Origin of the sequence: Rhizobium sp. N122, from assembly GCF_002211295.1 — a bacterium.
Taxonomy (GTDB): Bacteria; Pseudomonadota; Alphaproteobacteria; order Rhizobiales; family Rhizobiaceae; genus Rhizobium.
Genome location: NZ_LOKU01000004.1, coordinates 1 through 111,490, shown reverse-complemented (window position 1 = coordinate 111,490; position 111,490 = coordinate 1). Strand labels below are relative to the sequence as shown.

At 61.9% G+C, this 111,490-nt stretch carries 108 protein-coding genes, 3 pseudogenes and 1 riboswitch; of the genes and pseudogenes, 72 read left to right on the top strand and 39 right to left on the bottom strand.

Annotated elements, in window-relative coordinates; translation table 11 throughout:
• The first annotated feature begins 54 nt into the window (after positions 1 to 54).
• From ATY75_RS04425 to ATY75_RS04415, 3 genes are all read left to right on the top strand, one after another.
• Complete coding sequence (locus ATY75_RS04425; protein WP_088936596.1) at positions 55 to 1,008, top strand: ABC transporter substrate-binding protein; 954 nt, start codon at positions 55 to 57, stop codon at positions 1,006 to 1,008.
• Positions 1,009 to 1,129: 121 nt separating this feature from the next.
• On the top strand, positions 1,130 to 2,008 hold the full coding sequence (locus ATY75_RS04420; protein ID WP_012559241.1) for an ABC transporter permease: 879 nt from the start codon (positions 1,130 to 1,132) through the stop codon (positions 2,006 to 2,008).
• Positions 2,005 to 2,799 (top strand): ABC transporter ATP-binding protein, encoded by a 795-nt coding sequence (locus tag ATY75_RS04415; protein WP_088936595.1) that lies wholly within the window; start codon positions 2,005 to 2,007, stop codon positions 2,797 to 2,799. Before ATY75_RS04420 ends, ATY75_RS04415 begins: the two co-directional genes overlap by 4 nt.
• A 57-nt stretch (positions 2,800 to 2,856) precedes the next feature.
• Here the strand turns inward: ATY75_RS04415 and ATY75_RS04410 are convergent, their stop codons facing one another.
• Positions 2,857 to 3,498, bottom strand: a complete 642-nt coding sequence (locus ATY75_RS04410; protein WP_064841010.1) for a LysE family translocator — start codon at positions 3,496 to 3,498, stop codon at positions 2,857 to 2,859.
• Positions 3,499 to 3,582: 84 nt separating this feature from the next.
• On the bottom strand, positions 3,583 to 4,434 hold the full coding sequence (locus ATY75_RS04405; RefSeq protein WP_064841478.1) for an SDR family NAD(P)-dependent oxidoreductase: 852 nt from the start codon (positions 4,432 to 4,434) through the stop codon (positions 3,583 to 3,585).
• 177 nt (positions 4,435 to 4,611) lie between these two features.
• On the opposite strand from ATY75_RS04405, the gene ATY75_RS04400 reads away from it, so the two are divergent.
• Positions 4,612 to 5,835: an argininosuccinate synthase gene (locus tag ATY75_RS04400; RefSeq protein ID WP_003567353.1), complete on the top strand. Its 1,224-nt coding sequence runs from the start codon at positions 4,612 to 4,614 to the stop codon at positions 5,833 to 5,835.
• Positions 5,836 to 5,893: 58 nt separating this feature from the next.
• On the opposite strand, the gene ATY75_RS04395 is transcribed toward ATY75_RS04400, so the two are convergent.
• The gene (locus tag ATY75_RS04395; RefSeq protein WP_088936654.1) at positions 5,894 to 7,117 is read right to left on the bottom strand and encodes an adenylosuccinate synthetase; all 1,224 of its coding nucleotides are present in this window, start codon (positions 7,115 to 7,117) and stop codon (positions 5,894 to 5,896) included.
• A 56-nt stretch (positions 7,118 to 7,173) separates the two neighbouring features.
• Positions 7,174 to 8,076, bottom strand: coding sequence for a hypothetical protein (locus tag ATY75_RS04390; RefSeq protein ID WP_088936594.1), 903 nt, complete (start codon positions 8,074 to 8,076; stop codon positions 7,174 to 7,176).
• Positions 8,077 to 8,249: 173 nt separating this feature from the next.
• Between ATY75_RS04390 and ATY75_RS04385 the strand changes: the two genes are divergently transcribed.
• On the top strand, positions 8,250 to 8,918 hold the full coding sequence (locus ATY75_RS04385; RefSeq protein WP_088936593.1) for an NUDIX hydrolase: 669 nt from the start codon (positions 8,250 to 8,252) through the stop codon (positions 8,916 to 8,918).
• A gap of 50 nt (positions 8,919 to 8,968) precedes the next feature.
• Here the strand turns inward: ATY75_RS04385 and ATY75_RS04380 are convergent, their stop codons facing one another.
• Entirely contained in the window at positions 8,969 to 9,937 is a 969-nt protein-coding gene (locus tag ATY75_RS04380; RefSeq protein WP_143535264.1) for a DMT family transporter, read from the bottom strand.
• A 279-nt stretch (positions 9,938 to 10,216) separates the two neighbouring features.
• Between ATY75_RS04380 and ATY75_RS04375 the strand changes: the two genes are divergently transcribed.
• A complete protein-coding gene (locus ATY75_RS04375) occupies positions 10,217 to 11,131 on the top strand; it encodes a LysR family transcriptional regulator (RefSeq protein WP_088936592.1) in 915 nt (304 codons plus the stop codon).
• Between the two features lie 15 nt (positions 11,132 to 11,146).
• Here the strand turns inward: ATY75_RS04375 and ATY75_RS04370 are convergent, their stop codons facing one another.
• A complete protein-coding gene (locus ATY75_RS04370; protein WP_064841004.1) occupies positions 11,147 to 11,368 on the bottom strand; it encodes a DUF2798 domain-containing protein in 222 nt (73 codons plus the stop codon).
• 396 nt (positions 11,369 to 11,764) lie between these two features.
• Between ATY75_RS04370 and ATY75_RS04365 the strand changes: the two genes are divergently transcribed.
• From ATY75_RS04365 to ATY75_RS04355, 3 genes are all read left to right on the top strand, one after another.
• On the top strand, positions 11,765 to 12,172 hold the full coding sequence (locus tag ATY75_RS04365; protein WP_088936591.1) for an organic hydroperoxide resistance protein: 408 nt from the start codon (positions 11,765 to 11,767) through the stop codon (positions 12,170 to 12,172).
• Positions 12,173 to 12,264: 92 nt separating this feature from the next.
• Positions 12,265 to 12,717 carry a DUF6130 family protein gene (locus ATY75_RS04360; RefSeq protein WP_190241313.1) on the top strand — a complete coding sequence of 151 codons (453 nt, stop codon included), beginning with the start codon at positions 12,265 to 12,267 and terminating at the stop codon, positions 12,715 to 12,717.
• A 148-nt stretch (positions 12,718 to 12,865) separates the two neighbouring features.
• Positions 12,866 to 13,507, top strand: coding sequence for a LysE family translocator (locus ATY75_RS04355; RefSeq protein ID WP_088936590.1), 642 nt, complete (start codon positions 12,866 to 12,868; stop codon positions 13,505 to 13,507).
• Positions 13,508 to 13,512: 5 nt separating this feature from the next.
• Here the strand turns inward: ATY75_RS04355 and ATY75_RS04350 are convergent, their stop codons facing one another.
• Positions 13,513 to 13,941 (bottom strand): hypothetical protein, encoded by a 429-nt coding sequence (locus ATY75_RS04350; protein ID WP_088936652.1) that lies wholly within the window; start codon positions 13,939 to 13,941, stop codon positions 13,513 to 13,515.
• A 212-nt stretch (positions 13,942 to 14,153) separates the two neighbouring features.
• On the opposite strand from ATY75_RS04350, the gene ATY75_RS04345 reads away from it, so the two are divergent.
• From ATY75_RS04345 to ppa, 4 genes are all read left to right on the top strand, one after another.
• A complete protein-coding gene (locus tag ATY75_RS04345; RefSeq protein WP_088936589.1) occupies positions 14,154 to 16,241 on the top strand; it encodes a M3 family metallopeptidase in 2,088 nt (695 codons plus the stop codon).
• A gap of 157 nt (positions 16,242 to 16,398) precedes the next feature.
• A complete protein-coding gene (gene typA, locus ATY75_RS04340; RefSeq protein ID WP_064840999.1) occupies positions 16,399 to 18,219 on the top strand; it encodes a translational GTPase TypA in 1,821 nt (606 codons plus the stop codon).
• A 199-nt stretch (positions 18,220 to 18,418) separates the two neighbouring features.
• Complete coding sequence (locus ATY75_RS04335; RefSeq protein WP_003582861.1) at positions 18,419 to 18,925, top strand: GNAT family N-acetyltransferase; 507 nt, start codon at positions 18,419 to 18,421, stop codon at positions 18,923 to 18,925.
• A 146-nt stretch (positions 18,926 to 19,071) separates the two neighbouring features.
• On the top strand, positions 19,072 to 19,608 hold the full coding sequence (gene ppa / locus ATY75_RS04330; protein WP_012559229.1) for an inorganic diphosphatase: 537 nt from the start codon (positions 19,072 to 19,074) through the stop codon (positions 19,606 to 19,608).
• A 4-nt stretch (positions 19,609 to 19,612) separates the two neighbouring features.
• On the opposite strand, the gene ATY75_RS04325 is transcribed toward ppa, so the two are convergent.
• Together ATY75_RS04325 and ATY75_RS04320 are read right to left on the bottom strand one after the other, a co-directional pair.
• Complete coding sequence (locus ATY75_RS04325; protein WP_088936588.1) at positions 19,613 to 19,924, bottom strand: DUF167 domain-containing protein; 312 nt, start codon at positions 19,922 to 19,924, stop codon at positions 19,613 to 19,615.
• Positions 19,921 to 20,310, bottom strand: coding sequence for a YggT family protein (locus ATY75_RS04320; RefSeq protein ID WP_088936587.1), 390 nt, complete (start codon positions 20,308 to 20,310; stop codon positions 19,921 to 19,923). The genes ATY75_RS04325 and ATY75_RS04320 overlap by 4 nt, the downstream gene beginning before the upstream one ends.
• Positions 20,311 to 20,370: 60 nt before the next feature.
• Between ATY75_RS04320 and ATY75_RS04315 the strand changes: the two genes are divergently transcribed.
• Positions 20,371 to 21,606 carry an MFS transporter gene (locus ATY75_RS04315; RefSeq protein WP_088936586.1) on the top strand — a complete coding sequence of 412 codons (1,236 nt, stop codon included), beginning with the start codon at positions 20,371 to 20,373 and terminating at the stop codon, positions 21,604 to 21,606.
• 30 nt (positions 21,607 to 21,636) lie between these two features.
• On the opposite strand, the gene ATY75_RS04310 is transcribed toward ATY75_RS04315, so the two are convergent.
• From ATY75_RS04310 to hemC, 6 genes are all read right to left on the bottom strand, one after another.
• Positions 21,637 to 22,410, bottom strand: a complete 774-nt coding sequence (locus tag ATY75_RS04310) for a glutamine amidotransferase (RefSeq protein WP_088936585.1) — start codon at positions 22,408 to 22,410, stop codon at positions 21,637 to 21,639.
• On the bottom strand, positions 22,379 to 22,864 hold the full coding sequence (locus ATY75_RS04305) for a TerB family tellurite resistance protein (RefSeq protein ID WP_064840994.1): 486 nt from the start codon (positions 22,862 to 22,864) through the stop codon (positions 22,379 to 22,381). Before ATY75_RS04305 ends, ATY75_RS04310 begins: the two co-directional genes overlap by 32 nt.
• A 17-nt stretch (positions 22,865 to 22,881) precedes the next feature.
• Positions 22,882 to 24,495 carry a heme biosynthesis protein HemY gene (locus ATY75_RS04300; protein ID WP_088936584.1) on the bottom strand — a complete coding sequence of 538 codons (1,614 nt, stop codon included), beginning with the start codon at positions 24,493 to 24,495 and terminating at the stop codon, positions 22,882 to 22,884.
• Positions 24,496 to 24,499: 4 nt separating this feature from the next.
• Positions 24,500 to 25,789 carry a COG4223 family protein gene (locus ATY75_RS04295; protein WP_190241312.1) on the bottom strand — a complete coding sequence of 430 codons (1,290 nt, stop codon included), beginning with the start codon at positions 25,787 to 25,789 and terminating at the stop codon, positions 24,500 to 24,502.
• A gap of 68 nt (positions 25,790 to 25,857) precedes the next feature.
• Complete coding sequence (locus tag ATY75_RS04290) at positions 25,858 to 26,565, bottom strand: uroporphyrinogen-III synthase (RefSeq protein WP_088936582.1); 708 nt, start codon at positions 26,563 to 26,565, stop codon at positions 25,858 to 25,860.
• Positions 26,566 to 26,572: 7 nt separating this feature from the next.
• Complete coding sequence (gene hemC / locus ATY75_RS04285) at positions 26,573 to 27,502, bottom strand: hydroxymethylbilane synthase (RefSeq protein WP_088936581.1); 930 nt, start codon at positions 27,500 to 27,502, stop codon at positions 26,573 to 26,575.
• A gap of 72 nt (positions 27,503 to 27,574) precedes the next feature.
• Here hemC and tsaD point away from each other — a divergent pair, with 72 nt between their 5' ends.
• Genes tsaD through ATY75_RS04260 form a run of 5 tightly spaced genes read left to right on the top strand, consistent with a single transcriptional unit; the run spans position 27,575 to position 31,040 of the window.
• Positions 27,575 to 28,672, top strand: a complete 1,098-nt coding sequence (gene tsaD, locus ATY75_RS04280; protein ID WP_088936580.1) for a tRNA (adenosine(37)-N6)-threonylcarbamoyltransferase complex transferase subunit TsaD — start codon at positions 27,575 to 27,577, stop codon at positions 28,670 to 28,672.
• A complete protein-coding gene (locus ATY75_RS04275) occupies positions 28,669 to 29,652 on the top strand; it encodes an NAD(P)H-dependent glycerol-3-phosphate dehydrogenase (protein ID WP_088936579.1) in 984 nt (327 codons plus the stop codon). Before tsaD ends, ATY75_RS04275 begins: the two co-directional genes overlap by 4 nt.
• A 9-nt stretch (positions 29,653 to 29,661) precedes the next feature.
• A complete protein-coding gene (locus ATY75_RS04270; RefSeq protein ID WP_088936578.1) occupies positions 29,662 to 29,955 on the top strand; it encodes a YciI-like protein in 294 nt (97 codons plus the stop codon).
• Between the two features lie 3 nt (positions 29,956 to 29,958).
• Positions 29,959 to 30,390 (top strand): EVE domain-containing protein, encoded by a 432-nt coding sequence (locus ATY75_RS04265; RefSeq protein ID WP_049733437.1) that lies wholly within the window; start codon positions 29,959 to 29,961, stop codon positions 30,388 to 30,390.
• Complete coding sequence (locus ATY75_RS04260; protein ID WP_088936577.1) at positions 30,387 to 31,040, top strand: methyltransferase; 654 nt, start codon at positions 30,387 to 30,389, stop codon at positions 31,038 to 31,040. Before ATY75_RS04265 ends, ATY75_RS04260 begins: the two co-directional genes overlap by 4 nt.
• Here the strand turns inward: ATY75_RS04260 and ATY75_RS04255 are convergent.
• Positions 31,037 to 31,540 (bottom strand): hypothetical protein, encoded by a 504-nt coding sequence (locus ATY75_RS04255; RefSeq protein ID WP_088936576.1) that lies wholly within the window; start codon positions 31,538 to 31,540, stop codon positions 31,037 to 31,039. The two genes, ATY75_RS04260 and ATY75_RS04255, sit on opposite strands and share 4 nt — an antisense overlap.
• 314 nt (positions 31,541 to 31,854) lie before the next feature.
• Between ATY75_RS04255 and sdhC the strand changes: the two genes are divergently transcribed.
• The 19 genes from sdhC (at position 31,855) to ATY75_RS04160 (ending at position 50,814) form a co-directional block, all read left to right on the top strand.
• Entirely contained in the window at positions 31,855 to 32,250 is a 396-nt protein-coding gene (gene sdhC, locus ATY75_RS04250) for a succinate dehydrogenase, cytochrome b556 subunit (RefSeq protein WP_012559217.1), read from the top strand.
• A gap of 10 nt (positions 32,251 to 32,260) precedes the next feature.
• Positions 32,261 to 32,641: a succinate dehydrogenase, hydrophobic membrane anchor protein gene (sdhD, locus tag ATY75_RS04245; protein ID WP_003567272.1), complete on the top strand. Its 381-nt coding sequence runs from the start codon at positions 32,261 to 32,263 to the stop codon at positions 32,639 to 32,641.
• Positions 32,642 to 32,648: 7 nt separating this feature from the next.
• Positions 32,649 to 34,490 carry a succinate dehydrogenase flavoprotein subunit gene (sdhA, locus tag ATY75_RS04240; protein ID WP_088936575.1) on the top strand — a complete coding sequence of 614 codons (1,842 nt, stop codon included), beginning with the start codon at positions 32,649 to 32,651 and terminating at the stop codon, positions 34,488 to 34,490.
• Between the two features lie 18 nt (positions 34,491 to 34,508).
• The gene (locus tag ATY75_RS04235) at positions 34,509 to 35,288 is read left to right on the top strand and encodes a succinate dehydrogenase iron-sulfur subunit (protein WP_088936574.1); all 780 of its coding nucleotides are present in this window, start codon (positions 34,509 to 34,511) and stop codon (positions 35,286 to 35,288) included.
• A 7-nt stretch (positions 35,289 to 35,295) separates the two neighbouring features.
• Complete coding sequence (locus tag ATY75_RS04230) at positions 35,296 to 36,114, top strand: nucleotidyltransferase domain-containing protein (RefSeq protein WP_088936573.1); 819 nt, start codon at positions 35,296 to 35,298, stop codon at positions 36,112 to 36,114.
• A gap of 136 nt (positions 36,115 to 36,250) precedes the next feature.
• Complete coding sequence (locus tag ATY75_RS04225; RefSeq protein ID WP_088936572.1) at positions 36,251 to 36,763, top strand: protease inhibitor Inh/omp19 family protein; 513 nt, start codon at positions 36,251 to 36,253, stop codon at positions 36,761 to 36,763.
• A gap of 81 nt (positions 36,764 to 36,844) precedes the next feature.
• Entirely contained in the window at positions 36,845 to 38,008 is a 1,164-nt protein-coding gene (zapE, locus tag ATY75_RS04220) for a cell division protein ZapE (RefSeq protein ID WP_088936571.1), read from the top strand.
• Positions 38,009 to 38,186: 178 nt separating this feature from the next.
• Positions 38,187 to 39,149 carry a malate dehydrogenase gene (gene mdh, locus ATY75_RS04215; protein WP_049733453.1) on the top strand — a complete coding sequence of 321 codons (963 nt, stop codon included), beginning with the start codon at positions 38,187 to 38,189 and terminating at the stop codon, positions 39,147 to 39,149.
• A 34-nt stretch (positions 39,150 to 39,183) separates the two neighbouring features.
• Complete coding sequence (gene sucC, locus ATY75_RS04210; RefSeq protein WP_088936570.1) at positions 39,184 to 40,377, top strand: ADP-forming succinate--CoA ligase subunit beta; 1,194 nt, start codon at positions 39,184 to 39,186, stop codon at positions 40,375 to 40,377.
• Positions 40,378 to 40,396: 19 nt separating this feature from the next.
• A complete protein-coding gene (sucD, locus tag ATY75_RS04205) occupies positions 40,397 to 41,299 on the top strand; it encodes a succinate--CoA ligase subunit alpha (RefSeq protein WP_088936569.1) in 903 nt (300 codons plus the stop codon).
• Positions 41,300 to 41,466: 167 nt separating this feature from the next.
• Complete coding sequence (locus tag ATY75_RS04200) at positions 41,467 to 44,451, top strand: 2-oxoglutarate dehydrogenase E1 component (protein WP_088936651.1); 2,985 nt, start codon at positions 41,467 to 41,469, stop codon at positions 44,449 to 44,451.
• A gap of 15 nt (positions 44,452 to 44,466) precedes the next feature.
• Positions 44,467 to 44,775, top strand: a complete 309-nt coding sequence (locus ATY75_RS04195; RefSeq protein WP_071093289.1) for a YciI family protein — start codon at positions 44,467 to 44,469, stop codon at positions 44,773 to 44,775.
• Positions 44,776 to 44,815: 40 nt separating this feature from the next.
• Positions 44,816 to 46,081, top strand: a complete 1,266-nt coding sequence (gene odhB, locus ATY75_RS04190) for a 2-oxoglutarate dehydrogenase complex dihydrolipoyllysine-residue succinyltransferase (RefSeq protein WP_088936568.1) — start codon at positions 44,816 to 44,818, stop codon at positions 46,079 to 46,081.
• 13 nt (positions 46,082 to 46,094) lie between these two features.
• Positions 46,095 to 46,844, top strand: a complete 750-nt coding sequence (locus ATY75_RS04185; RefSeq protein WP_088936567.1) for a DUF4241 domain-containing protein — start codon at positions 46,095 to 46,097, stop codon at positions 46,842 to 46,844.
• Entirely contained in the window at positions 46,841 to 47,368 is a 528-nt protein-coding gene (locus tag ATY75_RS04180) for a hypothetical protein (RefSeq protein WP_088936566.1), read from the top strand. Before ATY75_RS04185 ends, ATY75_RS04180 begins: the two co-directional genes overlap by 4 nt.
• Positions 47,365 to 48,117: an SDR family oxidoreductase gene (locus ATY75_RS04175; RefSeq protein WP_088936565.1), complete on the top strand. Its 753-nt coding sequence runs from the start codon at positions 47,365 to 47,367 to the stop codon at positions 48,115 to 48,117. The genes ATY75_RS04180 and ATY75_RS04175 overlap by 4 nt, the downstream gene beginning before the upstream one ends.
• 19 nt (positions 48,118 to 48,136) lie before the next feature.
• Positions 48,137 to 48,775, top strand: a complete 639-nt coding sequence (locus ATY75_RS04170; RefSeq protein WP_064840971.1) for a LysE family transporter — start codon at positions 48,137 to 48,139, stop codon at positions 48,773 to 48,775.
• A 26-nt stretch (positions 48,776 to 48,801) separates the two neighbouring features.
• Entirely contained in the window at positions 48,802 to 50,208 is a 1,407-nt protein-coding gene (lpdA, locus tag ATY75_RS04165; RefSeq protein WP_088936564.1) for a dihydrolipoyl dehydrogenase, read from the top strand.
• 105 nt (positions 50,209 to 50,313) lie between these two features.
• Positions 50,314 to 50,814: a cytochrome b/b6 domain-containing protein gene (locus ATY75_RS04160; protein WP_088936563.1), complete on the top strand. Its 501-nt coding sequence runs from the start codon at positions 50,314 to 50,316 to the stop codon at positions 50,812 to 50,814.
• Positions 50,815 to 50,826: 12 nt separating this feature from the next.
• Here ATY75_RS04160 and ATY75_RS04155 read toward each other — a convergent pair whose 3' ends face one another.
• The 3 genes from ATY75_RS04155 to ATY75_RS04145 all read right to left on the bottom strand — a co-directional run bounded on the left by ATY75_RS04155 (position 50,827) and on the right by ATY75_RS04145 (position 54,128).
• Complete coding sequence (locus ATY75_RS04155) at positions 50,827 to 51,882, bottom strand: TraB/GumN family protein (protein WP_088936562.1); 1,056 nt, start codon at positions 51,880 to 51,882, stop codon at positions 50,827 to 50,829.
• A gap of 98 nt (positions 51,883 to 51,980) precedes the next feature.
• On the bottom strand, positions 51,981 to 53,057 hold the full coding sequence (locus ATY75_RS04150; protein ID WP_088936561.1) for a TraB/GumN family protein: 1,077 nt from the start codon (positions 53,055 to 53,057) through the stop codon (positions 51,981 to 51,983).
• 135 nt (positions 53,058 to 53,192) lie between these two features.
• Positions 53,193 to 54,128 (bottom strand): tyrosine recombinase XerC, encoded by a 936-nt coding sequence (locus tag ATY75_RS04145; protein ID WP_088936650.1) that lies wholly within the window; start codon positions 54,126 to 54,128, stop codon positions 53,193 to 53,195.
• 139 nt (positions 54,129 to 54,267) lie between these two features.
• On the opposite strand from ATY75_RS04145, the gene ATY75_RS04140 reads away from it, so the two are divergent.
• Together ATY75_RS04140 and ATY75_RS04135 are read left to right on the top strand one after the other, a co-directional pair.
• Positions 54,268 to 55,218: a GNAT family N-acetyltransferase gene (locus ATY75_RS04140; protein ID WP_088936560.1), complete on the top strand. Its 951-nt coding sequence runs from the start codon at positions 54,268 to 54,270 to the stop codon at positions 55,216 to 55,218.
• 13 nt (positions 55,219 to 55,231) lie between these two features.
• The gene (locus tag ATY75_RS04135; protein ID WP_088936559.1) at positions 55,232 to 55,714 is read left to right on the top strand and encodes a GNAT family N-acetyltransferase; all 483 of its coding nucleotides are present in this window, start codon (positions 55,232 to 55,234) and stop codon (positions 55,712 to 55,714) included.
• Positions 55,715 to 55,717: 3 nt separating this feature from the next.
• Here the strand turns inward: ATY75_RS04135 and ATY75_RS04130 are convergent, their stop codons facing one another.
• Positions 55,718 to 56,650: a dihydrodipicolinate synthase family protein gene (locus tag ATY75_RS04130; RefSeq protein ID WP_088936558.1), complete on the bottom strand. Its 933-nt coding sequence runs from the start codon at positions 56,648 to 56,650 to the stop codon at positions 55,718 to 55,720.
• Between the two features lie 213 nt (positions 56,651 to 56,863).
• Here ATY75_RS04130 and ATY75_RS04125 point away from each other — a divergent pair, with 213 nt between their 5' ends.
• The 8 genes from ATY75_RS04125 to ATY75_RS04090 all read left to right on the top strand — a co-directional run bounded on the left by ATY75_RS04125 (position 56,864) and on the right by ATY75_RS04090 (position 64,919).
• Positions 56,864 to 59,080, top strand: coding sequence for a primosomal protein N' (locus tag ATY75_RS04125; RefSeq protein WP_088936557.1), 2,217 nt, complete (start codon positions 56,864 to 56,866; stop codon positions 59,078 to 59,080).
• A gap of 79 nt (positions 59,081 to 59,159) precedes the next feature.
• On the top strand, positions 59,160 to 59,543 hold the full coding sequence (locus ATY75_RS04120) for a DUF4345 family protein (protein ID WP_088936556.1): 384 nt from the start codon (positions 59,160 to 59,162) through the stop codon (positions 59,541 to 59,543).
• Positions 59,544 to 59,804: 261 nt separating this feature from the next.
• Positions 59,805 to 60,371 (top strand): F0F1 ATP synthase subunit delta, encoded by a 567-nt coding sequence (locus tag ATY75_RS04115; RefSeq protein WP_171899837.1) that lies wholly within the window; start codon positions 59,805 to 59,807, stop codon positions 60,369 to 60,371.
• Positions 60,371 to 61,900 (top strand): F0F1 ATP synthase subunit alpha, encoded by a 1,530-nt coding sequence (atpA, locus tag ATY75_RS04110; protein ID WP_064840959.1) that lies wholly within the window; start codon positions 60,371 to 60,373, stop codon positions 61,898 to 61,900. The genes ATY75_RS04115 and atpA overlap by 1 nt, the downstream gene beginning before the upstream one ends.
• A 28-nt stretch (positions 61,901 to 61,928) precedes the next feature.
• The gene (locus tag ATY75_RS04105; RefSeq protein ID WP_064840958.1) at positions 61,929 to 62,813 is read left to right on the top strand and encodes a F0F1 ATP synthase subunit gamma; all 885 of its coding nucleotides are present in this window, start codon (positions 61,929 to 61,931) and stop codon (positions 62,811 to 62,813) included.
• Between the two features lie 23 nt (positions 62,814 to 62,836).
• A complete protein-coding gene (gene atpD, locus ATY75_RS04100) occupies positions 62,837 to 64,273 on the top strand; it encodes a F0F1 ATP synthase subunit beta (protein WP_064840957.1) in 1,437 nt (478 codons plus the stop codon).
• Positions 64,273 to 64,512, top strand: coding sequence for a hypothetical protein (locus ATY75_RS04095; protein ID WP_003567196.1), 240 nt, complete (start codon positions 64,273 to 64,275; stop codon positions 64,510 to 64,512). The genes atpD and ATY75_RS04095 overlap by 1 nt, the downstream gene beginning before the upstream one ends.
• Positions 64,512 to 64,919, top strand: a complete 408-nt coding sequence (locus ATY75_RS04090; protein ID WP_064840955.1) for a F0F1 ATP synthase subunit epsilon — start codon at positions 64,512 to 64,514, stop codon at positions 64,917 to 64,919. Before ATY75_RS04095 ends, ATY75_RS04090 begins: the two co-directional genes overlap by 1 nt.
• Positions 64,920 to 65,068: 149 nt before the next feature.
• Here ATY75_RS04090 and ATY75_RS04085 read toward each other — a convergent pair whose 3' ends face one another.
• The 6 genes and pseudogenes from ATY75_RS04085 to ATY75_RS33765 form a co-directional block, all read right to left on the bottom strand.
• Positions 65,069 to 65,806, bottom strand: coding sequence for a sugar transferase (locus tag ATY75_RS04085; RefSeq protein WP_088936555.1), 738 nt, complete (start codon positions 65,804 to 65,806; stop codon positions 65,069 to 65,071).
• A 168-nt stretch (positions 65,807 to 65,974) separates the two neighbouring features.
• The gene (locus tag ATY75_RS04080) at positions 65,975 to 67,195 is read right to left on the bottom strand and encodes an acyltransferase (RefSeq protein WP_088936554.1); all 1,221 of its coding nucleotides are present in this window, start codon (positions 67,193 to 67,195) and stop codon (positions 65,975 to 65,977) included.
• A 66-nt stretch (positions 67,196 to 67,261) separates the two neighbouring features.
• On the bottom strand, positions 67,262 to 68,272 hold the full coding sequence (locus ATY75_RS04075) for an ABC transporter substrate-binding protein (protein ID WP_088936553.1): 1,011 nt from the start codon (positions 68,270 to 68,272) through the stop codon (positions 67,262 to 67,264).
• 64 nt (positions 68,273 to 68,336) lie between these two features.
• Positions 68,337 to 69,149: an ABC transporter ATP-binding protein gene (locus ATY75_RS04070; protein WP_088936552.1), complete on the bottom strand. Its 813-nt coding sequence runs from the start codon at positions 69,147 to 69,149 to the stop codon at positions 68,337 to 68,339.
• Positions 69,146 to 69,952 carry an ABC transporter permease gene (locus ATY75_RS04065; RefSeq protein ID WP_088936551.1) on the bottom strand — a complete coding sequence of 269 codons (807 nt, stop codon included), beginning with the start codon at positions 69,950 to 69,952 and terminating at the stop codon, positions 69,146 to 69,148. The genes ATY75_RS04070 and ATY75_RS04065 overlap by 4 nt, the downstream gene beginning before the upstream one ends.
• A gap of 17 nt (positions 69,953 to 69,969) precedes the next feature.
• Positions 69,970 to 70,080 (bottom strand): annotated as a pseudogene (locus ATY75_RS33765) (HMP/thiamine-binding protein); the annotation flags it as partial.
• A riboswitch (TPP riboswitch) is annotated at positions 70,071 to 70,184 on the bottom strand. (Overlaps the previous pseudogene by 10 nt.)
• A 262-nt stretch (positions 70,185 to 70,446) precedes the next feature.
• Between ATY75_RS33765 and soxR the strand changes: the two are divergent.
• The 9 genes from soxR (at position 70,447) to ATY75_RS04020 (ending at position 79,442) form a co-directional block, all read left to right on the top strand.
• Positions 70,447 to 70,911 (top strand): redox-sensitive transcriptional activator SoxR, encoded by a 465-nt coding sequence (gene soxR, locus ATY75_RS04060; protein ID WP_064840949.1) that lies wholly within the window; start codon positions 70,447 to 70,449, stop codon positions 70,909 to 70,911.
• A 143-nt stretch (positions 70,912 to 71,054) separates the two neighbouring features.
• Positions 71,055 to 71,825, top strand: a complete 771-nt coding sequence (locus ATY75_RS04055) for an SDR family oxidoreductase (RefSeq protein WP_064840948.1) — start codon at positions 71,055 to 71,057, stop codon at positions 71,823 to 71,825.
• Positions 71,826 to 71,928: 103 nt separating this feature from the next.
• Positions 71,929 to 72,270 carry a metalloregulator ArsR/SmtB family transcription factor gene (locus ATY75_RS04050; RefSeq protein WP_064840947.1) on the top strand — a complete coding sequence of 114 codons (342 nt, stop codon included), beginning with the start codon at positions 71,929 to 71,931 and terminating at the stop codon, positions 72,268 to 72,270.
• 71 nt (positions 72,271 to 72,341) lie between these two features.
• Positions 72,342 to 73,235: a LysR family transcriptional regulator gene (locus tag ATY75_RS04045; RefSeq protein WP_049733485.1), complete on the top strand. Its 894-nt coding sequence runs from the start codon at positions 72,342 to 72,344 to the stop codon at positions 73,233 to 73,235.
• A gap of 134 nt (positions 73,236 to 73,369) precedes the next feature.
• Complete coding sequence (locus tag ATY75_RS04040; RefSeq protein WP_088936550.1) at positions 73,370 to 73,849, top strand: formate dehydrogenase subunit gamma; 480 nt, start codon at positions 73,370 to 73,372, stop codon at positions 73,847 to 73,849.
• Positions 73,846 to 75,402 carry an NADH-quinone oxidoreductase subunit NuoF gene (locus tag ATY75_RS04035; RefSeq protein ID WP_088936549.1) on the top strand — a complete coding sequence of 519 codons (1,557 nt, stop codon included), beginning with the start codon at positions 73,846 to 73,848 and terminating at the stop codon, positions 75,400 to 75,402. The genes ATY75_RS04040 and ATY75_RS04035 overlap by 4 nt, the downstream gene beginning before the upstream one ends.
• Positions 75,403 to 75,465: 63 nt before the next feature.
• Complete coding sequence (gene fdhF, locus ATY75_RS04030; RefSeq protein WP_088936548.1) at positions 75,466 to 78,345, top strand: formate dehydrogenase subunit alpha; 2,880 nt, start codon at positions 75,466 to 75,468, stop codon at positions 78,343 to 78,345.
• 37 nt (positions 78,346 to 78,382) lie between these two features.
• Positions 78,383 to 79,207: a formate dehydrogenase accessory sulfurtransferase FdhD gene (fdhD, locus tag ATY75_RS04025; protein ID WP_088936649.1), complete on the top strand. Its 825-nt coding sequence runs from the start codon at positions 78,383 to 78,385 to the stop codon at positions 79,205 to 79,207.
• Complete coding sequence (locus tag ATY75_RS04020; RefSeq protein ID WP_064840942.1) at positions 79,197 to 79,442, top strand: formate dehydrogenase subunit delta; 246 nt, start codon at positions 79,197 to 79,199, stop codon at positions 79,440 to 79,442. The genes fdhD and ATY75_RS04020 overlap by 11 nt, the downstream gene beginning before the upstream one ends.
• Before the next feature lie 149 nt (positions 79,443 to 79,591).
• Here the strand turns inward: ATY75_RS04020 and ATY75_RS04015 are convergent, their stop codons facing one another.
• The 4 genes from ATY75_RS04015 to rocF form a co-directional block, all read right to left on the bottom strand.
• Positions 79,592 to 81,370 carry a PAS domain-containing methyl-accepting chemotaxis protein gene (locus ATY75_RS04015; RefSeq protein WP_088936547.1) on the bottom strand — a complete coding sequence of 593 codons (1,779 nt, stop codon included), beginning with the start codon at positions 81,368 to 81,370 and terminating at the stop codon, positions 79,592 to 79,594.
• A 284-nt stretch (positions 81,371 to 81,654) separates the two neighbouring features.
• Entirely contained in the window at positions 81,655 to 82,131 is a 477-nt protein-coding gene (locus ATY75_RS04010; protein WP_003567163.1) for a chemotaxis protein CheW, read from the bottom strand.
• A 198-nt stretch (positions 82,132 to 82,329) separates the two neighbouring features.
• Positions 82,330 to 83,529: an ornithine--oxo-acid transaminase gene (rocD, locus tag ATY75_RS04000; protein ID WP_088936546.1), complete on the bottom strand. Its 1,200-nt coding sequence runs from the start codon at positions 83,527 to 83,529 to the stop codon at positions 82,330 to 82,332.
• Between the two features lie 57 nt (positions 83,530 to 83,586).
• On the bottom strand, positions 83,587 to 84,522 hold the full coding sequence (rocF, locus tag ATY75_RS03995; protein ID WP_088936545.1) for an arginase: 936 nt from the start codon (positions 84,520 to 84,522) through the stop codon (positions 83,587 to 83,589).
• A 122-nt stretch (positions 84,523 to 84,644) separates the two neighbouring features.
• On the opposite strand from rocF, the gene ATY75_RS03990 reads away from it, so the two are divergent.
• Positions 84,645 to 85,082 carry an Lrp/AsnC family transcriptional regulator gene (locus ATY75_RS03990; RefSeq protein ID WP_190241311.1) on the top strand — a complete coding sequence of 146 codons (438 nt, stop codon included), beginning with the start codon at positions 84,645 to 84,647 and terminating at the stop codon, positions 85,080 to 85,082.
• Positions 85,083 to 85,310: 228 nt separating this feature from the next.
• On the opposite strand, the gene ATY75_RS03985 is transcribed toward ATY75_RS03990, so the two are convergent.
• The 3 genes from ATY75_RS03985 to ATY75_RS03975 all read right to left on the bottom strand — a co-directional run bounded on the left by ATY75_RS03985 (position 85,311) and on the right by ATY75_RS03975 (position 93,822).
• Positions 85,311 to 91,412: a translocation/assembly module TamB domain-containing protein gene (locus ATY75_RS03985; protein ID WP_088936647.1), complete on the bottom strand. Its 6,102-nt coding sequence runs from the start codon at positions 91,410 to 91,412 to the stop codon at positions 85,311 to 85,313.
• A gap of 54 nt (positions 91,413 to 91,466) precedes the next feature.
• A complete protein-coding gene (locus ATY75_RS03980) occupies positions 91,467 to 93,395 on the bottom strand; it encodes an autotransporter assembly complex family protein (protein WP_190241310.1) in 1,929 nt (642 codons plus the stop codon).
• A 169-nt stretch (positions 93,396 to 93,564) separates the two neighbouring features.
• Positions 93,565 to 93,822, bottom strand: coding sequence for a YMGG-like glycine zipper-containing protein (locus ATY75_RS03975; RefSeq protein ID WP_049733496.1), 258 nt, complete (start codon positions 93,820 to 93,822; stop codon positions 93,565 to 93,567).
• A gap of 326 nt (positions 93,823 to 94,148) precedes the next feature.
• Here ATY75_RS03975 and hemA point away from each other — a divergent pair, with 326 nt between their 5' ends.
• From hemA to ugpC, 7 genes are all read left to right on the top strand, one after another.
• A complete protein-coding gene (gene hemA / locus ATY75_RS03970) occupies positions 94,149 to 95,363 on the top strand; it encodes a 5-aminolevulinate synthase (protein WP_088936645.1) in 1,215 nt (404 codons plus the stop codon).
• A gap of 310 nt (positions 95,364 to 95,673) precedes the next feature.
• Positions 95,674 to 96,633, top strand: coding sequence for a LacI family DNA-binding transcriptional regulator (locus tag ATY75_RS03965; protein WP_245317531.1), 960 nt, complete (start codon positions 95,674 to 95,676; stop codon positions 96,631 to 96,633).
• 68 nt (positions 96,634 to 96,701) lie between these two features.
• The gene (locus ATY75_RS03960) at positions 96,702 to 97,940 is read left to right on the top strand and encodes a sugar ABC transporter substrate-binding protein (RefSeq protein ID WP_088936543.1); all 1,239 of its coding nucleotides are present in this window, start codon (positions 96,702 to 96,704) and stop codon (positions 97,938 to 97,940) included.
• Positions 97,941 to 98,014: 74 nt separating this feature from the next.
• A complete protein-coding gene (locus ATY75_RS03955; RefSeq protein ID WP_088936542.1) occupies positions 98,015 to 98,932 on the top strand; it encodes a sugar ABC transporter permease in 918 nt (305 codons plus the stop codon).
• On the top strand, positions 98,929 to 99,792 hold the full coding sequence (locus ATY75_RS03950) for a carbohydrate ABC transporter permease (RefSeq protein WP_088936541.1): 864 nt from the start codon (positions 98,929 to 98,931) through the stop codon (positions 99,790 to 99,792). The genes ATY75_RS03955 and ATY75_RS03950 overlap by 4 nt, the downstream gene beginning before the upstream one ends.
• A gap of 20 nt (positions 99,793 to 99,812) precedes the next feature.
• On the top strand, positions 99,813 to 101,735 hold the full coding sequence (locus ATY75_RS03945) for a glycoside hydrolase family 127 protein (protein ID WP_088936540.1): 1,923 nt from the start codon (positions 99,813 to 99,815) through the stop codon (positions 101,733 to 101,735).
• Between the two features lie 11 nt (positions 101,736 to 101,746).
• A complete protein-coding gene (gene ugpC, locus ATY75_RS03940; protein ID WP_064840930.1) occupies positions 101,747 to 102,832 on the top strand; it encodes a sn-glycerol-3-phosphate ABC transporter ATP-binding protein UgpC in 1,086 nt (361 codons plus the stop codon).
• Positions 102,833 to 102,835: 3 nt separating this feature from the next.
• Here ugpC and dxr read toward each other — a convergent pair whose 3' ends face one another.
• Positions 102,836 to 104,026 carry a 1-deoxy-D-xylulose-5-phosphate reductoisomerase gene (gene dxr, locus ATY75_RS03935; protein WP_088936644.1) on the bottom strand — a complete coding sequence of 397 codons (1,191 nt, stop codon included), beginning with the start codon at positions 104,024 to 104,026 and terminating at the stop codon, positions 102,836 to 102,838.
• A gap of 356 nt (positions 104,027 to 104,382) precedes the next feature.
• Between dxr and ATY75_RS03930 the strand changes: the two genes are divergently transcribed.
• Positions 104,383 to 105,033: a hypothetical protein gene (locus tag ATY75_RS03930; protein ID WP_088936539.1), complete on the top strand. Its 651-nt coding sequence runs from the start codon at positions 104,383 to 104,385 to the stop codon at positions 105,031 to 105,033.
• A 205-nt stretch (positions 105,034 to 105,238) separates the two neighbouring features.
• Positions 105,239 to 105,529, top strand: a complete 291-nt coding sequence (locus ATY75_RS03925) for a BON domain-containing protein (RefSeq protein ID WP_088936538.1) — start codon at positions 105,239 to 105,241, stop codon at positions 105,527 to 105,529.
• A 33-nt stretch (positions 105,530 to 105,562) separates the two neighbouring features.
• Here the strand turns inward: ATY75_RS03925 and ATY75_RS34490 are convergent, their stop codons facing one another.
• Both ATY75_RS34490 and ATY75_RS03920 read right to left on the bottom strand, forming a co-directional pair.
• Positions 105,563 to 105,715, bottom strand: coding sequence for a hypothetical protein (locus ATY75_RS34490; protein ID WP_172599236.1), 153 nt, complete (start codon positions 105,713 to 105,715; stop codon positions 105,563 to 105,565).
• Positions 105,716 to 105,820: 105 nt separating this feature from the next.
• Entirely contained in the window at positions 105,821 to 106,084 is a 264-nt protein-coding gene (locus tag ATY75_RS03920; RefSeq protein WP_088936537.1) for a hypothetical protein, read from the bottom strand.
• Between the two features lie 165 nt (positions 106,085 to 106,249).
• Here ATY75_RS03920 and ATY75_RS03915 point away from each other — a divergent pair, with 165 nt between their 5' ends.
• On the top strand, positions 106,250 to 106,768 hold the full coding sequence (locus ATY75_RS03915) for a DUF2937 family protein (RefSeq protein ID WP_088936536.1): 519 nt from the start codon (positions 106,250 to 106,252) through the stop codon (positions 106,766 to 106,768).
• 78 nt (positions 106,769 to 106,846) lie between these two features.
• Here ATY75_RS03915 and ATY75_RS03910 read toward each other — a convergent pair whose 3' ends face one another.
• Together ATY75_RS03910 and ATY75_RS03905 are read right to left on the bottom strand one after the other, a co-directional pair.
• Complete coding sequence (locus ATY75_RS03910; protein WP_064840926.1) at positions 106,847 to 107,164, bottom strand: BrnA antitoxin family protein; 318 nt, start codon at positions 107,162 to 107,164, stop codon at positions 106,847 to 106,849.
• The gene (locus tag ATY75_RS03905; protein ID WP_088936535.1) at positions 107,161 to 107,409 is read right to left on the bottom strand and encodes a BrnT family toxin; all 249 of its coding nucleotides are present in this window, start codon (positions 107,407 to 107,409) and stop codon (positions 107,161 to 107,163) included. The genes ATY75_RS03910 and ATY75_RS03905 overlap by 4 nt, the downstream gene beginning before the upstream one ends.
• Positions 107,410 to 107,472: 63 nt before the next feature.
• Here ATY75_RS03905 and ATY75_RS03900 point away from each other — a divergent pair.
• Both ATY75_RS03900 and ATY75_RS03895 read left to right on the top strand, forming a co-directional pair.
• Positions 107,473 to 108,038 (top strand): annotated as a pseudogene (locus tag ATY75_RS03900) (hypothetical protein); the annotation flags it as partial.
• Positions 107,995 to 108,465: a hypothetical protein gene (locus ATY75_RS03895; protein ID WP_190241309.1), complete on the top strand. Its 471-nt coding sequence runs from the start codon at positions 107,995 to 107,997 to the stop codon at positions 108,463 to 108,465. The pseudogene ATY75_RS03900 and the gene ATY75_RS03895, both read left to right, overlap by 44 nt.
• 26 nt (positions 108,466 to 108,491) lie before the next feature.
• Here the strand turns inward: ATY75_RS03895 and ATY75_RS34485 are convergent, their stop codons facing one another.
• Entirely contained in the window at positions 108,492 to 108,641 is a 150-nt protein-coding gene (locus ATY75_RS34485; protein WP_171899808.1) for a hypothetical protein, read from the bottom strand.
• Positions 108,642 to 109,299: 658 nt separating this feature from the next.
• Here ATY75_RS34485 and ATY75_RS03885 point away from each other — a divergent pair.
• Together ATY75_RS03885 and ATY75_RS34480 are read left to right on the top strand one after the other, a co-directional pair.
• The gene (locus tag ATY75_RS03885) at positions 109,300 to 110,808 is read left to right on the top strand and encodes a tyrosine-type recombinase/integrase (protein ID WP_143535263.1); all 1,509 of its coding nucleotides are present in this window, start codon (positions 109,300 to 109,302) and stop codon (positions 110,806 to 110,808) included.
• A gap of 556 nt (positions 110,809 to 111,364) precedes the next feature.
• A pseudogene (locus ATY75_RS34480) lies at positions 111,365 to 111,490 on the top strand (IS5/IS1182 family transposase); the annotation flags it as partial.

The window sequence follows — 111,490 nt, the reverse complement described above, 5'->3', positions numbered from 1 at the left end:
TTTCAGGGGGCGCTTTTCCTAAAAGTGCCCTCAAAATCATTCAGGAGGACACCCATGCGCCCGATTTTTCTCGCACTTGCCGCCAGTTTGGCCCTTTCCCTGCCCGCGAAGGCTGAAAACGTCACGGTTGCCGTGACGGCGATCGTCGAGCACCCGGCGCTGGATGCAGCCCGCAAGGGCGTTCTCGATGCGCTGACGGCCGCCGGCTATAAAGAGGGCGAGAACCTGAAATTCGTGTTCGAGTCGGCGCAGGGCAATCCGGCGACGGCAGCTCAGATCGCCCGCCAGTTCGCCGGCGACGAGCCGAATGTCATCGTGCCGATCTCCACGCCCTCAGCCCAGGCAGTCGTCTCCTCGACGCGCGACATTCCGGTCGTCTTCACCGCGGTCTCCGATCCGCTCGGCGCCCAGCTCGTCAAGAACATGGACAAACCAGGCGGCAACGTCACCGGCCTCTCCGACATGTCGCCGGTCGCCGAGCATCTGGCGCTGATCAAGGAAATCCTGCCCGATGTGAAAACCATCGGTTATCTCTACAACTCCGGCGAGGCGAATTCCGTTTCGCTGCTCGCCGTGCTGAAGGCCGAAGCCGACAAGGCCGGCCTGAAGGTTGTGGAATCGGCGGCCACCAAATCGGCCGAGGTCCAGGGTGCGGCCCGCGCCCTCGTCGGCCGTGCCGACGCGATCTACATCCCGACTGACAACACCATCATCTCGGCGCTCGAAGGCGCCGTCGCGGTTGCCGAAGAGAGCAAGCTGCCGCTCTTCACCGCCGATACGGATTCGGTTTCGCGCGGTTCGGTCGCCGCCCTCGGCTTCAACTATTACGATGTCGGCAAGCAGACGGGCGACATTGTCGTGCGGGTGCTGAAGGGCGAAAACCCCGGCGATATCGCGGTCAAGACCGCTGCCGGCAGCGATCTCGTCGTCAACAAGGCAGCGGCCGCCAAGATGGGCGTCACCCTGCCGCAGAGCGTGCTTTCCCGCGCCAACAAGGTCATCGAATAATCGGCTGTGGTGCCATCGACCGTTCACATTCAGCCGCTCCCGTTTGCACGGGGGCGGCTGAAGTATTAAAAGGTTGCGGTTTCGCGACGGGCGGAACGGTAACAAAAAGGGGCTAAAAGCCTTGAGCCAAATTGCATTCTGGGGGGCCGTCGAACTCGGACTGGTCTATTCCTTCGTCGCCCTTGGCGTCTATCTCGCCTTCCGCATTCTCGACTTTCCCGATCTGACGGTCGATGGCTCGTTCCCGCTTGGTGCTGCGGTGACCGCGGTGCTGATCATTGCCGGCGTCAATGCCTGGCTTGCGGCAGTGGTCGCGATGGCGGCGGGTGCGGCCGCGGGCATGGTGACGGCGCTGCTCAACGTGCGCTTCAAGATCCTCAATCTGCTCGCCTCGATCCTGACGATGATCGCGCTGTTTTCCGTCAATCTGCGCGTGATGGGCAAACCCAACGTCGCCCTCATCAATGCCGATACGATGATCAGCCCGTTCTTCGGCCATGGCCTGCGCGATTTCTACGTGCGGCCGCTGTTTGTCGGCGTTCTCGTGATCGTCGCCCTCGTCCTGGTCTGGCGCTTCCTAGAAAGCGATGCCGGGCTTGCGATGCGTGCGACCGGCGCCAATGCGCGGATGGCCCGGGCCCAGGGCGTCGATACCAGCCGGCAGATCTATCTCGGCATGGCGATCTCGAATGCGCTGGTGGCATTCGGCGGTGCGCTGTTTGCCCAGACGAACGGCTTTGCCGACGTCACCTCGGGTGTCGGCACGATCGTCGTCGGTCTGGCCGCCGTCATCATCGGCGAGACGCTGCTTGGACGCCGCGGTCTGTTGATCGCGTTGATCGGCTGCGTGCTCGGCTCGATCCTCTATCGCATCGCGATCCAGCTGGCGCTGTCCAGCGACGTCATTGGCCTGCAGGCTTCCGACCTCAATTTCGTGACGGCGGTGCTGGTCACCGTGGCGCTCATCCTTCCCCGTCTTCGCGGAGGTGCCGCATCGTGATCAGCGTCAAGGACATCAAGGTCGTTTTCGGGCGCGGCACGCCGCTGCAGAAGCAGGCGCTGAACGGCGTCAGCCTGACCATCGAGCAGGGCTCTTTCGTTACCGTCATCGGCTCCAACGGCGCCGGCAAATCGACGCTGCTCGGCGTGCTCGCCGGCGACGTCCTGCCGAGCGAGGGACAGGTGCTGATCGGCAAGAACGAGGTGACGCGCAAGTCGACGGCAACACGCGCCGGTCTGGTTGCGCGCGTCTTCCAGGATCCGCTGACGGGAAGCTGCGGTTCGCTGTCGATCGAGGAAAATCTCGCTCTCGCCGCCCGACGCGGCGAAAGGCGCGGGCTTGCGCCGGCGCTCGCCGGCAAGAGGCGCGATTATTTCAAGGAGCGGATCGGCGAACTCAATCTCGGGCTGGAGAACCGGCTGAAGGACCGCATGGATCTGCTCTCCGGCGGGCAGCGTCAGGCGGTTTCGCTCGTCATGGCGACCCTTGCCGGCTCGGAGGTGCTGCTGCTCGACGAGCACACGGCGGCGCTCGATCCCGGGATGGCCGAATTCGTGATGAACCTGACGCAGAAGATCGTCGCCGAGCGCAAGCTGACGACGATGATGGTGACGCATTCCATGCGCCAGGCGCTGGATTACGGCCACCGCACGATCATGCTGCATGGCGGCGAGATCGTTCTCGATGTCGCGGGCGACAACAGAAAGAACCTGCAGGTCGAGGATCTGATCGCGATGTTCCGCAAGATGCGCGGCCAGACGCTCGATGACGATGCTTTGCTGATCGGATGAACCCGACAGCGTGCTGATTGGCTAAACCAACAGCGTGCTGATCGGCTAAGCGCCCGATCATCTCGCCTGCGCGAGCAGGATCTTCGCGGCGAAGATCGAGAAGACGCCAGCGAAGGTATAGTCCATGCCGCGCAGCACCTTCCTGTTGTTCTGCAGCCAGGAGGCCAGCCGGTCGGCGGCAAGGACCACGGCGGCATTGACCGGCATGGCGAACAGGATGAAACAAAGCCCAAGGAAAAGCAGCTTCTGCGTGACGGCGGGATCGCCGGCGCTGACGAACTGCGGCAGGAAGGTCATGAAGAAGATGATGACCTTCGGGTTCAGAAGATTGACCCAGAAGCCGGACGAGATGTTCGAAAGCGCCGTCCCCTTCTGCTCCTCGACCTTGGCGACAGTGAGCTTCGAGCCGAAGCGGATCGCCTGCACGGCGAGCCAGAACAGATAGGCAGCGCCACCGGTCTTCAGGATCAGGAAGGCCGTCGGCGAGGCTATGATCAGCGCCGAAATGCCGAAGGCGACCAGCATGGTGTGGACGACGATGCCGAGGCTGGTGCCGATGACGACGAAAAGAGCCGCTTTTTTGCCCTGGGTCAGCGAACGGCTGATCGATAGCGTCATGTCGGGACCGGGCGTCGCCGCGAGCAGCAGCGTCGCGGCGGCAAAGGCCACAAGGGTCGAGAGGCTCGGCAGGAAATCCATGGCACGCTCTGAAAGCCGGGAAGATCGGGCGATTTTCTACCCGGCTTTCAGAAAATTACCAATCAAACCTTCTCATAGTGCCGATCACTTCTGGTCGAGGAAGGCCTTGAACTTGTCGGCATAGTCCTTGTGCCAGCGTGACAGCGGCGGGCGATTCTCGATGATGTCGCCGGCAGCCCAGGCCATGCGGCGTTCGTCGACCGGCCGGGCCACGTCGTTGTCGGGGCAGAGGATATAGAAATCGCCGCGCTCGATGCTCTCGACCATGAAGTCGACCGTCTGCTCCGGTGTCCAGGCGGCGGCCGGCTTTTCCGCGCGGTCGCCCTTGGTGAGGCCGGTGAAGACGAAGCCGGGGATCAGAAGATGGGCGGAGATCTTGCCGCCGTCGATGTTGCGAAGCTCATGCTCGAGCGCTTCGGTGAAGACCTTCACGCCCGATTTGGAGATATTGTAGGCGGGATTGCCGGGCGGCGTGGTGATACCCTGTTTCGAACCGGTGTTGATTATCAGGCCGGGTTCGCCGTGCGATAGCATCTTCGGGCCGAAGGTGCGGGTGCCGTTGATGACGCCCATCAGGTTGACGGCGAAGATATGGTCCCAGTTGGCCTGCGGGCTGAAGATCGAGGTTTCTGGGCCGATGCCGGCATTGTTCATCAGCACGTGCACGCGGCCGAAACGCTGGAGCACGGCGCGTTCGAGCGCCTCCAGAGACTCCCTGGATGCGACGTCGGTTTCGACCGCCATCACATTTTCCTCGCCGGCAATGGTCTTGAGTTGGTCGGCGGCCTCGGCCAGCCTATCGCCACCGAGATCGGCGATGGCGACGCTCATGCCGCGCCCGGCGAAATATTTCGCTGCCGCCAGGCCGATGCCGGACGCGCCGCCGGTGATGACGGCAACATTGGATTTCTTGAAAATCTCTTGAATATTGGTCACGGGGAGCCCCTCCTCGATCATTGCTCGGACGTTGGCGAATATGGGCTCCGCTTTGCCGCTGTCAAACGCTATCGCCGCCGGTGGCGTCGCACTTGCCCTTGCGTCACGCGTCAATCTCGCTAAAAGTGCCGCGACACCGGGTTTTCGCCGGCCTTTTATGCAACGGACCTCATCATCATGGCATCATACAAAGACGTGAAGAAAGTCGTTCTCGCCTATTCCGGCGGTCTCGACACCTCGATCATCCTGAAGTGGCTGCAGACCGAACTCGGCGCCGAAGTTGTCACCTTCACCGCCGATCTCGGCCAGGGCGAAGAGCTGGAGCCGGCGCGCAAGAAGGCCGAAATGCTCGGCATCAAGGAGATCTACATCGAGGATGTGCGCGAGGAATTCGTGCGCGATTTCGTCTTCCCGATGTTCCGCGCCAATGCCGTCTATGAAGGTGTCTATCTGCTTGGCACCTCGATTGCCCGTCCGCTGATTTCCAAGCATTTGATCGATATCGCCCGCAAGACGGGTGCGGATGCAATCGCCCACGGCGCCACCGGCAAGGGCAATGACCAGGTTCGTTTCGAGCTCTCCGCCTATGCTTTGAATCCCGATATCAAGATCATCGCGCCGTGGCGCGACTGGGCGTTCAAGAGCCGCACCGACCTGCTCGCCTTCGCCGAGCAGCATCAGATCCCGGTCGCCAAGGACAAGAAGGGCGAGGCGCCCTTCTCCGTGGACGCCAACCTTCTGCATTCCTCTTCCGAGGGCAAGGTTCTCGAGGACCCCGCCCAGGAGGCGCCGGAATATGTGCATATGCGCACCATTTCCCCGGAAGCCGCGCCTGATAAGGCGACGGTGATCAAGGTCGGCTTCCGCAAGGGCGATGCCGTCTCGATCAACGGCGTCGAGATGTCGCCGGCGACACTGCTGGCGACGCTCAACAATTACGGCCGCGACAATGGCATCGGCCGTCTCGACCTCGTCGAGAACCGCTTCGTCGGCATGAAGTCGCGCGGCGTCTACGAAACACCCGGCGGCACGATCCTGCTCTCGGCGCACCGCGCCATCGAATCGATCACGCTCGATCGCGGGGCTGCCCATCTCAAGGACGAGATCATGCCGCGTTACGCCGAGCTGATCTATTACGGCTTCTGGTTCTCGCCGGAGCGCGAGATGCTGCAGGCACTGATCGACAAGAGCCAGGAGCATGTCGAAGGCGAAGTGACGCTGAAGCTCTACAAGGGCAATGTCATGGTCATCGGCCGCGAAAGCGAAAAGTCGCTCTATTCCGACAAGCTCGTCACCTTCGAGGACGATCAGGGCGCCTACGACCAGAAGGACGCGGCCGGCTTTATCAAGCTCAATGCGCTGCGTCTGCGCACGCTCGGCAAGCGCAACCTCGTGAAGTAATCGCCGTTCGCGTTTACGCGGAATATGAGCCCGCCGGCATTGCCGCGCGGGCTCTTAGTTATTCAGCGACTTTCGCGGCGGCTGCATCTGCATACAGCCTGACATCGCTGCGGCGGGGTCCCCAGCTTTCGGCCCAGAGCAGCAGGCCGACGCGTTCGGCTATGTCAGACGCCGCCTTGGCAGGATCAAGCCGTATCGCCTCTCCGTCATCCGTTACGGCAAAACCATCCTCCGCCTGATCGAGGCAGGTGACCGCCAGTCCGGCTTTGACGGTGATGCCGCTGCGGTCCAACGTCAGATCGCGTGTTATCGCCTCGCGCAACGTGCCGAGATCGAGCGGCGCGAGCCTCAGGCTGCCCTGCCACTCGTTCGGCGCATTGGTGGGATCAACAACGGTGATGCCGGGCAGTGCGGCAACTTCGCCCTTGAGGGGGCCGGCGCCGTGCCGGGTGGTGTAGCAGCGCGTCGCATATGTTGCGTCGAGCGCGGTGATGCCGGCTTCGGCTGCAATAGCGAACATATTGGCGAGCCCGGTATTCGAGCGGGTAACATGGGGGAAGGCGCCACAGTTCTGATCGAGCCCGAGGCCCTGCGCCGCCTCGAAGATGACGGCGCCGCGTTCGCACAGCCGCCGGTCGGGCCAGAGCGTGACGCGGTCGAGATAGGCGGCGCAATCGGCCTCGAAGCGGGCGATGGTGGTGTCGTCGGCCAGCGCGGCGGCCAGCTCTGCGGGCAGGGCGGTCATGCCGAGTGCGGCCAGCCGGACGGGCACCCAGGCATCGCGGATGGAAACAAGGCGGGCGTGCAGATCGGGGCGGAACAGATCCTTGGTCGAGAGGGCGAATTCGGGGCGCAGATTGCGTTCGATGGTTTCGCCGAAGCCGAGGCCGCAGCTGCCGTGACGGGCAGTGCCGCGCGCCAGCTCCAAGGCCTGGTTGATGATGACGTCGAAGGGCGTGGTGACCGGTGCCCGCGGGTCGCTGCTGATCTCAGGCCTCACCCCGAGCTGGCTGAGATCCGTCAGCTCGCCGAGCAGCAGCATCGGATGGGCGACGAAAAAGCGGCTGAAATGCGTGGCGGCCCCGGCAAAGCTGCCCGAGCCGATATGATGGAAGACATGGCGGCGGCCGGCGGGATCGACCACGGTGTGGCCGGCCTGAGCGCCGCCATTGCTGCGAACCACCACGGCCCCCGGCGTGGCTGCGGCAAGACGGTCGACCATCAGTCCCTTGCCTTCGTCGCCATAAAGCGCGCCGATCACGGCCTGTGCTTGGATACCCATCATTCTGCTCCTCAATGGCCCCGGCGCGATCGCGCCGGGGCAGTTAGAATGCCGGATTAAAAGAAGGGCAGCAGGCGCCGCTTCGGGCGTTCGCCGATGGCCTTGGCGACGACTGCGGCGGCCGCACCCGGCCAGCTGGCGGCCACCTCGCCGGCATCCCGGCCCTCGGTGATCTCGATGATCGACACCACCAGTTCGGCGATGCGCCTGTGGTCATCGAGCACGAAGGTCCGGCCCGGCAGCAACGGCTGCCAGCTCGCCAGCACCCGGTCGAGCCGCGCGGCTGCATAACCCTCGCGGATGACGATGTGGAAGACCTCATAGGATCTCTGCGCCATCGCAAGGCATTCCCGGGCGTTCAGACCGCGCGGCGGTTCGATGCCGAAGATGCGGGCGATCTGGTCGGCAGTCAGGCCATTGTGAACCGGCTCGTCGCCGATGGTGAAGAGATAGCCTTTGCGGCCGCGCCTTTCGAAGGCATCGGTCGAGGTTTTGAGGGCAGCCAGAAGGTGGGCGGCGCTGTAGCTTTCGCCGTCATTGCCGCCGCCATTGCCTTCGAGCCACAGGGCGCGGATCTGGCTGGCAAGCGAGATGTCGGCCTCGAACTGGGTGGCCTGCAGCGGTGCGGTATCGGTATACGCATCTCCGATCGCCGCCACCATGATATGCGGATCGGATACCGGCCGGCGGTCATAGATCTCCGATGTCAGGGTGATGAGCCCGCCGCGCATCAGCTCGTGGGCGATCATGCCCATCGAGCCGGTCACATCCGAGGCGAGAATGATCGGCGTCGACTGCGGATTGTAGGCGCTGTCGCGGCTCTCGCGGGTGGCAAAGCGCGCCGGATCGAACCGGGGGTCGATGCCGGTGGCGCCGAATACTTCGGACCGGCTGCGGCCATCCACATGGCGTGCATTGTAGGCCGCCCAGTCGGCTGTGCTGAAACGTCCCATACCCATGGCATCACTCCTTTGCTTGTTGCCTTGGCGATCAGGCCCGGGCGTCCCGCCCGCTGCCTTCGTTATCGATCATATAGACTTGCAAATTGCACTTTGCAAGTTGCTATTTGCAAATTGTTATTTTTATGATGGGCCCTTATGAGAGCCCAGAACACTTCACCAGGAAGATGCCAATGGCAGAGGCTGAATTCGCGCGGCCGATCGTGACGGTCGACACCGTCTTGCTGACGCTGCACCAAGGACGATTATGCGTGGCCTTGCTGCCGCGGCCCGCCGAGCCCTTTGCCGGCGTTCCGGCGCTGATCGGCGGCTATCTGCACATTGACGAGGACGCCGATGCGGAGGCGGCGGTGCGGCGCATCCTCAAGGCCAAGGCAGGGCTTGAGGGCATTTTCTTCGAACAGCTGGCGACCTTCGCTTCGGCGCGGCGCGATCCTCGCGACTGGTCGGTATCGATCGCCTATTTTGCGCTGGTCCCGCAGGGAGCGTTGGAGGGCGGCGCCGGCCTGCTGGAATTGCGGCCGATCGAGGCCGCTGGCGAACTGCCCTTCGACCATCATGAGATCGTCACCGCCGCGCTGGCGCGGCTGCGCGGCAAGGGCGCCTATTCGACCATCCCGGCAAGGCTGCTTCCCGAGGTCTTCACGATGTCGGAACTGCAGGCAATCTATGAAACGGTGATGGGCGAACGGCTGGACCAAAGCGCCTTTCGCCGCAAGATCAACGATCTGGATCTGCTCGAGGTGGTCGAAGGCGAAAAACGGCAGACCGAGCGGGCCCGGCGACCGACGACGCTCTATCGTCTGAAGACGCCGGTTGCTGTGTTCGACCGAAGAATTTGAACGCATCGGTTGCTCTGTCTCGCCGGAGCGATGCGCTGAACGTGAGAGGGTCACTCGTGCGCAAGCGATATCTTTCCCGATGCAAATTGGCGATCGTAGAAAATCCGCACCGACAAAACAACGCCGGCGATCAGGACAGCCACCCCAGCGATTTCGATCGGGGTCGGCCAGCGAGCATGCACGACCAGTCCTCCGATGACGCCGAAGGCCGTTTCCGAAACGATCAACTGTGCGGCCAGGGCAACGGGCAGGCTCCGTGATGCGATGTTCCAGGCCCAGACGCCGCCTACGGTTGCCAGCAGCGCGAAAGACGCGCCCCAAACATATAGGCTGCTGGCGGCATCCCAGCCGAACCCCAATACCGGAAGCTGGAACAGGTCCATCGCGGCGCCGACGGGATAGAAGACCAGCATCAAGACGCCACCTCCGACCAAGATCAGGGCCGACCACACGCCGGAGGGCATTTCTGGTCGGGCAGCGAGGGCGGCCTGATTGGCAAGAGCGAACCAGACCCAAAGTCCCACGGCAGCAAGCGCCAGCAGCACGCCAACCCACAGGGATTCGACGGAGTCCAATCCTTCAGCCGTGAATGCCGTGCCATTGACGAGAACAAGGCCGACCAGCACCAGCGCCAGAGGCATCATAAGGGATCGCCACGGCAATGATCCCTGACGCTGATTGCCAATGACCATCAATACGATCGGCACCAGACCGAGAAAGGCCGGAGCGATGACGGGGCCGGCAAAGACGGCCGCTCCGGTCACGGTCAGGAAGTAGCCGACATATCCGACGAAGGCGAGCCAGATGGCCTGCAGACAGTTCCGAAGCGTGAGATGGCGCATCGCACCTTTCTGCGAAAGCAGAATGCAAAGCCCGACGAGGGCCGAGACGACATGACGGATGAGGGCAAAATCAAAGGTGGAATAGTCACCGATGATGAACGGCACAACAAAGTTGAGCGAAAAGGCAAAGGCCGCAAAAAGCGCGGCCGACACGCCGACATAGAAGAGTCTGTCCATAATGTTCACCCTTTTGGCGTTGGTTCCTGGACCTTTGATCGTCGTGACGCCCGGCCGCTTCGGTCGGCCAATCGGGCGGGATATGGGATCGAATGGGTAAAATTTACCGGCTACGGGCCTTGGCCGGTACCCGGTGAAAATGAGAGCCACCCTCTCGATACGCCTGGGATCGTCAGGCGATCTGCGTCGTCGAGGCCCGAGGTGAACGGCGGAACCGCCTATTCAGCAGAACCGATTTCTCATATCCTAAACAGAGAGGCTTCCAACCATCGGGGCAATATGGATCGGCTTGATGCAATGCGGGTTCTGCTTGCGGTGGTTGATGCCGGGAGCTTGTCGGCGGGTAGCCGGAAGCTGAACGCACCGCTGCCGAGCGTCAGCCGCAAGGTCGCCGATCTGGAGCGATATCTCGGCACAAACCTCATCATCCGAACAAGCCGCAACCTGCAGCTTACCGATGCCGGTCGCGACTATGTCGACGCGGCACGCAAGATTATCGCCGATCTGGAAGAGGTCGAACGCAGGGCGTCAGGCGAGTACCAGACGCCGCGGGGACTGCTGACCATCACGATGCCGATCGAGTTTGGCCACCGGTATGTCCTGCCGATCGCACTTGATTTCATGAACGAGCATCCGCAGGTGATATTGAACGTTCTTTCACTCGACCGCTCTGTTCATCTGGTCAATGAGCAGGTCGATGTCGCCATCCGACTTGGTGAGTTGGAAGACAGTTCGCTCCACGCCGTCAAGGCCGGTGAGTTCCGTCTGTTGACCTGCGCAAGTCCGGCCTATCTGGAACGGCATGGTCTTCCCCAACATCCGACCGAACTTGCCAATCACGATGGGATCATGTTCCACAAGCGGTCGTTCTTTTGGAGTTTCGAGATCGACGGGAAGCCCGCCGAAATTCTGCCGCGGAGCCGGATCGAGGTGAACACGGCGGCCAATTGCGTCGCCGCCGCGCTAAAGGGGGCCGGCATTGCCCGCCTCTTCGACTATCAAGTTCCGGAGGAAGTGTCCTCGGGCGCGCTTGTGCAGATCCTGAAGGACTATGGCGGCGGGCCCAAGCCGGTCAACATCGTCTATTCGCGTCAGGGCCTGCTTGCCCTCAAGGTGCGTGCCTTCATCGATTGGGCGCTCCCCCGCCTTCGCGCGGTTTGCAGCAACTACGGCGATGCGCCTTCATCGGAATGAAGCTGGCCCCTGCCTTCAACGAACGACGCGATCGATCTGCGCCTGAAGGCGAGGGCCGACCAGCAGGATGGCGGGGATGACGATGAGATAGGCGATGCTCCACGAGCGGAGCCATGTCAGGGCGAACCCCTTCGAGAAGCCCAGGTTGAGCGCAAGCAGTGTAAAAGAGATCAGCCCTGTCGTTACGATGCCCATCGATAGAGCGAAGACGATCTTGCGTTTGAAATCCGTGTTCATGTCGGTCTCCCGGCTGGATGTGAAAGCGGGACCGCTTCAGTGGTGACGATCCCGGGTTAGCGCTTTGAAAGTCGCGCAATTCCGGCACCGGCGGTAGCGAGAGAACCCGAGAGGCAGCCTCCCGAATCCTGCAAGTTCTCAACGGTCGGGGAACCGTTAGGCCTGTCTACCCGGTCGCCTGGCGCGCCGCGGATATGAGGACGCAACACGAGACTTTTCGACATTGTCGCAGCGATCCCGCTTCTCGTTGCCGGAGGCGCCGCTGATCGAAAACGAGAGGCTCACTCTCGTTTCTGCCCGCTACCGGACCGGACTTGCAGAGCTCATTTTTCCGTCATCGCAGCCCAATTCCCTTGATCCCGGGCGGCGTCGAACAAACCGACAAGGAGTATCTGAATGTCGACAATCATCTACACCGGCACCACCAACACCACCGGCGGCCGTGACGGCGCGTCTCGCAGTTCCGATGGGCGCCTCGATGTAAAACTGTCCCCGCCCGGTTCCTCGGGCCCGGGCACGAACCCCGAGCAGCTCTTTGCTGCGGGCTGGTCGGCCTGTTTCCTCGGCGCGATCGGAAGAGCCGCGGCCGAGCGCCAGCTCCGTGTGCCCGCCGACGCCGCCATCGATGCCGAGATCGACCTGGTCTCGAATGACGACGGCTATGTGCTGCAGGCGCGGCTGAATGCGAAGCTGCCGGGCATCGAGGCGGATCTCGCCAAGGTGCTGGTCGAGCGTGCTCATCAGCTCTGCCCTTATTCCAAGGCCACCCGCGGCAACATTGCCGTCGAACTCAAGGTCGCTTGATCGGGCTCCAATCAAGGGCCGTTCAACCCACGTCGCGCCAGCGTCCCGGCATATGTCGGTGATATCAGGCGCGACTTCCAAAGGATTTTGTCATGACCATGATCGCAAGAGCCCTCGCAACGGCGGTTTTACTGCTTGCCGCCGGCACACCCATCCACGCGCAAACGCCGCATCATGCAGCCACGCCGTTTCTTCCCATCCAGAACGAGCCTGCACCCAAACTCTTCGTGGATCAGCCGCTTCCGGGACCGCTCGCGAAGAGAGCGGTGGCCATCATTCCCTATCGAACCGAAAACTTCCGCATCCTGCCAATCTTCGGCGCCAGCGCCAGCGAGGTCTCGCCGAGGGCCGGTCACCTTCATGTCAGCATTGACGACCTGCCTTGGCGCTGGGCCGATGCCGGCGGTACCGGCGCTATCGTCCTGACCGGCCTGCCGACTGGTGAACACAAGGTGCTCATCGAAATCGCCACGCCGGAACACGAAGTGCTGGGCGGAGAGGTCGTGAAGTTCACCGTGCCGGCGATCGACAGCGCGCATCCTTAGAGGTCTATTATGTAGGGGCGAATGAGAGACTTTCGCTTTGAGCCGGAAGCTGTCGCCAGTGGCGTTTGCTATTTGATCCCGCTTCGCACAGCCCTTGACGGGTGCCTGCCATCGCTTAGTCTGCCAAATCATCCTCCGGAGTATGTCTATGACGCAATCCCTGGTCTTCGGCGCCTTTCTGGCGGCGCTTTTCTACGTGCTCATTCCCGGACCCGCCTTTCTGCAACTGCTCGGCATCGGCGCCGGGCAGGGGCGCAAAGCCGGCGCTTTTTTCATGATGGGGCATCTGGTCGGGGATCTTATCTGGTCGTCGCTGGCGCTGATCGCGATCGTCGGGGCAAAGACCATCGGAACCTTCGTCTTCGACCTGCTTGGCCTTGCCTGCGGTTTCTATCTCGCCTGGATCGGCTGGAGTGCGGTCAATGCCAAGCCGAAAGCCGAGGGACAGGCTCTGATGGTGGTCGAGCGGCCGTTTCGCCGCGGGCTGATCTTCGGCGTCACCAATCCCAAGGGATATCCGGTGGCGCTCGCCACCTTCACCGCGCTGGTCGCGGGTTCGGCCGGGGCGCTTGATTTCGAGGCATTGCCGATGCTTCTCTGCGTGTCCTTCGTCGGTTTCGTGACGGCCGACATCATCCTGATCGGCATCATCGGCGCCGGCGCGGTTCGCCGCTTCTATCGCGCCCATGAGCGGCTGATCGTGCGCTGCTCCGGCGTCCTCTTCATGGGGTTTGCCGCTCAGGCACTTTGGCACGCAACGCCCGGCCTCATCGGTTGGCGCAAAGCCTGATTTAACTATTCCAGGAAATCGACGATCGATTTCAGCGTCTGGACCTCATCGGGATCGCCGATCGACGTGGCGATCTGCAACTGACTTTTGTAATAATCGAGAAAATTGAAGCTCGTGCCGTCGGTGACGCTGGAGAGATCGATGACGTTGCCGAGCGGATCGATCGCGTGCATCGGCAGAGGCTCGGAGATCGCAGCGTAGGTGTTCTGATCGATCAGGCCGCTGTCGAAACTCTGACGCGCGTAATTCCGCAGTTCACCAGGGCTGACCGCGGTGAAATCCGGGCCTTCGTCACTATTGTCGTCGATCTGGAACGAGGCCGGGGCCGGAGCTCTGGTCTCGATTTCAATGTCAGAGGTCTTCGAAGTTTTTGCGTTATGGGGATTGTTTTTAAATAGCAAACTCTGAGAAGACCGCACAGAAAAAATTTCCATGGCGCGCATGTCCCCTTACAGGAAGAATATGGAGAAACTAGCGCTTGCGCGTGATTCGCGTCAATCGTTAACAAGTGGTTAATTCTAGCGCGTCAATTTTTGTCCACCAGATTTGGCGGGTGGGGCGAAAGGCGCTTGCCTGCAACATACCAAATCCACGGCCGCTCTCCTATATTGACGATCCACCTGCATGCCAAAAAGGAATTTCTCCGATGTCTTCTCCCCGTGATTTCAATCCGGCGCTGGTCAACTGGGACGGTCTTCACGGCCTGCCACGTTTCGATGCTCTCGATGACGGCGATTTCGCCGCCGCCTTCGAAGCGGCGCTCGCCGCCCATGAAAGGGAGATCGACGAGATCGCCGGAAACGGTGAGGCGCCGACATTCGATAATACCGTCACGGCGCTGGAGATTGCCGGCGATGCGCTGTCGCGCGTTTCGGCGCTGTTCTGGAACAAGGCCGGCGCGCATACCAATGATGTGATCCAGGCGCTGGAGCGGGAGATCTCGCCGAAGATGTCGCGCCACTATTCGAAGATCGGCATGAATGCCGCGCTCTTTGCGCGCATCGACACGCTCTGGGAAAAACGCGAGAGCCTCGGCCTGACGCTCGAACAGACACGCGTGCTGGAGCGCCACTGGAAAGGTTTCGTCAAATCGGGCGCCAAGCTCGAGAAGGCCGAGCAGGAGAAACTCGCCGCGATCAATGAAAAGCTTGCCGGTCTCGGCACGCAATTCGGCCAGAACGTGCTGGCCGACGAGAAGGCCTGGGCCCTGGTACTTTCCGATGGGGCCGAACTCGACGGGCTGCCGGAATTCCTGCGCGACGCAATGGCCGCGGCGGCGCGCGAACGCGGCGACGAGGGCAAATATGCGGTGACGCTGTCACGCTCGATCATCGAGCCGTTCCTCACCTTTTCGGAGCGCCGCGATCTGCGGGAACAGGCTTTCAAAGCGTGGGTGGCGCGCGGCGAAAATGACGGCGAGACGGACAATCGCGGCGTTATCAAGCAAACGTTGGCGCTGCGCCATCAGGTGGCGAGCCTGCTCGGTTACGGCAATTTCGCCGAGCTGAAGCTCGACAATACGATGGCGAAGACGGCGGATGCGGTCAACGACCTGCTCAAGGCCGTCTGGGCGCGTGCGGTGAAACGCGCCGGCGAGGAGGAGGCCGATATATTAGCGCTGATCGCCGAGGAGGGGCGTAACCACGAGGTGATGCCCTGGGACTGGCGCCACTACGCCGAAAAGATCCGGGCGCGGAAGTTCGATTTCTCCGAAGCCGAACTCAAGCCCTATCTGCAGCTGGAGAAGATCATCGAGGCCTGCTTCGACGTGGCCCAACGGCTGTTCGGTATCCGCGCCGTCGAGAAGAAGGACGTGGCCGCCTATCACCCGGATGTCAGGGTGTTCGAAATCAGGGATCGCGAAGACCGGCTGGTCGCGCTGTTCCTCGGCGATTATTTCGCCCGCGGCTCGAAACGATCGGGCGCCTGGATGAGCTCGCTGCAATCGCAGCACAAGCTCGAACTAAAGAATGGCCGCCACGGCGAGCTGCCGATCATTTACAATGTCTGCAACTTCGCCAAGCCGGCCGAGGGCAAACCGGCGCTGCTGTCGCTCGACGATGCCCGCACGCTGTTCCACGAATTCGGCCATGCGCTGCACGGCATGCTTTCCAACGTCACCTATCCCTCCGTTTCCGGCACCGGCGTCTCGCGCGATTTCGTCGAACTGCCGTCGCAGCTCTACGAGCATTGGCTGACGGTGCCCGCCATCCTGAAGAGCTACGCCGTGCATGTCGAAACCGGTGAGCCGATGCCGCAGGCGCTGCTCGACAAGGTGCTGGCTGCGCGGACCTTCAATGCCGGCTTCAACACCGTCGAGTTCACCTCGTCGGCGCTTGTCGATATGGCCTTTCACACGCGGGAGGCGGTCGCCGACCCGATGGCGGTGCAGGCGGAGGTGCTGGCCGAGATCGGCATGCCGAAATCGATCGTCATGCGCCATGCGACGCCGCACTTCCAGCACATCTTTTCCGGCGGTTATTCGGCCGGTTATTACTCCTACATGTGGTCGGAGGTGCTCGATGCCGACGCCTTTGCCGCCTTCGAGGAGACGGGCGACGCCTTCAACGGCGAGATGGCGCGCAAGCTCAAGGAAAACATCTATTCCGTCGGCGGCTCGATCGATCCGGAAGATGCCTACAAGGCCTTCCGCGGCAAGCTGCCTAGCCCGGATGCGATGCTGGTCAAAAAGGGACTTTCGACCTTCGAGGAATTGACAGGCAGCGACGCCTAAGACAATTTGATGACACGCTTCGATGCGGCATGGCGGCAGCCATGCCGCAGCTTTTGCGCGTTCCCCTCTTTCGCAAACGCAAAAAAAACTGTATGGACGCCCCAAACCAATAGGCGCGTCCTCAAGAGCGTGCGCCGCAGCCTCAGAGATTTCACATATGGCACTTCGCAATATCGCGATCATCGCGCACGTCGACCATGGCAAGACGACCCTGGTGGATGAGCTTCTCAAGCAGTCTGGCTCGTTCCGCGAAAATCAGCGCGTAGCCGAACGCGTGATGGACTCGAACGATCTCGAAAAAGAACGCGGCATCACCATTCTCGCCAAGGCGACCTCGGTCGAGTGGAAGGGTGTCCGCATCAACATCGTCGATACCCCCGGCCACGCCGACTTCGGCGGGGAGGTCGAGCGTATCCTCTCGATGGTGGATGGCGCGATCGTTCTCGTCGACTCCTCCGAAGGCCCGATGCCGCAGACCAAGTTCGTCGTCTCCAAGGCGCTGAAGGTCGGCCTTCGCCCGATCGTCGCGATCAACAAGATCGACCGTCCGGACGGCCGCCACGAAGAAGTCATCAACGAAGTCTTCGATCTGTTCGCCAATCTCGATGCGACCGACGAGCAGCTCGACTTCCCGATCCTTTACGGTTCGGGCCGCGACGGCTGGATGAACGTCAATCCGGAAGGGCCGAAGGATGAGGGCCTTGCGCCGCTTCTCGACCTGGTGCTCAAGCATGTTCCGGAGCCGACCGTCGAAGAAGGCCCGTTCCGGATGATCGGCACGATCCTCGAAGCCAACCCCTTCCTCGGCCGCATCATCACCGGCCGCATCGCATCGGGCTCGATCAAGCCGAACCAGGCCGTCAAGGTTCTCGGCCAGGACGGCAAGCTGATCGAAACCGGCCGCATCTCCAAGATCCTCGCCTTCCGCGGCATCGAGCGCACGGCGATCGACGAAGCCCATGCGGGCGACATCGTCGCGATCGCCGGCCTCTCCAAGGGCACCGTCGCCGACACCTTCTGCGATCCTTCCGTCTCGGAAGCCATGAAGGCGCAGCCGATCGACCCGCCGACGGTAACCATGTCCTTCATCGTCAACGACAGCCCGCTGGCGGGCACCGAAGGCGACAAGGTGACCTCGCGCGTCATCCGCGACCGTCTCTTCAAGGAAGCGGAAGGCAACGTAGCCCTGAAGATCGAAGAAGCCGAAGGCAAGGATTCGTTCTACGTCTCCGGCCGCGGCGAACTTCAGCTCGCCGTTCTCATCGAAACCATGCGTCGCGAAGGCTTCGAGCTTGCCGTGTCGCGTCCGCGCGTCGTGATGCACAAGGATGAAAGCGGCCAGCTTCTGGAGCCGATCGAGGAAGTCGTCGTCGACGTCGACGAAGAACATTCCGGTGTCGTCGTGCAGAAGATGTCCGAGCGCAAGGCCGAAATGGTCGAGCTGCGTCCGTCGGGCGGCAACCGTCTTCGCCTGCGTTTCTACGCACCGACCCGTGGCCTGATCGGCTACCAGTCGGAACTGCTGACGGACACCCGCGGCACGGCGATCATGAACCGGCTGTTCCACGACTATCAGCCCTATAAGGGTGTGATCGGCGGCCGCGTCAACGGCGTGCTGCTCGCCAATGCTTCCGGCGAAGCCGTCGCCTACGCGATGTTCAACCTGGAAGATCGCGGCCCGATGATCATCGAGCCGGGCGAAAAGGTCTATGCCGGCATGATCATCGGCATCCATACGCGCGATAATGACCTTGAAGTGAACGTCCTGAAGGGCAAGCAGCTGACCAACATCCGCGCCGCCGGCAAGGACGAAGCGGTGAAGCTGACGCCGCCGATCCGCATGACGCTCGATCGCGCGCTTTCCTGGATCCAGGAAGACGAGCTGATGGAAGTGACGCCGAAGAATATTCGTCTGCGCAAGATGTATCTCGACGCAAACGATCGCAAGCGTTTCGAGAAGTCGAAAGCGGCTCTCTAAAAGCTTTAGAAATATGCTTTGAGACCCCGGCCTTGGTGCCGGGGTTTTTTATTGTGCGCTGCGCTGATTCCGACTTGTGACAATCGTTAAAAAAGCGTTAAATTTTATCTGTCGTCCACATATCAAGTCTGTGGGCAATCGATCACGATGCGCTGGCCGCATATGGTTAATTGCCTTTGGCGGGACCAGAGTAAACGTTATGAAGACGTTGTCGATCGATGTTCGGCGGGCCGAACCGCACGATGCCCGAGCCATATCGGAAACGCACAGGCTCGCCTGGCAGCACACTTACGCAGGCATCATTCCGCATCGCGCCCTGACGCAGATGATCGAGCGCCGCGGTGAAAACTGGTGGCGCAAGGCGACGCGCGGACCGGCGACGCTCCTGGTTCTCGATGTCGCCGGAACGGTTGCCGGCTACGCGACGCTCGGCCTCAACCGCGCCCGCGCTTTGCCGCAGGAAGGCGAAATCTACGAGCTCTATCTTCGGCCGGAATATCAGGGCATCGGTCTCGGCCGGATGCTGTTCGGCGAGGCGCGCCGGCTGCTGAAGTCGCTCGGCTGCAACGGGCTGGTCGTCTGGTGCCTCGAGGAAAACGAGACTGCCGGCCGCTTCTACCGCCATCACGGCGGTGTCGATTTCTGCGAAGGCATGGAAAATTTCGACCACAAGCAGCTGAAGAAGATCGGCTTCATCTGGAACTGACCGGCCTGGTCGGCAGTCGCCTATCCCTATTTGAAAGTTTCGATCTGTTTGCGCCGATGCCATCACGCATTGGTGATGTCAAATGTTGCGTTGCCGCATGAAACTGATTATCTGGCTGCGAGCAATTCAACCTCGCGGGAGTTCCTATGCGCATCGACGCCATTTCCATCGGTAATAATCCACCTGAGGACGTCAACGTTATCGTCGAGGTTCCGGTCGGCGGCCATCCCATCAAGTATGAAATGGACAAGGAAGCCGGCACGCTGGTCGTCGATCGTTTCCTCTACACGCCGATGACCTATCCGGGCAATTATGGTTTCGTGCCGCACACGCTGTCTGAGGATGGCGACCCGATCGACGTGCTGATCGCCAGCACCCGCCCGCTGGTTCCGGGCTGCGTCATCAATGTGCGCCCGATCGGCGTGCTGAAGATGGAAGACAATTCCGGCAAGGACGAGAAGATCATCGCCGTGCCGTCGCCGAAGCTGACGCTGCGTTATGAGAAGGTGAAGGATTACACAGACCTTCCCGAGATCACGCTGAAGCAGATCGAGCACTTCTTCGAGCACTACAAGGATCTGGAGCCCGGCAAGTGGGTGAAGATCTTCGGCTGGGGCGATTCCAAGGAAGCCGGCCAGCTTATCCTCGAAGCGGTCGAGCGCGCCAAGAAGACGAAAGGCTGATTGTTCAGCCTAACAAGGTTTCGAGCTTTTTTGCCAAATCCTCCGGGTCGCCCTCGATCCGGAGGATTTTTTTACGCGCGGTGTCGCCGGCGACGAGGCTGATGCTGGATTTGGGGATGCGCAGCGATTGGGCGACAAGAAGGATCAGGGCCTTGTTGGCCTTGCCCTTTTCCGGGACCGCGGTGACGCGCGCCTTCAGGTGCGTTTCGCCCTCGCCGTCGGCCTCGATGCCGTCGATCGCGTCACGCCCGCCATTCGGGGTCAGCCGAACGGCGAGACGGAGATAATCGCTGAAAAGCCTCCAGGGAGGGCTCAAGAGACCAGCGAGAAGATAAAAGGCTCAATTGGATTGTTGAGGATCAGCAGTATGAAGGCGATTATCAGCAGCAGGATGATCGGCGAGATGTCGATGCCGCCCAGATTGGGCATAAAGCGGCGTATCGGCCGGAGCGCAGGCTCGGTCGCATTGTAGAAGAACATGCCCAACTGGTTCACAAACTGGTTGTGTGAATTGATGACGTTGAATGCGTACAGCCACGAGAAAATGGCACTGCCAATGATCACCCACCAATAGATGTTCAAAGCCATATGGATGATTGTAAATATGGCTTGAAAAATTCCTGCCATTAGCGTCTCCAGTTCGTTGTTGACAGATATGTAGACATTGGCGATTAAACGGGCAAGAGCTGTGTGGCGACGCATGGCATATCATGTTTAACGGGTCGCTCCGCAGGCAATTCCCCGTCTTCTCGGAAAACAGCCATGTCGTTTTCGCCCACCGGAGACCGTTTTGCCGCGTTCCGGCATTCGTCCTACACGCGGTTCTTTTTCGCGCGCTTCCTGCTGTCCTTCTCGCAGCAGATCGTCAGCGTCGCGGTGGGATGGCAGATGTACGACCAGACGGGCAAGGCGATCTATCTCGGCCTGATCGGTCTTGTGCAATTCCTGCCGTCGCTGCTGCTCATGCTGGTCACCGGTTCGGTGGCCGACCGGTACAATCGCCGGGCGATCGCAGCGCTCTGCTCGCTGGTCAGCGCGCTCTGCACGCTGGCGCTGCTGGTCATGACTGTAATGGGGACCTTCACGCCGCTGCCGGTTTTCGCGGTGCTTCTGGTCTTCGGCATCGAGCGCGCCTTCATGTCGCCGGCGGTGCAGTCGCTGGCTCCCAATCTGGTGCCGGAACAGGATCTTTCCAACGCGATCGCCTGGAATTCGTCGTCCTGGCAGCTCGCGGCAATCACCGGGCCGGTGATCGGCGGTCTGCTCTACGGCGCCAGCGCCACGACCGCCTATACGGTGGCGGTGATCTTTTCCGTGCTCGGCGCGGCTCTTCTCTACATGATCCCGAAGCCGGAGCAGAAGACGACGGGTGAGACCAAGAGCTGGGCGATGATCCTCGGCGGCTTCAGTTTCATCCGCGCCGAAAAAGTGGTGCTCGGGGCGATCTCGCTCGATCTCTTCGCGGTGCTGCTGGGCGGCGCGACAGCGCTGATGCCGATCTTTGCCCGCGATATCCTGACGCTCGGCCCCTGGGGGCTCGGCCTGCTGCGTGCCGCACCGGGGCTGGGTGCCATCGTCATGGCGATCTTCCTCGCCGCCTATCCGCTGAAGCACCGCGCCGGCATTTACATGTTCATCGGGGTTGCCCTGTTCGGACTGGGAACGATCGTCTTCGGCATTTCGACCAACACTGAGGTCTCGATCGCCGCGCTGGCGCTGATGGGGGCGGCAGACATGGTGTCGGTCTATGTGCGCGAAAGCCTGATTGCGCTCTGGACGCCCGATCAGCTGCGCGGCCGCGTCAATGCGGTCAACATGGTCTTCGTCGGCGCTTCGAACGAACTCGGGGAGTTCAGGGCCGGCACGATGGCCTCGATCTTCGGCGCGGTGCCGGCGGTCGTTATCGGCGGTATCGGGACTTTGGCGGTCGCGGCGATCTGGGCTTCGAGTTTCCCCAAATTGCGGCGGATCGATACGCTCGACGCGCCCAGCACGTGAGATCGCGCGTGCTGCCGGATACGCAGAACTCTACGCGGGAAGTGTGATCGGCGAGGCTGTTTTCGCCGTCTTGCCTTCGAAGACGATATCGAGGAATTCGGTCAGCCAGGCTTTCAGCGGCGCGTCGAACAGCATGCGGCCTTCGAGGTGTTCGCGGCCCTGCTGGGCGTTCGGCAGGATGAAGCGATGCGCGCCGTGCACCACCCAGCGATGCATCATCACCCGGGTCAGTTCGGCATGGAATTGCAGGCCCCAGGCATTGCCGTCATAGCGGAAAGCTTGGTTCGGGTAGGCATCGCCTTCGGCGAGCAGCTCGGCGCCGTGCGGCAGGTCGAAGCCTTCGCGGTGGAAATGATAGACCATCTTCGGCCAATGCATCAGCAGACGGCCCCGCTCTGTCGGCCTTAACGGATACCAGCCGATCTCCGTCGAGCCGTCGGCATTCGGCTGCACCTTGCCGCCGAGATGACGCACCAGCAGCTGCGCGCCGAGGCAGATACCGAGATAGGGGCGTTTTTCCCGCAAGGGGATGTCGAGCCAGCCGATCTCCTTCTTGACGAAGTCGTCGGGATCGTTGGCGCTCATCGGCCCGCCGAAGACGACGGCGCCGGCATGGTCTTCGAGCGTCGTCGGCAGCGGCTCACCGAGAACCGGGCGGCGGATATCGAGGCGGTAGCCCTTTTCGACGAGCAATTGGCCGACACGGCCGGGGCTCGACCGTTCCTGATGTAGAACGATGAGGATCGGGCGGCTGTCGCGTTCCGGCTTTTTCTCAGTCGCTGTCATCTTGCGCAACCCGAACATCCGTCACCCTGGCGGCGGCCTCCTGCCGCTTCTGGATGCGTTCGCGCGAGGAGACGCCGAGCAGATCGGCGATCCGCCAGATCACATGGTCCTCCATTTCGCTGCGTTCGCCATCGGCATAGACGATATCCCAGAGAATGCCGATCAGCTCCAGCCGCTGCTCGGTATTGAGATGGCGTTTCAGGTCGGCGGTGAAGCGGTAATAATCGACGGCGGTGCTTTCGGCCTCGAGGCCGGCGGCCATCAGGGCATCGAGCTGCTTGCCGTCGAGCGCATATTGCTCCTTCAACAGCTTGCGCAACCGCTTCTTCTCGCTGGCCTTGATCTGACCGTCGGCCTCCATGACCTGCATGCAGAGCGCTGCCACCGCGATGCGCGGATCATCCGGGGCGAAACCTTTCTTTGGGCGGTCGGCGGTGAGATTCTGGAAGAATGCCTGAAAGCGTTCGAACATGCGGTTTTCGTTCCATTTCAGAAAAGGCGGAGCCGTGTCTTGGGTTCCGGTTCCACCCTGGGGTCGCGAACGCCGGGATCATCCGGCAGGCCGCCAAAGAAAGGTTTCGCTTCGCCCGGTGCCGGAGCTTTGTCGCTGACGGGTTCGGCGGGCTTCGGTTTTGCCGGTGCTGGTGCCGGCGTCGGGCGCACAGCCTCGGCAATCGTTGCGGCGCGTTCCAGTTCGATGATGCGATGGTCGTTAACCGGGCTTTCCGGCTTGACGTCGCGCAGCGGCGGTAAGGTCTTCAAAGCGGTTTCGATCGAGGCCGGCGTCGAACCGTCTTCGAGCGGGCCCTCGATCTGGCCGAAGGGCGCCTTCCATTCGAAGGCGTCGAGGCGGCCGGTCACCGGCGATACCGGCAGCCATGTGTCCGACACGAAACCATCCGCCACCCAGGCCGGATCGCGCGGGGCTTTCAGCGCCTGGGCCAGCCAGTGGCGCACGCGGCCCTGGTCTCCAGTCTCGGCCTCCTCGATGTCGGCCAAAAGCAGGAAAGCGGCTTCGCGCGGCTGCATGCGCGCCGCCGCTTCCGCCTTGCTGCGGGCCTTGGCGAATTCCTGCGCGTCGAGTGCTGCCTGGGCGGCGACGAGGAGGGATTCGACATTGTTCGGGCGCAACGCTTCCAGACGCTCGGCGCGCTTCAGCCGGTCGAGGGTGGAATCGCCGCTGCGGGCTCGGACATAGGCCTGGCCGATCTGGGGATGCGGCGCCGATTTCCATGCCTGTTCGAGGATTGAGGCGGCCTTGCGCACGCCGCCTTCGCGAAACAGCGCCTTTGCGGCAATGAGAGCGGCCGGAATGAAATCGGCGGCGAGCTTCAGCGCCTGCTGCGCGTCGTCGCGGGCCCCCGTCGGATTGCCTTCCAGTCTTTCGCCGGCGCGCGCCGTCAGCAGGACGGCGTGCAGACGGTTGGCCTCGGCCTTTTCGACGACGCGGGCGGCCTTCTGCTGTTCGAGCAGGCGGATCGCATCGTCCCAGCGGCCGGCCTGGCTGCGATATTCGAGCGTCGCCTGCGCGGCCCAGGGCAGATAGGGTGCGTTGTCGGCAGCCTTTTCGGCATATTGGCGGGCGGCCTCGTTGGCGCCGAGGCGGCGGGCCTCCAGATAAAGGCCGCGCAGACCGAGTTCGCGTGTCTCGGGATCGTTGGCCATCGCCTCGAATTTGGCGCGCGCCTCGTCATGGCGGCCTTCGATCAGGGCGGCCTGGGCCTCGAGCAGGTTGATCAGCGGCTCCTGATCGGCGCGGATGAGGCCGCGCGAGCGGGCGGCCATCTTGCGGGCGAGCAGCGCATTGCCGGCGCCGGCGGCGATCAGGCCGGTCGACAGTGCCTGATAACCGCGGTCGCGCTTGCGGGCGCGGAAATAGCGGGTGACCGAATGCGGCGAGGTCCAGACCAGGCGGATGAACCACCAGACGATCATCACGGCGGCGATCAGAGCGATGATCGCGCTGACCGCGACGATCAGCTTGGTCTGGTAGATCTGACCCTCCCAGATCAGCGAGAGGTCGCCTGGGCGATCGGCGAACCAGGAGAAGCCATAGGCGAGAAGCAGCACGAAGAGGGCAAAGAGGACAAGGCGGATCAGCATGGTCTCATCCCTCCTTGCCGGCGCCGGAAACGGCTTTCGACAGCGCCCCGCCGACCAGTTCCTCGACGCGGATACGCGCCTCGAGCGATTGCTTGAAGGCGGCGGACGCCTGCTTGCCGGGAGCCGGCAGATTGTTCCATTCGGCGGAAGCACCGGGCAGATCGCCGCTCTTCACCTTGTCCTCCATGCGGGCGGCGATGGCTTCGACGCTGTCGCCCTCGATATTGCCGACGGGGCGGACTGACACCAGCGACTTGGCGCTCGACATCAGCCGGTCCGACCAGCTCTCGCTCGGATCCGGCTGATTGACGGCTTCGACGATCGCGGTGGCGACATCGGGAACCTGACGCATGAGTTCGGCGCGCGAGGGAATACCGGTCTCGGCAAAGCTGCGGAGGTCGGCAACGGCGGGATCGTCGGGGGCGACGCCGGCGAAAGTATCGAGCTCGGCCAGGAACGGCCCGCCGCGATCGATCGCCGCCTTGAGGGCGGCTGCCGCGATCGCCCGGGCGACGGCGACATCCTCGCGCGGCTCGTTCAGTTTCTTCTCAGCCTCGTCGAGGCGCTTGGCGATATCGGCGCCGCTCGTCGTCTGCTGCTCGGAAGACTGGGCGAGCGTGGCGCGCAGCTGGTCGACCTGACCGGTCAGCTCGGCAATTTTCTGGTTGAGTGCCTCGACATTTGCCGAATCGGCCGGTTCGGCGGCCGCGGGCGCCTTGGCTGTCGTTTCCAGCGCGGCGATGCGCTTTTCAAGCGCGCTGTCATCTGCGCTCGCCGGATTGGCGGCGAGGTTGGCGACCGTCTGTTTCAAGCCATCGATCTCGCCGGAAAGATCGGCAATGTCAGGCGAGGCTGTCTGCGGCGTGGAGGAACCGGGGAGATAGCCGGCATATTGAATGGCGCCGGCGCCAAGCAGCGCCACCAGGCCGCCGAAGATGCCGGCGGCGATGAGACCGGAGGTGCCGGCGCGCCGCGCCTGTTCGGGAGGCGGCGTGAAGGCAGGCTCGGGGGCGGGCTTCTCCTCGTGCACATCCGTTCCGGACTGGCCCTCGTCTTCGGCTTTTTCTTGCTCGACCCGTTCATCTTCGACCTGCGGCGCAGCGTCGGTCTCTGATGTCACGGCGGCATCGGCGGGGCTGTTGTCGGCATCGCCGACATCATTCTCGACCGGCTTTTCGGTATCGGCTGCAGAGGCGAAATCCTGTGCTTCGAGGTCGATCGTGACCGGCTCGTCGGCGCTCTTCGAATGGCGTGGCGGGTTTCCGGATACCATGAGGTCCTCTTTATCCTGCATTGCAACGAAACTAGACAGTGATGCCAATTAAGGGAAGAGGTTAGATCAAATTTGGGCGGCTAAAGCATTCAAAGCAGCGACAAAAGACTTTTCTCATCCGGCATCGGCGCAATCGCCGCATTTTTTTTCAGCGCCGCCGGGATGGCCTGCGCCACCGCCTCGCTGAGGCAGAGAAGGCGGATTCCGCTTCCTTCCGACAGGGCCGAGCGAAGTTCCGCCACGCCAAAAAAATCGTCGGCCGTCTGCCGGGAATAGAAGAGAACGGCCTGCGGCGGCGTGGCTGCGAAGATCGCCTCGATCTCGGCCGGGTTGGGGGCGACAGGCTGCATGCGATAACATTCGGCGACCGAAAAGCGAATGCCGAGCTGGCGCAATCCTGCCTCGAATGTTTCCGCACGCGGCGTGCCGGCAAGGTAGAGCAGACCGTCCGCTGCCTGCGCGGCGACGAGTTCGGCGAGAGCGCCTCCGTTGCCCCGGGACGAAGCGACCGATCGGAAGCCGAGGCGGCTTGCAGCATCCGCCGTCGCCTCCCCGACGGCGAAAAGCGGGCGGGCAAGATGCGGACGAAGGTGCTCGCCGAGCGCGGAAAGGACCCGGACGGCTTCGGCGCTGGTCACCGCGATTGCGCCGCTGGTTCCCGCAAGTGCTGTTGCGGCTGCGGCGCTTTCATGCAGCGGTTGGCGCAGCGGCAGCAGGAAGGGCTCGTGGCCCATATCGCGCAAACGTTGTGCGGTTTTCTCAGCCGAATGCGCGGGGCGGGTGACGAGCACGCGCATGGCCGCGTCAATGCCACTCGTCGAAAAAGGCGCTGCCGGCCCTGGCGCGCACGTCCTGGCCGGCGCGGGTGCCGAGTGCCGCCGCATCGCGGCGGTGGCCGTCGGTCGTCACCGCATGCTGGCTGCGGCCGTCGGGGGTGATGATGAGGCCGGAGAAACGGATCAGATCGCCTTCGCAGACGGCATAACCGCCGATCGGCGTGCGGCAGGAGCCGTCGAGCGCAGCGAGGAAGGCGCGTTCGCAGGAGACGGTGTCGAAGGTCGCGAGATCGTTGACCGGCGCCAGCAGATCGTCGATCCGGGTGTCGCCGATGCGGCTTTCGATGCAGATCGCCCCCTGCGCCGGCGCCGGCGGAAAACTGTCGGGATCGAGGATATCCGTGATAACCTCGACCTTCCCGAGCCGTTTCAGGCCGGCAAGCGCCAAGAGCGTCGCGTCGACCTGGCCCTCTTCGAGCTTGCGCAGGCGCGTTTCCACCAAGCCGCGGAAGGTCACGACATTGATATCGGGCCGCATGCGGCGGATCAACGCCTGGCGGCGCAGCGACGACGAGCCGACGGTGGCGCCATGCGGCAGGTCGATCAGTTTGGGCGCGGTACGGCCGATGACGGCATCGCGGATATCCTCGCGCGGCAGATAGGCGGAGAGATGAAGGCCGTCCGGCAGGTGGGTCGGCATGTCCTTGGCGGAGTGCACGGCGAAATCCAGCTCGCCCGACACAAGCTGCTGTTCGAGCTCCTCGGTGAACAGGCCCTTGCCGCCGATCTCGGAAAGCGAGCGGTCGGTGATGCGGTCGCCCTTGGTCGTCAGCACGACGATCTCGAACATCTTTTCAGGCAGATGATGCGCCGCCATCAGCCTGTCGCGGGCCTCATGCGCCTGGGCAAGCGCCAGCGGGCTGCCCCGCGTGCCGATCCGGAAAGGTTTTGTTTGCATCCGCTCAGTTCCGTTGTTACCGGAGTTCTCGTAACCGGGTTTCCATCCCATCGCAATCAACGAACAGGCCTCATGGTTCCCTTTCTGCGCATCCTTGGCATCGAAACGAGCTGCGACGAGACCGCCGCCGCCGTCGTCGAACGCGATGCGGAGGGGCGTTCCAACGTGCTGTCCGACGTGGTGCTGTCTCAGCTCGACGAGCATAGCGCCTATGGCGGCGTGGTGCCGGAGATTGCCGCACGCGCCCATGTCGAGGCGCTGGACGAGCTGATCGAGCAGGCGCTGAAGCGCGCCAATGTGTCGCTTGATGAGGTCGACGCCATCGCCGCGACGTCGGGGCCGGGGCTGATCGGCGGGCTGCTGGTGGGCTTGATGACCGGCAAGGCGATCGCCAAGGCCACCGGCAAGCCGCTCTATGCGGTCAATCATCTCGAGGGGCATGCGCTGACGGCGCGGCTGACGGACGGACTTGCCTTTCCCTATCTAATGCTGCTCGTCTCCGGCGGCCATACCCAGCTCATCCTGGTGCGCGGCGTCGGCGAGTATGAGCGCTGGGGCACGACGATCGACGATGCGCTCGGCGAAGCCTTCGACAAGACGGCAAAGCTGCTTGGCCTGCCCTATCCCGGCGGCCCGGCGGTGGAACGGATGGCGCGGGACGGCAATCCCGATCGCTTCGCTTTTCCGCGGCCGCTGGTCGGCGAGGCGCGGCTCGATTTCTCCTTCTCCGGCCTGAAGACGGCGGTGCGGCAGGCGGCACAGGATATCGCGCCGCTCAGCGATCAGGATGTGGCCGATATCTGCGCCTCGTTCCAGAAAGCGATTTCGGGGACGCTGAAGGACCGCATCGGCCGCGGCCTGCAGCGCTTCAAGGCGGAATTTGCAGCGACTGGTGAAAAGCCGGCGCTCGTCGTTGCCGGCGGTGTCGCCGCCAATCTCGAACTGCGCGGCACGCTGCAGGCGCTCTGCGACAAGAACAGCTTCCGCTTCATCGCGCCGCCGCTCAGCCTCTGCACCGACAATGCGGTGATGATCGCCTGGGCAGGACTGGAGCGGATGGCTATCGGTATTGCGCCTGATCCGCTCGACGTCCAGCCGCGCTCGCGCTGGCCGCTCGATTCCAATGCGGAAACGCTGATCGGTTTCGGAAAGAGAGGAGCCAAGGCATGAGCGAAAAGATCGCCGTCGTCGGATCCGGGGCTTTCGGAACGGCGCTTGCCGCCGTCATCGCCCTTGCCGGCCGCAGCGCGGTGACGCTTGTCGGGCGCAATCCGTCGCTGATTTCAGATCTGAAGGCCGAACGGCTGCATGATGCGGCGCTGCCCGGCATCTACCTGCCCGATACGTTGGAATTTGCCGCCGAGGCGGAGGCGATCGTCGGCGCCTCGATCGTACTATTTGCGATGCCGTCGCAGGCGCAGGCCGATGCGGCCCGGCAGTACGGCCCCTATCTCTCCAAGGATGCCGTGGTCGTCACCTGCGCCAAGGGCATCGAGCGAGCGACCGGCAACCTTCTGACCGACATGCTGGAACGGGAACTGCCCGACCATCCCATCGCCGTGCTTTCCGGCCCGGGTTTCGCCGCCGATATCGCCAAGGGTCTGCCGACGGCGATGGCGATCGCGGCTGAGGATATCGAGGTCGCCGAACGGCTCGCCCAGGCGATATCCGGCCGCACCTTTCGGCTCTATGCCTCCAGCGACCGCATCGGCGTGCAGCTCGGCGGTGCGCTGAAGAATGTGCTGGCGATCGCCTGCGGCATCGTCGAGGGTGGCGGCATCGGCGATTCCGCCCGTGCGGCGCTGATTGCGCGCGGGCTGGCGGAAATGTCGCGCTTCGTCGTCGCCAAGGGCGGGCAGGCCGATACGGTGCGCGGGCTTTCCGGTCTCGGCGATCTGGTGCTGACGGCGACCAGCCACCAATCGCGAAACCTGCGCTTCGGCATTGCGCTCGGGCGCGGCGAAAAGGTCGATCCGCTGCAGGGCGCGCTGGTGGAAGGTGCGCTTGCCGCCTCCGTCGCCTCGCGGCTTGCCGCCGAGCTTTCGATCATCATGCCGATCACCGACGCCGTTTCCGCCATCATCGACGGCAGGCTCGATATAGCCGAAGCGATCGAGCAGCTGATGACGCGCCCAATCACCACCGAATAGGAGACAGACATGCTTTTCGCCCTTCTCTGCAAGGACAAGCCGGGCCATCTGAACATGCGCATGGAGACGCGTCCGACGCATCTCGAATATTTAAACAGCCTGAATGCCGAGGGAACGCTGAAGATTGCCGGCCCGTTTCTCGATGACGAGGGCAAAGCCTGCGGCAGCCTGATCATCGTCGAAGCAGAGACCAAGGAGGCGGCACGGGCGCTTGCCGATGCCGATCCTTATGCCAAGGCCGGGCTGTTCGAAAGCGTCGAGGTGAAGGCCTACAATTGGGTCTTCAATAAGCCGGAGGCGTGAGGCATGGCGCACTGGCTCTACAAATCCGAACCCGCCTCCTGGTCCTGGGAGCAGCAGAAGGCAGCCGGCGAAAAGGGCACGGAATGGACCGGCGTGCGTAACTATCTGGCGCGCAACAACATGCGGGCGATGCAGATCGGCGACAAAGGCTTCTTCTACCACTCCAATGACGGGCTGGAGATCGTCGGTATTGTCGAAGTCTCCGCCCTGTCGCAGCCCGATTCCACCGCCAAGGGCGACCCGAAGTGGGATTGCGTCCATATTCGCGCCGTCATGGACATGCCGAAGCCGGTGACGTTGAAGGATGTCAAGGCGAGCGAAAAGCTCGCCAAGATGTCGCTCGTCACCTCCATGCGCCTTTCGGTGCAGCCGGTGACGGATGACGAATGGGCCGAAGTCTGCCGCATGGGCGGGCTGGACAATCCGCCGCGTTGAAGACCGACCCGGAAGCCTTCATCCGCGCCAATACCAGCGTGATGGCGCCGCCGCATGTGCCGGAGATTTCACTCCATCTGGCCAGCGAAGCGCATGAACTCTGGCTGAAGACGGAGGAGGAGCTGGAGGCGATCGGCCTGCCGCCGCCCTTCTGGGCCTTTGCCTGGGCGGGCGGCCAGGGACTGGCGCGCTACATCCTCGATCACCCGGAGATGGTGCGCGGCCGGCGCGTGCTGGATTTCGCCAGCGGCTCCGGCCTCGTCGGCATTGCGGCGGCGATGGCCGGCGCTCTTCAAGTGACGGCCGCCGATATCGATCCCTGGACGGAGAGTGCGATCCGGCTGAATGCGAAAGCCAATGGCGTTTGTCTCGAATTTACCGGTGCCGATCTGATCGGAGAGGATATCGAGGCCGATATCGTGCTTGCCGGCGACGTCTTCTATGACCGCGCTTTTGCCGATGCACTCGTTCCCTGGCTGGCGCGGTTGGCGGCGGAAGGCAAGTTGATTCTGGTCGGCGATCCCGGCCGCAGCTACCTGCCGCGGGATCGGCTGGAATTCTGCGCGGTGTACGAGGTGCCGGTGACGCGGGCGCTTGAAGACAGCGAAATCAAAAAGACGACGGTGTGGCGGTTCGTGCCAAGATCTTAAGGCCGGATGACGCAGACATTGGCCTCGTAGGTGCAGGGGTCGTCCTGGACGGCAACGTCGATGACCTTTGCCTTGGCCATCGGTTCGGGCCGTGCCGCCGAATAATATCCGTATCCATTGCCGCCGACATAAGTCCCGCCATCGACCTGATAGGCATAAGAGCCGGCATAGGTGTCGCCGCCGCCGCCACCCGGTGGCTGGGGTGCGCTGATGATCAAGACGCTGCGAGCGACGCGATTGGTCGCTGCCGACGAAAACTGCTTCAAGAACGGCATCCGCTCTCTGCCGTGCCGGCGGCCATAGGCGCTGTCGAAACGGATGCCGCGATCGCGCCAGCCCATATGTCGCCCGAGAAACAACCCGTTGTGAAAGGCGTGGCGATGGGCAATGACCCGTTGATCGGAGAAGCGATGATCAAAACGGCGCTCGCCGGCGGTGGCGGGGAACACGGCAAGTGCAGACAGGGCAAGCAGGGTGACTGCGGATAGACTGCGAAACATGGGCGCCGGCCTCCGGAATTCCGATCGTTAACAAATCGTTAACGCCAGATTGCGCCAAAAGCGGCAGCTTGTCCATGCGGCCCGGGAGAACGGCATAAATATTGAGCTGAAAATACCAGTTTCGTTAGCCTGCAAATTTTGCGGTAACCCGAATCGATTAAATTAAAGCGAGACAGCGATTGTGCTTGTCGTCGGCGTTTCCGGTGATTAAACGTCGCAATTGATGCAACGCACACAGAGAATTTTGTCATTCGTGTGGTTGACTGAGCATGCTCCGAAATCCGGGAGCGCAGAGAAGCCGCCGCGAGGTTCTGATGGCGAACGTGACAAATAACCGGCCCTTGTCGCCGCATTTGCAAATTTACAAACCTATTCCCACCATGGTCATGTCCATCGTCCATCGCATTACCGGCGGTGCGCTCTATGTCGGCACGCTGCTGGTCGCCTGGTGGCTGATTGCGGCTGCAAGCGGCCAGGGCTCCTATGACTGGGCCAACTGGGTGCTCGGCAGCCTTCTCGGCAAGCTGGTGCTGCTCGGCTATACCTGGGCCTTGCTGCACCACATGCTCGGCGGTTTCCGCCACTTCATGTGGGATCTCGGCTACGGCTTCGGGAAGGAATTCTCGACCAAGCTCGCCATCGCCAACATCATCGGGTCGCTCTGTCTGACCGTGCTGGTCTGGGTGATCGGCTTCCTCATTCGCTTCTGAAGGTCCTCTCATGGATATGCGCACCCCCCTCGGCAAGGTTCGCGGGCTTGGCTCGGCCAAGGACGGCACGGACCATTTCTGGCGCCAGCGTCTGACGGCCGTCGCCAATGTTCCGCTCATCCTTTTCTTCCTCTTCTTCATGATCGCCTATGCGGGCGCGCCCTATGCGGATGTGGTCCGCGCTCTGTCGAACCCCTTCGTCGCGGTCGTCATGGGGCTGATGGTGATCTCGGGCGTCATCCACATGAAGCTCGGCATGCAGGTGATCATCGAGGATTACGTGCACGGCGAGTTCGGCAAGATCGCTCTGTTAATGCTGAACACCTTCTTTGCGATCCTGATCGCCGGCCTCTGTCTCTTCGCCATTCTGAAAATCGCATTCGTAGGATAAGCTCGATATGGCACCGACTTCACCCGCCCAGAACGGCAAGGCCTACAAATATGTCGATCACTCCTACGACGTGATCGTCGTCGGCGCCGGCGGCGCCGGCTTGCGCGCCACGCTGGGGATGGCCGAGCAGGGTTTCCGCACGGCCTGCATCACCAAAGTGTTCCCGACCCGCTCGCACACGGTCGCGGCGCAGGGCGGCATCGCCGCCTCGCTGCGCAATATGACGCCCGACAGCTGGCAGTGGCACCTCTACGACACCGTCAAGGGGTCCGACTGGCTCGGCGACGTCGACGCCATGCAGTACCTCACCATGGAAGCGCCGAAGGCGGTCTATGAGCTCGAGCATTACGGCGTGCCGTTCTCGCGCAACGAAGAAGGCAAGATCTACCAGCGCCCGTTCGGCGGCCATATGCAGAATTACGGCGAAGGCCCGCCGGTGCAGCGCACCTGCGCCGTTGCCGACCGTACCGGCCACGCCATCCTGCATACGCTCTACGGCCAGTCGCTGCGCCACAACGCCGAATTCTTCATCGAGTATTTCGCGCTCGATTTGATCATGTCGGAAGACGGCAGCCGCTGCACCGGAGTCGTCGCCTGGTGCCTCGATGACGGCACCATCCATCGCTTCGCCGCCAAGATGGTGGTGCTGGCGACCGGCGGCTACGGCCGTGCCTATTTCTCGGCAACCTCGGCCCATACCTGCACCGGCGACGGCGGCGGCATGGTGGCACGCGCCGGCCTGCCGCTGCAGGACATGGAATTCGTCCAGTTCCACCCGACCGGCATCTATGGTTCGGGCTGTCTGATCACCGAAGGCGCGCGCGGCGAAGGCGGCTACCTCGTCAATTCGGAAGGCGAGCGCTTCATGGAGCGTTACGCGCCGTCGGCCAAGGACCTTGCCTCGCGCGACGTCGTCTCGCGCTGCATGACGCTGGAAATCCGCGAAGGCCGCGGCGTCGGCAGGAACAAGGACCACATCTTCCTGCATCTCGACCATCTTGATCCGGCCGTGCTGCACGAGCGGCTGCCGGGCATTTCCGAGAGCGCCAAGATTTTCGCCGGCGTCGATGTCACCCGCGAGCCGATCCCGGTCCTGCCGACTGTTCATTACAATATGGGCGGCATTCCCACCAATTATTGGGGCGAAGTGCTGAACGCCGACAGCGCCAATCCGGAACGGATCATCCCCGGGCTGATGGCCGTCGGCGAAGCAGGCTGCGCGTCGGTGCACGGCGCCAACCGCCTCGGCTCCAACTCGCTGATCGACCTCGTGGTCTTCGGCCGTGCGGCGGCGATCCGTGCTGGCGAGGTGATCGACCGCGCAGCGCCGATCCCGCATCTCAATGTCGCGGCCTGCGACCAGATCATGGACCGTTTCGACGGGCTGCGTCACGCCAGCGGCGGCACGCCGACGGCGGAACTGCGCGAGAAGATGCAGCGCGCCATGCAGGAAGACGCGGCCGTCTTCCGCACGCAGGAATCGCTGGAATCCGGTTGTCGGCGCATCTCGGCGATCTGGCAGGAAATGCGCGATATCAAGGTCACCGACCGCTCGATGATCTGGAACTCGGATCTTGTGGAGACGCTGGAGCTGCAGAACCTGATGGCCAACGCCATCACGACGATCTATGGCGCCGAAGCCCGCAAGGAAAGCCGCGGTTCGCATGCCCGCGAGGATTATACCGAGGGTGCATTCGCCGGCCGCGACGACGTCAACTGGCGCAAGCACACGCTTGCCTGGGTCGGCGAAGCTGGCGACGTCAAGCTCGACTACCGCCCGGTCCACACCCAGCTGATCGCCGAAGGCATCGATCCGTACAAGATCGAGCCGAAAGCTCGCGTGTACTGATCTCAAGAGGAACCGGATATGGTTGAACTCGCTCTCCCCAAGAATTCTCAGATGCGCGAAGGCAAGGTCTGGCCGAAGCCGGCGGGTGCGACGAACACCCGCGAATTCCGCGTTTATCGCTGGAGCCCGGATGACGGGCAGAACCCGTCGATCGACACCTTCTATATCGATGTCGACGATTGCGGGCCGATGGTGCTCGACGGCCTGCTCTATATCAAGAACAAGATAGACCCGACGCTGACGCTGCGCCGCTCCTGTCGCGAGGGCATCTGCGGCTCCTGCGCGATGAATATCGACGGCACCAACACGCTTGCCTGCACCAAGGGCCTCGATGATATCAAGGGCGCGGTGAAGGTCTATCCGCTGCCGCATATGCCCGTCGTCAAGGATCTCATTCCGGATCTGACCAACTTCTATGCCCAGCATCGTTCGATCGAACCCTGGTTGAAGACGGTGTCGCCGGCGCCGGCCAAGGAGTGGAAGCAGAGCCACGAGGACCGGCAGAAGCTCGACGGCCTCTATGAATGCATCCTCTGCGCCTGCTGCTCGACCTCCTGTCCGAGCTACTGGTGGAACGGCGACCGCTATCTCGGTCCGGCCGTGCTGCTGCAGGCCTATCGCTGGCTGATCGATTCCAGAGACGAGGCGACCGGCGAACGTCTCGACAATCTCGAGGACCCATTCCGCCTTTACCGCTGCCACACGATCATGAACTGCGCGCAGACCTGCCCGAAGGGCCTCAACCCGGCCAAGGCGATCGCCGAAATCAAGAAGATGATGGTCGAACGCCGGGTCTGATCAGCACATGCATGCCGACGGCGGAATAGACGGCTTCGATCCCGAAGCCGTCAAAGAGATCAGGTCACGGCTCGCCTCGGTGCGCGAGCAGGGTATCCGTATCGGTTTTGCGATCGAAAGCGGCAGCCGCGCCTGGGGATTTCCTTCGCCCGATAGCGATTATGACTGCCGCTTCGTCTATATCCGTCCGGTCGAGCATCATCTCGCCCTTAGGTCTGTGCGCGATGTCATCGAATTTCCGATCATTGGCGACATCGACACTGGTGGCTGGGATCTGCGAAAGGCGCTGCTGCTTGCGCTGAAGGGAAACGGGGTGGTGGTCGAATGGCTGAAATCGCCGATCGCTTATGAAGAGGAAGTGGGTTTTCGCTCGCGTCTCGCCGCGCTGCTCGATCTCGTCATGGTGCCGGAAAAGGTCGCCGCCCATTATGTCGGGCTCATGCGGCAGCATTTTCAGAGCCAGGGCGAGGGGGCGATCAAGCTGAAGAAGTTTCTTTATGCCGTGCGTCCGGCCATCGCGCTCGAATGGATGCGGCAGCGCTCGTTTCGCGTGCTGCCACCGATGAATATGCTGGAATGCCTCGAGGCGATCTCGATCGCTCCCGACCTTCGAACGGCGATACTCGATCTGGTGCATGTCAAGAAACAGACGCGCGAAATGGGGGAGGGGCTGCCGCCGATGCTGGTGCAATCCTTTCTGAATAACTCGTTCGAGCGTTATTCCGAGATATTGCGGGAGTTCGACAAGGATCCGGACAGAGATCAGCACGCGCAACACCTTGCTGACAAATTCTATGTGCAGGAAGTTTTGCAGCGGGACAGTTGAACTGTATCGTTTTTCGGTTAGTTGTTGTCACGGGCAATTTATGCAGTCCGACTTGATTAACCAAAGCGAGTTACGATAATCGGACTTGTCTCACGCCCGTTTCTCTGCGGCGCTAGCCGAACTCAGGAGTATGATGATGCAGTTGCGATATGCGATGACAGGTCTGGTGGTGGCTCTCGCGCTAGCCGGTTGTCAGCGTACGGCATATGATTACAACTCCAGCCCGAATGCCGGGCCGGCGCCGTTGACGGCGCAGCCGGTTCCCTCGGTGCAGGGCGGGCAGCTTCCGCCGGTCAACAACTCGCAGTTTCCAGCGGCGCCGGCGTCGACGGCACCGATGCCGGGCGCGCAGCCCGGTGCAATGGCCGCGAACGCGCTCGATGTGACCAAGGAATCGATGGTCGGAAGCTGGCGCGTCAATGGCAGCTGCGACATGTTCCTGACGCTGACCAATCTCGGCAGCGGTTCGCGCGGCGGCACACGCGGCTGCGTCGGCGAGCTGACGGCGATGGGTTCCTGGGAGGTTGCCGGCAAGCAGGTGCTGCTCAAGGACCGCTCGGGCAATCAGCTCGGCAGTGTCTACAAGACGGCCGACAACCGCTTCGAGGGCCAGACCAGCACCGGCCAGCAGATCAGCCTCAGCCGGTAAAGGAACTGGCGGGGTAAGCCAACCGGCGCGGTAAACGATCCGGCGGGCCTCCGCCGATGACTGACAGGCGGATATGCCCTCATGCAACCCATGCCGGACTACGCGCTCAGCGTCTGCGAACAGCTTAAAGCGCTGACTGCCTCGGGCGCGCTTCAGGTCGATTCCGCCCAGATGGACGTGGCAAAGAGCCTCGATCGGGTGCTGGCCGGGCTGAAGCAGCGGCGACCGGCGGCAAAATCGAGCGCGCTTGGCTGGCTGTTTGCCGCGAAGAAAAAGTCCGCCGTTGGCATCAAGGGGCTTTACATCCATGGCAGCGTCGGGCGCGGCAAGACCATGCTGATGGACATGTTCTTCTCGATGGCGCCGTGCAGGAAGAAGCGCCGGGCGCATTTCCACGAATTCATGGCGGATGTGCACAACCGTATCGCGGCGCACCGGCTGAAGCTCAAGAACGGCGAGACGAAACAGGCCGATCCGATGCCGCCGGTTGCCGCAGCCCTTTACGAGGAAGCGGAGCTGCTCTGCTTCGACGAATTCACGGTCACCGATATCGCCGATGCGATGATCCTGTCGCGGCTGTTCTCCGAGCTTTTCGCGCGTGGATGCGTGCTGGTCGCGACCTCGAACGTCGAACCGGACAATCTTTATACGGATGGTCTCAATCGCAGCCTGTTCCTGCCCTTCGTCGCGCTTCTCAAGCAGCATGTCGATGTCGTCACCCTGGATTCGCCGACGGACTACCGGATGGAGAAGCTGAACAGCCAGCCGGTCTATCTGGTGCCGATCAACGAGCACAATGACATGGCGATGGAGGCCTCCTGGACGCAGGCGCTGCATGGGCGCAAGGCGCTGCCGCTGGATATTCCGATGAAGGGGCGCCATATCCATGTGCCGCTCGCCGTCGATCGGATGGCGCGGTTCTCCTTCGCCGATCTTTGCGAGAAGCCGCTCGGTGCTGCCGACTTCCTCGCCATCGCCGAGCGCTTCGATATGGTCTTTGTCGATCACGTTCCCTTGCTGGGGCCGGAAAAGCGCAACCAGATCAAGCGCTTCATCATTCTCGTCGACACGTTCTACGATCATGCCGTGCGGCTTTACATTTCCGCCGCCGCCATGCCGGAGGAACTTTTGGTGCACCGCCGGGGCACCGAAGGCTTCGAATTCGACCGCACCGCGTCACGTCTGTTCGAGATGCGCAGTGCCGAATATCTTGCGCTGCATCATGAGAAGCGCGCCGCCGAGTAACAATTCAGTGACATACCCTCTTACGTTTACGTAAGAATTTTTGTATCTAAACGATTGAAAATGCTGCATCAAAATTAATGGATTGCCATTTTTAAGCTTTGGGTCTATGCGATTGCGTCATTGGACGGTGCCTTGCTGGGCGTCGCTCGACGAATTTGATCGCAAAGGAAACAGCGAAATGGCGCGTAACAAGATCGCACTCATTGGTTCTGGCATGATTGGTGGCACGCTGGCGCACCTCGCCGGCCTGAAGGAACTGGGCGACATCGTCCTCTTCGACATTGCCGACGGCATCCCCCAGGGCAAGGGTCTCGATATTTCCCAGTCCTCGCCGGTCGAAGGCTTCGACGTTAACCTGACGGGCGCCAGCGACTACTCCGCGATCGAAGGCGCCGATGTCTGCATCGTCACCGCAGGCGTTGCCCGCAAGCCGGGCATGAGCCGCGACGATCTGCTCGGCATCAACCTCAAGGTCATGGAACAGGTCGGCGCCGGCATCAAGAAATATGCCCCGAACGCCTTCGTGATCTGCATCACCAACCCGCTCGACGCCATGGTCTGGGCGCTGCAGAAGTTTTCCGGCCTTCCGGCCAACAAGGTCGTCGGCATGGCCGGCGTTCTCGACTCCTCGCGCTTCCGCCTCTTCCTCGCCAAGGAATTCAATGTCTCCGTCCAAGACGTGACGGCCTTCGTTCTTGGTGGCCACGGCGACACGATGGTGCCGCTTGCCCGCTATTCGACGGTCGGCGGCATTCCGCTCACCGACCTCGTCACCATGGGCTGGGTCACCAAGGAGCGCTTGGAAGAAATCATCCAGCGCACCCGTGACGGCGGCGCTGAGATCGTCGGCCTGCTGAAGACCGGTTCGGCCTATTACGCCCCGGCCGCCTCGGCGATCGAGATGGCTGAATCCTACCTCAAGGACAAGAAGCGCGTTCTGCCCTGCGCCGCTCACCTCAGCGGCCAGTACGGCGTCAAGGACATGTATGTCGGCGTTCCCACCGTCATCGGCGCCGGCGGCGTCGAACGCATCATCGAGATCGATCTCAACAAGACCGAGAAGGAAGCCTTCGACAAGTCCGTCGGCGCCGTCGCCGGTCTCTGCGAAGCCTGCATCAACATCGCGCCTTCGCTGAAGTAGTCGACGCGCTGAAGTCATAAAACAGGATAGACCCATGAACATTCATGAATATCAGGCCAAGGCTCTGCTGAAGGGCTATGGCGCGCCGGTTGCCGAGGGTGTGGCTATTCTCAAGGTCGAAGAGGCCGAGGCTGCCGCCAAGTCGCTTCCCGGCCCGCTTTACGTGGTCAAGAGCCAGATCCACGCCGGCGGCCGCGGCAAGGGCAAGTTCAAGGAACTAGGCCCCGATGCCAAGGGCGGCGTGCGTCTCGCCAAGTCGATCGACGAAGTGGTCGCCCATGCCAAGGAAATGCTCGGGCATACGCTGGTGACGGCGCAGACCGGCGACGCCGGCAAGCAGGTCAACCGCCTCTACATCGAAGACGGCGCCGACATTGCTCGCGAGCTCTATTGCTCGCTGCTGGTCGACCGTTCGGTCGGTCGCGTGGCCTTCGTGGTTTCCACCGAAGGCGGCATGGACATCGAAGCTGTCGCCCATGACACGCCGGAGAAGATCCAGACGATCGCCATCGATCCGGAAGCCGGCGTGACGGCTGCCGACGTGGCCGCGATCGTCAAGGCACTCGCGCTCGATGGTGCGGCCGCCGAAGACGCCAAGTCGCTCTTCCCGGCGCTCTACAAGGCCTTTAACGAGAAGGACATGGCGCTGCTCGAGGTCAATCCGCTGATCGTCATGAAGGACGGCCATCTGCGCGTTCTCGACGCAAAGATGTCCTTCGACGGCAATGCGCTCTTCCGTCACGATGACGTCAAGACGCTGCGCGACGAAACCGAAGAAGACGCCAAGGAAATCGAGGCCTCGAAGTGGGATCTCGCCTATGTCGCGCTCGACGGCAATATCGGCTGCATGGTCAACGGCGCGGGCCTCGCCATGGCGACGATGGATATCATCAAGCTTTACGGCAAGGAGCCGGCCAACTTCTGCGACGTCGGCGGCGGCGCCGGCAAGGAGAAGGTTGCGGCGGCCTTCAAGATCATCACCGCAGACCCCAAGGTCGAAGGCATTCTCGTCAACATCTTCGGCGGCATCATGAAGTGCGATGTCATCGCCGAGGGCGTCATTGCCGCGGTCAAGGAAGTCGGCCTCAAGGTTCCGCTGGTCGTGCGCCTTGAGGGCACGAATGTCGAGGTCGGCAAGAAGATCCTGAACGAGTCGGGTCTGGCGATCACGGCGGCTGACGACTTGGACGATGCGGCCAAGAAGATCGTCGCGGCGATCAACGGCTAATTTTGAAGGATCTGAAAGAATGTCTATTCTCGTCAATAAAGACACCAAGATCCTCGTTCAGGGTCTGACCGGCAAGACCGGCACGTTCCACACCGAACAGGCGCTGGCCTATTACGGCACGCAGATGGTCGGCGGCATCCACCCGAAGAAGGGCGGCGAAACCTGGACCGGCGCCAAGGGCGACAGCCTGCCGATCTTCGCGACCGTTGCCGAGGGCAAGGAAAAGACCGGCGCCGACGCGACCGTCATCTATGTCCCGCCGGCCGGTGCTGCCGATGCGATCATCGAGGCGATCGACGCCGAGATCCCGTTCATCACCTGCATCACCGAAGGCATCCCGGTCATGGATATGGTGCGCGTCAAGGCTCGCCTCGACCGCTCCAAGTCGCGCCTGCTCGGGCCGAACTGCCCGGGCATCATGACGCCGGAAGAATGCAAGATCGGCATCATGCCGGGCTCGATCTTCCGCAAGGGTTCGGTCGGCATCGTCTCCCGCTCGGGCACGCTGACCTATGAAGCCGTGTTCCAGACCTCCAACGAAGGTCTCGGCCAGACGACGGCTGTCGGCATCGGCGGCGACCCGGTCAAGGGCACCGAGTTCATCGACGTGCTGGAAATGTTCCTGGCCGACGCAGCCACCCAGTCGATCATCATGATCGGCGAAATCGGCGGCTCGGCAGAGGAAGACGCGGCGCAGTTCCTCAAGGACGAGGCGAAGAAGGGCCGCAAGAAGCCGATGGCCGGCTTCATTGCCGGCCGAACGGCGCCGAAGGGCCGCACCATGGGCCATGCCGGCGCCGTGGTTTCCGGCGGCAAGGGCGATGCGGAATCGAAGATCGCGGCGATGGAATCGGCGGGCATCAAGGTGTCGCCGTCTCCGGCCCGCCTCGGCAAGACGCTGGTTGAAGTCCTCAAGGGCTAAACCAACCTATCCCCGGGCGGAGGAGCGGCATCTGCGCTTCCGCCCGGTCTTTGGCACGAGACAGGCAGATGCGCCGCGGACAGGCGGCAATGGGAATGCGGCAGCCGGCGATCGAGCCGGCAAATTCATCAAAGTCAGGAGGCGGACGGAAGCGTCCGCATATCACCATGGCACGGCAAGAAGCCAACGAGCAGTTTCAGATCACCTCGTTTCTGGATGGCGCCAACGCTGCCTATATCGAGCAGCTTCACGCGCGCTACGAAGAGGACCCGGCATCGGTCGACGATCAGTGGCGCGCCTTCTTCAAGGCGCTGGAGGAGGATCCCAGCGATGTGAAAAGGGCGGCCAAGGGGGCTTCCTGGCGCAAGAAGAACTGGCCGATTCAGGCCGGCGGCGACCTGGTGTCGGCTCTCGACGGCGATTGGGGCATCGTCGAGAAGGTCATCGAAACCAAGGTCAAGGCCAAGGCCGAAGCGCAGGGCAAGCCCGCCGACGGCGCCGACGTGCTGCAGGCGACGCGCGATTCCGTGCGCGCCATCATGATGATCCGCGCCTACCGCATGCGCGGCCACCTGCATGCCAAGCTCGACCCGCTCGGCATCGCCGCTTCGGTCGACGACTATCGCGAGCTGTCGCCGGAGAATTACGGCTTCACATCCGCCGATTACGACCGACGGATCTTCATCGACAACGTGCTCGGCCTGGAATACGCGACCATCCGCGAGATGATCGATATCCTCGAGCGCACCTATTGCTCGACGCTCGGCGTCGAATTCATGCATATCTCCAATCCTGAGGAGAAGGCCTGGATCCAGGAGCGTATCGAAGGGCCTGATAAGGGCGTCGCCTTCTCGGCTGAAGGCAAGAAGGCAATCCTCGCCAAGCTGGTCGAAGCCGAAGGCTACGAGCAGTTCCTCGACGTCAAGTTCAAGGGTACCAAGCGTTTCGGCCTCGACGGCGGCGAGTCGCTGATCCCGGCTTTGGAGCAGATCCTCAAGCGCGGCGGTCATCTCGGCCTCAAGGAAGCCGTCTTCGGCATGGCCCATCGCGGCCGCCTCAACGTGCTGTCGCAGGTCATGGGCAAGCCGCACCGGGCGATCTTCCACGAGTTCAAGGGCGGTTCCTACGCACCCGACGAAGTCGAAGGCTCGGGCGACGTCAAGTACCATCTCGGCGCCTCTTCCGACCGCGAATTCGACGGCAACAAGGTGCATGTGTCGCTGACGGCAAACCCCTCGCATCTGGAAATCGTCGATCCTGTCGTCATGGGCAAGGCCCGCGCCAAGCAGGACATGAGCGCTACCGTCTGGGACGGCGACATCATTCCGCTGTCCGAACGCGCCAAGGTTCTGCCGCTCTTGATCCATGGCGACGCAGCCTTTGCTGGCCAGGGCGTCATTGCCGAAATCCTCGGCCTTTCCGGCCTGCGCGGCCACCGCGTCGCCGGCACCATGCACGTCATCATCAACAACCAGATCGGCTTCACCACAAACCCGGCCTTCTCGCGCTCGTCGCCCTATCCGTCCGACGTCGCCAAGATGATCGAGGCGCCGATCTTCCACGTCAACGGCGACGATCCGGAAGCGGTGGTCTATGCCGCCAAGGTGGCGACCGAATTCCGCATGAAGTTCCACAAGCCGGTGGTGGTCGACCTGTTCTGCTACCGCCGCTACGGCCACAATGAAGGCGACGAACCGTCCTTCACGCAGCCGAAGATGTACAAGGTGATCCGCGGCCACAAGACCGTGCTGCAGCTCTATGCGGCGCGCCTCGTCGCCGAAGGCCTGCTCACCGAAGGTGAAGTCGAGAAGATGAAGGCCGACTGGCGCGCCCATCTCGAACAGGAGTTCGAGGCCGGCCAGCACTACAAGCCGAATAAGGCCGACTGGCTCGACGGCGAGTGGTCCGGCCTGCGCGCGGCCGACAATGCCGACGAGCAGCGCCGCGGCAAGACCGCCGTGCCGATGAAGACGCTGAAGGATATCGGCCGCAAGCTGTCCGAGATCCCGGCGGGCTTCACCGCACACCGGACGATCCAGCGCTTCATGGAAAACCGCGCCAACATGATCGCCACCGGCGAGGGTATCGACTGGGCGATGGCCGAAGCGCTCTCCTTCGGCGCGCTCTGCGTCGAGGGCAGCAAGATCCGCCTGTCCGGCCAGGATTGCGAGCGCGGCACCTTCTCGCAGCGCCATTCGGTTCTCTACGATCAGGAAACCGAGGAACGCTACATCCCGCTCGCCAATCTTTCGCCGACGCAGGGGCGTTACGAAGTCATCAATTCAATGCTTTCGGAAGAGGCCGTACTCGGTTTCGAATATGGCTACTCGCTGGCCCGCCCGAATGCGCTGACCCTCTGGGAAGCGCAGTTCGGCGATTTCGCCAACGGCGCGCAGGTGGTCTTCGACCAGTTCATTTCGTCGGGCGAACGCAAGTGGCTGCGCATGTCGGGCCTCGTCTGCCTGCTGCCGCATGGCTATGAGGGCCAGGGTCCGGAACACTCCTCGGCCCGCCTCGAGCGTTTCCTGCAGCTTTGCGCTGAAGACAACATGCAGGTCGCTAACGTCACGACGCCGGCGAACTACTTCCACATCCTGCGCCGGCAGCTGAAGCGCGACTTCCGCAAGCCGCTGATCCTGATGACGCCGAAGTCGCTGCTGCGCCACAAGAGGGCGGTTTCGACGCTTGCCGAAATGGCCGGTGAATCCGCCTTCCATCGCCTGCTCTGGGACGATGCCGAGGTGATCAAGGATGGCCCGATCAAGCTGCAGAAGGACAGCAAGATTCGCCGCGTCGTCATGTGCTCCGGCAAGGTCTATTACGATCTCCTCGAAGAGCGTGAAAAGCGCGGCATCGACGACGTCTATCTCCTGCGTGTCGAACAGCTCTATCCGTTCCCGGCAAAGGCGCTGATCAACGAGCTGTCGCGCTTCCGCAATGCCGAGATGGTCTGGTGCCAGGAAGAGCCGAAGAACATGGGCGCGTGGTCGTTCATCGATCCCTTCCTCGAATGGGTGCTTGCCCATATCGATGCGAAGTACCAGCGCGTCCGTTATACCGGCCGTCCGGCCGCCGCCTCGCCGGCGACGGGCCTGATGTCCAAGCATCTGTCGCAGCTCGCCGCATTCCTCGAGGATGCACTGGGCGGCTAATACAAGGGGGGCGCAATGGCTTATTTCTTTCTGAGACTGCTGCCGCCGCGCCCCACTTTCCCGCATGACGGGACCGGAGAGGAAATGGCGGCGATGAAACGCCATGTCGAATACTGGCACCGGCACGCCCTTGCGGGATCGGCGATCGTCGTCGGCCCCGTCTTCGAGGGTGAAGGCGCCTTCGGCATGGCGATTGTCGAAGTCGAGGATCAGGCGGCGGCACAGGGTCTTGCCGACGGCGACCCGATCATCGCTTCCGGTTTCGGCTTCCGTTTCGACATCCTGCCGATGCCCTCGATCATCTTGCGGCCGCCCGCCGTCTGAAACGCTTAAAATGAACACACACGAAATCAGGATCTGAACAATGGCCACAGAAATCCGCGTTCCAACTCTCGGTGAATCCGTCAGCGAGGCAACCGTCGGCACCTGGTTCAAGAAGGTCGGCGACGTCATCAAGGCCGACGAGCCGATTCTCGAGCTTGAAACCGACAAGGTGACCATCGAAGTTCCGGCGCCGACCTCCGGCACGCTTTCGGAAATCGTCGTCGCCGCCGGCGAGACCGTCGGCCTCGGCGCGCTGCTCGGCCAGATCGCCGAAGGTGCTGCCGCTGCTGCCGCGCCCGCTGCCGCCGCACCGGCTGCCGCGCCTGCCCAGCCAGCCGTTGCTGCTCCCGCGCAGCCGGCACCGGCTGCCGCTGCTGCCGCATCCTCGTCGAGCGCCTCCGTCTCCACCATGCCGCCGGCACCGGCGGCTTCGAAGATGCTGGCCGAAAACAACCTTTCCGCCGATCAGGTCGACGGCAGCGGCAAGCGCGGCCAGGTGCTGAAGGGCGATGTCATCGCTGCCGTCGCCAAGGGCATTTCCGCTCCGGCTGCCGCACCGGCGGCAGCGCCCGCCGCCGCGCGCGGCCCGTCGACGGTCGAGGACGCCTCGCGCGAAGAGCGCGTGAAGATGACGCGCCTGCGCCAGACGATCGCCAAGCGCCTCAAGGACGCGCAGAACACCGCCGCCATGCTCACCACCTATAACGAGGTGGACATGAAGGCGGTCATGGACTTGCGCAACAAGTACAAGGACATTTTCGAGAAGAAGCACGGCGTCAAGCTCGGCTTCATGGGCTTCTTCACCAAGGCGGTGACGCATGCGCTGAAGGAACTGCCGGCTGTCAATGCCGAGATCGACGGCACCGACGTCATCTACAAGAACTACTGCCATGTCGGCATGGCCGTCGGCACCGACAAGGGTCTCGTCGTTCCCGTCATCCGCGATGCCGACCAGATGTCGATCGCCGAAGTCGAGAAGGAACTCGGCCGTCTTGCCAAGGCAGCCCGTGACGGCTCGCTCTCCATGGCCGACATGCAGGGTGGCACCTTCACCATCACCAATGGCGGCGTTTACGGCTCGCTGATGTCGTCGCCGATCCTCAACGCGCCGCAGTCCGGCATTCTCGGCATGCACAAGATCCAGGAGCGGCCGGTGGCGATCGGCGGTCAGGTGGTCATCCGTCCGATGATGTATCTGGCACTGTCCTACGATCACCGCATCGTCGACGGCAAGGAAGCGGTCACCTTCCTCGTGCGCGTCAAGGAAAGCCTGGAAGATCCGGAACGTCTGGTTCTCGATCTCTAAGGGAGCGCTTTCGATGCAGAACCGGATCATGCGAGCGGCGCGCCTTCTTCTCTGCGCTGCCGCCGCGCATGTCCCGGTCTCCGCAGCGGCGGCCGGTTGGGACGTTACCAAGGCAAGCAGCAATTTCGAGCTGGTGGCGCTCAGCGACGCCGAACTCTCCGCCCGGTCGATCGGCGTGATCCATATCGGCAATGTCGAGCTGCCCTCGGGGCGCATCGTCGCGGCCGATCCGCTCGCTCAGCCGGATCGGCCGGCGCTGGCAAGAACGGTGGCGCCGGGCGACTATCCGGTGACGCTTTACAAGGCCTTCGGCCGCATCGCCGCCGCTGGCATGCGGTTTGCCGAGGGCAAGCCCGATCACTGGGAGCTTGCGGTCCTGCCCGGGCAAGACGTGGCGACGCTGAAGGACGGTGAGGTCTTCGGCTACCCCGTCGATGCCGGCCTCGGCTGTTACATGGATGCCGATACTCTCGATCTGATCGGAGAACGGGAAGCCCAGGCGCAGGCGCAAAAGCCCGACGCCGACATCAATTATTACGATGACGTGCTGGCCGCGGATCTCGATGCCAACAAGGGCGCTTACGCGCTGCACCGGCCGGTCGCCGGCAAGAGGGGCAATGTCGCGGTATTCTGGAGCGGCTGGGGCGATGGTTTTTATCCTGTCTTTTGGGGGCTGGATAAGGATGGCCGGGCGCTGGTGCTACTGACGGATTTCAGCGTCGTCGAGAATGCCGACGGGCGGAAGGAGCCGAAGCTGCAATGAGCGGAAGGATCGGGATCACGGCGGGGAAAGGCGTGGCTGCAATCGCAGCCGCCGCGTTTTGCGCCGTTCCGGCCTCCTCGCTCGGCGCAGCATGCAAGCAGGAGCGGGCCGTTTACGTCGATCGCGACGGTGCCTATGAATTGCGCTTTACGCCGTTGAATTCCGCCTCGGCGGCCGCCAGCAACCAGTTCAAGGTCAGTGCCCTCGCGACATCGGTGGTGATGGAAGGCTATGTCATGCCGTCGGAGGATCCGGTGCGCGCCATCGGCATCCTGATGTTCAATTGCCCGGAGGGGGATGCGACCGGCGCCGATCTTAATGCCTGCACGGTCTGGCAGGGCGCCGTTTATGGCATGGATGCCAAGGGCGAACTGGACAATCTGCAGCCCGAAGGGGCTGCGGCGGCAGAAAGGCTCGTGCTCCCCGGCCTCGGCCCTGCCATCCGCGAATCCAGCGCCTGGGGCGAAGGCAAGGCCTCCGTGGCGCCATGGGACGTGCTGACATTCAAGGAGTGTGCAACATGAGCGATAAGCCTGTCGTTCTCGTGACCGGCGGAAGCCGGGGCATTGGCGCTGCCGTCTGCCACCTCGCCGCCCGCCGGGGCTGGCGCGTCGCGGTGAATTACGCCGCCAACCGCCAAGCCGCGGAAGCCGTCGTTGCGGCGATTGCCGCGGATGGCGGCGAGGCCGTGGCGATTGAGGGCGATGTCGGTAAGGCCGCGGATATCGCCGCGATGTTTGCCGCGGTCGACCGGCATTTCGGCCGGCTCGACGGCCTCGTCAACAATGCCGGCATCGTCGACTATCCGCAGCGGGTCGATGAGATGTCGGCAGAGCGGATCGAGCGCATGCTGCGCGTCAATGTCACCGGCTCCATGCTCTGCGCCGCAGAGGCTATACGCCGTATGTCGAGCCGATACAGCGGGCGGGGAGGAGCGATCGTCAACATCTCATCGATGGCGGCGATCCTTGGCTCGGCGACGCAGTATGTCGACTATGCCGCCTCGAAGGCGGCGATCGATACGTTCACGGTGGGGCTTTCGCGCGAAGTCGCCGCCGAGGGTATTCGCGTCAATGCCATCAGGCCCGGCGTCATCGAAACCGATCTCCATGCATCCGGCGGGCTGCCGGACCGGGCGCGGGAAATGGCGCCGTCGATCCCGCTGCAGCGGGCCGGCACTGCCGAGGAAGTGGCGGATGCCGTCCTCTATCTTCTTTCACCTTCGGCTTCCTATATCACCGGCGCGATCCTCAATGTGAGCGGCGGCCGCTAAAAGACAGGGCGAAAACAGCATGCAGTATATTCTCGAATTTCTCGGCCTGATGGCGGTTTTCTCGATCTTCATCGTCGTGCCGGGCGCCGATTTCGCCGTCATTCTGCGCCAGAGCATCGTGCATGGGCGGCGCGCCGCCATCATGACCGGGCTCGGCATGGGCTTCTCGCTGCTCTTTCATATCAGCTACACGATCCTCGGCCTCGGCCTGATCGTCTCCAAATCGCTGATGCTGTTTGCGATGATCAAATGGGCGGGTGTGGCCTATCTCGTCTATCTCGGCATCAAGTCGTTCCGCGAACCGGGTTTCAGCGTGCAGGAGATCGAGGTGACGGCCGAAGACCGCAAGCCGGTCTCGATGCTGAAGTGCCTCGGCATGGGTTTCATCACCAATGCGCTGAACCCGAAGCCGGTGCTGTTCTTCCTGTCGTTGTTTTCGACGCTCGTCCATCACGACACACCGGCGCTGATCCAGTTCTCCTACGGCATCGGCATGGCGACGGCGCTGGTCGCCTGGTTTGCCGGCGTCTCCTATTTCTTCACGGTCAAGGCGATCCGTGACCGCTTCATTGCCAGCGGCAAATGGTTCAACCGCATTACCGGAGCGGCACTCGTCGGCTTCGGCTTTCGCCTCGCGCTGTCGCGCGCGGCCGATTAATTGAAAAATCCAAAGGGAAAGAAACAATGTCCTACGATGTGATCATTATCGGAACCGGCCCGGGCGGGTACGTCTGCGCCGTCAAGGCAGCTCAGCTCGGCCTCAAGGTCGCCGTTGTCGAAAAGCGCGCGACTTATGGCGGCACCTGCCTGAACGTCGGCTGCATTCCGTCGAAGGCGCTGCTGCATGCTTCCGAAATGTTCCATCAGGCCGGCCACGGCATGAGCACGCTCGGCATCGACATTCCGGCGCCGACGCTCAACCTCGGTAACATGATGGCCCACAAGGACGCCACGGTGAAGTCGAATGTCGACGGCGTCGCCTTTCTGTTCAAGAAGAACAAGATCGATGCCTTCCAGGGCAGCGGCAAGGTCGTGTCGGCCGGCAAGGTTGCTGTCACCGCCGCAGACGGCAGCGTGCAGGAGATCGAAGGCAAGAACATCGTCATCGCCACCGGCTCCGACGTCGCCGGCATTCCCGGCGTGCAGGTCGAGATCGATGAGAAGACCATCATCTCCTCCACCGGCGGCATCGCGCTGGAAAAGGTGCCGGAAACGCTGATCGTCGTCGGCGGCGGCGTCATCGGGCTCGAGCTCGGCTCGGTCTGGTCGCGGCTTGGCGCCAAGGTCACCGTCGTCGAATATCTCGACACCATCCTCGGCGGCATGGACGGCGAAGTCTCCAAGCAGTTTCAGCGCATGCTCGCCAAGCAGGGCATCGATTTCCATCTCGGCGCCAAGGTCACCGGCGTCGAAAAGGGCGACAAGGGCGCCAAGGTCACCTTCGAGCCGGTCAAGGGCGGCGACAAGGTGGTGCTCGATGCCGAAGTCGTGCTGATCGCCACCGGCCGCAAGCCCTATACGGCGGGGCTCGGCCTCGAAGAAGCCGGTGTTGCGCTCGACAATCGCGGCCGCGTCGAGATCGACGGTCACTTCAAGACCAATGTCGCCGGCATCTATGCGATCGGTGATGTGGTCAAGGGTCCGATGCTGGCGCACAAGGCGGAAGACGAAGGCGTGGCGCTTGCCGAAATCCTCGCCGGACAGCATGGCCATGTGAACTATGATGTCATTCCGAGCGTCGTCTATACCCAGCCCGAGATCGCCTCGGTCGGCAAGACCGAGGAAGAGCTGAAGGCGGCGGGTATCGCCTACAAGGTCGGCAAGTTCCCGTTCACGGCCAACGGCCGCGCCCGCGCGATGCTGGCGACCGACGGCTTCGTCAAGATCCTCGCCGACAAGGAAACCGACCGGGTGCTCGGCGGCCATATCGTCGGCTTCGGCGCCGGCGAAATGATCCACGAGATCGCCGTGCTGATGGAATTCGGCGGTTCGTCGGAAGATCTCGGCCGCACCTGCCACGCCCATCCGACGATGTCGGAAGCGGTGAAGGAAGCTGCGCTCGCTACCTTCTTCAAGCCGATCCATATGTAAAGCTTACATCTTCGTAATGAAGCCTTCAGCCGCTTGCCGTCAGGCAGGCGGCTGTTTTAGTTGTTCCACAGGGCAAAGTTTTACGCATCCGGTGGAAATCAAGACATGCAGCAGCCGTCCATCACGGGTTACGGTGTCAGCCAGCGGCTCCTGCACTGGGCGGTGGCGCTGCTGATTTTCTTCAATCTGCTGTTTCCCGATGGCATGAATGTCTGGCACCGGCTGATGCGCAGGGGCCAGGTGCCGACGCCGGAGCAGATTGCGTCGGCGAATATCCATGCCTATGTCGGCATCGCCATCCTGCTGCTTGCCGTCGTCAGGCTCGGGCTGCGTTTCATCAACGGCGTGCCGGCCGAGGCGGCGCAGGAGCCGGCGATCTTCCGGCTTGCGGCGAGGCTTGCCCATGCCGGTCTCTATATCCTGATCTTCGCCATGCCGCTGACGGGCATCGCCGCCTATTATTTCGGCATCAATCCTGCGGGATCGTTCCACGCGGATATCCTGAAGATCCTTCTCTGGGCGCTGATCGCGGCACATGTCGCGGGCGCGCTTGTCCATCAGTTCTATTGGAAAACCAATGTGCTGCGCCGCATGACGCTCGGCTGAGCGCCTGCCGGTTCAGTTCACGGCGGTGACTGTAAACCCCTGCCGGCGCAGCAGTTCAACCAAACCGTCGCTACCGGGCAGATGCGCCGCTCCGACGGCAACCATGGTGCGCCCTTTGTCGAGATAGGGCTTTGCCCGTTCCGCCATGACCTTGTTTCGATCCGTTATCACACGGTTCTCGAATGCTTTTGCAGCAGCCTGATCTGTCGAAACGAACTCCATCAGCGAGAAGATCATTCCGACTTTGCCTTGATCATATAAATCGATCATCGTCTCGGATATGTCATCCATGCCATTGGGAAGTGCCAGAAGCTCCCGCAGATTTTGAAGCATGAAATTGTCCGGGACATCCGAGATGGCTTCAAATTGCTCGGCCGGCGTTTCCAAGCCGACCAGACGGATGCCATCATTGAGTGCGTCGAGAGCAAGAGACTGGTCCAGTACTTTAAAGCCCTTTGCGCTGCGCTTGACGTCGCAACCTCCTGCCTGCAGCCCCATGTAGATGAACCATGGCCGCATCTTCGCCATCAGGTTCATACTGATTCCCTTTTTCTTCAAACCGGCAGCGACGTCGCTGGTAGCATCGGGGGGCAGGATATGATCGAGCGTTTTGTCACCCTGAAGCGTCGTCAGTTCGGGATGCTTCAAGATTTCCATCGCAAGTTTTTCCGGCTTTGCGACCTCCGCTAACTCGACGGTTAGAGTGTCGATAGTCTCATAGGCATCGTAAAATCCTTCCGGCATATCCAAAACACGGGGATCGCTCACATGCATCGTGCCGAGCAACCAGGAAGGCTCAAGACCTGATTTTTCGATTTTCCAGAAGATCGCATTGCCGTTCGGTATCGTCTCAGCCCTCTCAACTGCTTTTCTGAAACGAACGGGATCTTCCTTCTCCAACTGGGTGAAAAGGTTCTGACCCGAGCAGGCCAGTTCGTCATCCGCCAAGGCATGCGAAAAGGAAAATATCGTCAGCACCGCCGCCATGATGAGCAGTGCGCCGTTCCCGAACGTGGAAAAACTTATTGAGTCTGCTCTTGAGGTGAAAACAATATTGTGGCTGAGCATCGAAAACGCTTCTTAGGAGAAAAGGTTGTAGATACCGCCAAATGACGTATGCAAACTGAGGTTGTCAATCTCGACGAAACTAACTATCGGGCTCGGGCCTAGTTCACCGCAGTCACGGTAAAGCCCTGCTGGCGCAGCAGCTCGATGACGCCGGCCTTGCCGGGCAGGTGCAGGGCGCCGACCGCCATGAAGACATTGCCGCCATCGAGAATGGGGGCGGCGCGCTCGGCCATCACCTTGTTGCGGTCGAGGATGACGCGCTGTTCGAAGGCGGCGTAGTCGCTGTCTTCGCCCTGCTTCTCCGGCGTCACGGTCTTCAGCATCGGCATGGTCATGCCGATATCGCCGGAGAGATAGAGGTCGGTCATCGTCTCGACGACATCGCTCATCTTGTCGCCGAGCTCCAGCGTCTCGATCAGCGACTTCAGATGGAATTCGATCGGCAGGTCGGCCATGGCCTGGATCTGCTCGGCAAGGGTTTCCAGCCCCTGGACCTGTTTGCCCTGAGCGACGGCATCGGTGGCGATCTTTTGATCGAGGAATTGCACGCCTTTGGCCTTGCGGGCGATTTCGCAGGCCGGCAGGGCGACGGCGCTCGAAATCATCCAGGGCCGCATGCGGGAGACGGCACCGAGCGGAATACCGCGCTGCTTCAGGCCGGTTTCGAGGCGTTTGTAATCCTCGGGGGAGAGCAGCTTGTCGATCGTCGTGCCGTCGGTGAACATCGTCAGCTCCGGCCTTGCGAGCAGGGCGGCGGTCGCCTTGCGCTCATCGAGGATCTCGTCGGATTCGATGATGATCGTATTGGCGGCGTCGTGGGCGGCCTGGGCGCGCGGCGGCAGGGCCAGCACGCGCGGATCGGTGACATGCATGCTGCCAAGCAGCCATGAAGGCTGAAGTCCTGCTTTTTCGATCTTCCAGAAAATGCCCTTGCCGTTCGGCGTTGCATCGGCTTCCCTGACCGCCTCGGCGTAGCGGGCGGGATCATTCTGCTGCAGCTCGACCATCAGGTTGCGGCCGGTGCAGGCAGCCGTGTCTTCAGCTGCCGCCGGCCGTGCAGCCAGGAAAGCAACGAAGAGGGCGGCCAAAAGCAGCATATGAAAGGCCGCAATCAGCCAGAGCAGCAGATTGCCGGGTGCTGCGAGAAAAATCCGGCGGCCGATTGATGTCGTCATGATGTTGTTCCGGTCACATGCCTTTGGTTTCATGCTCTACGCCCGGCTTGCGCATATTCCTTTAAGAGAATGCGTTAACGAAAGCTTAGAGTCTTTCTTGCTCCGGCAGAATGTTCAATCTGAGCGGAAAAGGTTCTAAGCGCGCGGGTGCGCCCGATCATACACCTCGAGCAGCCGCGACGCATCGACGCCGGTATAGACCTGCGTCGTGGACAGGCTGGCATGGCCGAGCAGTTCCTGAATGGTGCGTAGATCGCCGCCGCCGGCAAGCAGGTGGGTGGCGAAGGAGTGGCGCAGCGCATGCGGTGTCGCCGTCTCCGGCAGGCCGAAAGCACTGCGCAGTTTCTGCATGGCGCGCTGGATGATTGCCGGCTGCAATTTGCCGCCGCGGGCGCCGCGAAACAGCGGTTCGCTGGGCTCGAGATGATAGGGGCAGAGCATGCGATATTTCTCGACCGCGTCGAACACCACGGACAAAAGCGGCACCAGCCGCGTCTTGTTGCCCTTGCCGGTGATGCGCAGCGCGGTGGCGCCCTGCTGCAGCTCGGAGGGAATGAGATCCAGCGCTTCGGAGATGCGCAGGCCGCAGCCGTAGAGCAGCGTCATGACGGCCGCATCGCGGGCGGCGATCCAGGGTTCGTCGTGGAGCTGGGCTTCGTTGCCGACGACGGTGATCGCCTGCGTGTCCGACAGCGGCTTGGGCAGCGATTTCGGCTGTTTCGGCGAGCGGATCGCGGCAGCGCCCGCGGCATTGACCAGACCCTTTTTTTCCAAGTGGCGCAGCAGCGAACGAAGGCCGGCGAGATTGCGGCCGAGCGAACGGGCGCCGGAGCCCTGCTTGCGCCGGGCAGCCAGGAAGGCGCGGAAGTCGGCAGGGCGCAGCTCTCTGATATCGCCGAGCGTCGCCGGGCCGGCGAGATGGCCGGTCAGGAAGGTCAGGAACTGGCGGGTGTCGCGCTCATAGGCATCCAGCGTATGCTCGGAAAGACGGCGCTCGCGGGCGAGATTTTCGAGCCACGCGGCCCGTTCCGCCATCAGGCGCGGATCGGCGATAACAAGCAGTTCGTTCACGTCGCTGGCCTTGAATTTGCCTTCAAGTCCGCCAATTTGAAACAAGAACGGTTATGGAATTGCTAATGCCGGCCAAGCCTTTGTCATCCTTAGATCATATTCCACTGCGATAGCTTATAGCCCACAGACAGGATCTTTCATGGCACGGCGCGACTCCATGACGGCTTTCGGACAGCTCGCGGAAGCGATCGCTCTCGTTTCACAGGGAAAGCCGGGTCATATCGTCGATACGCTGATTGCCGAACGCGGCCAGAGGATCGTGAAAAATCCGCTCTGGCCGGTCATGCGGCCGTTCCTCTACACGCTGCTGCGCTACAACAAGGCGATCGAATTCGCCAATGCCGTCGCCAAGATGCCGGGTTTCCAGTCGTTCGAATATCTGAGCGAGGTGCTGAAACTCGATATCGGCATCACCAATGGCGAACGCATTCCCGAGACCGGCGGCTTCATCCTCGTCAGCAACCACCCGACAGGCATCGCCGATGGGGTCGCCGTGTTCGATCTGTTGAAGACGCGCCGGCCAGATATGATGTTCTTCGCCAATCGCGATGCGATCCGGGTCAATCCGCGGTTTGCCGAGATGATCATTCCCGTCGAATGGCGGGAGGAGCATAAGAGCAAGCTCAAGGCGCGCGAAACGCTGCAATTGACCAACCACGCGGTCAGGGAGGGCAAGGCAACCGTGCTCTTTCCGTCAGGCCGCATCGCCTACTGGGCGAACGGCCGGTTGAACGAACGTCCATGGAAGACCTCGGCGGTCGGGCTGGCGCGCAAATACAATCTGCCGATCCTTCCCGTCCATATGACGGCACGCAATTCCGGCCTGTTCTACTGGCTGGCGAAATGGTCGACGGAACTTCGCGACATGACGGTCTTCCACGAATTGCTGAACAAACGCGGCGACCGCTTCGATTTCGTGATCGGCAATCTCATTCCGGCCGAACATCTGGACGGCGACCTCAACGAGGTGACCAAGGCGCTGGAGAACCATACGGTGCACGATATGGCGGCGGATGGCGATGCGAGTTTCGTGCCGGTCAGCCTGCCGGCCGCAGCAACGCCTCGCGAGCTTCCCGTTCCCGCGGTCTAAATTAGGTTTTGCCATGACGGTCGATATCCGCACGATCCGCGATCGATTGCCGCGGGAGGTCGCAGACCTCGAAAGCGAGGCCCGACAAGAGGGCCATCTCCATATCTCCCGCCTTATCGACGAATGGTCGGCCGGCACCGTCAGGTTCGACCATCACGGTGAAAGACTGCTCGGCGCCTATGTCGGGGAGGCGCTCACCGGCATCGGAGGCCTAACCATCGAATCCGCTCTATCCGGAGCGTTGCGGATGCGGCGTTTCTACGTAAGTCCCGAAATGCGCGGGCACGGCATCGGCCGGCTGCTGGCCCTCAATCTGCTCAATCATGCGCGGGATTTCTGCAGCGTGATCACCGTTCATCCGGGCAATCCCGGCGCGGCCAAATTCTGGGAGGCTTTCGGGTTTCAGCCTTGCGGACCGGACGGCGATACATATTGTCTCGAAATCGCCCGCATTTCCGCCGGTCGGGATATTTCCGGCGCGTCCTTCACGTTTTAAGCATCACGCCTCGATCTCCTCGAGGCGGGCGGCCTGGCGCGCCAGCAGTCGTTCGACATCGGCAATGTCGAGCGCCGAGAGCTTGGCGCCCGGCTTGCGCAGATTGGCGGATTTGATCACGCCGCGCTTCGCCAGAACATATTTGCGGCAGGCAAGCCCGATGCCCTGCTGCTGTTCATAGCGGGCGAGCGGCAGATAGGCGTCGAAGATTTCATGGGCGCGATCGGGGTTGCCGGCCGCATAGGCCGCGACGACGCCGACCATCATCTCAGGATAACAAAAGCCGGTCATCGCGCCATCGGCGCCGCGGCCCATCTCTTCGGGCAGGAACAGTCCGCCATTGCCGCAAAGGATGGAGATGCGCCGCATGGCGCCCTTGTCGCTGGCGGCACGGAGCGCCGATATCTTGGCAAGGCCCGGCCAGTCCTCGTGCTTGAGCATGACGCAATTTTGCACCTCGTTGACGATGCGTTCGATCACCTTGGGCGCGATCGTCACATTGGTGGTGAGCGGATAATCCTGCAGCACGAAGGGCGTATCGCCGAGGGTTTCGCCGACCGACTGATAGAAGGCGAAAGCCTGGTCATCGGTCTTGACGGTCCAGGGCGGCGCGACCATGACGCCGGCCGCACCTTCGCCCATGACCGCTTCGGCAAGTTCGCGCATCGGCGCAAGCCCCGGCGCCGAGACGCCGACGACGACGGGCAGGCGCCCGTCGAGGCGCCTCAGCACACGCTCGACCACGGTCCGCGATTCCTCGGCGGTCAGCTTCGGGGCCTCGCCGAGCTGGCCGAGCACCGTCAGGCCGCTGACGCCGGCGCCTTCGTAGAAATCGACCATGCTGTCGATGCTGTCGAGATCGAGCGCGCCGTCATCGGTGAACGGGGTTACGGCGATCACATAGACACCCTTGGCGTCTTCGGTCAGTCTGGCCATTTGTTCGCTCCAATTCAGCGGCCGAAGAACAGCGCTTCGGCATTTCCAATTGAATCTTTCCGGCAATCTATGCGGCCAATCGTTCGTCCGGCAACCCTTTCTTAAGGGTATAGGCAATCCTGGCGAAGCCGTCGCAATCCGCACTCCTCGTAAGATGCACCGCCTTGTCTTTGCGGTTCCAATTGCATCGATTTGCGGGCATGGTCTCGCCCGATGAGCACAGATTCGTCCGATCTCTTTGGCGCGCTTTTCGAGGCACCGCCCGCGAACCGAACGGTTCCCGTGCTGGTGCCGATGCCGGCGCCCAAACCCTATTCCTATTCGGTGCCCGAGGGCATGGCGGTCGAGCCCGGCTCGGTCGTGCAGGTGCCGCTCGGGCCGCGGCAGGTGATCGGCGTCGTCTGGGACGGCGGCGAGGATGGCGTCGACCCGAAGAAACTGCGGCCGATCAGCCATGTCTTCGACTGCCCGCCGCTTTCGCGGGAGATGCGCGATTTCATCGATTGGGTCGCGACCTATACGCTTTCGCCGCCCGGCCTCGTCGCCCGCATGGCGCTGAGAGCGCCGAACGCCTTCGAGCCGGAGCCGATGGTGGAGGGGCTGAAATTCGTCGGCGGCGAACCGGAGCGGATGACGCCGGCGCGCGCCCGCGTGCTTGACACCGCCTCCGACGGTTTGTCCTGGACGCGCAGCGGCCTCGCGCATGCGGCGGGGGTCTCGACCAGCGTCGTCGACGGACTGATCACGCTCGGCATCTTCGAAACGATCTTTCTGCCGCCGCCGCCGGTCGTGGCGATGCCGGATCCCGAATTTGCCGCCGCCCGCCTCGAAGGGCCGCAGAAAGAGGCGGCCGCGGAGATCGTTTCCGATGTCCGCAAGGGCGAATTTTCGGTGTCGCTGATCGACGGAGTGACCGGATCGGGCAAGACCGAGGTTTATTTCGAGGCGATCGCCGAGACGTTGAAACGCGGCAAGCAGGTGCTGATCCTGCTGCCGGAGATCGCGCTAACGGCAAGTTTCATGGAGCGTTTCCAGGATCGCTTCGGGGCAAAACCGGCCGAATGGCATTCCGATCTGGCGCCGCGCATGCGCGAAAAGGTCTGGCGCCAGGCGGTGACCGGCGAGGTCCGCGTCGTGGCCGGCGCCCGCTCGGCGCTCTTCCTGCCCTTCGAGGATCTCGGCCTGATCATCGTCGACGAGGAGCACGATCCGGCCTACAAGCAGGAGGATCGCGTTTTCTACAATGCCCGCGACATGGCCGTGGTGCGCGGCCGCATCGGCGATTTTCCCGTCGTCCTGGTGTCGGCGACGCCGTCGGTCGAAAGCCAGGTCAACGGGCGGAGCGGGCGCTACACCACCGTCCACCTGCCGACGCGTTTCGGCGACGCGGCGCTGCCGGACCTGCATCTCATCGATATGCGCCGGCACGCGCCGGAGCGCGGCGGCTTCCTGTCGCCGGTGCTGATCCGGGCGATCGGCAAGACGGTGGAGAAGCGCGAACAGGCGCTGCTCTTTCTCAACCGGCGCGGTTATGCGCCGCTGACCCTCTGCCGGGTCTGCGGCCACCGTTTCCAATGCCCGCAATGTTCGAGCTGGCTGGTCGAGCATCGTTTCCGCAAGCAGCTGCAATGCCATCAATGCGGCCATGCCGAGCGCACGCCGGAGGCCTGCCCGGAATGCGGCACGCTCGATCATCTCGTCGCCTGCGGGCCGGGCGTCGAGCGCATTGCCGAGGAGGTGGAGCGGCATTTCCCGCAGGCGCGCACCATCGTTCTCTCCTCGGATATCATGGGCGGGGTGAAGCGGCTGCGGCTGGAATTGGAGGCGATCGCCAAGGGCGAGGCCGATATCGTCATCGGCACTCAGCTCGTCGCCAAGGGGCATAATTTTCCGCTGATGACTTTGGTCGGTATCGTCGATGCCGATCTCGGCCTTGCCAATGGCGATCCGCGGGCGGCCGAGCGCACCTTCCAGCTTCTGTCGCAGGTGACCGGCCGGGCCGGGCGCACCGGCCTCAAAAGCCATGGGCTGCTGCAGACCTATCAGCCGCAGCATCCTGTCATGCAGGCGATTGTCTCAGGCGATTCCGACGCCTTTTACGAGCGCGAGATCAGCGAACGCGAACGCGCCATATTGCCGCCCTTCGGTAGGCTCGCTTCGATCATCGTCTCGGCCGAAACCCGCCATGATGCCGAAAACCATGCGCGCGGCATGCGCAACGCCGCACCGCAGGTCTCCGGCATCTCGGTGCTCGGCCCGGCCGAAGCGCCGCTGGCGCTGGTGCGCGGCCGCCACCGCTTCCGCCTTTTGGTGCACGGCCGGCGCAACTCCGACATGCAGGGTTTCTTGCGGGCGATGTTGTCGCAATCGCCGAAGGAGCGCGGATCGGTGCAGGTGCAGCTCGACATCGATCCGCAGAGTTTTCTCTAAAACTCCACGCCGCCATTTCCTCCCTTTCCGCCCCATGTCATAAAACACTGATTCTTCCGGGTGATTTTGGGGCTGATGCATGGATTTCTATTTTCCGACCGAACTCGGCGAGCAGCTGGCGTTCTGCTCCGCCGCCTTCACGGCGCTCGCCGGCTTCATCATGATGTTTGCACCCGGCCATACTTTCCGTCTTCTCGGCCTGCAGGCGCAGGAGGGGCGGCCGGAAGGACATGGCGAGGGACGCTCGATGGGCGGTTTCTATCTCGGCTTCGGCCTGTCGGCGATCATGCTCGCCCAGACCACGATCTACACGGCGTTCGGCGCCGCCTTTACGATGGCGGCCTTTGCCCGTGTTATTTCGATCCTGTCCGATAAGGGGAGTAATCTCGTCAACTATTTACTCCTGGTTGTGCAGATTGTTTTGGCGGCGTTGCCGCTGCTCTATGTGTTCGGCTTTATCTAGACTGAAATTTCGTCGCCGGCAGACGGCGTCTCCGGCCTGCTTTCAGGCCGTTGCGCAATTTTGCGAACAGAAATTCATGTGAAAGGCGTATTCGGGCATTACGCGTGTTGCGAGTCCGAACATCCTATGTTAGACGGACCCCGAATTTCGGAAGAAGCAAGAGGCTTCTCTTGTGATTTCTGGGGGAAATCAAAACGAATTCAAGATCATAGGTTCGGCGCCCGCCGAGAGCCGGGTTTTGGGTTGAAATCAGGGAAATTTGTGCCAGTGGCAGACACGTCCCAGCTTACATCTGGTGTTGCCGAGCGCTATGCCTCGTCGCTTTTCGATCTGGCGCTCGAGCAGGGCGCCATCGACAGCGTAACCGCCGATCTTGACCGTTTCCAGGTGATGCTGGACGAGAGCGCCGATCTGAAGCGCTTCGTCGCAAGCCCGGTTTTCTCTGCCGAGGACCAGCTGAAGGCGATCGTCGCTATCAGCGAGAAGGCCGGAATCAGCGGCTTCTTCGCCAATTTCCTGAAGGTCGTGGCGCGCAATCGCCGCCTGTTTGCCCTGCCGGGCATGATCAAGGCCTTCCGCATCATCGCCGCGAACCATCGCGGTGAAATCTCCGCCGAGGTCACCTCGGCGCATGCGCTTTCGCAAGCGCAGGAAACCGAATTGAAGGTGGCACTCAAGAGCGTTACCGGCAAAGACGTGACGATTGCTGTCACGGTTGATCCGTCAATTCTTGGTGGTCTGATCGTAAAGGTCGGGTCCCGCCAGATTGATACGTCTCTTCGTACCAAACTCTCCACTCTTAAGCTCGCATTGAAAGAGGTTGGCTGATGGATATCCGCGCCGCGGAAATTTCCGCAATTCTCAAAGACCAGATCAAAAATTTCGGCAAAGAGGCAGAAGTCTCGGAAGTCGGCCAGGTTCTCTCCGTCGGTGACGGTATCGCCCGCGTCTATGGTCTGGACAATGTCCAGGCCGGCGAAATGGTCGAGTTCCCCGGCGGCATCCGCGGCATGGCTTTGAACCTTGAATCTGACAATGTCGGCGTCGTTATTTTCGGCTCCGACCGCGACATCAAGGAAGGCGACACCGTCAAGCGGACCGGCGCCATCGTCGACGTTCCCGTTGGTCCCGAACTGCTCGGCCGCGTCGTCGACGCACTCGGCAATCCGATCGACGGCAAGGGCCCGATCAACGCGACGCGCCGTTCGCGCGTCGACGTCAAGGCTCCCGGCATCATTCCCCGCAAGTCGGTTCATGAGCCGATGTCGACCGGCCTCAAGGCTATCGATGCGCTGATCCCGGTCGGCCGCGGCCAGCGCGAGCTCGTCATCGGCGACCGCCAGACCGGCAAGACCGCAATCCTGCTCGATGCCTTCCTCAACCAGAAGGCCATTCACGACAACGGTCCGGAAGGCGAGAAGCTTTACTGCGTCTACGTCGCCGTCGGCCAGAAGCGTTCGACCGTTGCCCAGTTCGTCAAGGTGCTCGAAGAACGCGGCGCACTGAAGTACTCGATCATCGTTGCCGCCACCGCTTCCGATCCGGCGCCGATGCAGTTCCTGGCTCCGTTTGCCGGCTGCGCCATGGGCGAATATTTCCGCGATAACGGCATGCATGCGCTGATCGGTTACGACGACCTGTCGAAGCAGGCGGTATCCTACCGCCAGATGTCGCTGCTGCTGCGCCGCCCGCCGGGCCGCGAAGCCTATCCGGGCGACGTTTTCTACCTGCACTCGCGCCTGCTCGAGCGCGCTGCGAAGATGAACGACGACAAGGGCGCCGGTTCGCTGACCGCTCTGCCCGTCATCGAAACGCAGGGCAACGACGTGTCGGCCTTCATTCCGACCAACGTGATCTCGATCACCGACGGCCAGATCTTCCTTGAAACCGACCTGTTCTACCAGGGTATCCGCCCGGCCGTGAACGTCGGCCTGTCGGTCTCGCGCGTCGGTTCCGCCGCGCAGATCAAGGCGATGAAGCAGGTTGCCGGCTCGATCAAGGGCGAACTCGCCCAGTATCGCGAAATGGCCGCCTTCGCCCAGTTCGGTTCGGACCTCGACGCTGCGACGCAGCGCCTCTTGAACCGCGGCGCACGCCTGACCGAACTCCTGAAGCAGCCGCAGTTCTCGCCGCTGAAGACGGAAGAGCAGGTCGCGGTGATTTTCGCCGGCGTCAATGGCTACCTCGACAAGCTGCCGGTGGCTTCGGTCGGCAAGTTCGAGCAGGGCTTCCTCTCCTATCTGCGTTCGGAAGGCTCCGCCATTCTCGACGCGATCCGCACGGAAAAGGCAATCAGCGACGATACCAGGGGCAAGCTCACTGCTGCTCTCGATAGCTTCGCAAAGTCTTTCTCGTAATCAGGCCCTAAGTTAGGACGGATCACGGATGCCTTCACTTAAGGATCTGAAAAACCGGATCGCCTCCGTCAAGGCGACGCAGAAGATCACCAAGGCGATGAAAATGGTCGCCGCGGCGAAGCTTCGGCGTGCGCAGGAGGCGGCCGAGGCCGCCCGGCCTTATTCGCAGCGCATGGGTGCGGTTCTGGCGAATATCGCCAAGGCCGTCACCGATGCGGACGGCGCACCGACGCTGATGACCGGCACCGGCAAGGACCAGGTTCATTTGCTGGTGGTCTGCACGGCCGAGCGCGGCCTTTGCGGCGGCTTCAACTCGCAGATCGCACGCTTTGCGCGTGATCATGTGCGCAAGCTGGTTGCCGAGGGCAAGACGGTGAAGATCTTCACCGTCGGCAAGAAGGGTTACGACATTCTTCGCCGCGAATTCGCTTCGCTGATCATCGAGCGCAAGGAATTGCGCGACGTCAAGCGGGTCGGCTTCGAGAATGCCGATCAGATCGGCAAGCGCATCATCGAGATGTATGACGCCGGCGAGTTCGACGTCTGCACGCTGTTCTATTCCGAATTCAAGTCGGTGATCAGCCAGATCCCGACGGCGCAGCAGCTCATCCCGGCTTCGACCGGCGCGGTGCAGGCCGAAGATGCGGCGCATGCGGGCGCGGTCTATGAATATGAGCCGGATCCGGCGTCGATCCTCGAAGATCTGATCCCGCGCAACATTTCCGTCCAGATCTTCCGCGCGCTTCTAGAGAACGTCGCCGGCGAGATGGGCGCGAAGATGAGCGCCATGGACAATGCGACGCGTAATGCCGGTGAGATGATCAACAAACTGACGCTGAGCTACAACCGCCAGCGTCAGGCGCAGATCACCAAGGAACTCATTGAAATCATTTCGGGCGCGGAAGCGCTCTGAAGCTAGGAAAAGAGGGTCAGAAAATGGCTGAGGCAGCTACCCCCAAGACCGGCTCTGTCGGCAGAGTCACCCAGGTTATCGGCGCCGTCGTCGACGTTGCTTTCGAAGGCGAACTGCCGAAGATCCTGAACGCGCTGGAAACCACCAACAACGGCAACCGCCTGGTTCTCGAAGTTGCACAGCACCTTGGCGAAAACGAAGTCCGCACCATCGCGATGGACTCGAGCGAAGGTCTGGTCCGCGGCCAGGAAGTCAGCGATACCGGCGCTCCGATCATGGTTCCGGTCGGCAACGAAACGCTCGGCCGCATCATGAACGTCATCGGCGAGCCGGTCGACGAAGCCGGTCCGCTGGTCACCGCCCACAAGCGCGCCATCCACCAGGATGCGCCTGCCTATGTCGAGCAGTCGACGGAATCGCAGATTCTCGTCACCGGCATCAAGGTCGTCGACCTTCTGGCGCCTTATGCACGCGGCGGCAAGATCGGCCTGTTCGGCGGCGCCGGCGTCGGCAAGACCGTTCTGATCATGGAACTGATCAACAACGTCGCCAAGGCGCATGGTGGTTATTCGGTTTTCGCAGGCGTCGGTGAACGTACCCGCGAAGGCAACGACCTTTATCATGAAATGATCGAATCGAACGTCAACAAGCATGGCGGCGGCGAAGGCTCCAAGGCTGCGCTGGTTTACGGCCAGATGAACGAACCGCCGGGCGCCCGTGCCCGCGTTGCTCTGACCGGCCTGACGGTCGCCGAACATTTCCGCGATCAGGGCCAGGACGTTCTGTTCTTTGTCGACAACATCTTCCGCTTCACGCAGGCAGGTTCGGAAGTGTCGGCGCTGCTCGGCCGTATTCCTTCGGCCGTCGGCTATCAGCCGACGCTCGCAACCGACATGGGCCAGATGCAGGAACGCATCACCACGACGACGACCGGCTCGATCACCTCGGTCCAGGCCATTTACGTTCCGGCCGACGACTTGACCGACCCGGCACCGGCAACCTCGTTCGCGCATCTTGATGCGACGACGGTTCTGTCGCGCTCGATCGCCGAAAAGGGCATCTACCCGGCCGTCGACCCGCTCGACTCGACCTCGCGCATGCTCGACCCGATGGTCGTCGGCGAAGAGCATTACGAAGTCGCCCGTAAGGTCCAGTCGACGCTGCAGCGCTACAAGGCCCTCCAGGACATCATCGCCATCCTGGGCATGGACGAACTGTCGGAAGAGGACAAGATCGCCGTTGCCCGCGCCCGCAAGATCGAGCGTTTCCTGTCGCAGCCGTTCTTCGTCGCCGAAGTCTTCACCGGCTCGCCAGGCAAGCTGGTTGCTCTCGAAGACACGATCAAGGGCTTCAAGGGCCTCGTCAACGGCGAATACGATCACCTGCCGGAAGCCGCCTTCTACATGGTCGGCTCGATGGAGGAAGCGGTCGAAAAGGCCAAGAAGCTCGCAGCTGCTTGATGAGCGACGCGCTAGACGAGATATTCTGCTGCGATTCCCTGAAGGGGGTCGTGGCGGATCTTCCCGAGCCAGCCGCGCCGACCATCTATCGCGCCGATAACGGCGTGCTGATGATGGTTGTGGGGCTGGTTCAGAGCGAGGAAGGCCTCGGTTATCTCGACCAAGCGATAATGCACTGCCCGTTCTGCGGGACCCAATTGCAAGATGCGAAAGCCATAGCCGAGAAGGTAAGTCACTGATGGCTGACAATTTCAACTTTGAGCTCGTTTCGCCGGAGCGTCTGCTGCTGTCGGAGATGGTGACCGAGGTCGTCATCCCCGCGACTGAGGGCGAAATGACCGTCATGGCGCACCACGCGCCAACGATGACGACGGTCAAGCCGGGTGTCGTGAGCGTGCGTTCGGCGTCCGGCAAGAAGCAGGATTACGTTGTATTCGGCGGTTTTGCCGATATTCTGCCGACCGGCTGCACATTGCTTGCCGAATCCGCCGTGCCGGTCGAGGAACTTCACAAGGACGAGCTGACCCGTCGCATCGAGGCCGCCCGCGCGGAACTCGAGAATACCGAGCTGCATGAGCACAAGTCGAAGCTCGAGCATTTCATCATGGAACTGACGCATCTGAGCGGCATCGTCCAGCAGGATTGATCGTAATCACTTTTGCAACAATGAAAGGCGGCTCAACAGCCGCCTTTTTGTATTTTGCTGATCTCTGGGGGCGGGCGGGCAGTGCCCGTTTGGTGGCTTCAAACCAGGAATCGGCCGCTATAGCCGCTTTGCCGACAGGCCGGATAGCCTCAGAAGCCGGTACCGCCGCGCAGCTCGATGATAAGCGTCTTGAATAGAATCTTCAGGTCGAGCAGCAAGCTGAAATTCCGGACGTAATAGATATCGCTGGCGATACGGGCGCGGGCCTGCAGCGGTCGCGCCGTCGGGCCGCGCCAGCCGCGTGTCTGCGCAAGGCCGGTGATGCCGGGGCGCATGATGTGGCGCTGGTGGTAGTCCGGCACCAGTTCCTCGTAGAGCCGACCGGCTGCGCGCATGTTGATCGCATGGCAGCGTGGACCGACCAGCGACATCTCGCCGAGAAGGACGTTGAAAAGCTGCGGCAGCTCGTCGATGTTGGTCCTTCGGAGCACCGCGCCGATGCCGGTCATCCGGCTGTCGCCCTTGACGGTCTGCCGAATGCCGCTCGGATCACAATCTTCGGCGCGCATCGAGCGGAATTTGAACACCACGATCTTGCGGCCGTTCAGTCCCCAGCGGATCTGGCGGAAAAATACCGGGCCGCCATCGTCGAGTTTGATGAAGAGAGCGATCGCCAGAAAAAACGGCGCCAGCACGATGAGGGCGCTGACGGAGGCTGTGATGTCGAATAGCCGCTTCACGCCCAGGCGCATGGCCATCTTTCTTTCAACCGGCGAAAAGCTGCTCGGCTGGCGAATATTGGAGTTCGCGACAACCAGGGTCTTGGTTTTGTCCTGACGCTGAGACGGATCGAAGCGTGAATTCGTCTTCGAAGTAAAAGCATTCATTACGCAAGGTCCACAAGTTTAGATGCGATACTGAACTACAGGGAGACAGATACATGGTCATGTATCGTTTGTCATCGGTATAAATAAGAATCCGGTAACCCTAAAGACGCCAAAAATGGGAGTATTTAGCGGTTAACCTTAATGCCTCTAGTTGAGATGATGAGAAATTTATACTTTGAAAGGAGTAGCCCGATTGGATGGGCGGGGTGTTAGGCGGTTGCCGATGTCGATCGCTGGTCGTTCCAGCAGATGATAGCTGAGGCTGGCGACGAGGAGGACAAGCGCCGCCGCCAAACCGCAGGACTGCAGCCAGCCGGTGACGACATTTTCGGTGGACGCGCCGAACGAACCGGGGTCGAGCCTCTGGATCGATATCAGGATGATCTCCTGCCAGATATAGATGCCGAAGGAGATCTTGGCGATGGAGCGGACGGGAGCGTTGTCGAGCAGCCTGCCGAGGTGTTGCGAATGGCAGAGCGAAACGAGCGCCGTTGCGATCGCCAGCGGAAAGATCGGAAAGCCATAGGGGATGTCGAGCCAGCCGTAGGCTTCAGGGGTGCCGCCGGGCGATATGACGAGGCGGTAGCCGGCAACGGCGAGGGCCAGCAGCGCTGCGGCGTCGAACCAGAAGGAGGGCCGTCTTGCGATCATCACCTCGACGCCGGCGGCAAACGCACCGAGGGCGAAGACTGTGAAGAAGCTGATCGGATTATACCGCGGCATCCACTCCTTCGCCCCGCCCTGGAGGCCGTATTGCCAGCCGCGCCCGATGTCGTCGAGCGGAAAGAGGATGAGGATCAGCAGATGGGCAAGGAGGACGCCTGCGATCACGCAAAGCCAGGCGACGCGGGCAAGCAGCGGACGCTGCTTGAGGAGTGGCAAACGAAACAGCAGGAGAAAGCAGACCGGCAGCAGCACATAGCTGGTGGCCTCGAAGGGAATCGACCAGAGCGGGCCGTCGGCTTCGACGGGAAAGAAGGTGCGCCAATGCCACTGGCTCATGAACAGCAGCCCCGAGACGTAGCGGAGCGTCAGCTCCGGCGTCAGCGGCAGGGCAAGCAGCGTCAGGCTGAGGGCGAAGCTGACGCTTGCGGCCACCCAGAAGCCCGGCGCGATGCGCGCCGCCCTGCGGATCGCGTAGTGGCGCAGGCTCGGCATGTTGCGGCCGTCGTCGAGCGCGCGCCAGAAGGGATGAGCGAGAAGGAAGCCGCTGAGCACGAAGAAGATGGCAACGCCGAAATTGCCGAAACGGAGGATCTGCGCAGCCGTTCCCAATTCGTCGGGAATTCTGCGCATATCCAGCCGGAGCGCGAGATGGTGGGCGAACACCAGCAGACAAGCCGTCGCGCGCAGAAAGTCCGCTCCGGCCAGTCTCTCTTGTTGTCGCATCCTGTCCCTCGCCCTACACGATGACTTTGCCGCGGAACGCCGCGGCGGGCAAGGCGAGGGCTGGGCTCAGGCCAAGAGATCGTTGGTATAATAGGTGGAAAAGTCCGGCTTCTCCTTGAGTGCGGCGCCGTTCGCATCGACCAGAATGCCGTTCTCGAGCAGGAAGCCGCCGATGGCATCGGCCTTTGCCGGGTCGAGCGTGCCGATCACGCCGGCCTCGGACTTCAGGAAGTGCCCTTCGATCAGGGCCTTCTGCGAGGCTTTTACCAGTTCGGTGTTCATCAGTGCGCCGTTGCTCCCGGATATCAGCAGCGCGCAGGCTTCGTCGGGATGATCGACGGAGTAGGCATAACCTTTTTGCGTTGCCTGAATGAAAGCGCGGGCATTGTCCCGATTGGCCGAGAGATAGGTGTCGCTGGAGACGATGACCGTCGTCTGCTCGTCGGGAATGCCGTAGTCGGAATAGTGGAAGCGGGCGATTTTCCGGTTTTCCAATTCGGCGGCAACGCCTTCCCAGGTATAGATTTCCAGGGTGAAATCGATCGAGCCATTGTCCAGCGCCTCGTAGGCGGAGGTGCCGAGCGTGACGGTCTTGACCTCGCCTTTGCCGCCATCGTTGCGGATCATTGCGGAGACCAGCGCGCTTTCCCAGGTGCCGCCGAAGCCGCCATAGGTCTTGCCGTCGAGATCCCTGGGGCTCTTGATGTCGTCGCGTCCGCCCTTGAAAATCAGCCGCGCTGTTTCGGTCTGGACGACGCCGTAGACCATCTTCACGTCGCCGCCGGCGGCGCGCTGGGTGATGGCCTCGATCTCGCTGCTGATGCCGAAATCGGCGACACCGTTCGATACCAGCGTTCCGGCGCTGGTGTCGGTGAAGGGAAGAATTTCGACATCGAGGCCGGCGGCGGCATAAAAGCCCTTCGCCTTGGCGACATAGATGCCGATATGGTTGGTGTTCGGCGTCCAGTCGAGCGCGATGCGGGCCTTTGCGGGCGCCGACTGGGCGAAGGCCGGGCGGCCGGCAAGGCTTGCCGCGATGGCGGCGAAGATCGTCTGGCGACGGGTGAGAAGCAGCATGGTGACCTCCTCAGGTCTCTGGAGCATGATGCCGAAAAGCGTGAGCAGTTCTCGGCATCATGCTCTAACTCTTTAAATGAGAACAGGATTCAGATTTCAGGCCGACCGGCTTAAGATCATCCTGTTCAAGCGGATGCAGCAGGGTTTGCAGGATTTCGGTTTCGATCGCCTGGGCCGCCGGCGAGCCGAGATCGGCAATGCTTCTCGGACGGGGCAGGGGAACGTGGAATTCGCGGATGATACGCGCCGGACGGGCCGAAAGCACGTAGATGCGGTCGGAGAGAAACACCGCCTCGCGGACATCGTGGGTGATCAGCAGCGCCGTCCAGCGGTGTTCGGTCCACATGCCCTGCAGCCATTCCTGGATCTGCGTGCGCGTCAGCGCATCGAGCGCGCCGAAAGGCTCGTCGAGCAGCAGCATATCCTGGGTCTGGACGACGGTGCGCAGCAGTGCTGCGCGCTGGCGCATGCCGCCGGATAGTTCGGAGGGATAGTGGTGTTCGAAACCGGCAAGGCCGAAGCTCTCGAACAAAGGCGCCACAGCGGCGCGGGCCGCGCGACGGCTCATGCCCTTTACCTCGAGGCCGAGGGCGGCATTGTCGATGATCCGGCGCCAGGGCATCAGCGCATCACGCTGCGGCATGAAGGCGAAGGAATGCGGCGCTTCTTCCAGCGGCGCGCCGTTGAAAAGCACGGTGCCGGAATCGGGCCGAAGCGCCTGCGTCAGCAATCGCAGCACCGTCGATTTTCCGGAGCCGGACGGGCCGACGATCGAAACGAACTCGCCGTTTGCGATGCTGAGCGATATATCGCCCAGCACCTCCATGCCGTCGAAAGATTTCGCGATATTGCGCAGTTCAACCATTTTGTCGCTCATCGGCGCCGCTCCCCGGATGGCGGCCAGGGCATCAGGAGGCGCTCTATCAACAGCGTCAGGCCGAAGAGGCAGAGGGTCAGCACGGCGCTGACGACGACGGCGGCAAGCACGAGATCGGGACGGAAATTGTTCTTGGCGTTGAGAATATAGATGCCGAGGCCGCTGGCGGCGCCGGCATATTCGGCAAAGATCGCGCCGACGACGGCATAGGTGATCGAGATTCTCAAGCCGGCGAAGAAATAGGGCAGCGCGGAGGGAAGCCGCGCCAGGCGGAAGATGCGCCAGCGGCTCGCCTTCATTGAGTTCAGGAGTTCGGCGATGTCGCGGTCGGTCGATTCATAGCCCTGCAGCAGGGCGACGAGCAGCGGGAAAAAGGTGACGAGCGCCACCAGCAGGATCTTCGGCAGGAGGCCGAAACCGAACCAGAGGACGACAAGCGGCGCGATTGCCACCAGCGGCAGGGTCTGGCTGGCGATGAAGATCGGCAGCAAGGCCCGACGCATGAAAGGCGCAAAGTCCATGAGGATCGAAGCGCCGAAGGCGAAGGCCAGCGACAGGGCAAAACCGCCGAGTGTAGCGCCGAGCGTCGGCCAGGTGTTTGATATCAGCGCCGCGCGGTTCAGCCAGCCCTGGAGGACGATGCGCGAAGGCGCCGGCAAGATGGAGGGCTTGATGCCGGAAAGACCGACATAGAGTTCCCATGCCGCCAGAAAGGCGAGGCCGGCGAGCAAGGCGGGCAATGCCCGGTACAGGGCGGCGCTGAGCGCGGCAAGGCGCGAATCCAAAGGTCGTGGCAGTGTCATCAGCGTTTGATTTCGGCCTCGATGCGCAGCCGGTCGCGATAGGGATCGAGCGCCTTGACGGCATCGAGAATGATGCCGACGACATTGTCCGGCATCGGATAGAGTGACACTTCTTCGTCTAAGAACATCTGAACCTCGCTCCGCTGGCATTACCCAGATCAGCTTTGAAGGGTCCAGAGGCTTGCACCTCGCATCTCAGCCCCGGCAATACGGAGCTCCCCTGTATTTCGGCGGAAACTATCACCCGGGTTTTCGTCCCGCAACCGCAAAATTGCAAACCCGTCCGCTCGGTTGGAATGGATCTGATGAAGGGAAACACCCGAGCGGAGGTCCCGCCCGGGTGCTCCTCGGTGGGCCCGTACCTGCCGGGAACGGGACCGCAGCTTGCTGCCTCAGGCGGCGATATCGGCGTGCGCCCGCGGGCGTCCGATCGGGCTTTACGATTGCAGGCGCAAGGGTTATAAAACCTCAACTAATATTGAGGTCAAGAGGCGATGGATAGGATTCCGGCAGCGCCGCCCGGCAAGCTCCTGACAGTCGGCGAGGTGGCGGAGCGCAGCGGCCTGGCCGTCTCGGCGCTGCATTTCTACGAGACCAAGGGTTTGATCTCGAGCATCCGCTCCCGCGGCAACCAGCGGCGCTACGGGCGCGACGTGCTTCGCCGCCTCGGGATCATCAAGGTGGCGCAGCGCGTCGGCATTCCGCTTGCGGAAATCCAGGCGGCGTTCCAGTCCCTGCCGCAGGGGCGCACGCCGACGGCCGCCGACTGGCAGACGCTGTCGGCACGATGGAAGGACGATCTCGACGCACGAATCAGTCGGCTGAGCCTGTTGCGCGACCGCCTGGCCGGCTGCATCGGCTGCGGCTGTCTGTCGATCGAAAGCTGTCCGCTGCGCAATCCGTGCGACCGGCTCGGCAAGGAAGGACCGGGTGCGCGGCTGCTGGAGACCGAAAACTAGTATGCGGGAGAACCAGTCGCTTCAGGGAGAGGCCGCGTCTCTTCGGGAAAGACCGAGCTGCCGGAAAGATCGATGCCTGCCTTTCTTTCGGTCGCGGTGCTCATATGTTAAGGGCGAGTGACGCAACCGAGGAGGACGGCTTCGTGTTTCATCCCAGACTGTTCGAAAATCGCAATGTCGTCGTCACCGGCGCCGGCCGCGGCATCGGCCTCGAAGTCGCTCGGCAGTTTCTGGATTGCGGCGCGAAGGTCATCGTCCATACCGGGCGCAAGCCGGGGCGGGACCTGCCGGATTTCCTGCTGACGGCCGAATCGGAAAGACGGGCGCTGCTGCTGCATGCCGATTTCTCCGCCGCCGGCGGGGCGGCGCAATTTGCCGAAGATGTTCTCGCTTTCTTCGACAAGGTGCATGTGCTCGTCAACAATGCCGGCACGATGCTCGGCCGTTTCCCGGCTGCCACGCTGACAGACGCGGAATATGAGGCGGTCATCCGGCTCAACCAGACATCGGTGGTGGCGCTGACGCGCGCCTTGCTGCCGGCATTGAAGGCGGCCGAGGGTGCTGCCGTCGTCAACACCGTTTCGATCTCGGCGCTGACCGGCGGCAGCCCCGGTTCCTCGATCTATTCGGCCTCGAAGGCGTTCGTCGCCACCTATTCCAAGGCGCTTGCCCGCGAGCTTGCCCCGGACGGCATCCGCGTCAACTGCGTCTCGCCGGGAACGATCGAGACGGATTTCCACGAGCGCTATTCCTCCAGGGAAAAGCTTGAGCAGACCCGGAAATCCATCCCGCTGCAGCGGCTCGGCACGTCGGAGGATTGCGCGCCCGCCTATCTGTTCCTGGCGGCTCCTTCTCTCTCCGGATACATTACGGGCCAAGTCCTCGAGATCAATGGCGGCCAGCTTATCTGCTGATTTACTTGGACCTTTTTTGGCATTTCATCACTATTGACCAATTCGGTTGTGCGAATATGCTATTGTGCTGATCTACCACATCGCCTCCCTTCCGAGATATCGAATGCCGTTGCCCAAACCGGAGCCGGGGATGACCGGCCAGGACTTGCACATACTCGCTGGAAAAGCCCATGAAGCGAGCGATCTGCTGAAAGCTTTGGCGCATCACACCCGGCTTCTGATCCTCTGCATACTGGCGAAACAGGAGCGGACGGTCGGTGAAATCGAAAATATTCTCGGCATCCAGCAGGCGATGGTCTCGCAGCAACTCGCGCGTTTGCGGCTCGAAGGCCTGGTCAATACCCGCCGTCAGGGCAGGATGGTTTACTACAGCATCGGCAATGTCAGCGTGCTGGCCTTCCTCGAATCGCTGTTCGATCTTTTTCCGATTGCAGAAAACTGTTAGCGACCATCCCTTGCGAAGCGCGGCTGCTATGTCGAAGATGAGGCCGGACGCTGGATGCAGCGGGAGACCGGATGATCGACAAGCTGGAATTCTTCATCGCCCTTGCCAATGAAAAACATTTCGGCCGCGCCGCCGAAGAATGCGGGATTTCACAGCCGACGTTGTCGGCCGCAATCCGGCAGCTCGAGGATCAGCTCGGCGTCATGTTGGTGCAGCGCGGTTCGCGGTTTCAGGGGTTGACGCCGGAGGGGCAGCGCGTGCTGGAATGGGCTCGCCGCATCGTCGGCGACGCCCGCACCATGCGCGAGGAGATGCGCGCGGCGCGCCGCGGTCTTTCCGGCCATATCCGTCTCGCCGCCATTCCGACGGCGCTCGCCATGCTGTCGCGCATCACCACGCCGTTTCAGGAGCGGCATCCCGGCGTCACCTTCTCGATCGTCTCACGCAATTCGCTGCAGGTGCTGAGCATGCTCGAAAACCTCGAAATCGATGCCGGCATCACCTATCTCGAAAACGAACCGCTCGGCCGTGTCACCAGCGTTCCGCTCTATGCCGAGCGTTACCATCTGATCACGGCTGCAGGCAGCCCGCTGTCCGATCGCGACAATGTGACCTGGAAGGAGGTCGGCGATCTTCGGCTTTGTCTATTGACCGCCGACATGCAGAACCGCCGAATCATCAATCGGCACCTGACGGAAGCAGGCGCGAGTGTGCATCCGACGCTGGAATCCAATTCGATGATCGTGCTGTTCTCGCATGTTCGAACCGGACGCTGGGCGAGCATCATGCCGCGCAATGTTGCCAAATCTTTCGGTTTTCCCGTGGAAATCCGCATGATTCCGATCGTCGAGCCGGAGGCGCATCATCTGGTCGGGCTCGTGGCGCCTTACCGCGAACCATTCACGCCGCTCGTTTCGGCCTTGCTGCACGAAGCGCGGGTGCTCGTGCGGGATGAGGAACTCTGATAGAAAAAACCTATCGATCCACAGGATAGCTTTATTGATCGCGCTCGGCTTCCCTGAGATGCTGGTTATGGAATGGTGATTGGCTGGGGAGTCTGCCATTCCCGTAACGAGCAAGCGGCTGGGAGGGCTGCCTTATGACCATTCATATCGCCGAAGGCGATATCACAGCGCGCACCCGTGCCATCATCGCCGAGCTTCGCTTTCTCGAAGGGCCGCTGCTTCCCATTCTGCACGAGGTTCAGGAAGAATTCGGCTATGTGCCGCAGGAAGCCGTGCCTGTGATAGCGGAGGAACTGAACCTTTCCCGCGCCGAGGTGCATGGTGTGGTGACCTTCTATCATGATTACCGCGACCATCCGGCCGGCCGGCATGTGCTGAAGCTCTGTCGGGCCGAGGCCTGTCAGTCGATGGGCGGCGATGCAGTGGCCGAACGTGTCAAGACGCTGCTCGGCATCGATTTTCACCAGACGACGCTCGACGGCAGTGTGACGCTGGAACCGGTCTACTGCCTCGGGCTCTGCGCCTGCGCCCCGTCGGCGATGCTCGACGGCGAGGTCTATGGCCGGATTGACGATCAGACGGCGGCCGAACTCGTTGCGGAGGCACGCCGATGACAGTCAGGATTTATGTTCCGCGCGATGCCGCTGCGCTGGCGCTCGGGGCCGGAAAGGTGGCAAAGGCGATTGCCCAGGAGATCGCCGCCCGCGGCCTTGATGTCGAGATCGTGCGCAACGGCTCGCGCGGAATGTTCTGGCTGGAGCCGCTGGTCGAAGTCGAGTGTGCCGGCAAGCGCATCGGCTACGGACCGGTGAAGGTAAAGGATGTGCCCGTTCTGTTCGATGCCGGGATCATCGATGGCGGCGAGCACCCGCTCTGTCTCGGGGAGGTTGAAGACCTCCCGTTCCTGAAGGAACAGACCCGCCTGACCTTCGCCCGCTGCGGCGTCATCGATCCGCTCTCGCTGGCGGATTACGAAGCGCATGGCGGCCTTGCCGGTCTTCGCCGCGCCGTTTCGATGGCGCCTGCCGAAATCGTCAAGGAAGTCACCGATTCCGGCCTTCGCGGACGCGGCGGCGCGGGTTTCCCCACAGGCATCAAGTGGAAAACCGTTCTCGATGCCGCTGGCGACCGCAAATATATCGTCTGCAACGCCGATGAGGGCGACAGCGGCACCTTTGCCGACCGGATGATCATGGAGGGTGATCCCTTCGTGCTGATCGAGGGCATGGCGATATCAGGACTTGCCACCGGCGCCACGAAGGGCTTCATCTACACGCGTTCGGAATATCCGCATGCGATCGCTGCGATGAGCGAGGCGGTCGGCATCGCGCGCCAGGCAGGGATTCTCGGCCCGTCGGTGCTCGGCTCGGGCCGCGCTTTCGATATCGAGGTGCGCACCGGCGCCGGCGCCTATGTCTGTGGCGAGGAGACGGCGCTGCTGAACAGCCTCGAAGGCAAGCGCGGCGTCGTGCGCGCCAAGCCGCCGCTGCCGGCGCATCAGGGGCTGTTTGACTGTCCGACCGTCATCAACAACGTGATCTCGCTCGCTTCCGTGCCCGTGATCATGGAGAAGGGGGCGGCCTTCTATCGCGATTTCGGCATGGGCCGCTCGCGCGGCACCATCCCGCTGCAGATCGCCGGCAATATCAGATATGGCGGTCTTTACGAAACGGCCTTCGGTCTTTCGCTCGGCGATATCGTCGACAGGATCGGCGGCGGTACGGCGACAGGACGGCCGGTCAAGGCCGTGCAGGTCGGTGGGCCGCTCGGGGCCTATTTCCCGCGGGCACTGTTCGACACGCCGTTCGATTACGAAGCCTTCGCTGCCAAAGACGGGCTGATCGGCCATGCCGGCATCGTCGTCTTCGATGACACCGCCGACATGCTGAAGCAGGCGCGTTTCGCCATGGAATTTTGCGCCGTCGAAAGCTGCGGCAAGTGCACGCCCTGCCGCATCGGCTCGACGCGCGGCGTCGAGACGGCCGACAAGATCGCCCATGGCATCGAGCCGGAGAAGAACCGGGCGCTGCTCACCGATCTCTGCAATACGATGAAATTCGGCTCGCTCTGCGCGCTCGGCGGTTTCACGCCCTATCCGGTCATGAGCGCAATGACGCATTTCCCGGAGGATTTTTCGCCGGCGCCGATGGTGGAGGCTGCGGAATGATGGCTTTCTACCGGTCAGCTCCCTCCGAATTGCTCATTTTCACTTCCAGACAGGAGGCCGACCATGTCTCTCATCCATGAAATCGACTACGGCACTCCCGCTTCGACATCCGAGGTGATGGTGACGCTCACCATCGATGGGCAGCAGATCAGCGTGGCGGAGGGCACCTCGATCATGCGCGCTTCGATGGAGGCCGGCATCGAGGTGCCGAAGCTCTGCGCCACCGACATGATCGACGCCTTCGGCTCCTGCCGGCTCTGTCTCGTCGAGATCGAGGGCCGCAACGGTACGCCGGCCTCCTGCACGACGCCGGTGGCGGCCAACATGGTCGTGCATACGCAGACGGGACGGCTGAAGGATATCCGCCGCGGCGTGATGGAGCTTTATATTTCCGACCACCCGCTCGACTGTCTGACCTGTGCAGCCAACGGCGATTGCGAATTGCAGGACATGGCGGGCGCCGTCGGCCTGCGCGACGTGCGCTACGGCTATGACGGCGACAATCATGTCAGGGCGCGCAACAATGGCGAGATCAATCTGAAATGGGCGCCGAAGGACGAGTCCAATCCCTATTTCACCTTTGATCCTTCCAAATGCATCGTCTGTTCGCGCTGCGTGCGCGCCTGCGAGGAGGTGCAGGGCACCTTCGCGTTGACGATCGAAGGGCGTGGTTTCGGCTCCAAGGTTTCATCGGGTGCGCATGAAGCCTTCATCGATTCCGAATGTGTCTCCTGCGGGGCCTGCGTCCAGGCCTGCCCGACGGCGACGCTGACGGAAAAGTCGGTGATCGCGATCGGCCAGCCCGAGCATTCGGCCGTCACCACCTGCGCCTATTGTGGCGTCGGCTGTTCCTTCAAGGCGGAAATGCGTGGCGAGGAGCTGGTGCGCATGGTGCCGTGGAAGGACGGCCAGGCCAATCGCGGCCATTCCTGCGTCAAGGGCCGCTTCGCTTACGGTTATTCCACCCACAAGGACCGCATCCTCAACCCGATGATCCGCGAAAAGGTCAGCGATCCCTGGCGGGAGGTGAGCTGGGACGAGGCCTTCGCGCATGTAGCGTCGGAGTTCCGCCGCATCCAGTATCAATATGGCCGCGAGGCGATCGGCGGCATCACCTCCTCGCGCTGCACCAATGAAGAAACCTACCTGGTGCAGAAGCTGATCCGCGCCGGCTTCGGCAACAACAATGTCGATACCTGCGCCCGCGTCTGCCATTCGCCGACCGGCTACGGCCTCGGCCAGACATTCGGCACCTCGGCCGGCACGCAGAATTTCGACAGCGTCGAACAGTCCGACGTCGTCGTCATCATCGGCGCCAATCCGACCGACGGCCATCCGGTGTTCGGCTCGCGGCTGAAGAAGCGGCTGCGCCAGGGCGCCAAGCTCATCGTCATCGATCCGCGCCGCACCGATATCGTCCGCTCGCCGCATGTCGAGGCCTCCTATCACCTGCCGCTGCAGCCCGGCACCAATGTCGCCGTCATGACGGCGCTGGCGCATGTGATCGTCACCGAAGGGCTTTTTGACGAGAAATTCATCCGCGAGCGCTGCGACTGGTCGGAGTTCGAGGATTGGGCCGGCTTCGTCGCCGAGCCGCAGCACAGCCCCGAACAGACCGAGATTTTCACCGGCGTGCCGGCGGCGGATCTGCGCGGCGCGGCAAGGCTCTATGCCAAGGGCGGCAACGGCGCGATCTATTACGGTCTCGGCGTCACCGAACACAGCCAGGGCTCGACCACCGTTATCGCGATCGCCAATCTGGCGATGGCGACCGGCAATATCGGCCGTCCCGGCGTCGGCGTGAACCCGCTGCGCGGCCAGAACAATGTGCAGGGCTCGTGCGACATGGGTTCCTTCCCGCACGAACTGCCGGGCTACCGGCACATTTCCGACGATGCGACGCGCGATATTTTCGAAAAGCTCTGGGGCGTGAAGCTCAACAACGAGCCGGGCCTGCGCATTCCCAACATGCTGGACGCGGCGGTCGACGGTTCCTTCAAGGGCCTGTATGTCCAGGGCGAGGACATTCTCCAGTCCGACCCCGATACGAAACATGTCGCGGCAGGCCTTGCGGCGATGGAATGCGTCGTCGTGCAGGACCTGTTCCTCAACGAGACCGCCAACTACGCCCATGTCTTCCTGCCGGGCTCGACCTTCCTCGAAAAAGACGGCACCTTCACCAACGCCGAGCGCCGCATCAACCGCGTGCGCAAGGTAATGTCGCCGCGCAACGGTTATGGCGACTGGGAGGTGACGCAGAAACTTGCCCAGGCGATGGGGCTCGACTGGAACTACACGCATCCGTCAGAGATCATGGACGAGATCGCCGCGACGACCCCGAGTTTCGCGCTCGTAACCTACGATTATCTCGACAAGATCGGCTCGGTGCAGTGGCCCTGCAACGAACAGAGCCCGCTCGGCTCGCCGATCATGCATGTCGACGGTTTCGTGCGTGGCAAGGGCAAGTTCATCCGCACCGAATATGTGGCGACCGACGAGCGCACCGGGCCGCGATTCCCGCTGCTGCTGACCACCGGCCGCACGCTTAGCCAGTACAATGTCGGGGCGCAGACGCGCCGCACCGAGAATGTCGTCTGGCACGCGGAAGACCGGCTGGAAATCCATCCACACGATGCCGAACAGCGCGGCATTCGCGACGGCGACTGGGTGAAGCTCGGCAGCCGCTCCGGGGACACGACGCTGAGATCCCTGATTACCGATCGTGTTGCGCCGGGGGTCGTCTATACGACCTTCCATCACCCCAATACGCAGGCAAACGTCATCACCACCGACTTCTCCGACTGGGCGACGAACTGCCCTGAATACAAGGTGACAGCGGTGCAGGTGTCGCCCTCCAACGGACCGAGCGAATGGCAGCGTGGGTATGACGAGCAGGCACGGCAATCGCGCCGCATCGCCGGCAAGCTCGAGGCAGCGGAGTGAAAATGCGGGAGTGGTTTGGCAAGAAGAGATTTCCATCATGACCTTCCAGACCACCGCCCATGCTCCTGAAACCGCCCGCCGCAACGGCCTCATGCACTCCGGCTCTCGCATCGTGCCGGAAGAGGTGCCGATTGCCTTTTCCTATGGCGGCAGCTCGCATGCGGTGATGATGGCAACGCCCGATGATCTTGAGGATTTTGCCGTCGGATTCAGCCTGACCGAAGGAATCATCACAGGGCCGGCGGAGATATCCGGCGTCGAGGTCGTCGCGGCTGAGCAGGGGATCGATGTGCAGGTGAGCCTGGTCGACGACGTCGCCAACCGGCTGCGGGCCCGCCGCCGCAGCATGGCGGGGCCGGTCGGCTGCGGCCTGTGCGGCATCGAGTCGATCGAGCAGGCGGTGCGGCCGGTGCCGGATGTCTCGGCATCGCCGCTGGCGCTGTCGCATGCCGACATCGTCCGGGCCGTTTCGCTGCTGAACGAGGCGCAGCCGCTGCATCGGGAGACGCGGGCGGTGCATGGCGCCGGCTTCTACCTTCCCGCCAAGGGATTGCTTGCCGTGCGTGAAGATGTCGGCCGGCACAATGCGCTGGATAAACTCTGCGGCGCCGTCATCCGTGCCGGCGAAAGCGGCGGGAGCGGGGCCGTCGCTGTCACCAGCCGGCTCTCGGTCGAGATGGTCCAGAAGGCGGCGATCCTTGGTTCTCCCGTGCTGATCGCCATTTCGGCGCCGACCGCTCTCGCCATCCGCACGGCCGAGGCGGCCGGCATGACGCTCGTCGCGCTGGTGCGCGGCGAGGATTTCGAGATTTTCACCCACCCGCACCGCATCTCGCCCGAAAGCATTGCCGATGTCGCATGATACCAAGGCCAAGCTCGTCTATATGGCAAACCAGATCGCCACCTTTTTCAAGAGCCAGCCGGCAGATGAAGCCGTGCAGGGCGTTGCTACCCATATCAACAAATTTTGGGAGCCGCGGATGCGGCGGCAATTGTTCGAAATTCTCGAAAAGGAGGAAAACGGCCTGGATGCCCTTGTGCTGCAGGCCGCTCCGATGATCCGTAAGCCCGAGCCGGAAGCAAATCAGGCCAGGTAGTATTGATCGGTTCATGCAGGAAGGGAGCAGGGGCAAGCTGTCTTGCGAATGGGCCTGCTTGGGCGCTCCTTACCGCGTATGCCGGGCAGTAAGATCAAGTGCCGCCGTGCGGCGGCAGCTTAAAATGGCAATGTGCCGGAAGGCTGGCATCAAAACTCTTCCCAGCTCTGTGCGGCTGCAGCAGTCGCGCCGTTGGCCTTGGCGACCCGCGAAATCAGATGCAGCGCCGGCGAGCCTGTCTGCCTTGCTTCCAGCCTGCCGGCGGTCTGCGGCCCGGCCTGAGTCAGGGTCTGACCGGGTAGGCGGAATCGTGTCAGCAGGACCCGCAGCGTTTCGGCTTCCTTTGCCAGGCTATGGCTGGCGGCGGTACTCTCCTCGACCATGGCGGCATTCTGCTGGGTTGCCTGATCCAGCGTATTGACCGCCTGGTTGATTTCCTTGAGGCCGGTTGCCTGTTCCCGAGAGGCTTCGACGATGGCGGAGACATTACCGTCGATATCGCCGACCTGGGCGACGATCTCCTCGAGCGCCTTACCGGTCTGGCCAACGAGGCCGACGCCGTTTTTAACGAGGTCGCTCGACGTATTGATCAGCGCCTTGATCTCCTTGGCCGCCTTGGCGGAACGCTGGGCGAGTTCTCTGACCTCCTGGGCGACCACGGCGAAACCCTTGCCGGCTTCGCCGGCACGCGCCGCCTCAACGCCGGCATTCAGCGCCAGCAGATTGGTTTGGAAAGCGATTTCGTCGATGACGCCGATGATGTTGGTGATCTCGCGAGAGGACTGCTCGATTTGATCCATGGCGGCAACGGCGTTGCGGACCACGACGCCCGATTGCTCGGCGCCCTGCTTCGTCACGGCGACGAGGCGGCCCGCCTCATGGGCGCGGCGGCTGGAATCGTTGACGGTGGTGGTGATCTCCTCGAGCGCGGCTGCGGTTTCTTCGATGGATGCGGCTTGCTGTTCGGTCCGCGTGGAGAAGGAATCGGCCGATGTGCCGATTTCCCGCGAGCCGGCGGCGATTGCGCCGGCATTCTCACCGATCGTTTTCATCGTCTTGGCAAGACCGTTGATCGTGGTGTTGAAATCGTGGCGCAACTGCTCCATCGATGGAACGAAGGGCGTGTCCACCGTCCTTGTCAGATCGCCTTCGGAAAGATGGCGCAGCGCATCGCCAAGCTGGGAAATCGCGCTCATGCGCTGGGTGACATCGGTCGCGAACTTCACGACCTTGTAGACTTTGCCGTCGGCATCGACGATCGGGTTATAAGCCGCCTGGATCCAGATTTCACGGCCGCCCTTACCGAAACGGACGAATTCGTTGGCGATGAACTCGCCATTGGCAAGGCGCCGCCAGAAGCTGCCATACTCCTCGGTGCGGGTATAGGCCGGATCGCAGAAGATGCTGTGATGCTTGCCGGTGATCTCGGCTAGGGAATATCCCATGGCCTGGCAGAAGTTCTCGTTCGCCGTCAGGATGTCGCCGTTGGGTTTGAATTCGATCACCGCCTGCGAGCGCGAGATCGCTTCCAATTTGCCGGAATCCTCGATCGATTTCTTCTTCGTGGCGGTGATGTCGGACGCGAATTTCACGACCTTGAACGGCTTTCCACCTTTTGAAACAGGATTATAGGAAGCCCGGATCCATATCTCGCGATTGCCCTTGCCAAGACGCTTGTATGCGCCGGCATCATATTGCCCGCGTCCGAGCCGCGCCCAGAATTCGCGGTACTCCGCGGTTGCGGTATAGGCCGGCTCGCAGAAGATGCTGTGGTGCTTGCCGATGATTTCGCTCAGGCTGTATCCCAGCGCGTTGCAGAAATTCTCGTTCGCCGTCAGGATATTGCCGCTGAGGTCAAATTCGATGATCGCCTGCGATTTCGAGATGGCGTCAAGAATGTATTTCGAATCGGAAGCTAGACCAAACATTCCTGTCCCTTTGAGATGCACAGCTTTCGCTGTTTCGGCCGGAGAAGCGAGGGGCGGACGTGGTGTGCCGGTGCCGGGAAGGACCGATAGCCGGTTATCACTCCCATGTACCGAAAACTCACCATCCGTATGCTGGTCACCATATTGAGGGAGCGTGGTTAATATTACGTATAAAAGCTATCGCTAATAATAGGATGAGATAATGAACGCCGCGATTACCTGGGGCGCACAAAAAACCGCCCGGGACGGGCGGTTTTCAACTCTTCGAATTGTCTTGATGGCGATCAGGCCGCCAGTTCATCCGTCTCGTTTTCCTTGAACATCTTGGCGAGGTTCAGGAAGCAGATCATGCCATTTTCCGAGGCGATGATGCCTTCGCAATAGGCGCGGTCGAAGGAGGCGGTCACCTCAGGCACCGGCTGGACCTGGCTGGAGGAGATGGTGAGAATATCCGAGACACGGTCGACGAGCATGCCGATGACCATGCTGTGAACTTCGGCGACGACAATGGCGCTGCGTTCGTTGGCGACCGTGCTCTTCATGCCGAGCTTGTAGGCAAGGTCGATAATCGGGATGACCGAGCCGCGCAGGTTCATGACGCCGATGACATCGGCCGGCGCATGCGGGATCGGCGTCGACGGCGCCCAGCCGCGAATTTCGCGGATGGTCGTGGTCTTGACGCAGAATTCCTGATCATGCAGGCGGAAGGCAATGATTTCGAGCGTATCGCCGCTGAAGCTTGTGGAATTGATCGTGGTCATAGAATTCTTCCCAACTGTCGTAAGCCAGGGCAGAAGCGGGCACGCCACCATTGGCGCGGACAAGCTTTGCCTTCACACCACGCGATGGCTTTGCGCTCGGCCAAGCATCGTTACGGTTAATGACGACATTAGCGGAAGAGTGTTGCCCAAATCTAAATCGGGAACCGGATTTGCGACGGTTTTCAGCCGCGATTTGCTTCAGCCTATCGTTTTTTCGATCTGCGAGACCGCCCAATCCACCTGCTCCCTCGTGATGACCAGTGGCGGAGCGAGGCGAATCGTATGGTCGTGCGTATCTTTGGCGAGCAGGCCGCGTTCCTTCAGCGCATGGCAATATTGCCGCGCGCCGCCGGCTTCGGGTTCCAATTCGACGGCCATCATCAGGCCGCGGCCGCGCACGTCCCGGACGATGTTCGACCGGATCGACCTAAGGCCTTCGAGAAAATAGTCGCCCATCTCGGCGGCGTTCTCGATCATGCCCTCTTCCGTCAGCACCTTCAGCGCGGTGCGCGCCACTGCGCAGGCGAGCGGGTTGCCGCCGAAGGTGGAGCCGTGCTGGCCGGGCTTCAGCACCCCCAGTACCTCGGAATTCGATAGCACGGCCGAGACCGGATAGAAGCCGCCGGACAGCGCCTTGCCGATCAGCGTCACATCGGCCTCGATGCCTTCATGCTCTTCGGCCAGCAGCTTGCCGGTGCGGCCGAGACCGGTCTGGATCTCGTCGAGGATGAGGGTGACGTTGTTATCAGTGCAAAGCTCGCGGATGCGGGTGAAATAGCCGGCCGGCGGGATGATGACGCCGGCTTCGCCTTGGATCGGCTCGATCAGCGCGGCGACCGTATTGCTGTTGATGGCCGCCTCGAAGGCTTCGGCATCGCCGAAGGGAATGGTTCGAAAGCCCGGCGTGTAGGGGCCGAAGCCTGTGCGGGCGTCGGGATCGGTGGAGAAACTGATGATGCTAAGCGTCCGGCCATGGAAATTATCGGCGCAGACGATGATCTCCGCCTTGCCTTCCGGCACGCCCTTGACCTCGTATCCCCATTTGCGCACCGCCTTGATGGCTGTCTCCACGGCCTCGGCGCCTGAGTTCATCGGCAGGATCTTGTGCGAGCCGGTGAGAGCCGCGAGCTCCTCATAGAGGTAGGCGAGCTGGTCGTTGCGAAAGGCGCGGGAGGTAAGCGTCAGCCTGCCCGCCTGCTCGACCATGGCGGCAAGGATCTTCGGATGGCAATGGCCCTGGTTGACGGCGGAATAGGCCGATAGGCAATCGAGATAACGATTGCCGTCGGTATCCCAGACATGAACGCCTTCGCCGCGCGTCAGCACCACGTCGAGCGGCTTGTAGTTGTGGGCGCCGAGCCGCTGTTCGGTGGCGATCAGTTTTTCCGAAGTGTTCATGGTTCTTCCCCTCTAGATCATGATGCCGACAAGTGAGTTCCAGGCGGCGCGTGCCGTCTATGCGGCGCGGGTTGGGCGATCGAAGATACGGCGGCCAAAGAGGCTTGCCGTCAGTTCCACCAGGACGCGGGCGCTCTTGCCGCGATCATCGAGAAACGGATTGAGTTCGACGAGATCGAGCGATGAAACGAGGCCGCTGTCGGACAGCATTTCCATCACCAGATGCGCCTCGCGGAAGGTCGCGCCGCCGGGCACCGTCGTGCCGACGCCGGGGGCAATGTCGGGATCGAGGAAATCGAGGTCGAGGCTGACATGCAGCAGGCCGTTGGCCTTGGCGACGGCCTCGAGGATCTCACGCATGATGGCGCCGATGCCCTGTTCGTCGATCGCCCGCATATCGAAGACGTTGACGCCATGCTCGTGGATTTCCTCGCGCTCACGCGCATCGACCGAACGGATGCCGACCTGAAAGACATGCTTCGGGTCGACGAAGGGACGGTCTTTCGGCAGGATTTCGGCGAACTCCGCCTCGCCGCAGAAGAAGGCGACCGGCATGCCGTGGATATTGCCGGAGGGCGAGGTGGCGGGAGAATTGAAATCGGCATGGGCATCGAGCCAGAGCACGAAAAGCGGCCGGCCCTTGCCGGCGGCATATCGGGCCATGCCGGAGACGCTGCCCATGGAAAGGCTGTGGTCACCGCCGAGTATCAGCGGGAAACGGCCGGAGGCGGCGACGTCGTAGACGCTGCTTTCGAGCGCACGGGTGAAGGCGCCGACGATTCTGAGATTATGAGCTTTCGGATGGTTCGGCAGGTCCATCGCCGGCACGATCCGGAGATCGCCGAGATCGGCAACGTCATGGCCGAGCTCGATCAGCGTCTGGTCGACGCCGGCGATGCGCAGCGCTGCCGGGCCCATGGCAGCGCCCCTGCGGCCGGAGCCTTCTTCCAGCGGCGCGCCGATGAGGGTGACAGATCGCGATTGGGCATTCATGCGAGGGCTCCGCGGTTAGGCCTGTTTTGGCCAATAGTGGGGTAAAGGCCTGGCGGCAAAAAGATGGAAAAGTGTCAGAAATGGATTATGATTGCGCAAATTGATAAACCTATTTTGACAAAGTGATCATCGTGGACGATCTCGATACCGAGCTTCTGAGTGCACTTCGCCACAATGCCCGGATTTCCGTCTCCTCGCTCGCGGCGATGACGGGCGCCTCACGGGCCACGGTTGCCGCCCGAATCGACCGGCTGGTCGCCGGCGGCACCATCGTCGGTTTCACCATCCGCACCGGTCATGAGACGCGGTCGGCCGGCGTGCGCGCCATCGTCATGATCGAGGTGCTCGGCAAACTCGCCGACAGGGTGGCCGATCAACTGCGCGGCCTGCCGCAGGTTCGCGCCCTTCACAGCACCAACGGCAAATGGGATTTCGTCGCCGAACTCGAGGATCGCGACCTTGCCGCCTTCGACGAAACGCTACGCCGCATCCGGCTGATCAACGGCATCAATTCGACCGAGAGCAATATTCTGCTGAAGACGAGCAAGATTGGCTTTTAAAGGCCTGCATGAAGTCCTCTCCCCAACCCCTCCCCACAAGGGGGAGGGGCTAAGCTGGCGCACCGTGTATGGCGCTAAGCAGCAACCTTCCCGCGGATGAAACAGTGAAGTGGAACAGGTCGGGCGCGGCATCTAAGCCTCTCCCCTTTGTGGGGAGGAGTTGGGGAGGGGAACTCCTCCGTACCGGACAGCCCTGGAAAACGCGTCTTTTTCTTGAATTAAGCCGGCTCAATATTCCCGTTCGTAGACGACGCCCGCTTCGCCGGCACCATTGCCACCGGCAGCACCGCGCAGCTTGACGCCGCGGCCGACGTCGAGGTTGATGATCGCCTTGGCGCCGGCTGCGCCGCCCTGCTGCAATTCGAAATAGGTGCGGTCGTTGAGATAGCGGCCGACGCTGACGCTCGTCTGGCCCTTGGAATCGGTGCTGATGTCGAGATCGTCGACGCCGAGCTGATTGCGAAGGCCTTCGAAAAGCGAGGTCGAGCGGTTGCCGGCCAGCTGGCTGACGGCGTCGGCGAGCTGGGCGATCTGCACCGGCGAGAGCTTCGACATTGATTGGCCGAAGATCAGTTGCGCCAGCACCTCGTCCTGCGGCAGCTGCGGCGAGGAGGAAAAGGTGATTGCCGGGTCGGTGGCGAGGCCCGCGACGTCGACGGTGAGCGTCGTCGAGCCGGAGGTTGAAGTGGCTTCCATATCGAGCGCCGGCGTCAGGTCGCCGGCAAATGTGATCCGGCTTTTGTCGGTGAAATCCAGGCGGCGGTTGAGAATGGTCAGGCGGCCGCGGCGCATGGTGAAGCCGCCGGTCACGATCGGCGCTGCCGCCGTTCCGCGGATCGTCACCTTGCCGCCGAGCTCGGCATCGATGCCGCGGCCGCGTGCGAAGATATGTGACGGTGCGTCGATTTCGAGATCAAGGCTGATCGTGGAGGATTTCTCGGAGGGTTTCCGCTCGCCGTCGTCGCGCAGCTGCGCAAGCACCGCCCGCGGCGCATTCTTGTGACGGATATCGATTTCCCTGAGTGAAGTCGGCAATTTTTCCGGGACGGTGATCGAGGTCTTGTCCAGGCGAAGCTTCCCGCTCAACGTCGAATTCATGATCGGACCGCGCAGGCCGAGCGTGCCGTTGACGGTGGAGACGACAAGCGTTCCATCGACATAGACCGCTTTGTCGAGCTTGATCGAAATATCGGCGGGAAAGCCGCCGGCCGGCTGGATGCCGATGGTGCCGCTTGCCGAAATCGTGCCGCCGCCGCCAAGATTGCCGCTGAGGCGCGAGATCACCGCCTGATTGCCGTTGAAGCTGATCGTCGCCGCGAGATTGTTGACGGCGAGATTGCGCCGGACGTCGACGAGTTTCGCGCCATTGGTCGCGACGGTGCCGGTGATGACCGGTGCCGCGGCCGTCCCGCCGATCTCCAGGTTGACGGTGGCGACGCCGTCGGCGACGAGGCCCTGCTGCGCCAGCGGCGCACCGAGCACGACGAAGGGCAGATTGCCGTTGAAGCGCATGTCGAGGGCGCGGTTGCCTGTGATCACGACGCTGCCGCCGCCCTTCAGCGACATGCCGGCGTCGCCGGCAAGGTTGGTATCGACCGTCAGCCGGTTGCCGGCAAGTTTGCCCGATGCGCCGATGGTGAACGGCGAAAGGCCGGCGCCCTTTGTCTGGCTCGTCGCGGCGTTCTTCCAGTCGACCTTAAAATCGACCGACGGCGCCGATAGTGCGCCGGTCGCCTTTGCGGTCGCCGTGACAGCGCCTTCGGCGCCAAGACCGGGCACAAAGCCGTTGGCGATGCCGGCCGGGACATTGGTGGCATTCGCCGTCACGTCGACCGCGCGGATCGAGGTGCCGGCGATCGAAAGATTGCCGGCCGCCTTCAGCGCAATGCCGCCGCTGCCGCTGAGGTCGGCATCGAAATCGAGCCGGTCACCGGCATATTTTCCCGTCGCCGCCAGCGCCAGGCGGGGGAGGCCGGCAGCCTTGGTGTGGCTGGTCGCGGCATCCTTCCAGTCGAGCTTGAAATCGACGATCGGCTTTTCAGGCGTTCCCGAGGTGACGGCATTGGCCGAAAGTGTGCCCTCGGCCCCGAGACCGGGAACGAAGGCATTGGCGATATTGGCCGGCAGCGCCGGAATATCGGCATTGACCGACAGGTCGCGGATAGCCGTTCCGGCGATGGTGACGCCGCCGGTGGCCTTGGCCAGCACCCCGTCCTTGCCGGCAAGGCTGGCATCGAAGTCGACCCTGTCATCGGCGTATTTGCCGGAGGCCGCGGCACTCAGGCCGGAAAGGCCGCTGCTCCTGGTCTGAGCGGTGGCGGCGTTCTTCCAGTCGAGCTTAAAATCGACGGCGGGTTTGGGCAGCGCGCCGGAGGCGGATGCCGTTCCCGATACCGTGCCCTCGGCGGCAAGGCCGGGCACGAAGCCGTTGGCCAGGGCTGCTGGCAGGCTGGCAAGATCGGCCTTGACGTCAAGCTTGCGGACCGAGGTGCCCGATGTGGCGACATTGCCCTTGGCTTTCAGTGAGAGGCCGTCCTTGCCGCCGAGATCGGCATCGAAATCGAGCCGGTTGTCGGCGAAATGGCCGGACGCGGCAAGCGCCAGTCCCGAGAGGCGAGCGCTTCTGGTTTGGCTGGTCGCGGCATCGGTCCAGGCAAGCTTGAAGTCGGCATTCGGTGCTGCGGGTGTGCCGGCGGCCGACAGGGTGCCCGATATCGTGCCGCCGGCCGCCAGATCCGGAACGAAGGCATTTGCAAGGTTCGCCGGAATCCTGGCGATCTCGGCATCGACCTTGATGGTTTCGACCGTCGTGCCGGCGAGGGCGACATTGCCGGTGCTCTTCAGCGACAGGCCTTCTTTGCCGCTGGCCGCTGCTTTGAAATCAAGCTTGTTGTCGGCAAATTTTCCGGATGCGGTCAGGCCGAGGGCGGCAAGGCCGGCACGCTTGGTGTGGCTGGTCGCGGCGTCTCTCCAAGCGAGGTCGAAATTGGCGGTCGGGGCGGCAAGCGAGCCTGCGGCCGAGACCGTGCCGGAGATTGCGCCTTCGGCGGCCAGATCGGCGACGAAGCTGTTTGCGATGCTTGCCGGGACATTGGTGAGCGTTGCATCGACCTTGACGTCGCCGATGGTCGTGCCGGTGACGGCGACATTGCCGTTTGCCTTCAGCGAGAGGCGGTCGGCGCCCGATATCGCCGTGTCGAAATCAAGTTTGCTGTCGGCGAATTTACCGGATGCCTTCACCGCGAGGTTTGCAAGGCCGGCGCGCTTGGTATGGCTGGTCCCAGCGCCCTTCCAATCGAGATCGAAATCGGCGACCGGTGCGGAAAGCGGTCCGGTGGCCGAGAGCTTGCCGGTGATCACGCCTTCGGCGGCAAGATCGGGAACGAAACCATTGGCGATGCGGGCGGGCAGATTGAGAATATCGGCGTCGATATCGAGCACCGGCGCGGTGGGATCGGTAAGCGCGACATTGCCGGCGACCTTGAGCGACAGGCCGTCAGCACCTGATATCGTCGTGTCGAAATTGAGCCTGTTGTCGGCGAATTTGCCGCCGGCGGCGATGCCGAGCGGCGCAATCCCCGCGCCCTTGGTCTGGCCTGTCGTCGCATCCTTCCAGTCGAGCTTGAAATCGGCGATCGGTGCGGCCGGCGTTCCGGTCACCGCGATCCTTCCGGAGATGGTGCCGCCGGCTGAAAGGTTCGGTACGAAACCATTGGCGAGTGCTGCCGGCAGCTCGCGGATATCGGCATCAAGTTTCAGCGTTTCGCCGGCTGAACCGGTGACGCTCACCGAGCCGGTGCCGGTTTTCAGCGTCAGCCCGCTCAAGCTGGCGGCGCCGCCGACGATTTTGACCTGCGTCGGGGCGGCAAGTTCGACCGGGATATTGCGGGGGCTTGCCGAGAAACGTTCGAGGTTCACGCCGATCGTGCCGTCTGTCGTCTGGATATTGCCGGCGGCCAGCACCGGATTGCCGTCATAGGCGGCATTGAGATCGAAATCGGTCTGGTTCTGCTGCCTGGCAAAACCGAGCGAAAGTCCGGCAAGCCTGTTCGCTCCCGCATTCACCTCGTCGGCCTTAACCGTGCCGTTTGCGGCAAGGGTGGAGAGGTCGCTGACCGTGACGTCGATATCCGGCTTGACGATCGCAAGCGTATCGCCGCGGATCGAGCCGCCGGTCGCACGCAGCTTGAGCGCGATTTTGCCGTTGTCGCTGCTGACGCCGAGCGAACCCTTGAGATCGCCCTCTGCTTTTTGTCCGCCGAGGGCCGAGAGTCCGCCGATATTGGGGAAATCGAAGGTCAGCGCGCCGGTTGGTTCCAGCGAGGGCGAGAATGCCAGATTGCCGGTCAGCCGGTTGCCCCCGATATCGGCGGTCAGCGCCGGAAGGATAATCCTGCCGTCCTGCGAATTGATGTCGCCGTTGACGGCGATCGGCTGGCCGTCGATCGTGCCGGTGGCGGCGATCCTGCCTTGCGGCGCCTTGGGATCGGCGACACCAGAGAGGTCAATATTGAGATTGCCGAGTGTGCGGCCGGCCATTTCAAGACTGGGGGCCTTGAGATTGGCCGTCACCGAGATCGCCGGCAGTTCGCCGCCCACTCTCAATGCATAACCCGCCCCGCCGCTGGCGCCGGTCATGAGTTTGCCGATGTCGGGCAGGCGGCCGGAGAGATCGGCATTCACCTTCGAGCCATCGAGTGCGACGTTGCCGGCGGCCTCAAGCGTGCCGGAGCTCAAGACGAGGTTGGACAGTGCGAATTTCGACGGGATGGTGCCGGCCAGCTGGCTTTCGAGCGAGATCGGTCCGTCGAACCTGCCCGAGACCGCAACCGGCAGGGCTGCCGGAGCGATGGTGAGCTTGACGTTGCCGGTCAGCGCCTGGTCTGCCAGCCGGTAGGAGCCGTTGAGGCCGCCGTTGATATTGGCGCTTTCGATGGTGGTGCCGTTGAAGCCGATGCTGCCAGGCGTGATCTGCAGCGGCGAGGCGATCGTGACCGGACCCTGGACGGCGCGATTGAGGTTCGGCTCCGCAAAACTCATGTCGCCGGCAACCAGGCGCAGCTGGACGCTGCCGGATCGAGCGGCGAGATTGAAGGCGTCGCTCTTTGCCGTCAGCTTGACATTGCCGATATCGGCCTGCGGCAGGGTTGCGGTATCAAGCGAGCCGCTGACATTCAGTCGGGCCGCCTGCGCATCGCCCGTCAGCGCCAGGTTGAGACCCGAAATCAGGAAGCGCGCTTCGCCTTCGGCGAGCGGCCAGCGGAAATCGACAGGCCCGGATGTGCCGAGCAGATTGGCATTCAGACTGTTGTTGCCGGCCGGATCGAGGGTGCCCGAGGCGGCGATGACGACGCTGCCGGTGGCGATATTGCCGGTCTGGATGTCGATCTTGCCGCGGTTGTCGAAGGTGGTGGCAAGGTCGATATTGGTCTGGCCTGAAAAAAGCGGCCGGAACGCTGCGGGAAGCAGCGAGCTCAGGTCGCCGCCGCCCTTGAGGTCGAGGTGGTGCAGTCCGTCCGCACTGATCTGATGCCGGGCCTCGATTGCGGCACGCTGCTGTCCGTCGAGAGCGGCCTGCACTTTGCCTCGCCAGTCGGATATCGGTCCCTGGCCGTCGAGATCGATGTTGACGGCGGGGCTGTCCGGCAGGCCGAGAAAGCCCGCCAGCAGCCCGCCTTTCGGTTCGGCAAGCTGCGCCTTCAGCTGCAGCCGGTTTTCGGCCGGCGCATAGGCGATGTCGGCGGTGAGCCGCGCATCCGGCACGGCGTGGCGGCTGACATTGACGATCGCCTCGCCGCCATCGCGGTTGGCCGACAGGCTGCCTTCGGCGGCGAGCGCGAAGGCGCGCCCGGCAAAGGGTTCGGCCAGTTTGATGTCGGGCAGCGCGACGTGGTCGATATCGACCTTGATCGGAAGGCTGAAGCCGCCGGAATTTTCCGCTCCGGGCCGTGAGGGCAGGGTGCGCACCGGCTTGCGCAGCACGTCGATCGCTTCGATTTCGAAACGTTGGGCGTGGAACGTTCCGGTCAGCAGCGCCAGCGGGTTCCAGTCGATGGCGATGCCGTGGATTTCGGCGAAGACGCCCCTGGTGTCGGAGATCGAGATTTCGGCGGCGCGAAGCCCGCCGGTCAAAAGACCCTGCGGTTCGCGCACCCTAATCGTCATGTCGCGGTTGGACAGCGTCGAGGCTATTTTTTCGGTGACGATGCGGGCGCCAAAGGCGGTGAAACCGAAGATCGCCAGTGCCAGGACGGCAAGAATCAACGTGACGCCCACGCCATAGGCGGTGAGCCGCAGGAACCAATTGACGATTTTTGCCAGCATTTGCATCGGCGCGGACACTACCCCGTTTTCACGATGGTTCAAAAATCGACATCGGCCATTCTAGAAGGATTGGCCGATGCCGGCGTAGATTCCATAATCTGTGCCACCTTCGTACTTGTTCAGCGGCATGGCAAAATCAAGCCGCAGCGGGCCGAAAGGTGTGGCATATCGTATTCCGGCACCCGCACCGGCGCGGATATCGGAAAAACCGGGAAAGGTGCTGTCCGATACAGTGCCGACATCGATGAATGGCACGATGCCGATCGTGTCGGTGATCTTGATGCGGGCCTCCAGCGACGTCGTGACGTAGGAGCGGCCGCCGGTGGGGTCGCCATTGTCGTTATAGGGCGAGATTTCCTGATAGCTGTATCCGCGCACCGAGCCGCCGCCGCCGGCAAAGAAGCGCTGTGTGGCGGGGATATTCTCGATGCCGCCACCGCCGATCAGCACGCCTGCGGAGACCTTGCCGGCCAGCACCAGGCGGTCCTCGGCGCCGAAGGGCAGATAGCCGGAAATCGAGCCCTGGAAGGCCGCATAGGGCGTGGCGTTGAAGATCTCGTAGCCGGGCTTGGCCGAAAATGTCGCGCGATAGCCTTCCGTCGGGTTGAACTTGTCGTCGCGGGCGTCGCGGTCATATTGCAGCGGCAGGGTGAAGGTCAGATAGTCGTTGGTGCCGAAGGCATCGTCGTCACGCTCCCAGCTGACCTCGCCGCTCGCCGAGACGGTGTCCCGGTCGGTCAGTTCGTAGGAGAGGCCGAGCGAGGCGGTGACGAGCGTCGCATTATAGGCATCCGGATTTTCGGTCTTGGCGACGATGCCGGCCTTCAGCGTGGCGGCGGGGAAGAAGGCGCCGGGCTTGGTGAAGAGGATCCCGGCGGAATAGTCGAGGCTGCCGACATCGGTGGTTTCGCCAAGCCGCGACACCGATCCTTCGATCCGCAGCGTCTCGGCTTCGCCGAACAGATTACGGTGGCCCCAATAGCCTTGAACCCCGAAGCCGTCGGTGGTGGAATATTGGGCGCCGACGCCGAAATAGCGCCGCTTGCCTTCGGACACCTCGATCGTCATCGGCAAAGTGCCGTCCGGCGCCAGCGCATCGGCTTCGTGAATGGTGACGCTCGAAAAGACGCCAAGGGCGCGAAGCCGCTCGCCGGCTTTCTTCAGCGCTTCCGGCGAATAGGCTTCGCCCTTGTCGAGCCGGGAATAACGCTGGATGAACCCCGCCTTGACGGTCTTTTCGCCGGTGACGCCGACATCGCCGATCGGGGCGACCGGGCCGCCCTCGGCCGCAAGGACGATATCGACGGTGTCGCTTCTGTGGTCGGCGACGACCTTGCGTTCGGTCAGCTTGGCAAACGGCCGGCCCTCGCTCTTCAGCTGCTCGACGATCTTGTCGCCGGCCTTGATGATGACAAGCGAGCCGGCCTCGGCGCTCGGGGCGAGATCGTAATCGGCGGGATTGTGGTTTGCGGCATCGCCGCCGAACTGGACCTCCCTGACCTTGAAGACCGGGCCGGGCGCAATGTCGACGGTGACGGGGACCGGCCCGGACCGGTCGAAGGTCGGATTGGGCGGCAGGTCGTCGATATTTTTGCCGTCGATGGTGATCGTCACCACGCCGCCGTAACGGGCCTTTTCATACAGGGTGGCGATCAGCCGCTCGCGATCGTCGCGCGCCTTGACGACGACGCCGAGATCGCCGGAGACCGGCTGCTTCTGGTCGCCCACCAGCCGCGAGCTGTTTTGCAGCGCTTCTTTCAGGTCGGGATCGGCGGTGTCGGCTTTGAGGTCGACGCTATAGCGCACCGGATCGGGCACCTGCTGCGTTTCGTCCGCGTCCTTGCCGAAGATGGTGATGCCGAAAAGCTTGAAGGCGTAAGCGTCGCCGATCAGGACCGGTGAGAACGCAGCTGCCGCTGCGACCACCATCATGGTGCCTGTTCGCCGATACGCAATACCTGTTTTCGGGCCTGTCCCTCTAATCCGCATACGCCGCTTTTGGTTCGGTCTACAATGAAGCTTCGTTGCCCAGCCGTGAACAGCTTAGCGGCAAAATCGCGCTGGGTGTACCATTTTAAATTGCCAGCGCACTATTTCAGCACAAAAAATCCCGGATGTGTGTCCGGGATTTCCTGATTTGGCCGGTGTGCAACCGCTCTCAGCGCGGGCAGGTGTCGATATAGCGGCGGCCATAGCGGTCGCGATAGTAGCACTGGCCGGGCTGTTCGGCGACGCTGCCGATGAGGGCGCCGGAGACACCCCCGATAGCGGCGCCGACCGCCGCGCCGCGAACATTGCCGGTGACCGCGCCGCCGATGACGGCGCCTGAGGCCGCGCCGATTCCGGCGCCCTGCTGGGTCGGCGTGCAGCTTGCGACCGACAGGCCGATCAATGCGAGTATGACAGCTTTTTTCATTTCTTTTCTCCTGGGTTGTCGCCCAATGGGCATAGGCCGTCCCTAGTCTTTTTTTGCCACGCTAGTGCGAAAACTATGTCGGAAGAAAGGGTTGTCCACTCTTGTGCCGATTTTTTTGCAATATGGACATGGTCGCCGCCGGACGGTTTTCACGAATTTCACGCGTCTCTGCCGCATCGATTCATTGATCCGCGCTTGCGTATTTTTTTATCTGGAATCATTCAAAAAACTGGGCCTTTTGCCGCAGTTGATGTTAAAGCAAAGGGTAAGCATTGACGCGCGGACGTCCGGTCGGCAAGAACGGCCGCGCGATACTGGAGCAGATGATGGATTTCGAAGCGTTTTTCAAAAACGAGCTGGACGGGCTTCATGCCGAGGGCCGTTACCGCGTTTTTGCCGATCTCGAGCGCCACCGCGGCAACTTTCCACGCGCGACGCGCCATACGGCCGATGGCGAAAAGGAAGTCACGGTCTGGTGCTCCAACGACTATCTCGGCATGGGCCAGAACCCGAAGGTGATCGAGGCAATGAAGGCCGCCATCGACCACTGTGGCGCGGGTGCGGGAGGCACCCGGAATATTTCTGGCACCAACCATCATCACGTCATGCTCGAGCGTGAACTGGCCGATCTGCACGCCAAGGAGGCGGCGCTGATCTTCACCTCCGGCTATGTCTCCAACTGGGCAGCCCTCGGCACGCTCGGCGCCAGGATTCCCGGCCTGATCATCTTCTCCGACGCGCTGAACCATGCCTCGATGATCGAGGGCATCCGTCATGCCAAATGCGGCAAGGTGATCTGGAAGCACAATGACGTCGCCGATCTCGAAGCCAAGCTTAAGGCCGCCGATCCGAAGGCGCCGAAGTTGATCGCCTTCGAGAGCGTCTATTCGATGGACGGCGACATCGCCCCGATCAAGGAAATCTGCGACCTCGCCGACAAATACGGCGCCATGACTTATCTCGACGAGGTGCATGCGGTCGGCATGTACGGCCCGCGCGGCGGCGGTATTGCCGAGCGCGAGGGGCTGATGGACCGGCTGACCGTCATCGAAGGCACGCTCGGCAAGGCCTTCGGGGTGATGGGCGGCTATATTGCCGCTTCGGCCGCGCTTTGCGATTTCATCCGTTCCTTTGCCTCCGGCTTCATCTTCACCACGGCGCTGCCGCCGGCGCTTGCCGCCGGCGCCGTCGCTTCGATCCAGCACCTGAAGGTCAGCCAGTTCGAGCGGGCCCGCCATCAGGACCGGGTGCGCAAGCTCAGGGCGCTGCTCGACCAGAACGGCATTCCGCATGTGCCCAATCCGAGCCATATCGTGCCGGTGCTGGTCGGCGATGCGGCCAAGTGCAAGTGGATCTCCGACCTGCTGCTCGACAATTGCGGCGTCTACGTCCAGCCGATCAACTATCCCACCGTGCCGAAGAAGACCGAGCGGCTGCGCATCACGCCGACGCCGCTGCATTCCGACGCCGATATCGCCCATCTCGTCGAGGCGCTGCATTCGCTCTGGTCGCGCTGCGCGCTGGCAAGGCACGTCGCCTGATTTTTCGATTGGCCACGCCTTAGTTCAGGGCCTCCATCGAGGTCCTGACGGTGATGAGCCGTGCCCTTATGGGGTCGTGCCAACCTCCTCCACATGAATCGGTTCTCCGCTCGGCGTCGGCCTCGATGCAGATGATGCGTCGCGGTCTCTCGGGCCGTGCGACGGACAAACGTGAGAAAACCTTTTCTCACTTGACATCGCAGTTGGTAAAAGCTTTTCTCACGTCACTTCAGAAGGACGTGATGCTCTGAACTTAACGGGAGGAAAAAGAGGCAGGATCACCATCCATGAGGTGGCGGCGGCTGCCGCGGTGAGCATCTCGACGGCGTCGAAGGCGCTCAACGACACCGGCCGGATGGGCGCGGAAACGCGCGAGCGGGTGAAGCGGATCGCCGGCGAAATCGGCTATCGGCCGAATGCGCTGGCGAGAGGTCTTCTCAGCAAGCGCAGCTTCACCGTCGGGCTGCTGACCAACGACACTTACGGGCGTTTCACCCTGCCTGTGATGGCGGGTATTTCGGACGCGCTGGTCGACCATGGGGTTTCGGTTTTCCTCTGCGCCATCGAAGACGATCCGGCCCTCGCCCAGATCCATGTCGATGCGATGCTCGACAAGCAGGTCGACGGCATCATCGCCACGGGAAAGCGGCTGGACCGCCGCCTGCCGGTCGATCTGTCGAACTTGCATGTGCCTGTCGTCTACGCCTTCACCGAGGGGACGCAGAACAGCGTGACCTTCCGCTCGGACGACGAACAGGGCGCGCGGCTGGCGGTGGAATGGCTGACCAAGGTCGGGCGGCGGCGGATCGCCCATATCACCGGGCCGGAGGATTTCTTTTCGGTGCGCGAACGCGCCGGCGCCTATCACGAGGTGGCCGGCCACCGCGAGCCGGTGCTCTACGGCGTCTGGTCGGAAAGCTGGGGTCATGAGGCGGTGGAGCAGCTCTGGAAGAGGCCGGGAGAAAAGCCAGACGCGCTGTTCTGCGGCAATGACCAGATTGCCCGTGGTGCCGCCGATGCGTTGCGCGAGCGCGGCGTCAAGGTGCCGCAGGATGTCTCGGTGATCGGCTTCGACAATTGGGAGATTGTCGCGGCCCAGACCCGGCCGCCGCTGACGACGGTGGATATGGAGTTGAAGGAGCTCGGGCGGCAGGCCGGATTGACGGTGCTGGCGCTTGCGGAAGGACGGCCTGTCGAGCCGGGAGTGAGGAAATTGCCGTGCCGGCTTGTCGTCCGGCAGTCATGCGGGGGTAAGACCCCCAATGAGTGAGACTAAGGGAATAAGACCAAGGGAATGAGCAAAGGCGCAGGGAGATGCGCCATATCGGGAGGAGTGTCATGATCAAGCGTCTATTGGCGGCGACCAGCATCGCCAGTTTATGCCTGTTTTCGGCTGCGTCGGCGGCTGAAAATGTCGAAATGTGGGTTCGTTCGGGCATCGGCGACGCCTTCAAGAAGGTCGTCGAAGCCTATAATGCCGGCCATGAGACCAAGGTCGTGATGACCGAGGTGCCGTTCTCCGAGCTGGTGCAGAAATATGCAACGGCAATCGCCGGCGGACAGGCGCCCGACGCGCTGTCGATGGACCTGATCTATAACCCCGCCTTTGCCGCGGCCGGCCAGCTTGAGGATCTGACGGACTGGGCGAAATCGCTGCCCTATTTCAACTCGCTGTCGCCGTCGCATGTCCGCCTCGGCACCTATCAGGACAAGATTTACGGCCTGCCGCTGTCGGTGGAGACGTCGGTCTTTGCCTGGAACAAGGACCTCTACAAGAAGGCCGGCCTCGACCCGGAAAAGGCGCCGGCGAATTGGGACGAAATCACCGCCAATGCCGAGAAGATCCGGGCGCTGGGTGACGATACCTACGGCTTTTATTTCTCCGGCGGCGGCTGCGGCGGCTGCATGATCTTCACCTTCACGCCGCTCACCTGGGGTGCCGGCGCCGATATCCTGTCGGCCGACAGCAAGACGGCGACGCTCGATACGCCGCAGATGCGCAAGGCCGTCGATATCTACCGCAACATGGTCAAGAAGGACCTGGTGCCGGCGGGTGCGGCCAGCGATACCGGCGCCAACTTCCTGACCTTCACCAATGGCAAGATCGGCCAGCAAAGCCTCGGCGCCTTTGCCATCGGCACGCTGGTCACCGAGCATCCGGATATCAATTTCGGCGTGACCCTCATTCCGGGCGTCGACGGCAAGCCGTCGTCCTTTGCCGGCGGCGATAATTTCGTCATCACCAAGGGTACGAAGAAGATCGACGCGGTGAAGGGCTTCCTCGAATATGTCTATTCGGAAGACGGCCAGAAGATCATGGCGAAGTACGGCAGCCTGCCGACGCGCGGCGATATTGCCGACAAGGTGCTGGAAGGTCTCGACCCGCGCATGCAGGTCGGCCTCAAGGCGATCAGTGTCGCCAAGACGCCCTATACGCTGCAGTTCAACGACCTGATCAACAGCGCCAACGGCCCTTGGGCAAGCTTCACCAACGCCGCGATCTTCGGCGACGATGTCGACGGCGCGTTTTCGAGCGCCCAGTCGGAAATGCAATCGATCATCGATAGCGGCCAGTAACTCTCCCCCGGCCGCGGCCGGGGAGCGGTGGCAGCTTCCCGGCCAATCCCAACCGACAGATGCGGAGCGTTTCGATGACCGATTCCGGTTCAGAGATCCTATTGCCTCGGCGCAGGCGACGGCGCCAATCGAATTGGCGCGGCCTTGCCTATATCGCGCCGGCCATGGCGCTGGTCATCGTCTTCTTCATCATGCCGGTGCTGTTCACCGGGTGGATGAGCCTGCACAACTGGCCGCTGATGGGGGCATCGCGCTGGATCGGCTTCAACAATTATTACCGCATGATCAACGACACGCGCTTCGTGACGGCGCTGAATTTCACCGCCTATTATACGGTGATCGTCACCATCGCGATCTTCGCCGTCGCCTTTCCGCTCGCCATCTTCGTCGAGAAGGAACGGCAGTTCGTCAGCGCCTATCGCACCGTCATCTTTTTGCCCGTCGTCGTCGGCCTGGCCACCGCCTCGCTACTCTGGGTCTGGCTTGCCAATGTCGATAGCGGCTTCATCGGCCCGGCCCTGAAAGCCCTCGGCCTTGTCGAAAAGAGCCCCAATCTGCTGGCGACCTTCGATATCGCCTTCCTGACCGTGGTGGTGATGGTCGTCTGGAAGATCGCCGGCTTCACCATGATCATTCTTCTGACGGGGCTGCAGGCCATTCCGTCCGAGCTGACGGAGGCCGCCCGCATCGACGGCGCCGGCCGCTGGCAGCGTTTCCGGCATCTGACGCTGCCGCTGATGCGCAAGACGATCGCGCTGGCGCTGATCGTCTCGGTCACGGGCTCGATCCTTGCCTTCGACCAGTTCTACATCATGACCTCGGGCGGGCCACAGAACAAGATGATCTCGGTGGTCTACTACATCTTCAACCAGTCCTTCGTGTCGTTCAATCTCGGTTATGGCGCGGCACTGTCGATCGTGCTTCTCGCCATCCTGGTGGCGATCAGCATCGTCCAGCTCTGGCTGCTGCGGGTCGGGGAGGAGCGTCCATGATCACCTCAAGAAAACGCCGTGCCCGCAAGGCCTTCCGCGTGAAATCGGCCTATCATCTCACCGGCATCGCCATCTCGATCTTCTTCCTGGCGCCGTTTGCGATCACGCTGCTCGCCTCCTTCCGGCAGGGGACGGAAGCCAGTCTGCCGCCGCTGCCGCCATGGCCGAGCTCGGGCGTCAGCTTCGATGCCTATGCGCTGCTCGATACGTTCGGCGCCGGCATCTGGCGGCACATGATCAATTCGCTGTTGGTCTCGGTCGCCACCGTGGTGTTGACCGTCACCGTCAGCCTGCTCGCCGGTTACGGCTTCTCGCGCTACCGCTTTCCGATGAAGAACGCGCTCTTCGTGCTGATCATCGCCACGCTGATGATCCCGTTCCAGTCGATCCTGACGCCGCTCTTCATCATCCTGGCCAAGCTCGGCCTCAACAATTCGCTCATCGGGCTGACGCTGGTCTATGTGACGCTGCAGTTGCCCTTCTCCGTCTTCATGATGCGCAACGCCTTCGATGCGGTGCCGAAGGAAATCGAAGAGGCCGCTCGCATCGACGGCGCCCGCGATCTCAGGCTTCTCGCCCGCGTTCTGCTGCCGCTGGTGCTTCCCGGTGTGGCGACGGTGGCGATCTTTGCCTTCCTCAATGCCTGGAACGAGTTTCTCGCCGCGCTGGTGCTGCTCTCCAGCAATGAGAAATACACCCTGCCGGTGCTGATGACGGCGGTTCGCGCCGGACGGCTCGGCGCCATCAACTGGGGAGCGGTCCAGGCCGGCGTCGTCGTCATGACGATCCCTTGCCTGATCGTCTTCCTGCTCCTGCAACGCTACTACATGCGCGGGCTGATGGCCGGCGCGGTGAAATAACCCTAGGGAAAGTCGAACCCATGACCAAATCAAGCAACGACCGCCCGTTTCGTCCCGTCGCCGTTCCCGATGTCGAGCTCGGCGGTTTCTGGGGCAAATGGCAGGACGCCGTCTGCAATTCCACCGCCGAGACCCTGCTCGACCGCTGCGTCGAGGCCGGCATGCTGAAGGCGATCGATGTCAACCAGCCGAGCCCCGGCGTCGTCATTCCCATTCAGCCCTGGGGCGGGACGACGCAGATGTTCTGGGATTCCGATCTCGGCAAATCGATCGAGACCATCGCCTATTCGCTCTATCGCCGGCCGAACCCGAAGCTGGAGGCGCGCGCCGATGAGATCATCGACATGTATGAGAGGCTGCAGGATAAGGACGGTTATCTCAACGCCTGGTTCCAGCGCGTCGAGCCCGCCCGCCGCTGGACCAATCTGCGCGACCATCACGAGCTTTATTGCGCCGGCCACCTGATGGAAGCCGCGGTCGCCTATTACCAGGCGACCGGCAAACGCAAGCTGCTCGATATCATGTGCCGCTTTGCCGATTACATGATCACGATATTCGGCCATGGCGAAGGTCAGTTCCCCGGCTATTGCGGTCACGAGGAAGTCGAGCTGGCGCTGGTCAAGCTTTCCCGCGTCACCGGCGAAAAGAAATATCTCGACCTGTCGAAATTCTTCATCGACGAGCGCGGCACCGAGCCGCATTTCTTCACGGCGGAAGCCGCTCGCGACGGCCGGAGCGCTGCTGACTTCCATCAGAAGACCTATGAGTATGGCCAGGCGCACCAGCCGGTGCGCGAGCAGACCAAGGTCGTCGGCCATGCGGTGCGCGCCATGTACCTCTATTCGGGGATGGCCGATATCGCCACCGAATATAAGGACGACAGCCTGACGGCGGCGCTGGAAACGCTCTGGGACGACCTGACCACCAAGCAGATGTACATCACCGGCGGCATCGGCCCGGCCGCCTCCAACGAAGGCTTCACCGACTATTACGACCTGCCGAATGACACCGCTTACGCCGAGACCTGCGCCTCCGTCGGCCTGGTCTTCTGGGCAAGCCGCATGCTCGGGCGCGGACCGGACCGGCGTTATGCCGACATCATGGAGCAGGCGCTCTATAACGGCGCGCTTCCCGGTCTTTCCACCGACGGCAAGACCTTCTTCTACGACAATCCGCTCGAAAGTGCGGGCAAGCACCACCGCTGGAAATGGCACCATTGCCCCTGCTGCCCGCCGAATATCGCCCGGCTGGTGACCTCGATCGGCTCCTATATGTATGCCGTTGCCGACGACGAGATCGCCGTGCATCTCTACGGCGAAAGCACCGCCCGGCTGAAGCTTGCCAATGGCGCCGAAGGGGAGCTGGAGCAGGCCACCAACTATCCCTGGGATGGGGCGGTTGCCTTTACCACCAGGCTGAAGACGCCGGCGAGATTCGCGCTGTCGCTGCGCATTCCCGATTGGGCTGAAGGGGCCAGCCTCAGCGTCAATGGGGAAATGCTCGATCTCGCCGCCACTATCCGGGACGGATATGCCAGGATCGATCGCCAATGGGCCGATGGCGATCGTGTCGCCCTCCACCTGCCGCTGGCATTGCGCCCGCAATATGCCAATCCGAAGGTGCGCCAGGATGCCGGCCGCGTCGCCCTGATGCGCGGGCCCCTGGTCTATTGCGTCGAAACGACGGATAATGGCGAGGATCTCAACGCCATCGTCCTGCCTCGTGAGCTTCCGGCCGCCGAGACCATCGTGCTGAAGGATCTCAACGATGCGGTCGCCCTCGATCTCAAGGTCGAGCGCGAGGAGACGTCGAACTGGGGAACACCGCTCTACCGCAATGCGCCGGCCGAAAGGCAGGTCGCCACCGCGCGTTTCGTGCCCTATCATCTTTGGGACAACCGCGCGCCCGGAGAGATGCTCGTCTGGGTCCAGGCGGACAAGTAGGTCGTTTGGGGATGACGAACGGTATGGCTAACAAGAGCGTCGTGCTCCAGGACGTGCGAAAAAGCTATGGCAATCTGCAGGTGGTCCACGGGATCGACCTGACGATCGAAGAGGGCGAATTCGTCGTCTTCGTCGGCCCATCCGGCTGCGGAAAATCGACGCTGCTTCGGATGATCGCCGGTCTCGAGGACGTGACCGACGGCGAGGTCGAGATCAAGGGACGCATGGTCACCGATCTCGATCCGTCCGAGCGCGGCATCGCCATGGTCTTCCAGTCCTATGCGCTCTATCCGCATATGAGCGTGCGCGACAATCTGGCCTTCGGGCTGAAGATGGCGCGCACCCAGCCGGCCGAGATCGAGACCCGGGTGAAAGCGGCCTCCGCCATACTGAAGATCGATCATCTTCTCGACCGGCGGCCAGGACAGCTTTCCGGTGGCCAGCGCCAGCGTGTGGCGATCGGCCGGGCGATCGTGCGCAAGCCTGATGTCTTCCTGTTCGACGAGCCGCTGTCCAATCTCGATGCGGAACTCAGAGTGTCGATGCGCATCGAGATCGCCCGCCTGCACCGCGAGCTCGGCAACACGATGATCTACGTCACCCATGACCAGACCGAGGCGATGACGCTCGCCGACAAGATCGTCGTGCTGCGCGACGGCCGTGTCGAGCAGGCCGGAACGCCAAGGCAGATCTACGAAGATCCCGCCAATACCTTCGTGGCGGGCTTCATCGGCTCGCCGAGGATGAACCTCTTGAATGCCCGCTGGGGCGAGGGCGGAGTGGTCGAGGTCGCCGGCTCCCGCATCGAAACCGCCTTAATCAGCACGGGCCGGCCGGCCGGAGGCGCGGTGACGCTCGGTCTGCGGCCGGAGCATCTGAAGGTGGCGCCGGATCGATCGGGCAAGCTGACGGCCACGGTCGATTTTTCGGAATATCTCGGGGGAACGCAATATCTCTATTGCCAGCTTGCCGATGGCCAGTCGCTGACCGTCGAGCACCGCTCACCGATCAGCATCGCGGCAGGCAAGCAGGTCGGCCTGCTGTTCGAACCGTCGGATTGCCGGTTGTTCGATGAGGCTGGCAACCGGCTGCGGTAAGCTTCAGCCGGCGATCTCCAGTTTCATCAGCTCCGCAGCCCTCTGCCGGGCCTGCCTGTCGGCGGCGAAGACGTCGTCCATTCCGGCGGCCGGCGGCAGGCCGGCCAGATCGTCCATGACCCTCTCGGTGATCTCGGCCATGGCGAGGAAGGGCAGCCGCCCTTCGATGAAGGCTTCGAGCGCCACTTCCTTGGCGCCGTTCAACACGGCGCCCTGAACGCCACCGCGCGTCATCGCCAGGCGCGCCAGCCGCAAGGCCGGAAAGCGCAGCTCATCCGGCGCCTCGAAATCCAGCCGGGCAAGCCTGGCGAAATCCAGCCGCTCGATCGGCAGGTTCGGCCGGCGCGGAAAGGACAGGGCGTAACCGATGGCGGTGCGCATGTCGGGGGCGCCGAGCTGGGCCAGCACCGATCCATCGCTATAGCCGACCATCGAATGGATGATCGATTGCGGATGGATGATGACCTCGATCTGCTCGGGCGTGAGGCTGAAAAGATGCCGGGCTTCGATCATCTCCAGCGCCTTGTTGAACATCGAGGCGCTGTCGATCGAGATCTTCAATCCCATCGACCAGTTCGGGTGGGCGCGCGCGGTTTCCGCCGTCACACCGGCCATTTCCTTCAGCGAGGCAGTGCGGAAGGGGCCGCCCGAGGCCGTCAGCACGACGCGCTCGATGGCATGGCGCTGATTTTCCTCCAGCACCTGGAAAATCGCATTGTGCTCGCTGTCGACGGGAAGCAGCCTGCCGCCGCCCTTGCGGATCGCGCTGATGAATAGATCGCCGGCCGAAACCAGGCATTCCTTGTTGGCAAGGGCGATATCGGCGCCGCGCCTTGCTGCTGCCAGCGTCGGCGCCAGGCCCGCGGTGCCGACGATTGCCGCCATCACCCAGTCAGCCTCGCGGTCGGCCGCTTCCATCAGGCCGGATTTTCCGGATGCGACTTCGATGCCGCTGCCGGAAAGCGCGCTTTTCAGCGCTTCGTAATGCCGGTCGCTTGCCGTCACCGCCATCCCAGCGCCCGAAGCTTTCGCCTGCCGGGCCAGCAATTCGACATTGCCGTTGCCTGTTAGTACGGAGATTTCGAAGTTCTCCCGCCCGCCCAGGTGATCGACGACATTGAGGGTGTTCTGGCCGATCGAGCCGGTCGAGCCGAAGATGCTGAGGCGCCGCGGCGCGGTTTTGCCGGTCATTATCTGCAATTTCGCGAAGGTTTTTCTCGTAGGCTCAGGCTCTACTAGGCTTTGGCGGGGGCGGCAAGTGTGCGGTGCAGCAGATTTCGGGCGTCGAGGGGTTTACAGAGCGGCGGCTGGATGTGATCCTTGCGTCGTTGCCGGCGGATTTGAAATTCGTCGCACCGTTCACGGTCGCATGGCAATTCGGGGCGCCACGGCGTCTTTCGGAAACAGGCACTGGGTGCCGACGGCCTTCCGGCCAAACATTAAAACCGAGGATGAACCGGAACGGGCGGCTTGGCCGCAATCCCTCATCGCGTCGCTGCGGGCCATTGATAGGCGTTGCAGCCCCTGTGTCCGTGGAAATGTTGGATTTCATGACGATATTCAAAACAGCCAGCCTTCTCTTCGCCACCCTGCTCTCGTTCGCCTCGGCGGCGAGGGCCGATGACCTGCTGATCTGGGCGCCGGGAAAACTCTCGGACCGGTCCTACAAGGCGACGATGGGTTTCCGCCTGCCGGCGGAATGGGAAACCAGCGCCGGCGCCGATATCGCGCTGGCCTCGACCAAGGGCGGAGCGCCGCTGCCCGATTCCGAACAGGCAATGCTCTGGGGCAGGATCGTCCGAACAAGCGTCACGCCATCAGGCCAATCGCAGCGGGGCGCAAGGATCAGCGTCGATACGCTGCGCGGCAGCGGCGCGTTGACGCTCAGCCGTTCACGCAGCTGGATCCTGTCGGATTCGCTCGACATGCAGTCGAGCCGGTCCATCAGCGTCCAATATGACGCGGTCGATATCAAGCAGGCCTCGGTAACGGCGTCGCAAGCGCTGAAGCTGATCCATCCCTGGACGGGCACCTCGCTTTCAGCAGGCGCCGGCATCAGCAATGCCAGCGGCGATTTTTCGAGTTCGGTTGCCGTCAACCAGGCGATCCTGCCCAATCTCAATCTCGATGCCGCGGTGAGCAATCCGTTTTCGGCGGGGGAGGCCGGCAGCGTCAATCTGCGTTATCGCCTCAACTGGTAAAGCATGTCGCGCAAAAGTGTGCCGCGGTTTTCCCAGGCAAAGCGCGAAGCGCTTTTGCGGCAACGATATGCGAGAAAATAAAAAGCTAAAGCACAAGGCGCGAATCTGAAAGATCGCGACGCGCTTTAGCCGCCCTGAAACCAAATCCGGCCGACGGGCGTTTCCTCCGCAGGTTTGACGCCCGGATATTGAGGAGAAACGGATCATGGTTTTCAAGGAACAGACATTCCACGGGCTCGAGCCCGAGATGGAAGCGGAAATCTCCAATCGCGCATCCGTCGAAGCGGCCGTCGCCAACGCGCTGGCAATTGCCGGCGGCATCGATGCGGCGGATGTCGAAGTGACGATGGAAAACGATCAGATCGTGCTGACCGGTACGGTCGGCACCGTCGGCGAGATCGAACGGGCGACCGCTGTTGCCAGGGCTGTCGAAGGCGTGCACGCGGTGCAGAACCGGATCCTGCTCGGCGGGCCTCCGATCAATGAGCGGCATTGAAGCGCCGCCATCTCCTAATCAGCGCTCAGCCGATTAACCGGCGAAGCGCTCGACCAGGAAGGACGAACCGGCCAGCCGATCGGTCTTCTGCAGGGCACCCGTCCCCTGCGGCTGATAGGCGATGGCAAGCAGCACGGCGCTGACGGCGACATAGGCGATTGCCAGAAGAGTCATCTTGATACGCATGACGCTTACTCCTTTCGCGAATAACGCGGCCGTTATAGCGAAGTTCCGCGCGACGAAATCAGATGAAAAGCCCGGCCGATCAGCCGGGCTTCGTGTGTGGATCGCCTATCGGCAGACCCTGGTTTCCTTGATGACCGTATGGCCGTGGCGGCGGATTTTTTCCGTCTTGGTAAAGCAGTCGCGGGACACGAAACGCCGACGCATGTCGTGACGGTAGTAGGGGCTGTGATGGCGGTAATAGGGACGTTCCGAATCACGGTAATAGGGGCGCTCATCACCTGTGGTGATCGTCACACTGGCCGCCTTAGATGGCATTGCGGAAAAGATGGATGCGGCAGCGAGTGTGCAGGCAAGGATAATCTGTTTCATGACAAGCCTCTCTTTCTCAGTTGCTCACGGGAGCAACTTGTTGGTCAGGGGAGCAACTCGCCGGAAGCGCTGTCGGTTCAATCACATAGCGTTACCGATTGTGTCGAACAGAAACCTTTGCGGCCGCGGATCGTTACCGCTGATGACCAGCCGGAGGCATCGAGAATGGGACCGATTGCAAGGATCATCGCCATCGTCGCCGGACTTGCCGGCGGCACGGTGTTTTCACAGGCGCCGGAATTTGCCCAGCAATACCGCCAGCGGATCGGCGGCGCGATCGACGAACTCAGCGTCATCGTCGAAGATTTTAACAGACAGGCCGCCGAGCACCACCTCGATCGCCAGCAGGCGCTGAACACCTATGCGCAATCCTCCGACGATTTCCTGCGCGACCGCGGCGTCTCTATGCAAAGCACGATCTCGCGCTACGAAACGCTGCTGTCGCAGCAGCTGAAACTTGGCACCGCCGCCCCGGTCGCCAAACCCTTCGTGCTGCTCCGCGAGCCGGACGATGTCGTATTCGCCAACACCTGGCGGGACTTTGTGCCGGGTGTGCCGGTCAGCTTCGCAGGTCTTGTCTGGGGTGCGATTGGTTTTGTCGGTGGGTGGGTTGCGGCGGCGCTGTTGGGATTGGGGGCGCGACGCGCGGTGAGGACACGGCGAGCCGACGGCTCCGCAATGTGATGATGAGACTAGCCAAGCTTTGGAAGACGATTTAGCTGCCGACGGCCGCCAGTTTTTGGAGAGGATCTGCGAAGGGCGCTATAAGCCAGCCGCCTTTCGCAATGCATCGTTCATCCTTGACTGCCAACCTTTGCCAGTGGCCTTGTAAAACTGGATGATATCGGCATCGAGACGAATGTTCAGGGGTTGCTTCGGGTTGTCCAGCTTGGGTCGACCGCGGGCTGCAATGGCCCTTTCCATCTTTTCGGCAACCTCAGGAAATGCCTCCTTGAAGGGCTTGGCGTTTGCCATCTCTGTCTTGGACAGAGGGGGATTGTCGGAGACGGCATCCCAATCCTCCTTGGAGTAGCCGCGGCCAGGCTGGAACTGCGTCGTTTTCCGGGCTTTGATAATCATCGGATCATGCTCCTTTCGTCCTTGCGGGCGGGGCGCATTGAAATGATCGAAAGCGCCTCAGAGCCCAGATTTACGAAGATTGCGACGATCGTTCCGTCAGCGAGGCGGCCTATGGCCTTGGGTCGCCCATCTTTGGCGGGAACGACAACGGAAGACAGGAAGAACTCGAAAGTCAGATCGGCGAAATCGAGGCCATGTTTCTCGATATTGGCAATCCGCTTCGGTTCGTCCCATACGATCTCCATTAAGTGTATCTACAATAATTCAATGCCACGGACAACAATTAATGTGGATACAGCGAGACGCGTCTGCAGATCGTATGCGAACATGACCTTGAAGGCATCATCGCGAAAGACCGCAACAGCCCGTATCTCAGCGGGCCGCCTCGGCGACTGGGTGACGATCAAATGCGTCCAGAGCGATAGCTTTTTGATCGTTGGGTATTAGAAGGCGGACAGCATCATTCGGCGGCATTGGGCGGCTGCTACTCGCCGCGGGCAAGGGAAACGAGCTCATCTATGTCGGAGGAGTGGGGACCGGCATCAATGAGCGTTCCACAGGTAAGCTCCGGCAGCAGTTGGACAAGCTGATCATTGGCAAACTCGCTGTCGGTACCGGATGGAATCGAAACGCAGTCTTTATCGATCCGAAGCTTGTTGCGGAGATTGAATATCGGGCGTGGACGCATGACGGCAAGCTGCGGCATGCCTCATACAAGGGGCTGCGGGAGGTGCAGGATAACGCTGCGGTTTGTCAGCTGGAATGCGAAGCCGCGTTCAGCCACACACAATCGAGGCGGCATAGGCATCGCTGTGAGAAAGGAAACAACCATGCAACGAGCGATTCCGAACACAGTTATGCACCTCTGCTTTGAGGCCATTTTGCTCCTGGCAGTTATTGGCCTCAAGCCAGCAGCCGCTACCCCTAAATGTCCTCCCCAAAGTGAACTGCTGGCCAAGGCGGAGGTCGTGGTTCAGGCTCGTGTGAAGTCGCTGTCGATGGGAGAATCAGGTTTGCTAGCGGCGGATCCCAACGTTCCGACCCGGATGATACGGATCGATTTGGAAATCACGCGGGTTATCAAAGGCAAATACCCACGCAAGGAAGCGACCGTGTACGGGGCAGCCTTTCCCCCAGGCCCTTTCATGGAACTGGCCAAAATGGCGTTGATTACCGGCCTCGGTGGTGACGACACGTTCGAATGGGAACTTTCACGGAACGAACTAGGTTCTGGATTGGAGTTCTATTCGATGAACAACTGCAGCTATTACAAGTTCCGGGATGATTTATTTCCCCGCTAATCGTCGGCTTCACACCATATCAAAATTCATGCCGACCCGCCCACGTTGCCGTCTTCATCAAGACTGTGCACCGGGAAATAGGTGTTCTTCTGTATAGGTGTCGACCAAACCAGCTCGTGCAGCTCTTGTCGCGTCAAAATGCGCTTCAGTTCCTCCGGAGTCGGCTCATCCATCATCTTGCTCGCTCGTTATGACCATTCTCCCGGCATTTGCCACGATACCCAGAAGATCAGCTTGGATACTTGGCTTGTTTGGGTCGATGCTTACTCCGTTCCATTCGGGATTGAATGTCTTGCGACTGTATTCGGCCTATTGTCTTGGCCGCGCATCTCCATGGCACTCTGCAAGCTTTGCGCTGGCCTTAAGCAATTGAAAAAATGGTGATCCCGACGCGATTCGAACGCGTGACCCCCAGATTAGGAATCTGGTGCTCTTTTGAGACCGATCCTTTGCTTACCAGTATTTACCACTTCCCAGGGTCATTGAAGAAAGCGGCGGGGTCAAGGGGCGACCGGAGCCACGCGCAAGCTTTAGCTGAGCATGGCGAGGATCGGGCGTAGCGAACCCTTGATGCCGCTGGTTTCTGACCCATAGTTTTGATGGTGGTGAAAACCGGCTCGCCGCAATCGCGGCGAACGGAAGTTCCACCGCCTGCCCATCGGCGAGATGGGGGGTCCAGGGTGGAAAGCCCTGGTCCGGCTGAAGGCCCCTGCGCAGCAGCAGAAAAATGACGGCCGAGGGCCGACAATTTTTGGTCCCGGCCCCGCTACGGCAATTGTGGTTTTTCCGCGAGAGATGGTAGGACACTGCTAACTTCAGGCTGGGTATTGATGCGTGTTTCATTTTTCGAAAATTGAGCGGAGCCTTCACCATTTTATTGTGAAGCAGGCGAGATTCCCGGGCGAAAGACGCCGATATCCTGTTCTTCGTGTATTCGGCTCGGACGGCGTCCCGCAAGTCGTCGTGCCCCTGATAGAGTTGTTTGATAATTATCGTGATACCAAGAGCGACCAATGGATGCTTTTAATCTCGCGTGGGCTGGGTCTTCTTGTAGACTTTACCATCCAAATGGGCCCTTGGGTCGGCGACATGCAAGCCCAGTGGGGCGACGACTATCTTGAGAAGGTGTGGGAGAAGTTCACCACCGCGCTAGTCGAAGGAACGGTGTCGACGGGCGGGGACAATACAGGCCTTTATTGGTTGCCCCGTAGCGTCAAGAGCGCTCGGGACCTACTGCGAGCAATTGAGCACTATATAGATTGGCTGGACGAAAAGGGTCACGCCTCGGCCTGGAAAAGCGACTTCGTGTTCGTCAATGGTCCAGCAAACGCCGTCAGCGGCTTTAGGATGGCGTACGCCCGGAAGGTCATACATGATAAGTCGCTGCTCTTTCATCTCAAGGGTAAGCCGACCGGGAGACGTAGTCGTGCCGCTGACCGCCTTCGGTCGCTGAGACGCGAAAAGGGACACCTCAAACGATTTCCGGAAAACTACGTCGTCTCTATGCTGTTCGATGGTTTCGCGCTGCCGAACGGTGAGTTCGATGAAACCGCAGAGATCATAGCACATATCCTCTTTTTGGGAGGATTACGCATGAGTGAGCCTCTTCACCTTTGGGTCCAAGACGTTCAGTTTGCTTCAGGTGTTCCCATAATAGCATTACACCATCCGCAGGAAAGTCTTGTGCAGGGGTTTGACGGCGTTACACGGAGTCGCGCGGAAACTTTGAAACGCTTTTTCCACATGGAATCGCGGAATGCGGTGTCTGGGAAATATTGGTCCGGTTGGAAAGGCATCCTTGGTGATTTAAACGATGCAATCGTTCATTGGCTTCCAATTGAGGGTGTCGAGGATCACATCTCATCGATATTGCGGCATTATCTGTTGGTCACGAGACCACGCATAATGGCACTGCGCCATGCGGCAGGTCTTCCCGACCATCCTTACCTTTTCGTGAGCACCGCAATAGACGGTGAAGAAATTGGGGCTCCTTATACAAGGTCCTCTTTCAGGGCCGCTTGGAAACGAGCCGTTAATCGGCTGAAGCGGAAGCATCGAGATGATGCACTTAAGCACCGTAAAGACCATGGCACGACGCCTCACGGTGCACGTCATTTTTATGGCCACTATCTCAGTCAGTCGCCCATTCAGCGTGAACTAATCCAACAGTGTATGCACCATCTCGATCCCTTCAGTCAGCTTGTCTACACGGAGCCTACTCCAGAAGAAGTCGATAGCGTTCTAAAGACGGGCGCACCGCTAAAAAGTAAATTCGACGGTTCGGTTTTTGCTGCTTTGCGAAATCAGCAAAGCCGTACCCACTGGGAAAAAAGGTTCAGATAAGGGTGGGCTCAACTTTTCCATTTGAGGCGGGAACGGTGAGATTGATGCTGCAAGCGATATACCTTAGCGCGGTATCTTAGCGCATTGCCACCTCGAAGGGCCGTTGCATGCTTGAGCGACGGTCACCGCACGAACTTGCAATTGCCGCCTCGGCAGAGCCCAGCGAAAACCAATATTTTTCATGGATGATGAAAAATTAATTCATTGTAAAATTTTGTATAAGTTCGATAAGTTGTTATATAAAAAATTCCGCGCGGATCGATCTTCTTTTATTTCAATTTTTTATATTATATTTTACGGAGCGCTGTGGAGCGAAGGTATTTAAGCTACTTCATGATGTGTTTAAAAATGGTTGTTATGTCGAAAATCTATATTCTATTATTTTTCTGACATTTCCTTTCTGCCTCATTTTTCAGGTATGTTTCCTTTTGCCTCGCTCAAGTTGATCTTTGTTGCGAGCAGTTTTGATTGTGAAAGCCAATTGCGTCGCTGAGAGCCTTAAGCTGGTCGCCGAAGAACAATCTTCCTCGCTTTCCCCATCAACCTTACTAAAGCCGTAAGCGTCCGGCGAACGCATTTTCGGGTGTCGAGAGATGGAATCTATAGGCCGCGTTTCATCTCATCGGCCATGATGCGGTCGATTATTTCAGGATCGCACTGTGTGTCGATGAGGAACTCGCGG

Excerpts from the sequence above, each read along its gene's own strand:
- sucC (WP_088936570.1), top strand. The coding sequence starts at position 39,184 with ATGAACATTCATGAATATCAGGCCAAGGCTCTGCTGAAGGGCTATGGC.
- ATY75_RS03985 (WP_088936647.1), bottom strand. The coding sequence starts at position 91,412 with ATGCAAATGCTGGCAAAAATCGTCAATTGGTTCCTGCGGCTCACCGCC.
- ATY75_RS04185 (WP_088936567.1), top strand. The coding sequence starts at position 46,095 with ATGCAGAACCGGATCATGCGAGCGGCGCGCCTTCTTCTCTGCGCTGCC.
- ATY75_RS03895 (WP_190241309.1), top strand. The coding sequence starts at position 107,995 with ATGCAACGAGCGATTCCGAACACAGTTATGCACCTCTGCTTTGAGGCC.
- atpD (WP_064840957.1), top strand. The coding sequence starts at position 62,837 with ATGGCTGAGGCAGCTACCCCCAAGACCGGCTCTGTCGGCAGAGTCACC.
- ATY75_RS04255 (WP_088936576.1), bottom strand. The coding sequence starts at position 31,540 with ATGTTTCGCAGTCTATCCGCAGTCACCCTGCTTGCCCTGTCTGCACTT.
- ATY75_RS04155 (WP_088936562.1), bottom strand. The coding sequence starts at position 51,882 with ATGCTCAGCCACAATATTGTTTTCACCTCAAGAGCAGACTCAATAAGT.
- ATY75_RS04370 (WP_064841004.1), bottom strand. The coding sequence starts at position 11,368 with ATGAACACGGATTTCAAACGCAAGATCGTCTTCGCTCTATCGATGGGC.
- sdhC (WP_012559217.1), top strand. The coding sequence starts at position 31,855 with ATGGCGAACGTGACAAATAACCGGCCCTTGTCGCCGCATTTGCAAATT.
- ATY75_RS03915 (WP_088936536.1), top strand. The coding sequence starts at position 106,250 with ATGGGACCGATTGCAAGGATCATCGCCATCGTCGCCGGACTTGCCGGC.
- ATY75_RS04125 (WP_088936557.1), top strand. The coding sequence starts at position 56,864 with ATGAGCACAGATTCGTCCGATCTCTTTGGCGCGCTTTTCGAGGCACCG.
- ATY75_RS04425 (WP_088936596.1), top strand. The coding sequence starts at position 55 with ATGCGCCCGATTTTTCTCGCACTTGCCGCCAGTTTGGCCCTTTCCCTG.
- ATY75_RS04270 (WP_088936578.1), top strand. The coding sequence starts at position 29,662 with ATGCTTTTCGCCCTTCTCTGCAAGGACAAGCCGGGCCATCTGAACATG.
- ATY75_RS04090 (WP_064840955.1), top strand. The coding sequence starts at position 64,512 with ATGGCTGACAATTTCAACTTTGAGCTCGTTTCGCCGGAGCGTCTGCTG.
- ATY75_RS04345 (WP_088936589.1), top strand. The coding sequence starts at position 14,154 with ATGTCTTCTCCCCGTGATTTCAATCCGGCGCTGGTCAACTGGGACGGT.
- sdhD (WP_003567272.1), top strand. The coding sequence starts at position 32,261 with ATGGATATGCGCACCCCCCTCGGCAAGGTTCGCGGGCTTGGCTCGGCC.
- soxR (WP_064840949.1), top strand. The coding sequence starts at position 70,447 with ATGGATAGGATTCCGGCAGCGCCGCCCGGCAAGCTCCTGACAGTCGGC.
- ATY75_RS04175 (WP_088936565.1), top strand. The coding sequence starts at position 47,365 with ATGAGCGATAAGCCTGTCGTTCTCGTGACCGGCGGAAGCCGGGGCATT.
- ATY75_RS04275 (WP_088936579.1), top strand. The coding sequence starts at position 28,669 with ATGAGCGAAAAGATCGCCGTCGTCGGATCCGGGGCTTTCGGAACGGCG.
- ATY75_RS04305 (WP_064840994.1), bottom strand. The coding sequence starts at position 22,864 with ATGTTCGAACGCTTTCAGGCATTCTTCCAGAATCTCACCGCCGACCGC.
- ATY75_RS04065 (WP_088936551.1), bottom strand. The coding sequence starts at position 69,952 with ATGACACTGCCACGACCTTTGGATTCGCGCCTTGCCGCGCTCAGCGCC.
- ATY75_RS04360 (WP_190241313.1), top strand. The coding sequence starts at position 12,265 with ATGACCATGATCGCAAGAGCCCTCGCAACGGCGGTTTTACTGCTTGCC.
- ATY75_RS04020 (WP_064840942.1), top strand. The coding sequence starts at position 79,197 with ATGTCGCATGATACCAAGGCCAAGCTCGTCTATATGGCAAACCAGATC.
- ATY75_RS04080 (WP_088936554.1), bottom strand. The coding sequence starts at position 67,195 with ATGCGACAACAAGAGAGACTGGCCGGAGCGGACTTTCTGCGCGCGACG.
- rocF (WP_088936545.1), bottom strand. The coding sequence starts at position 84,522 with ATGAATGCCCAATCGCGATCTGTCACCCTCATCGGCGCGCCGCTGGAA.
- ATY75_RS04085 (WP_088936555.1), bottom strand. The coding sequence starts at position 65,806 with ATGAATGCTTTTACTTCGAAGACGAATTCACGCTTCGATCCGTCTCAG.
- ATY75_RS04040 (WP_088936550.1), top strand. The coding sequence starts at position 73,370 with ATGACCATTCATATCGCCGAAGGCGATATCACAGCGCGCACCCGTGCC.
- ATY75_RS04300 (WP_088936584.1), bottom strand. The coding sequence starts at position 24,495 with ATGCTGATCCGCCTTGTCCTCTTTGCCCTCTTCGTGCTGCTTCTCGCC.
- ATY75_RS04320 (WP_088936587.1), bottom strand. The coding sequence starts at position 20,310 with ATGCGTCGCCACACAGCTCTTGCCCGTTTAATCGCCAATGTCTACATA.
- ATY75_RS03960 (WP_088936543.1), top strand. The coding sequence starts at position 96,702 with ATGATCAAGCGTCTATTGGCGGCGACCAGCATCGCCAGTTTATGCCTG.
- rocD (WP_088936546.1), bottom strand. The coding sequence starts at position 83,529 with ATGAACACTTCGGAAAAACTGATCGCCACCGAACAGCGGCTCGGCGCC.
- ATY75_RS04385 (WP_088936593.1), top strand. The coding sequence starts at position 8,250 with ATGGCAGAGGCTGAATTCGCGCGGCCGATCGTGACGGTCGACACCGTC.
- ATY75_RS04375 (WP_088936592.1), top strand. The coding sequence starts at position 10,217 with ATGGATCGGCTTGATGCAATGCGGGTTCTGCTTGCGGTGGTTGATGCC.
- atpA (WP_064840959.1), top strand. The coding sequence starts at position 60,371 with ATGGATATCCGCGCCGCGGAAATTTCCGCAATTCTCAAAGACCAGATC.
- ATY75_RS04150 (WP_088936561.1), bottom strand. The coding sequence starts at position 53,057 with ATGACGACATCAATCGGCCGCCGGATTTTTCTCGCAGCACCCGGCAAT.
- ATY75_RS04225 (WP_088936572.1), top strand. The coding sequence starts at position 36,251 with ATGCAGTTGCGATATGCGATGACAGGTCTGGTGGTGGCTCTCGCGCTA.
- ATY75_RS04365 (WP_088936591.1), top strand. The coding sequence starts at position 11,765 with ATGTCGACAATCATCTACACCGGCACCACCAACACCACCGGCGGCCGT.
- hemC (WP_088936581.1), bottom strand. The coding sequence starts at position 27,502 with ATGCAAACAAAACCTTTCCGGATCGGCACGCGGGGCAGCCCGCTGGCG.
- sdhA (WP_088936575.1), top strand. The coding sequence starts at position 32,649 with ATGGCACCGACTTCACCCGCCCAGAACGGCAAGGCCTACAAATATGTC.
- ATY75_RS04050 (WP_064840947.1), top strand. The coding sequence starts at position 71,929 with ATGCCGTTGCCCAAACCGGAGCCGGGGATGACCGGCCAGGACTTGCAC.
- fdhF (WP_088936548.1), top strand. The coding sequence starts at position 75,466 with ATGTCTCTCATCCATGAAATCGACTACGGCACTCCCGCTTCGACATCC.
- ATY75_RS34490 (WP_172599236.1), bottom strand. The coding sequence starts at position 105,715 with ATGCGTATCAAGATGACTCTTCTGGCAATCGCCTATGTCGCCGTCAGC.
- zapE (WP_088936571.1), top strand. The coding sequence starts at position 36,845 with ATGCAACCCATGCCGGACTACGCGCTCAGCGTCTGCGAACAGCTTAAA.
- ATY75_RS04295 (WP_190241312.1), bottom strand. The coding sequence starts at position 25,789 with ATGCAGGATAAAGAGGACCTCATGGTATCCGGAAACCCGCCACGCCAT.
- ATY75_RS04095 (WP_003567196.1), top strand. The coding sequence starts at position 64,273 with ATGAGCGACGCGCTAGACGAGATATTCTGCTGCGATTCCCTGAAGGGG.
- ATY75_RS04265 (WP_049733437.1), top strand. The coding sequence starts at position 29,959 with ATGGCGCACTGGCTCTACAAATCCGAACCCGCCTCCTGGTCCTGGGAG.
- ATY75_RS04105 (WP_064840958.1), top strand. The coding sequence starts at position 61,929 with ATGCCTTCACTTAAGGATCTGAAAAACCGGATCGCCTCCGTCAAGGCG.
- ATY75_RS04195 (WP_071093289.1), top strand. The coding sequence starts at position 44,467 with ATGGCTTATTTCTTTCTGAGACTGCTGCCGCCGCGCCCCACTTTCCCG.
- ATY75_RS04135 (WP_088936559.1), top strand. The coding sequence starts at position 55,232 with ATGACGGTCGATATCCGCACGATCCGCGATCGATTGCCGCGGGAGGTC.
- ATY75_RS04400 (WP_003567353.1), top strand. The coding sequence starts at position 4,612 with ATGGCATCATACAAAGACGTGAAGAAAGTCGTTCTCGCCTATTCCGGC.
- tsaD (WP_088936580.1), top strand. The coding sequence starts at position 27,575 with ATGGTTCCCTTTCTGCGCATCCTTGGCATCGAAACGAGCTGCGACGAG.
- ATY75_RS04335 (WP_003582861.1), top strand. The coding sequence starts at position 18,419 with ATGAAGACGTTGTCGATCGATGTTCGGCGGGCCGAACCGCACGATGCC.
- ATY75_RS03930 (WP_088936539.1), top strand. The coding sequence starts at position 104,383 with ATGACGATATTCAAAACAGCCAGCCTTCTCTTCGCCACCCTGCTCTCG.
- ATY75_RS03905 (WP_088936535.1), bottom strand. The coding sequence starts at position 107,409 with ATGGAGATCGTATGGGACGAACCGAAGCGGATTGCCAATATCGAGAAA.
- ATY75_RS04035 (WP_088936549.1), top strand. The coding sequence starts at position 73,846 with ATGACAGTCAGGATTTATGTTCCGCGCGATGCCGCTGCGCTGGCGCTC.
- ATY75_RS03950 (WP_088936541.1), top strand. The coding sequence starts at position 98,929 with ATGATCACCTCAAGAAAACGCCGTGCCCGCAAGGCCTTCCGCGTGAAA.
- ATY75_RS04140 (WP_088936560.1), top strand. The coding sequence starts at position 54,268 with ATGGCACGGCGCGACTCCATGACGGCTTTCGGACAGCTCGCGGAAGCG.
- ATY75_RS04120 (WP_088936556.1), top strand. The coding sequence starts at position 59,160 with ATGGATTTCTATTTTCCGACCGAACTCGGCGAGCAGCTGGCGTTCTGC.
- ATY75_RS04045 (WP_049733485.1), top strand. The coding sequence starts at position 72,342 with ATGATCGACAAGCTGGAATTCTTCATCGCCCTTGCCAATGAAAAACAT.
- ugpC (WP_064840930.1), top strand. The coding sequence starts at position 101,747 with ATGACGAACGGTATGGCTAACAAGAGCGTCGTGCTCCAGGACGTGCGA.
- fdhD (WP_088936649.1), top strand. The coding sequence starts at position 78,383 with ATGACCTTCCAGACCACCGCCCATGCTCCTGAAACCGCCCGCCGCAAC.
- ATY75_RS04160 (WP_088936563.1), top strand. The coding sequence starts at position 50,314 with ATGCAGCAGCCGTCCATCACGGGTTACGGTGTCAGCCAGCGGCTCCTG.
- mdh (WP_049733453.1), top strand. The coding sequence starts at position 38,187 with ATGGCGCGTAACAAGATCGCACTCATTGGTTCTGGCATGATTGGTGGC.
- ATY75_RS03920 (WP_088936537.1), bottom strand. The coding sequence starts at position 106,084 with ATGAAACAGATTATCCTTGCCTGCACACTCGCTGCCGCATCCATCTTT.
- ATY75_RS04130 (WP_088936558.1), bottom strand. The coding sequence starts at position 56,650 with ATGGCCAGACTGACCGAAGACGCCAAGGGTGTCTATGTGATCGCCGTA.
- ATY75_RS04015 (WP_088936547.1), bottom strand. The coding sequence starts at position 81,370 with ATGTTTGGTCTAGCTTCCGATTCGAAATACATTCTTGACGCCATCTCG.
- ATY75_RS03980 (WP_190241310.1), bottom strand. The coding sequence starts at position 93,395 with ATGCGGATTAGAGGGACAGGCCCGAAAACAGGTATTGCGTATCGGCGA.
- ATY75_RS04180 (WP_088936566.1), top strand. The coding sequence starts at position 46,841 with ATGAGCGGAAGGATCGGGATCACGGCGGGGAAAGGCGTGGCTGCAATC.
- ATY75_RS04230 (WP_088936573.1), top strand. The coding sequence starts at position 35,296 with ATGCATGCCGACGGCGGAATAGACGGCTTCGATCCCGAAGCCGTCAAA.
- ATY75_RS04350 (WP_088936652.1), bottom strand. The coding sequence starts at position 13,941 with ATGGAAATTTTTTCTGTGCGGTCTTCTCAGAGTTTGCTATTTAAAAAC.
- ATY75_RS04010 (WP_003567163.1), bottom strand. The coding sequence starts at position 82,131 with ATGACCACGATCAATTCCACAAGCTTCAGCGGCGATACGCTCGAAATC.
- ATY75_RS04200 (WP_088936651.1), top strand. The coding sequence starts at position 41,467 with ATGGCACGGCAAGAAGCCAACGAGCAGTTTCAGATCACCTCGTTTCTG.
- ATY75_RS04410 (WP_064841010.1), bottom strand. The coding sequence starts at position 3,498 with ATGGATTTCCTGCCGAGCCTCTCGACCCTTGTGGCCTTTGCCGCCGCG.
- ATY75_RS04310 (WP_088936585.1), bottom strand. The coding sequence starts at position 22,410 with ATGTTCGGGTTGCGCAAGATGACAGCGACTGAGAAAAAGCCGGAACGC.
- ATY75_RS04070 (WP_088936552.1), bottom strand. The coding sequence starts at position 69,149 with ATGAGCGACAAAATGGTTGAACTGCGCAATATCGCGAAATCTTTCGAC.
- odhB (WP_088936568.1), top strand. The coding sequence starts at position 44,816 with ATGGCCACAGAAATCCGCGTTCCAACTCTCGGTGAATCCGTCAGCGAG.
- ATY75_RS03910 (WP_064840926.1), bottom strand. The coding sequence starts at position 107,164 with ATGATTATCAAAGCCCGGAAAACGACGCAGTTCCAGCCTGGCCGCGGC.
- ATY75_RS04235 (WP_088936574.1), top strand. The coding sequence starts at position 34,509 with ATGGTTGAACTCGCTCTCCCCAAGAATTCTCAGATGCGCGAAGGCAAG.
- ATY75_RS04395 (WP_088936654.1), bottom strand. The coding sequence starts at position 7,117 with ATGGGTATCCAAGCACAGGCCGTGATCGGCGCGCTTTATGGCGACGAA.
- ATY75_RS04315 (WP_088936586.1), top strand. The coding sequence starts at position 20,371 with ATGTCGTTTTCGCCCACCGGAGACCGTTTTGCCGCGTTCCGGCATTCG.
- lpdA (WP_088936564.1), top strand. The coding sequence starts at position 48,802 with ATGTCCTACGATGTGATCATTATCGGAACCGGCCCGGGCGGGTACGTC.
- ATY75_RS03975 (WP_049733496.1), bottom strand. The coding sequence starts at position 93,822 with ATGAAAAAAGCTGTCATACTCGCATTGATCGGCCTGTCGGTCGCAAGC.
- ATY75_RS04170 (WP_064840971.1), top strand. The coding sequence starts at position 48,137 with ATGCAGTATATTCTCGAATTTCTCGGCCTGATGGCGGTTTTCTCGATC.
- typA (WP_064840999.1), top strand. The coding sequence starts at position 16,399 with ATGGCACTTCGCAATATCGCGATCATCGCGCACGTCGACCATGGCAAG.
- hemA (WP_088936645.1), top strand. The coding sequence starts at position 94,149 with ATGGATTTCGAAGCGTTTTTCAAAAACGAGCTGGACGGGCTTCATGCC.
- ATY75_RS03945 (WP_088936540.1), top strand. The coding sequence starts at position 99,813 with ATGACCAAATCAAGCAACGACCGCCCGTTTCGTCCCGTCGCCGTTCCC.
- ATY75_RS03955 (WP_088936542.1), top strand. The coding sequence starts at position 98,015 with ATGACCGATTCCGGTTCAGAGATCCTATTGCCTCGGCGCAGGCGACGG.
- ATY75_RS04290 (WP_088936582.1), bottom strand. The coding sequence starts at position 26,565 with ATGCGCGTGCTCGTCACCCGCCCCGCGCATTCGGCTGAGAAAACCGCA.
- ATY75_RS04380 (WP_143535264.1), bottom strand. The coding sequence starts at position 9,937 with ATGGACAGACTCTTCTATGTCGGCGTGTCGGCCGCGCTTTTTGCGGCC.
- ATY75_RS03925 (WP_088936538.1), top strand. The coding sequence starts at position 105,239 with ATGGTTTTCAAGGAACAGACATTCCACGGGCTCGAGCCCGAGATGGAA.
- ATY75_RS34485 (WP_171899808.1), bottom strand. The coding sequence starts at position 108,641 with ATGATGGATGAGCCGACTCCGGAGGAACTGAAGCGCATTTTGACGCGA.
- sucD (WP_088936569.1), top strand. The coding sequence starts at position 40,397 with ATGTCTATTCTCGTCAATAAAGACACCAAGATCCTCGTTCAGGGTCTG.
- ATY75_RS04355 (WP_088936590.1), top strand. The coding sequence starts at position 12,866 with ATGACGCAATCCCTGGTCTTCGGCGCCTTTCTGGCGGCGCTTTTCTAC.
- ATY75_RS04390 (WP_088936594.1), bottom strand. The coding sequence starts at position 8,076 with ATGGGTATGGGACGTTTCAGCACAGCCGACTGGGCGGCCTACAATGCA.
- ATY75_RS04075 (WP_088936553.1), bottom strand. The coding sequence starts at position 68,272 with ATGCTGCTTCTCACCCGTCGCCAGACGATCTTCGCCGCCATCGCGGCA.
- ppa (WP_012559229.1), top strand. The coding sequence starts at position 19,072 with ATGCGCATCGACGCCATTTCCATCGGTAATAATCCACCTGAGGACGTC.